We start from the raw sequence: 115,343 nt of genomic DNA, 5'->3' as shown, positions 1-115,343 counted from the left end.
CCGCGTAGAGACCGGCACCATCAACCGCGGCATCTACGAGACGGCCGTGCTGCACGACCCGAACGCCGGTAACCCCGACCCGCTGCAGCGTGGGCCGGGCTGGAACGGGCGCCTCGTGTACGGCTTCGGCGGGGGCTGTAACGGCGGCTGGTACGTCCAGGGCCGCAACACCGTCGGCATCATGAACGACACGTATCTGAGCAAGGGCTACGGCGTCGCATCGTCCACGCTGAACGTCTTCGGCAACAACTGCAACGACCTGCTGGCCGCCGAGACCATGAGCATGGTCAAGGAACGCTTCGTGGAGACGTACGGCGACCCGGCCTTCACCATCGGAAACGGCTGCTCCGGCGGCTCGTACCAGACCCACCAGATCGCCGACAACTACCCGGGTCTGCTGGACGGCATCCTCTCCGGCTGCAGCTTCCCCGACGTCGGCTTCGGGACGATTCAGACGCTCAGCGACGCCCAGCTCCTGAACCACTACTTCAAGGAAGTCGCGCCGGACGCGTTCACCAAGGAGCAGCAGAAGGCGGTCTCCGGGTTCGGCAAGTGGGAGAGCATCGGCAGCCTGGCCAGGGCCGGCGGCCGTATTGACCCCACGGTGTTCTGCCCGCCCCAGCTGCCCGAGGGACAGCGCTACGACCCCGACACCAACCCGGACGGTGCCCGCTGTGACGTCTACAGCCACACCGTGAACGTCTACGGCGAGGTGCCGGAGACCGGGAAGGCGCGCAGGCCGCTCGACAACACCGGTATCCAGTACGGACTTGAGGCCCTGAACAAGGGGACCATCGACATGGACCAGTTCATCGACCTGAACCGGCGCATCGGCGGCCTCGACGACGACGCCAAGCCCGCCGCGGAGCGCACCGTCGCCGACCTCAAGGCGGTACGGACGGCCTACCGCACGGGCCGCATGCTGAACGGCGGTGGCGGCCTCGCCGACGTTCCGATCATCGACTACCGCGACTACACGGACGACGCCGCGGCCGGTGACATGCACATGCGCTTCCACTCCTTCTCCACCCGGGTGCGCTTGGACAAGGCCAACGGAACCCACGCCAACCAGGTCATGCTCACCCGCTCCAACGGGCACGGATTCACTCTCGCCGGGATGCTGTCCGACATGGACCGGTGGCTCACCGGCATCAAGGGAGACGCCGGCAATGACGCCCCCATCGAGAAGATCGTCCGCCACCAGCCGCAGGGTCTCACGGACGCCTGCTGGACCCGTGGCATCGGTGCGAGGAAGATCGCGGAGCCCCAGGTCGAGGGCATCGACAACACCGAGTGCAACACCCTCTACCCGGTGTGGACATCGCCGCGGATGGTCGCCGGAGCCGATGTGGCCAACGACATCGTCAAGTGCCGCAAGCGTCCCGTGATCCGCTCCGACTACCGAGTGCCGGTGACCGACGGTCAGTTCAAGGATCTGAAGGCGATCTTCCGGAACGGTGTCTGCGACTGGTCCAGGCCCGGGGCGGGTCAGCAGGACCTCGCCGGTACATGGCTCTCCTTCGACCGGAAGTGACAGGCTCGCGGCAGGTGAGCCAAAACTGGGCAGTGTGACCTCTCGCAGCAATCGCACCACCTCGCCGGTTCCGGCCCGCACCCCGCGGGCCGGAACCGCAAAAGCCCGTCGCGGCTGGCCGCGACGGGCTGGTCAGCGAATCGGAAACGGATGGCCGGCCTGGGAGCCGCCTACGACGCCGAGCCCGCGCCGCGCACAGTGGACGATGTGATCGCCGCCCCCGGCCGGCATGACGCCGCCCGTCCCGTGCCCCCGAGCGCTGCCCAGGGCCGAAGGCCAGGCCGAAGTGGTTGTGCGGCTCAGTGAACAGCACCGCCGCCGAGGTGGAGGCCGCCGTGTTCGACCAGGCCGGGCACCGCGACCCCGGGCACCGCCGACCCTGGGTCGCGCTGCGCACGATACCGATACGCGGGATCGGAGTCCCATTGGAGTCTGGCCATCCCGGTGTCGACGATTCCGGGCGACACGGCGTTGCTGCGGATGCCCGCGGGGCGAGTTCGCGGGTGAACGTGCGCATCAGCGATCGGACGGCGGCCTTGCTGGCCGAGTACGTGTGACGATCAGGATCCCGGCCGCCACGACCGCGAGCCAGCGCCGCGCGGCCTCCGACGCGACACGCCGCGGTCCTGCTGATGCCGACCCAACCGACGCCGGGCGCCGGCCCGCCGACGGAGCCGAACACCACTGATTTTGCTCATCAATTGAACGGTTCCCGTGCCCCCTGCACGCATTCGTGTGCTGCGAACTGAGGCGCAGGGCGGGGAAGTCGCCGGCTAAGCCTTGCGGGCGACGGCACACCACATGGGCAGGGCGTCGTCCGGAGTGTCGGACGGTCCGGGACGCCAGCGGGTCAGGGTGACAACGCCCGGCTCCAGGATGTCCAGGCCATCGCAGAATCGTTGCACCTCTTCGTGGGTGCGGGGGGTGGCGGAGGCGTGGCCGGCAGCGCGCTCGTTGTAGATCCGCATGGATTCGGCGACCTCGGGGGCGGTGACGTCGACGGCAGGATGGGACAGGACGAGGTGACTGCCCGGGGCAAGGCGGTCCAGCAGCCGGCGGGTGACGTCCCACGGGTCCTCTGAGTCCTTGATGTACTGCAGGATCGCCACCAGCATGAGGCCGACAGGCTGGCCCAGATCCAGGGTGCGGGAGGCCGCGTCGAGAATCGTGTCCACGTCCCGCGCATCGGCCTGCACATAGTCGGTCTGCCCCGCTGGGCCACTGACCAGCAGCGCCCGCGCGTGAGAAAGGACGATCGGATCGTTGTCGACGTAGACGACACGCGACTCGGGAGCGCCGCGCTGGGCCACCTCGTGGGTGTTCTCTGCGGCGGGGATACCCGTACCGACGTCGAGGAACTGACGGACCCCGGCGGCCGCGAGGTGACGTACGGCGCGGCCGAGGAAGGCCCGGTTGGCCCGGACCGACGGCACAATCGTCGGGTTCGCTCGGGCAGCGAGTTCGGCTGCCTCCTGATCCACCGGATAGTGATCCTTGCCGCCCAGCCAGACGTTGTAAACGCGGGCTGGGTGCGCGCTCGTAGGGTGTGGTGCGGACAGTGCGTAGTCGTTCATCGTTCGTCACCTCGTGCGGCCGAAACGGCCAGGTCGGACCCAGGTTCGGCAACGGTACCCGTGTGACCCGCCCCTCACTGCCGATCAGCGAAAATCGCTTGGCGAGCGTTCTGCACTGGCGCGTTCCATGGCGGACCGTGCGGTACGGGGCACAGGGAACGGCAACACGACGGGTTCAGAGGTTCAGAGCACCGCGATAACCGACCGGGCCGCAGAGGATCTTGGGGAGTTCGCTGTGCGCCGCGCGAGCGAGTCGGATGCGGACGCACTGGTCCGGATCGACCCGGTCGCGGCGGAGGGCGATGACGAGCGGCACACGAGCATCCGGCGTTGGTGCCGGCAGGGCCTGGTGGCCATGGCTGAAGACGCGTCCGGGCCACTGGGCTACTGCGTGGTGGGATACACGCTCTTCGAGCAGGCCTTTGTCACGATGCTGATGGTGGCGCCCACCGCCCGTGGCCGAGGTGTGGGTGCGCGTCTGCTGGCAGACGCCGCGGTCTCCCGTATCACCCCGAAGCTGTTCACCTCGACGAACGTGCCCAACCGGCCGATGTAGCGTGCGGGATGGAGCCCGGTCGTCCTGCTCCACGGCACGGCGTTCAGGTCGCACGCCTGGACGGCGGCCAGGGCGTGGGTCGGGACCGTACGTTGGGCAGGCCCCGCCGCGGGCGAGCCGCGCCCCGCCGGACGATGTCCTCTGTGCGGTGAGCAGCACTACGTGCAGCCCTTGCACCGCGCACGCGGCAGGTGGGAGCCGGGCCGCCGACTGCGCGGCTCCCACCCGGTCGGTTACTTCCGCACGCCGACCGCGCGGATGATCTCCTGCTTGACCGAGCCGCCCTTGTTGTCGGCGGCCGAGGCCCGCACGGAGATGTACCGCGCGTCGTTCGGCACCCGCACGGAGCCGGCCCAGGCGGCGGACTTGCCGCGTACGCCGTCGAGTGCGACGGATGTCCACGTCGCGCCGTCGTCGAAGGAGACCTCCAGCGTGGAGCCGGTGATCTTCCCGGTGTCCGTCGCGCCCTTTATGTACTCGGAGAAGACCCCGAGATCCAGCCGCTTTCCGGCCCGCACGTCACCCTGCAGGTCGGTGTCGACGTCGAACCCGAGGTTGAGCACCGGCAGATACGTCCACCGGTCGGCCGGCGTGGCGGACGACTTGAAGGTCCATTCGGAGTGGCCCTTCGTGGAGAGCCGCCAGACGTCCGGGTCCATCGTGGTGTCGGTGACCACCTTGAAGTCCTGCTCGGTCGGCTTGACGCGCCAGGCGTGCACCCCCGAGCTTTGCTTCCGGTCGACCTGCACCCCGTCCACGTACACCTCGGTGAACTGGGTCAGCGACTTCTGGTTGAACACTTCGCCGAAGCCGGTGTGGTCCCGTCCCGAGTCGCCCCAGCCCGGCGTGTTGAACTCCAGGTCGTTGCCCGCGCGACGCTGGCCCCAGCCGAGACCGGTACCCAGCCACGGGTGCAGGACCGGCTTGAACCAGTCGGTCCCGGAGCGCGTGCCGCCGCGGTAGTGCACGACGCCGCTGCGCTCCTCCAGGGCACCCGGGCCGCTGGACATGGACTCGTGCCAGCCCTGGTCGGGGCCGGCGCTGACGTAGTCGGTGCGCTCCGCGGGGAACTTGATCTTCTCCTGGAAGCCGATGCCGTATGGGAAGCTGTCGGTGATCGAGTAGCGGAACTCGCCGCCGTCGGCGGGCTTCGGCGCGTGGAACTTGTTGTTGACCACGGCTAGTTCCCTCTTGCCCGGCCGGTATGTCAGATCAGCGGGGATCGCCCCCGAGTACCCCTTGCTGAGGTCGTAGACATAAGGCGTGAACTCGGTGCCGGTCAGTTCCATGCCCCGGCCGAGCCGAGCGGCCTCGATCAGGCGCGCCCCGTCCTGCGCGTTCACCGTCGCGCTGTACAGGGGACGAGTCTCCCCGTCGGCCGCGCTGAAGTTGGCCATCAGCCGTCCGGGAGCCTCGTCGGTGACGAACAGAGCCTTGGCGCCCGCATCCCGTGCGTTCTGGGCCAGCTCGGCGGACGTGATCGCGTCGGTGCGACGCACGACGACCGCGTTGCCCGCCACGTCCTTGCCGGGGTAGTCGGCGGGGCTTCCGGCGCCCGCGTCCACCAGGGACATCCGCTTGTGCCCGGTGAACATGTCCGATCCGTACTGCACGGCCGTCTCGCCGAGCCGCTTGCCGCCTGCCTCGACATCGAGTTGCGGCTTGCCGAGCCGCCAGACGGTCCGGTACTCGAAGGTGCCCGTGGCGGGCTTGCGGGTCGGTGCGGCGAAGATGCTGTCGTACTTCGGCGGGACCTGCACGGCAGGCGCGAAGGACGCGCCGTTCGCGGACCGGTTGAACTTCATCAGCAGCTGACGGGTCTCGGTCCGCTGGTCCACCTCGGCCCGGATCTCCCGCAACTTCGTCCCGTCGAGGGTGACTTCGCGGTCACCGTCCATGGTGACCTCGGGCTCGGTGAGCAGACCGAGGCCGAGCGAGTCCTTGCCCTTGCTGCCGCGCACGTCGAGGAAGCTGCACAGGGTGTACATGCCGGGCTGCAGACGCAGCTTGAGCGTGCCGGATTCGCCGACCGCGGCGGGGAAGGGGTCTGTGTCCTTGGCCAGCTGCTTTACGGTCAGGTTTGCGGCGGACGCCGCGCCGTCGCGGTCCTTGACGTGGACGGTGAGGGTGTAGCGCTCGTTCTCCTTGGTCAGGCCGAAGGCCGTGTGCGCCACCACGGTGTCGCCGTCCTTGGCGATGATTCGGCCGGAGGTGGCGCCGACGGGCGCGGCGGTGCCGTCACCGGTGACCGTGGTCTGCGCGGTGCCGTGTGCCGGCACGGTGAGGGTGGAGTCGGCGAGGGTGACCACGCCGGCGGGAGCGCCCTCGGCGGTCAACGCGAGGGTGACCGGCCGGTCGGAGGCGTTGGTGTAGGTCAGGGTCTTCGTGACCGGCTTGTTCGCCTCGTAGGGCCAGCTGGTGAAGCCGAGGTCGGCGCTGCCGGTCGCGGTGATCTGCGCGGCGATCGCGGACGGGACGTCCACGCGGCCCGCACCCACCTCGTACGACGTGCCGCTGATCTGCTTGGACGTGCTCATCAGCCCGTCCTTGAGCTGCTGTCCGCTCCAGTCGGGGTGCTTCTCGGCGAGCAGCGCCGCCACGCCCGCGACGTGCGGGGTGGCCATGGACGTACCGCTCATCGTCGTGTACGGGCCGCTGCCGCTCACGAGCTGCGAGCGCGCCGCGAGGATGTTCACGCCCGGCGCGGACAGGTCGGGCTTCAGCGCGTTGTCGCCGAAGCGCGGGCCCTGGCTGGAGAAGGGGGCACGCCGGTCGGCGGAGTCGACCGCGCCGATCGTCAGCGCGGAGTCGGCCGCGCCGGGGGAGCCGATGCTGCCGGGGGAGCCGGCGTTGCCGGCCGCGATCACGAACAGGGCGCCCGTGTCCTTGGAGAGGGTGTTCACCGCCTGGGCCATCGGGTCGGTGCCGTCACTGCCCTGCCGCGATCCGAGGCTCATGGAGATGACCTTGGCGTGGACGTCCTTGGCCGCCCATTCCATCCCGGCGATGATCTGCGAATCGAATCCGGAACCCTGGTTGTTGAGAACCTTGCCGACGGCGAGCGTGGCGCCGGGCGCGACGCCCTTCTCCTTGCCGTCGGACGCGGCACCGCTGCCACCGACGGTGGAGGAGACATGCGTGCCGTGGCCGTGCCGGTCGGCGACCTCCTGGCCGTCGATGAAGCTCTTGGTCTCGCTCACCCGGTCCTTGAGATCGGGATGGGTCAGGTCCACGCCCGTGTCGAGGACGGCAACCTTGACACCCTTGCCGGTCAGCCCGGCCTCCCAGGCCGCGGGGGTGCCGATCTGGGCGTTGCTGGCCTCCATCGCGGCGTCGACGCGTGCGTCCAGCCAGATCTTTTCGACGCCTTCCGACAGACGCACACTGCCTGAAGTGGCGCTGCGTGCCCCGGAGGTGATGTCCGGTGCGACCGTGCGCCAGAACGCCCCGGACTTCGACGCCTCCAGGGCCGCACCGCCTATGCTCGGCAGCCCACGTACCTGACGGGCTCCGTGGGGCGTCGCGCTCCGGGCGTTCTTCGCGTACGTCACGATGAGCGGGAGGCCGTCGGACGACCGATCGCCGAGCCCCTGCTCGATCAGAGCGGTGACGTCGAAGAGCTCGGCGTCCAGGACGCCCGCCTGGAGGTAGGGCCGGGCCTCGTCGGGTACGACGGTGATCCGGCCGTCGGACATCTCGCTGCGAACCGCTCCGTTCGCGCCCTTGGGACGCTCCACGGCGACCGACTTCCGGCCCGCGCCGAGGTCGGTCACGGTCACCTGGTCACCGGTGATCAGGGTGACGGTTCGCGCGGCGCTGGGCGCGTGCACGGGTGACGTGGCACGGTCGGTGCCTGCCCCCGCCGTGCCCAATGCCCCAGCTGCGACGGCCTGCCCGGCCGGCAGCAGTACGAGCGACAGTCCCGCTGCCAGCAGCCGGGATCTCCGCCTCGCGGATAATCTGGTCATGGATGACTCTCCTCCGCGCACCCGGTGAATGGGTGGAGCCGGGTGCTGCGAAGAGTTTTCGCGGCGGCAACTTGAGTGTCGACCGTTCTGCCCTGGCGGATATCTGCCTTGGCAGAGACCCGTCAGTGACGGCCGCGGAGCACGGACTCGCCCTACGCCCAGCCGTGGCGGCGGTCATTCCAACCGAGTTGGATGCGGGTGGTCGCCCCGGCCTGGACCATCAACCCCTGGATGCGCCGCTGCACGGTGCGCGCCGACATATCCCCCTGCGCGGCCACCGCGTGGTCGGTGAGACCGGTGAGCAGAAGACGCAGTATGCGGGTGTCCAGGACATCGATCCCGTGGTGCGGTTCGCCGTGGGGGCGAGCCCGTTCCCACACGGCGTCGAAGAGTGCCTGGGCGACGTTGGCGAGCCCCCCCGCAGAACGAGGCTGGGGTCGACCTCGCTGCCGGAGCACCGCAGCGGAAGCATCGCCGTCTCGCCTTCGCAGACGATGAGCTTGAGTGGTACACCATCGACGGTCCGGATCCACATGCCCCGGTCGAGGGACTCGTCCACATCGTCGGCACGATCTGAAGCGTTGATCCACCCTGGGGCCCCAGGCTGTGGGGCCATGACCAGCCGAAACGGCGGTCGTGGGCCTGTTGTCGCTCGATGGGGGCGCGCGCCATTCAGGGGACACGGTAGGCAGCGGCACCATCTCGATCAGAAGCCGCTCCCGAAAGCCGCCCTCGCCCTCCCAGTACGTCTCCAGTTCGCGTCGGCGCTCGGCAAGTTCGTGAGGGTCCATGGTGTTCACGCTAGCGTGCTGCTATCCCGGCCCGGCCGGGTAATTACGCAGACATCGCCCAGACTGGTCTGCTCGGCCTGGCCAAGCACCTTGCTGATGGCCCGTTCACGGAAATCCTTGCGCATGCGACACGGGGTCCCCGGCGTGGATCTCGACCGTAGTCCTGGCGTGATTGCCGAGAGATCCGACGGTTTTCATTGGTGGTACAGCTCCAGCCGCTTTCTGGGTGACGCTACGAGGCAGGGGGTGATGCGGTACACGTGCACGGCGCCACGTCGCCCCCTGCTCGTCCATTCCTTCCACGACGATCGCAACGGATGTCCGCCCTCGCCCGGTACTTGCCGCAGCCGGAGCCGACATCTGCGTCGTGCGGGCTACTTCCAGCCGTGCTCTGCCAGAACGCCATCCTCCTGCAGATAGCCGAGAAGCCCTGCCTTCGGGTACTCGATGATGTCCTCGGGCAGTTCGTGCACGCTGAACCACTGCAGGTCGAGGCACTTCTCCGGTTCCTTGTTGACGGGTTCCCCGCTCTACTCGGTGGCCTCGAAGAAGAACCCGATCCTTTCCACGGTGTCGCTCTGCTTGTGGTGCACGATGTGCACCAGCCGCAGATGTTCCGGATCGACGATGACGCCGGTTTCCTCCAGCAGCTCTCGCGCGGCCCCGACGCTCAGGGGCTCGCCCCGGTCGAGCTTGCCGGACGGCATGTGTCAGCGGCAGTAGCCATAGGGGCCACCGCGCTGAGAGAAGAGCAGTTTGTCACCGCTGCGGAGGATGACGTGGGTGTCGATGACGGGTTGCGCAGGTTGCGGATTCATGTTCCCTGGGGGGTTGTTGGTTGCGGTGGGACAGCCGACGCTACTGATGGTTCGGGAATCGCGTCGGCGATTCTGGACGCGACCTCCGATGGGGCGGCAGCACTACTGTCCAGGACCAGCACCTTCACGTTCTTGGCCATGAGGGTCTGGGCGGTCTCGACGTAGAGGTCGACTTCGCGGACCGGCATGGTCGGGTCGAGGTGGAAGCCGTGCCGGACGCCGCGCCTGGCTATCCGGTCAACCTACTGGCGGACTTCCCAAGTGGTCGACGCTCGAAGCCCTTCGGGGGTTGGCGAAGGGGCGGAACCTGAGGGAGGTACGAGACACAAACGGGCGATGTGCGACAGGTCCGTGCGCCGGCGGATGCGACAGCCTGACCGTCCTCATGCCGGGCGGATGAGCCGGGTCTCGTAGCCGAAGACGACGGCTTGCACCCGGTCGCGTAGTTCCAACTTCGTCAGGATCCGGTTCAGATGTGTTTTCACGGTGGCCTCCGCGAGGTGCAGAGCGGCGGCGATTTCGGTGTTCGACAGGCCGCGGGCCACCTCGACGAGTACTTCGCGTTCGCGTGCTGTGAGCCGTTGCAGGCGCTCGTCCTCCACCTGCGCGCGGTCGGCGGGGAGTTGGTGGGCAAAGTTCTCCAGCAGGCGTCGGGTGATGCGTGGGGAGACCGCCGCGTCGCCCGCGGCGACGCTTCGGATCGCCGCGAGGAGTTCCCCGGGCAGGGCGTTCTTCAGGAGGAAGCCCGATGCCCCGGCTTTGAGTCCGGCGAAGGCGTATTCGTCGAGGTCGAAGGTGGTGAGGATAAGCACTCGGGTCTGCGGGCAGTCCCGAATAATCTGGCCAGTAGCCTCGATGCCGTCGGTACCGGGCATCCGGACGTCCATCAGGACGACATCGGGGCGGAGCAGCCGGGCGAGCCGTACGGCTTCGGTGCCGTCCCCGGCCTCGCCGACCGGCTCCATGTCCGGCTGTGCCTCCAGGACCATGGTGAACGCCATGCGCAGCAGTGGTTCGTCGTCGGCGAGCAGAATGCGGATCGTCACACGACACCGGTCTCTGCTGTGCTCAGGTCGAGGTGGGCCGAGACCTGCCAGCCGCCGCCTGGGAGCGGGCCGGCCCGCAGAGTTCCGCCGTACGCGGCAGTGCGCTCGCGCATGCCGGGGATTCCGTGCCCGTGCTGTGGGTCGGGATCCTGCGAGGTGCGGCCGTGACCGTCGTCGGTGACGTCGATGGAGATGCTCTCGGGGGAGCAGCGCACCCGGACCTCGGCGCGGGTGCCGAGAGGGGTGTGCTTGAGGGTGTTGGTCAAGGCTTCCTGTACCAGGCGGTAGACGGTGAGCTGTGCGGCGGTGGGGACGTGCGAGGGATCGCCTGTCATGCGGAGGCGGGCCGGCAGCCCGGCGGCGCGCACCTGGTCGAGGAGGGAGTGCAGTTGGGCGATGTCGGGTATCGGGTGGCGCAGTGCGTCCGGTTCGTCGGCACGCAGGATCCCGAGGAATCGTCGCATGTCGGTGAGGGCTTGCCGCCCGCTGTCGGAGACCTGCCGCATGGCGGTGGCCGTTTTGTCGGGGGTGCGGTACTGGGCGAAGACGGCGGCGTCGGCGAGCGCGATCATCACGGACAGGTTGTGGCTGACGATGTCGTGCATGTCGCGGGCGATACGGGCCCGTTCTTCGGCCACCGCGAGCTGGGCCCGCTGGTCGCGCTCACGTTCCAGACGTACCGCCCGGTCCTCCACGGACGCGATATAGGCGCGCCTGGTCCGCATGTTCGTGCCGATGACAGCGGCGGCGGTGGCCATGGCAGTCAGGCTCACGGCCGCGCCGAGGAATCTCCCTTCGGACGACCAGCGCACGGAAGCCATCAGGATCCCGGCTTCGGAAACAGCACCAGCCAGCAGCAGTTGCAGGTGGCCGGTGCGTGCGGCCACCGTGTAGAGAGCGACCAGCAGCGCGATGTCGGCCGGTAGCTGGACGTCGACGAGCCACTGGGCGAAGGCCGCCGCGGCCACCGCGGCGAACACCGCCAGAGGTGCCCGGCGCCGGAACAGCAGGGGCAGGAGCAGGGCCGCCTGGAATACCAGGAGCCAGGGGCGGTCGTGCAGGTCGATGCGGACGGTGAAGGCGGTGAGGATGAAGAGCGCGGCCACCAGAGTTGCGTCCACCGCCACCGGCGGCAAGTGGGCAGGCGCCCACAGCAGCCGGGCACACCCGGTCAGGGTGCGCCACGGCTGCCTGGCCGGCGTGGTGGCGGGCGCGGTCGCCGTCATCGGCTGCCCGACCCGGCCCTGCCTGCGGGCAGCACCCCGGCAGCAGGCCCCCGGGTTGACTCGCTCCGGTGTCCGAGCCGTCGGGAAACGGCGCCCTCGCCCGTCCTCCCCGGCCCGTTGCCGAATCCGACCGCATCCACGCCGACCACTACGCGTCCCGCCGTTTCAGTGTCACCGCGGCTCCGCCGAGCGCTACAGCCGCGTACAGGCAGAACACCGTGAATCCCGTCCATGGCGCCAAGGTGTTCGGATCCGACTGGAGGACGGCGAGCGCGTGTCCGGCGTTGCTCGGCAGGTACGGGCTGATCTGGTCGGTCCAGGAGGACGGGAGGGCCTTGACGAGCTCCGGCAGGACCAGCAGCAGACCGAACACCGTGGTTATGCCGCCCGCGGTGTTACGGACCAGCGTGGCGATCGCGACGCTCAGCAGTCCCACGACCGTCAGATACAGACCGGTACCGAGGACGGCGCGAGTGACACCCGGGTCGCTCAGCGAGGCTCCGGCGCCTGTGGAGGACATCAGGGCCTGACCGGCCAGGAACGCCGTCAGGGACGTGGCGGTCATCAGTACCCAGGTCACCGCCACGTACACGGCGGCCTTCGCCCACAGGACCGGCAGTCGGCGCGGCACCGCCGAGAAGGTCGCACGGATCATGCCGGTCGAGTACTCGCCGGTGACCACGAGCACACCCATGACGCCGACCGCGAGCTGCGCCAGGAAGAACCCGATCAGGCTCAGTGACGTCGGGTTGACAGACGCCCGCTCGGCCGCGCCCATATCGGACCAGTGGGCGGCGGTGACGGCCGAGAAGAGCGGCCCCATCCCGATCATCGCCACGGCGGCGGCGAGCAGCGTGAAGAACGTCGAGCGCAGAGTGCGGAGTTTGACCCACTCCGAGTACAGCACCCGCGTCTGGGTGAGGTGGCCGTGCCCGGCGGCGGAGAATCGGGGAAGAGTATCGGTGGTCATGCCGCCCGCCCTTCGGTGTCGGAACCGGCCGGAAGCCGGTCCGGGGTCTGGTACTCGACAGCGTCACGGGTCAGCTCCATGAAGGCATCCTCCAGCGACGCCTGCCGAGGCGTCAGCTCGGCGAGCGCGATCCCGTGGTCGGCGGCGATCCGGCCGATCCGATTGCTGCTCAGGCCGGTGACTTCCAACACGCCCCGCTCGGCCGACGCGACGGCGACATCCGGCATGGTCAGTGCCACACGCAGCCGCTCCACCTCGTCGCTGCGTACGAGCACGGAATTACGCGCGGCACGCCGCGTGAACTCCCCGACCGAGGTGTCGGCGATCAGCCGGCCGCGCCCGATCACGATGAGGTGCTCGGCGGTCACCGCCATCTCGCTCATCAGATGCGAGGAAACCAGCACCGTGCGCCCTTCGGCGGCCAGATCCTTGAGCAGATTACGGATCCACAGCACGCCTTCGGGGTCGAGTCCGTTCACCGGCTCGTCCAGGACGACGGTGGCCGGGTCGCCGAGCAGGGCACTGGCGATACCGAGCCGCTGGCTCATGCCCAACGAGAAGCCGCCGGCCCGCTTCCCGGCCACCTGCCGCAGCCCGACGATGTCGATCACCTCGTCCACCCGGCTGCGGGAGATGCCCGTGGTGACAGCCAACGACAGCAGATGGTTGAAGGCAGAGCGGCCGGTATGGATCGAATGGGCCTCCAGCATCGCCCCGACCTCACGCAGCGGTGCGCGGTGCGCGGCGTAGTGCTTTCCGTTGACCAGGACCCGGCCGGCGGTCGGGGCGTCCAGTCCCAGGATCATCCGCATCGTGGTGGACTTCCCGGCGCCGTTGGGCCCGAGGAATCCGGTGACAACACCGGGCCGGACGGTGAAACTGAGATCCGCGACAGCGGTCTTGTCTCCATAGCGTTTGGTGAGCCCGTGGGCTTTGATCATCGGATGTCCTCGTCGGGGTCGCAGTGGCGTCAACGGACCACCACGCTAGGTTTCCGGCGTGGCGTGGCACATGAACCCACGGATTGAACCCACCGGCGAAGATCCGCATCCTCGGGTGGACCCCCCTACACCCGCAGATGTAGACGACGGCGCGCTGGGCGCCTCCGCCGCGCCCGTCACTGGTGGCCACCGGTCGGCGCCAAGGCGCGGCGGGAGGGCGGTAGCGGCGGTTCGACCTGGGGGAACGGCCCTTGGAAACGCGGTTAACCAGGGTCGGCGGGGGGCACACGGTCCGCGGCGCCAAGACGCGACTGGGGACTGATGTGCCGGACCGGCCGCGGCGTCTAGCGTCCCGGGACATGCCCAGATCTTCTGCAACCCCGACCATTGCGCTGCTCACGCTCGCACTGGCGTTGCCTACCGCCGTCGCGTGGCCTGCCGCCGCGGCCCCGCCTCCGGCGCACGCGTCCGTCGCCGCTTCCTTCCGCAATGACACGGACACCCGCACATCGCTGCCTCGCCCCACCGGCCCGTACGCGGTCGGCCGCGACACCCTCCACCTCGTCGACCGCGCCCGCCGGGACCCGTGGGTGCCGGACACGGCTCGTGAGCTGATGGTCGGCATGTTCTACCCCGCGCTCCCCGGCACCGGTGCGCCGGCGCCTTACGCCACAGTCCAGGAGGCCCGTCTGTTCCTGAAAAGCTATGGGTTGGAAGGCGTCTTCCCCGCCGAGACCTTGAGCGCCACGACCACCAGCGGCCGCGTCGGCGCCCGGCCCGCCCGCGGCCGGTATCCCCTGGTGGTGCTCTCCCCGGGGTTCGGCGTCTCGCGCTTCACCCTCACCGGCCTTGCCGAGGAACTCGCCAGCCGCGGATACGTGGTCGCCGCAGTGGACCACGCCTACGAGTCCGTCGGCACCGCCTTCCCTGGCGGCCGGATGCTGACCTGCGTCGCGTGCGCGAAGGCCCAGAGCGAGCAGGACCTGGAGGCCGTCACCGCAGGCCGGGGCAAGGACGTGGCCTTCCTCCTGGACCGGCTCACCGGGCCCTGCCCGGCCTGGCGGTACGCGGGACTGATCGACCGGAACCGGATCGGCATGGCTGGTCACTCGGTCGGCGGCGCGGGCGCGGCGGCGGCCATGGCGGGTGACCGCCGCATCCGGGCGGGCGTCAACATCGACGGCGCCTTCCACACAGCCGTGCCCGCCGACGGACTCGGCGGCAGGCCGTTCATGATGCTCGGCACGGACGACGAGACGCACCGTCCCGGCGGTACAGACACGAGCTGGGACCAGGCGTGGCATCGGCTGGACGGCTGGAAACGCTGGCTGACCGTCGCCGGTTCGACGCACTACAGCTTCTCCGACATCCCCCTCTTCCTGGACGAACTCGGCCTGCCCGGAACGCAGTCGCCGCAAGCCCTTTCTGGTAACCGCTCACTGCACATCACCCGGGCGTACGTCGGAGCCTTCTTCGACCTACAGCTGAAGCACATCCCCCAGCAACTGCTGGACGGCCCGACGCCGACCGAACCGGAGGTCACCTTCAATTACCCGTAAACGGATGACGGAGCGGCCGTCGCGGCCACGGGCGCCGTGCGTGGCCGCAGACCACCACGGGCAGAGGCGGACTATCCAAGTGCGGCACTGCCGCACCGGCCGGGATGCGGCCTTGAAGCCCTTCAGGGCCAGGCACAAGGCCCGCCCCGCGGTCACCACCCGGAGCGATCCGAGCCGCTCCTCCCCGAGGTGCGTCCCGCGACCCGCTCGCGGCCAGGCTGTGCACGCTGGAGCAGGCGGGGGTGGTCGAGCGGCGCCCTTACATCGAGCGGCCGCCACGTTACGATTACCACATGGTGCCGCCGAGCCAGAGATCCGGACGGTGCGGGGCCCGCGTCATTCACCGCACCGCACCGGGCCGCAGCCGAACACGATTCCGGCCTCACACCGCCAAGCCGGGGACAGCCGCCTTCACCACGGCCTCCACCACTGTGCGGAGCGCTGGGCACTGAACCGGGCCTGATCGCCCGGGCGCTCACCCGATCAGTGCGCACGCCTGCTCGCGCCAATGCGCCGACTGCCCGGCCCGGAGTTGTTCACCGCGCAGTACGCCGGCAACGGGCTGCTCGCCATCGCCTGGCCGGACGGAGACACCTGGGAGGTCCGGCTTGCGGCCCGCGACGAGGGGCTGCTCGGGTACGCCGAGGCCACGCCGGGGTGGAGTTCGGGGCGGGCGAGTGGCGCCCCGTCAAGGAGTAGATGTGGCGAGGGGCCCACCGGACCCGGAACGGGGTACGGAGATTGGTCTCTCCGCGCGGGGCGAAGACACCGACCGTGAACGAGTCGGCCGATCGTGACCGACGATGGGTGGGGAGAGCGCCGAGCTGAGATGTGCCGGTCCTGAGCATCGACCGTGGCCGTGTTGCGGGACGGGCGGCTGCCAGGACGGCTTTTGACTGGTGACGCCCGGGTGATCGTGCCCATATGGCAGGCTCGTGTGCATGAGACCCGACCTGGCACTCGTCCGCGAGCTGATCGAAGAATCGCCGGTGATCAGTGCCCGGCCAGGTGCCGGCGTGCCGGCCGCGTGGATCCGCGCGGCCGAGTCCGTCGTGGGCACGCTGCCGCCCTCGTACCGGTGGTGGCTGACGGAGTACGGCAGCGGCACGTCTGGCGGTGCGCGGATAGCGACTGTCCCTTCACCCGGGACACGTTCCGATGGTGACGACGACATCACCGGCGGATGGCGCCTCGACGGGGACAGGCTCTGCTTCTGTGCCGAGCCCGATGGTGGTGACACCTACCACTTCGTGCTCGACCGGCAGGCGGGCGAGGAGTACGCGGTGGTCCGCCGCGACCGCGTGAGCGGCCAAGAAGAGCTGGTGGCGGACACCTTCGCGGGATTCCTGACCGTTCAGGTGGCCCTGAGCAACGGACTCGGTGCCGGGTTCACGTCCGCACTGGCCCGGCTCTGGCGGTCGACGCCGGGGGTCCTGCTGCCCAACGGCGTGCTGATCTATGGCCCACACACCATCCTCGAGCGCAACGAGACCTACCAAGTAGGCGAATACGCGCCGGACTGGGTCCTCATCGGGGACGACAGCGGAGGCAGTGGCCTGTTCATGCGGCGCCACCCCTGTGACCGAACAACGGTCTATCTCCTCGATCTCGGGGCCGGCGAGCGGGACATCGACAGCTGCGGCGTCAGCGAGAAGCTGACCGACAACCTCCTCGACTGGCTACGGTGCGACGGGATCCGAGAGGGCCGCGCGACCACAGAAGGCGCCAGAGAATCCTGAGCGATCGGTCGGACCGCGAAGCTCTCGATCGTCAACAGGGCGAATGTCGCCCCAGCGCGGCCTAACCTGTCGACGAGTGTTCGATGCCGAAAGTCCAATCGAGCATAGTTCGGAAGAACTCGATAGCTCCCTGTTCTTCGCTGTACCAAGCGCATGCCAAGTCGTTGACGCGTTGCCACACGATCGGATCCGTGTGGTTGGGTTGCTGAAGCGGGATCGCCCAGCTGACGATGTTCTGTTCCTCCTCGGCGATGAACAGATATCCGTCCGCGATCTCCAGCTCTTCCAGCGTGGAGATCGCGTTGTGTGCGTTGAGCAGTTCCTTGCAGGACCCGAGCTGGTGATGGAACGCGCTGAGCTCGGGCGGGAGGCTCATGCCGAGCCGATGCTCTGTCTCGGCGATCACGGTCAGCGGCCTGGCGTCGGCCGGTGTCCATGCTCGTCCAAGGTATCGGGTCGAAAACTTCCGCAACGACCCGTCGTAGACAACTTCGCGCTTTGCTGTCATCGCCGCAGGCTATCCGGTTGGCCTGCTCTGAACTTCGCCCGCACCCGCTAGCGGTTGCCGCCCGCCTGGCCTGATGCGGCGCCGGTTCCGCTGGGCGACCCTGCAGATGTGCCGTACCTCGTACGCGAGCAGCAGCGCTCTGCGCGATTGCCGACACTGGCAGCATGCCCTTCGCCCCGGTCGCGTTCGCCGCGCACTTCCGCTCGCTGTCCGGCCACGGTCGCCAGGAGGTCATCCACGGTCTGGAGACGCGATATTCCCCGGGGAGTCCGCATCGAGGCCGTCAAGGTGCCCTTCCTGGCCTTCATCACCGAACTCGCCGTCCACGATCCCCATGACGATGTGCGCCTTCACTTGCTCCTGGCCCAATGCCGTTGTTTGACTACTGAACTATCGCCGCCTGCAGTGTGATGGTTCTGGCGGGTACGTGGCGTGGTGGGGCTTTCGGTTTGTTCTTCGGCCGGTAGGAGTACAGCGAGTTGGGCCGTTTGAGGAAGCGGTCTGCCTCTCGCAGTCGGCGGGTGCCGTTGTCGAGTTTCCGGCGGACCTTCGCCGCCAGTGCGGTCAGGAACCTGCGGATCTTCGGCGGGGTGTCGGCGAGCTGGCGGACCACGCTGCGTCGGGTGTGCTTGAGGACCTTAACGAACGAGATGCGGTCCGGATCGATGCCGTTGCTGTCGGCGAGTTGCATGATGATGCCGGTCAGGCAGTGGTGCACGACCAGATGCGCCCACACTTCCTGGCGCACCAGCTGTGGGTCGGTGGATCGCAGAACTTCCTGCCGGCCCCGCTGGAAGGTCTTGATCTGCCGATAGGCCGATTCCACCTCCCACCTTTCGTGATACAGGACCGCTAACTCCCTTGCTGGGTAGGCGTCGTTGTCGAAGAGGTCGGTCAGTAGCCGGATCACTTCGCCCCCGTCGACGCGGTACTCGATCACGCGCACCAGCACACCGCCCGGATGGGCGCCCTTCTGCCCCGCGAGGTTCATGCGCGCCAGGTAGGTGCCGTCCGGCAGGTGTCGTACCGGGCGGTGTGCCACACACGAACGGGCCCGCAGCAGCAGGTGGGCACCGGCGCCGATATACGCCTTCCACAACTCCACCCCGGGGAACCCCCGGTCCATGATCACGAGCATCCCGGAGGCCGAGGCAGCCATCGCCACAGCTGGGTCGCGTTCACCACTGTTATAGCCGCCCACCCTGGCGTCGATGGAAGAATGCGTGCCGGTCTCGGTCAGCGTCACGACTCTCACCTGCGGAAACCCGCCCGGTTTCCCGCTGGAGTCCTTCGGGCCGCCGAAGGCGCGCCGGTTGGCCTCGTTATCCGGCACGTCCAGCAGAAACCCGTCGACCGCAGCGAGACGCATCCCCCGGTAGAAAGACCCGGCCAGCCCCGCAGGGGCCAGCGGGCCGGCCAAGCGGTGGAAGATCCGCTCAACAACCTCCGGTCCCAGGCGCTCCCGAGCCCGGGTGAAAGACGCCTTGTGTGGGATACACCCGCTCAACTCCTTCATTCCACCCACTAGTTGTTCTGCCACATCGTCGTAGGAGTCCTGATGGAAGAGCGCAAGTGCGAGTGCGAAATAGACCATGAACCCCGCCGGCAACGCTCCCGGCCGACGGTCCCGTTTGCGACACTCCGACAGGACCTCGTCCACCAACTCGGGCGTCACCCACTGCGTGATCAAGCCCAACCGCACTCGTTCAGATACCCCGCTCCATGGATGCACACCCCGCATAACGGCGCGACGCTCAGTCCGTCACCACCAACTCAATGAACCTTCAAACAACGGCATTGGCTCCTGGCCCTCGAATGGCTACCGACAGCGGCGAGCGTGAGTGAACGCCTCCGCTCCATCGCCGAGACCGATCGGAACCCGCTGGTGCGGGACACTGCTCAAGCCTTCCTCGACGACGACGACGACGACGCCACCGCCCGAACGAAGGAATTCTCCACACCCTGGCACGGTGCGGCGGAACACCCCCGGCCCATCGACGACTCCAGGGAGAGGCCTCATGGGATTCGGGCCATGACTTGGATTCAAGTCAATCTTGATCCAGGAACGCTCTGCGGTGCTCACCGAAGGACTTCCGAATCACGGTGAGGGAGCTGAGTCTCCGCTGGCCGTCACAACTGCGGCGTGTGTGCGACAGCCGTTCCTCGGTCATCGCTGCGCGCTCTCCGGATCTTGCCGCAACTGGTCGAGAAGCTGGTCGATGGCTGCCTTCGCCTCCATCACCGACGCGCCGGTCGCCTTCCGCCAAGTGTTTATCGCTTGGATACGGTAGCCCGCACGTACGTGGGCAATGGCCAGCCGCGCGTGGAGCGGCTGGCCCGGCAGCCGAGCGGGAACGGGTCGGCCGCGTGGCTCCCCGCTGCGGCCGCTGGGGTCGAGCTCGTCGAGTGAGGAGTGCAGCCCGTTGATCGGTGCCCGCACCGTCGGCCGGGCGGTGCGGACCGCCACCAGTTCCCAGCGGACGTCCGTCTGCTCGGACCAGTCCTCGTCCAGTCCGATGCCCAGCAGTCCTGGATCGTCGATCAACTGGCAGACGTTGTAAAGGAGGTCATGCTGCATCTGCCGCACCACGTCGGTCATATCGTCCGGATTCACGCCGCACGCCAGGATCCGGTGCAGCGCCGCCGCCGATGCGCTGCCGGGAACACTCCCCTGCTCGTGACCTCCTGACCGGGACTCGATCCACGACGGAGAGCTGTCGGTGTAGGCATCCTCGTCGACAACCATGTTCCACATGGCAGTAAGGAACGACTGGCGTGCCTGAGCTGGCCAGCCATCGGGATGGGGATCTTCGTCTTCGGCCATGCGCCAATACTGCCAGCCGTTGATGGGAGCGTCGCCGACGGGATAGACGGGATAGACGGGATAGATGGGTTGCGTCATCGCTGCCCGCTTCCCGCTGTCACCTGGAATTGCGGCTGCCGGATCGTGCGAGGGCTTGCGGGTCGAGGATATTGTCGAGGCCGGCCTGCGTGAGGAGTCCCCTTCCAGGACGATGTCGGCGACGGTGCGGCCGGTGACGAGCGTTTCCTGCGCGGCGGCGCTGGCCTGGGCGTAGCCGATGTGCGGGTTGAGGGCGGTGGCGTTGCCGATGGTGTTCTCCACCGTGGCCCGGAGCGGTCGCGGTCGGTGGTGACGCCGAGGGCGCAGCGCTCCGCCAGGGTCAGGCATCCGGCGTGCAGCTGGGTGAGGTTCTCGAAGAGGCAGTGGGCGATGACCGGTTCGAAGGCGTTGAGCTGGAGCCGGCCGGCTTCTGGGGCGAAGGTGATGGTGGCGTCGTTGCCGACGACTTTGAAGGTGATCAGGTTGACCACCTCGGGGATCACCGGGTTGACCTCGCCCAGCATGATGCCGGAGCCGGCCTGTACCGGGGGAGGTTGATCTCGGCGAATCCAGCCCGGGGGCCGGAATAGAGCAGGCGCAGGTCGTTGCTGGTCTTGGAAAGTACGACCGTGATGCGCTTGAGGACCCTGGAGAGTTGGACGAACGCTCCGACGTCCTGGGTGGCTTCGACCAGGTCGGACGCGGTGCTGAGCGGGATGCCGGTGATGTCGGACAGGTACGCGCAGGCCAGTATCGGCGTAGCGTGGAGGGGAGTTGAAGCCGGTGCCGATCGCCGTACCGCCCAGCTTGATCTCGCGGATCAGTCCGCACGCCTCGGCGAGGCGCTGCTCGTCCTCCTCTCCCAGCATCACCGCATAGGTGCCGAACTCCTGACCAAGCGGCGGCGGCACAGTCCTCGGCGGCACGCCTAACGCCATGGCTCAACGGGGGCACCCCACGCAGCGGGAGCCGCCTCCATCAAGTCCGTATCGCTGACGGCTCGTTGCTCGTTGTACCAGATGGCGGCCAGTCGGACATCGAAGGGGAACTCGACGTTCGTGCCGTCCTCGAAGGAGATCATCACGTGCGTCTCGGGGCCGTCCGGATGGTTGTCCAGCCATTGCACGTGGCTGATGATCGGAGTGAGTGCTCCGCCCGGGCCTACGAGTCGGTAGCCCTCTTCGACGCCTTGGGACGGCCTGGAGATCAATGCGGGCAGGCGGCGGGCAGCTCGCTCGTCCCGGTAGTACTTCGCGGCCATGCCTTCAGATTATCCGAGTGTGCCGGCGCCGGTAGCTGGCGAAGGATGACCGTCCGCACTTGAGCTGTGGTCAATTGGCCCGCCGCGAGACGATCGAGCCCCGGATGGACGGGGTAGAGCAGTATCGACTGATTCAATTACGTCAGGGAGCCGATGAGTACGAAGCCCGCACGCCCACGCACTCTGCTCAGGTACCTAACGATCACATCCATCACCATGATCGTTATGGGGCTGTGCGGTTTCGTCACGATCGCGATATTCATCATACCGAACCACGGCAAGGTGATATCTACCCTGAAGAGCCACGGGGTTCAGACCCACGCGAATGTCACGAGATGCCAGCAAGCCCTCCACGACGAAAATGGTGGCGAGCTGTCTGTCACCTGCTGGGTGCGCTTTACCCCGTCCGATGGGCGCTCCGTCGAATCGCCGCTGCAATTTAAGACACATCAGGTGAGAGACGGCTACTCCATGATAGTCGTGTACGACCCGAACGATACCGGCACAGTCGCCCTTCCCTCGGACCTCGGCTACTGGAATACCCTCACCAGGAACACTATCGATTTGCTTTTGCTGCTCATCTCGGCGGCAATGGTTCCACTGGGAATCGCAGGTATCGCCCTGCGGAGGCTTTTCGGGCGCTTCACGAAGCGGTACACGGAAAATTTCGATGAAATTGACCAGATCGCCACTCAGCACCTCGGTCCGGACGTCGCTCAGGCCATGGCTCAGGTCTGGACGCGGGGCAAAACTTCCGGAAAGTGAGCACTCGTCCGGCACATGCATGCCGAGCGTGCCCTGTGCGTCCGGCAGTAGCCCGCGACTCGCACACCACCGATCCCTGAGCCGGCGAGGGTTTCTGTCCCAACAGCGCTTACACCGGAACGGGCCGCACGGTGCGCGCTCCCCTCGGCGGGTCGAAGTCGCCGCGGACTAGGGCGATGTCGACGGCGCGCTGCCGCAGAGCCTGAAGGGGATCACCGGTGCAGGTCAGGGTGACCGAGGCTCCGGTGTCCTGCTCGAAGTGACTCACCGCCTGCTGGGCCCAGTGGGTGGGCAGCAGCCAGCTGAAGCCGAGCCGGAGAGTGACCTTGTGGCGCACGACGGCCAGGGCCTGGTCGACGGTGGCGAGGACACGCTCGGCGTGGAGGAGGAACTCGGCGCCGGTGGCCGTCAGCTCGACGTGCCGGGAGGAGCGGTCGAGGAGGCGGACGTTCAGGTTGCCCTCCAACTGCGCGATCGTACGGCTCAGAGCCGGCTGCGTGATCAGCAGTTCCTCGGCTGCCCGGGAGAAGGACCGGTGTCGTGCCACAGACGTGAAGGCCCGCAGGTGACGGAGTATGACGTCCATGCTCATCGTGCCTTCTTCCCGGATCCATGCCTGCCGTTGTTCTTCAGGTCCTGTTCGAAGTCAGCGATGCTCTGCCTGTCCACTCCGGGCGCACCCTTATTCGCCCTCTTCAACTGGCCCATCGAACTCCTCCCGGAGAACATCCGGTTGATACGATCAACTCAGTCACGAACGACCCGGCCCGTTCGCTACCTCGTCGATGCGCCAGACCGCCTCGCGGACCTTCTCCTCAAGATGGGCAGACTCGGCGCGGTACTGCCATCGACCTCGGGATGCCCACCTTCGCTCAGATCGCGATCCGCACCAGTGACGTCAAGGAGCCCGCTCCATGATTCGTCCGATCACCGACGAACTGGTCCACCGCCTCGTGGAGCAGGCGGAGGTCGATCGCATCGACAGGCCGAGGAGCAGCGCTGCCGCCTGCCGTAGATCGAAGTGCGATCCGGATCACCTGTTGCCTCTTGTGCGTGCTGAAGACGGTAGAGAGGTGGTTGTCGTTGAGTGAGAGGATGAGAAGACGTGGATGTGTATGAAGCTGTGGACAGTCGCCGGGCTGTGCGGGCGTTCAGCGATGAGCCTGTTTCCAAAGAGGTACTCGAACGTGTGCTGGCTGCAGCGACGCGGGCTCCGTCGAGTGGGAACCTCCAGCCGTGGCATGTGTATGTCGTGAGCGGCGAGCCCTTGGCCGAGCTGAAGAGGCGCGCAACGGCCAGGGCACTGGCGGGAGACCCGGGGGATGAGCGGGAGTATCCGATGTACCCGGCCGAACTGACCTCACCGTATGTGGACCGCTTTTCCGCCGCGGCTGCCCAGCGGTACAAGGCGCTGGGGATCGAGCGCGACGACCCCGACAGGCCCATGAAGATCGCCGCCTTGAACTCGGAGGCGTTCGGGGCGCCGGTCGTGCTGTTCTGCTACCTCGACCGGACGATGGGGCCCGGGCAGTGGGGGGACGCGGGGATGCACTTGCAGACGGTCATGCTGCTACTGAGGGCGGAAGGGCTGCACAGCTGCCCTCAGGTGATGTGGACGATGTATCGCAAGACTGTCAGCCGGATCGTCGGAGCCGATGACGGGCTCGCGCTGTTCTGTGGTGTCGCGGTGGGATTCGAGAAGGAGGGCGTGCCACGGCTGCGTACCGGGCGGGCAGACATGACAGAAACAGTGAGCTTCATCGGAGGGTGACCGGGCACGTCGGTCTGGCGTTGACCCCGATCCTCGCAACTCGTAGTTCAGAGAAGGAGTCATCAACCAGGGCCTCTTCTACCTGTCCTGGCTGATGGACCACAAGGACGCCTTCGGGCACCTGGTCCGCGACCGGCTCGGAGCCGCGGTCGCCTCCCGGATCCTCTGGCGCGCACCGAGGCTGATCTGCGTGGCCGGCGACTTCACCCGCTACGACGTACACGCCGTGCGCGAGCACCGCCGCAGCATCGACCTGGTCCGCTACCGGTTCTTCGGCAGCGGCCACGTGGGCCTGGAGACAGTGGCCTCCGTCACCGGCCACCAGGATCTGCCCATGGGCAACCGCCGCCGCTGTCGCGCGATGGCACCGCGCGTGCGCCGAGCGGACGGCGCGACGGCGGAACTGGCCGACGCGGTCGACGAGGCGCTGCTCGGTCTCGGCGACAACATCACCAAGGTCGAGAACAGACCTACCGGGCCTACCAGCGGCTGCGGAACTTCGCCTGCGTCTGCCCGCCACAAAGGACCAAGCTCCTCGTCTACCTCGAAGCCGACCCGAAACAGGCCGACTTCATCCCCGGCTTCACCCGGGACGTGACAGGCATCGGCCACCACGGAACCGGAGACCTGGAGCTGCAACTGTGCACGGACCGAGACCTGGAACGGGCCCAGGACTACTTCCGGCTCAGCTACGCCGCGGCGTAGCGCGTTCTTGTCCTGGGTTGTCCTGGGCGTGAGAGACGTGCGTGGAGGGGCTGGCCGGAGAATGAAGTTGTGGGGCGTCGGTCGTGATGCTGCCTCTCGACGTATCGGTCAGGGACTGGTGGTGGATTTCCAATTGTCCGGTGGATCCCCGGTTTCGCCAACCGGGGATCCGCTGTTATGTTTCGCCGCGCTTGGCCATCAAGACGGAGCGCCGCTCTTCTGGGGCTGTCCCGGAAGGTGCGCTATGTTGCGGTACGGGGCACCGCGTCATCCCTTGTACGCGGTGCCCCAGTCTTGTGCGGGCGATGCTTGCCGCCAGCAGTCGGGCGGCTGGCTATGGCGCGCTGTGGCCTCTCCACCGAACCGAGCGCCAGATTCTCGGCCGTTGCCGGAGAGGCGGATCAGTTGTTGGTCTGCGCTTCAGGGCGATACGGACGTACCCGTGTCCACCCATGGTGACCGGAGCCCCCTTTTCGTCGGCGTCGCCGCCCGCGCCAGGCCGTGCGCTGCTGTGTCACCGCGTGCGCCTGCCCCGCTGCTGCGGTGGCCGCCGCCCCTGACACCACCGAGACCGTGTATTCCTGTGCGAAGTTCGACGCAGGGGATATCCGTAAAGGGGTGGACCGAGCTGCCCCGGCCTGTGAGCGCCGGCGCAGAGCCGGTCGGACACGTCCGTCTTGGGTACGCCCGCGCCTCGACCGCCCGGCAGTCCCTGGACGTGCAGCTCGACCCCCTCGCCGAGGCCGAAGTCACCCGGGTTTACTCGGAGAAGATCTCCACCCGCGCCACCAAGCGCCCCGAGCTGGAGGCCGCCGTGCGGCTACACCTCCCTCGCCCACTTGGAACAGGCCGCCCGAGAACACCGGGTCACCATCAGCGGGCCGCTGCCCGGCAACCCCACCCGCCAGCACCGCAAGAACGAAGGCTTCGGCCGCGACGACTTCCACATCGACTTCGACCGCCGCCAGGTGACCTGCCCCCAGGGCCAGGTCAGCAAGAGATGGCACGGCCCCTACCCGACCTCCTCGCCCACCGCCGTGCCACTGCTCGTGGCCCAGTTCACCAAGGGCCAGTGCGATCCCTGCCCGGTCCGCACCCGGTGCACCACCTCCCGCGCCGGCGGCCGGAACGTGGGACTTCCCCTGCGCGAACTGCACGACCTGCAGATCCGTGTCCGCACCGAGCAGCAGACGGCCGACTGGCGAACCCGCTATGCGATCCGCTCCGGAGTGGAGGGCACCGTCAACGAACTCGTCCATGGCCATGGCATGCGCCACTGCCGCTACCGAGGGCAGCCGAAAACCCACCTGCAACACGTCTTCACTGCCAACGCTGTGAACATCGACCGCCTCAGCAGCCTGCCGACGACCGACAAAGCGCCGCCGCCCCGACCGTCGACCGCCTTCCAGGAATTCCTGGACCAGCACGGCATCCCCCGGCCGAAGCCCTGGCGGAGCGCCAGCGGCTGACACGGACGGCTACAAGATCCCCGACAGGGCCAAGCTAGGGATGCGCGCGCTTCGGTGGGGAGGAGGGAGCGAGGCGGACTTCATGTCCAGAGCTGTTCGCCGAGAGTCCCGGCGGGTGCGGTGCCGGGCAGGACGTAGGCCATGGCCGAGGCCCGGTGTTGGAGGAAGGGGGTGAGGGCGTCGCGGGCGGCCAGGCGGTTCTGGACGCGGGTGAACTGGGCGGGGTCGCGCATGAAGGCGCAGAAGAGAAGGCCGCGGTCGGTCGGGCCGTCGTCGTAGCTGTAGCTGCGGCGGAGCATACGGGCGCCGCCGTCGAAGCGGGGGCTGGCGAGACGCACGTGGGCGGTGGCCGGGATGACGTAGGAACCGTCGGGGTTCTTGGCGTAGATGTCCGGCTCGTCATTCTCGGCGGTGCCGCTGAGCGCGACGCCGTCGCGGGCGCGGCGGCCTATCACACGGTCGCGCCGGCCCTCGGGGAGGGCCGCGAAGCCGGTGACGTCCATGTGGATCCTGCGGTAGACCAGAACAGTGCCGTTCCGGTGGGCTCCGGGTGGGCCCCAGACCCACTGCTCGGCCGCCGCGTGATCGGGGTTGGCGGTGCCGTCCTTGGAGCCGAACAAGTTGCGCGGGGTCGTGCCCGGGGCCGTGTGGGGCAGGAAGCCGGACTGGGTCCAGCGCGGTACGGCGCCTGCGGCGTGCGCGGCCGTGCCGGCGAGTTCGGAGACGATGGTGAGGGTCCAGCGGTCGGCTGCGCACAATTGGACCAGAAGATCGCCGTTGCTGCGGTGCGGTTCGAGGCGGTCGCCGGGGAAGGGCGGCAACTCGCCAAGGGAAGCAGGGACGTTGAGGCCGAGGCGGGTGGCGAGGGTGGGGCCGATGCCGACCAGGGAGGTGAGCCGGGTCGCGCCCCCGCCCTGGAGTCGCGGGTCCGGCGGGGCGTCGGAGGCCGCGGTGGCGAGCGTGCGGGTCAGCGCGCCCAGGACGCTGCGCAGGGTCTTCCGGTCGGTGGCGGCGGAGGTCTGCGGGAGGTCGAAGGAGAGCAGGTGCGTCGCCGGTTGCTGGGGCGCCGTGACACCCGCCTGTCGGGCGCCGTGGAAGAGAATCGCGGCCTTGGTCGGCGGGGCGCCGGTGGTGGCACGGCCGGCTGTCCGGCCGTCTCTCGCCAATTCGTCGGCCGCCGCGCCGATCCCGGCGGCGAGCACCGCTCCGCCGGCGAGCAGTGCCCGGCGCCGCCCGAAATGGGTTCCCGCGGGTCGGGATGAATCCTGCGCATTTCCCTGTTCGGTGGGCATACGCCTATTGGAGACGATAAAACAACTGCCATGCAAATCCTGTCTGGAGAAGGCATGTTGACACGTTCGGCAGTCCCGGCGGCGGTGTTCCGGGCGGCGCTGCGTCTGTCGGTGCTGGTCGTCTCGATCGCGATGGCGGCCACCGGGTGCTCCGGTACGGGGTCGACGTCCGCCGATGCGCGGCATCCGGCGGGGAGCGTGCTGCGCGTTCCGCAGGACTTCTCCTCGGTGCAGCAGGCGGTGGACGCCGCTCGTGAGGGCGAGACGGTGCTGATCGGCCCGGGCGTGTACCGGGAGAGCGTGCGCGTCACCAAGCCCCGCGTGGTGCTGCGCGGAGCGGACCGCAATGCGGTGGTCTTCGACGGCGGTGTGCGTCTGGCCAACGGCATCACCGTGACCGGCGCCGGCTCGGTGGTCGAGAACCTCACCGTGCATGGCTACCTCGCCAACGGCGTGCTGTTCACCGGCGTCACCGACGAGCGGTTGCAGCAGCGCGGCGCCGGCGGCTCCGCCTACGACCCGCTGGACACCACCCGCTTCCCTGCCGTCCGGGGCTTCCGCGCGACCCGGGTCACGGCATACAACAACGGCCTGTACGGCATCTACGCCTTTGACGCGCGCGACGGCGTGATCGAGGACTCCTACGCCTCCGGGCACGCCGACTCCGGCATCTACGTCGGCCAGTGCAAGCCCTGCGGCACCGTCGTCCGTGGTAACACAGTGGAGCGCAACGCGGTCGGCATCGAACTGACCAATGCCTCGGACGGCCTGTCGGTGCTGGGCAATCGCGTCGCCCGCAACCGGGTCGGCGTCACAGTCAACTCCAACGACCTGGAGGCCCTCGCCCCGCAGCACGGCGCGGTGATCGCGGGCAACGTGGTCGCCGACAACAACGCCGCCGACACACCTGAGCAGGCGGACGGGGGCTTCGGCATCGGCATCGGCATCGGCGGCGGCACCGCGAACCGCGTCCAGCGCAACCTGGTCCGGGGCAACCGGGCGGCCGGAGTGGTCGTCACCGACCCGCCGGGGCATCCGGCGAGCGGCAATCGCGTCGAAGGCAACCGCACCACCGGCAACGGCATCGACCTCGTGCTGGCCTCGGCCGACCCCGGCAACTGTTTCGCGGGCAACCGGCCCGCCACCCAGAGCCCGGACGGTCTGGAGGGTCGCGCGGGCTGCGGCAATCGCGGTCGGGGCGCCCTGCCCACCGGCCGCCCGGCGCCGGTGCAGGCGCCGCCCGGCGTCCCGTTCAGCCAGGTGCCGGCCCCACCCGCCCAGCCGTCCATGCCGGACCCGACGGCCCCGGGCAGCCCTGCGACCGGCCTGCCGGGGGCCGTCGAAGCGGCCGCGTACCCGCTCCCGAAGGACGTGGACGCCGTGCCGCACTCGCGCTGAGCGCGGTGCTGCGGCGGACTCGGTCCCCGTTCACCGTGCCGCCCCGACGGGTGGGCCAAGGAGGGGCGTCGGCACCCACGGTAGCCGGGGCGCATCGGCACGGAGATGTCAGCTGGTGGCCCACGGCGCCTCGGGGAGCTTTGCGCGGTCGTCGCGTCCGGAGAACTCCACGGTGGTCGGGGTCCCCAGGCCCGGCATCCGCATCGTCACCCGCCGCAGGCCGCCGTCACCGTCGACCCAGTACGTCAGCGGCGACCGTCCGCCGTCGGGCCCCGCACCGGGCGTGGCGCCCTGGGCGCGCGGCCCGGCGAACCGGTCGTAGCTGCGGCCGTCGATGCGTTCGCGCCCCAGTCGGCGAGCCCCGGACTGTGCCAGCAACAGCGGGTTGTCGGGGCGGTCCGCGCCGAGCCCGATCAGCAACTGGAGCCCGGCGTCCAGGGGATCGGTCGTGTAGGAGCGCGCGGACCAGCCCGAGCGCGGGATGTGCTCGGCCTGCTGCCAGGGCGGGCTGTTGTCTCCCTTGGGCGCGGGGGCCAGGCCGAGGCCGCCGGTGTCCCAGACGATCAGCCCGTGGTCGAGCTGCCCGGTGGCGGGCCCGGAGGTCCCGGAGGATCCGGAGGCCCCGGTGACCTGGTAGCTCCCCACGGCCCGGTGGGTTCGGTAGTCCACGACCCCCTTGACCCGCACCACCACTCCGCCGCCCTCGGTGGCGGTGAGGGTCACCGCCACGGGACTGGTCTGGTACAGATTCAGCCGCGACAGCGCCAGCCTGGAGGCCTCCTCCGTCGTCACCGGCCGCTCGGTGGCGGTGTCGTCGGAGAAGGTCCGGTAGGCGGCCAGGCCGCCCACTGCGACACCGCACGCCGTGATCGCGATCAGTGTTCTCAACCAGAGGGCCCGACGCGGCGTACGGCCGTCGGTCTTTCTCTTCCGAGCCATGCAGTCGCCTTCTCTCGTCGGTCGGTCACACAGGAGGGCGGGTTCGCGAACCGCTGGTCCGCGAACCCGCCCAGTCCGGCCCCGGGGGGTCACCGGTGCCGGTCGCCCCGCTTCGGGGCTAGCGGTGCTGTGCCCTTCGCCTACGCATCAGTACGACCAGAGCCCCGCCGAGGGCGGTGAGCGCGGCGCAACCGGCCAGGGCCAGCAGAACCGCCTGGCTCATGCCGGTGGACGCCAGGCCCGAGTTGGACGCGTGGCCCGGTGCACCTGGTACACCCGGGGCGCCTGGAGCCCCCGGCGAACCCGGTTTGCCCGGTGCCGGCGTCGTCGGTGTCGGAGTGGGGCCGGGCAGCCGCTCGTTGACCGCGGTCACCGAGACCCCCTCGTCGAGGTTGTCGGAGGTCAGTACCAGCGGCCCGAACACCGCCACGTCGGGTACGGCGTACCCTTCGGGCGGGCTGACCTCCTGCCAGTAGTACGTCCCCGGCGCGCCGGCGCCCTGGCAGATGCCGTCGGTCCCGGTCAGGCAGGGCTTGTCGACCGGCGTGTCCGGCTCCGTCCCGGTGGCCTGCAAGCCGTCGGAACCATTCGTCTCCTTCCACAGCTGGAACTTCGCCTTCGCCAGCGGCTTGCCGTCCTGGTCGTGCTTGACCAGGCGCAGCGCGCCTTCCTGTTGCCGGAAGCCGAAGTCGTATGTGTGGTCGTTCTCCCCGGGCCCGCCGGTGGTCAGCGCCCGCTCCGGGAACTTCGCGTCGCGCGGGACGATTCCCTTGGAGTCGATGAAGTGATTGTCGCCGACATCCGCCTCTGTGGGCACCCACTGGTGGAGCGGTCCGCCCTTGGCGTAGTCGGCCGGTTTGTCGAGGCGGATGGTGTACTTGGTCCTCGGCTTCAGGCCGCCGGTGACATTGGAGTCGTCGAAGTAGTACTCGCCACGCGCCGTCGTCTCGGTCGTGCCCACGAGCTTGCCCGACTCGTCGTACAGGTTGACGGTCGCGCCCACGACCGGCCGCTGGCCCGGGTTCTGGATGCCCTTGCGCTCGGGGTCGTACCAGACCCGGTTGCCGATCTGGAGCGGGGCCTGGTCGCAGAGCACCTCCAGGTCGCCCATCGAGGCGCCCTTGCCGAACGGGGCTACGGTGCCCGGCGGGTTGAGGCGCAGGCCGAACTCCGGGTCCTGCGTGCCATCGCGCTGGAGGAATGACGTGCCGTACCCGAGGGCGGTGTGGTTGGGGTCGAAAGCGGAGGTCGCGATGGTGTTCTCGGCCTTGGCGAGCGCCATGCCGGCGAACGCCGTGTTGCGGTGACCACCCCAGCTGGTGTCGAAGAACCGGGTGCCTCGAGAGGACAGCCCGCAGCCGTTGTTGGTGTCCATCACATACATGCCGTCCGCCGGGCAGGCCTTGTTCAGGTCACCGCCCGACATGACGATGGCGGCGGAGTTCGGCGCGGGACCGGCTGGCGCGCGGTCGCCGAAGCGGTCGCGGAAGGCCAGCAGCATCGAGCCGTCTGTCTCGAAGGCGATCTCGCCCAACTCCGGTTCGGGTTTGGCGATGGTGGAGTTGCCACACGGCCGGCCGTTCTGCGAGACCGGGTAGGTGCTCGTCCACGGGAACCAGCCCGCGCCGTCGCACGGGCCAGCGCCGACCGTCGAGCCGCGCGGGTAGTCCAGCGGCTGGTTCAGCACGGCCTTCTGGAAGGCGCCGGTGCCCAGGTCGAAGGGCAGAACCACCGCGCGCAGGTCCGAGACCTTCCCGGTGGACTCGCCCGAGCAGACCCCGCCGAGGAAGCCGGTGCCGTCCTGCATCCCCAGGCCGAAGGGGCGCCAGTCCACCGCCGCCGGACAGCCCGGGTCCGGGATCGCGTAGACGGCCTTCGGCGCCGCCGCGGTCGCCGCCGTGGCGTCATAGCGGTAGAGCCTGCGGTTGTTGAGGTTGACGACGAACAGGTCCTTGCCGTCATCGGTGATCTTGATGCCGCCCAGGCTCTCCTTGCCCGGTACGGCAAGGAAGGCGTCGTCAGTACCCGAGCCGTGCGCCGTCGTCCCCGCGTCCGGGACGACGGTGAACAGGGTGGTCTTCTTCTGCGCGCGATCGGTCACGTAGATGCCCCCGGCGCCACCCGGACCGTAGTCCGTGGTGCGCTTGGCCACCGCCGAGGAGAACACCCGTTGGTCGGCCTTGTTCCACGCGATGCCGAACAGCGTGCCGGTTTCGGCGTTGGTGGCGATGTTCGTGACATTGACGTCGACGCCGTCCTGGCCGCGCGCGTCGTACGGGAAGGAGACCAGCGTGCGCTGGGCACCGCCCTCGCGCGTGGTTGGCTGACAGGTCGTCATCAACGGTGCGTTCTTCTGGCAGTAGTCACCCGGACTCCACAGCCCGGTGGTGTACGCCACGCTCTTCCCGCCGGAGAGGTCGACGAACTCCTCATTGCTGCTCAACTGGTTGGGCGCGCCGTCCAGTCCCTGGCGCGAGGCGAAGGCAGGAAACAGCACACCCGGCTTCGGATTCACCACCTGCACCCGGTATTTACCGCTGGTGGCCTCGCCCGCCGCCGGAGTCAGTGTCACGGTCCCGTCGGCCGCCGTGACCCCCTCGACGCCGGCCCCGGCGTCGTCGGTGAGGGTCACCTTGACGCCCGCGATGCCCGGTTCCAGCGCGGGCGTCCATACACCGCTGGTGTCCACGGCCCGGATCACCCGGACCGTCACCGACCCGTCGTCCGCCTGCGAGTACGCCGCAGGCGCCATGGCTAACGAGCCACTACCGATTCCCAAGGCGAGCGCGACCGCGCAGCCAACTGTGCGGCGACCGAGCACGCCCGGACGCCGCCGACGCGGCTCGGGCGCGGCGCCCTTCGCTTGTTCACTTTTGGATGTCATCTCCTGCTCTCAGCGTTCAGAAGGGCCTGTTGCCCTGCTCGTGATGGAGTACATAGAGATGCGGAGAACCGCCTTGTCGGCGATCTTAGAAGGGTTTTAGGCAAGATCGTGGCGGAATGGCGAACTCGTCCGCCGCCAAACCCTCCGCACGGGAGCGCAACGGCCTCTGAGGGCATCGCGGGCGGGGCGGCGAGGCTCGCACGCCTGTCGCACCGGTCGCCGCAGGCGCGGATGCCCTCCGGGTTCTGGTCGAACTCGGCGACGACACGGTCACGTTGATCGTTCGCCGGGTCCGCACCGCCCCGGCCGCAGTTCCGGCAAGCACGCCCGGGGTATCGCCACTTGGGCGGGGGCGCTGGCCCGAGCATGGTCCGGATCACGATCGATGCTGTTCCCCGGACCGGGTCCTTGCTTGGTTGAATGGACCTTCGCCCCCTGCGCTGCTTGGTAGCCGGCTTCGAAGAACGCCACTCCCGGTTGGCCGCCGCCCGGCGCCATGAAGCGGTCGAAGCCGGACGCAACCATGTCGTGTCCGTCTGAGGGACGCACCGAGTTGGAGGGCCGCTGCGTGAGGGCTTATGGTGCTTATCGGCTGCAGGCCGGGCTTGTGCACTCCATGTGAGGTGCGTAAGCGCAGGTCAGGTCATTGTGGTCCAGAGGCGTCGACGCTGTTGGTGAGACGCGTGCGAGAGGTCACGAACCCCCGTCGGCTCTTGGCGGGGCTTCGTCGTGTGCGGCACGGGAGCAGCCCTGGGCTCCCTGTTCGTCACCCGCTTTGCTCTGCCGTACTGCCCTGCGGCTAGTTTGTGTGCAGGACAGGTACGCAGGCCCGTGGTGGCAGAGGTGCACGGGGGACGGGAGGTCGGGAAGAGTGTCGCTGCGCGTAGGCGATCCAGCCGAGATCGGCGGTTATCCGCTTGAGGCGCGGCTCGGCTCGGGTGGCATGGGCACGGTCTTTCTGGCCCGTACGAGTTCGGGGCGACCTGTCGCGATCAAACTGATCCACCAGCAGTTCGCGGGGGACGACGAGTTCCGCATCCGTTTCCGGCAGGAGGTGGCGGCGGCGAGGCGGGTGAGCGGCGCGTTCACCGCCGCCGTGGTCGACGCTGCCCCTGAGGCCGAGCAGCCGTGGATGGCGACGACCTATATCGAGGGGCACACGCTCGCCCAGCGCATCGCCACGAAGGGCCCGCTGAACGGAGCGGAGCTGAGGAGGCTCGCCATCGGGCTGGCGGAGGCGCTGCGCGACATCCACCGGGTGGGGGTCGTCCACCGTGACCTGAAGCCTTCGAACGTCGTGCTCTCGCCCGAGGGCCCGCGCGTCATCGACTTCGGTATTTCGCGCGCCGTGGACCAGCAGACGCTGACGATGACAGGGCGGGTCATCGGTACGCCGCCCTTCATGTCGCCGGAGCAGTTGCAGGCGCCGCGTGGTGTCGGGCCGCGGTCCGATGTCTTCTCGCTGGGGACGCTGCTGGTGTACGCAGCGACGGGCCACGGGCCCTTCGACGCGGACAGCCCATACATGACGGCGTATCAGGTGGTGCACGAGGAGCCGTTGCTGGGTGCCGTGCCGGTGGCTTTGCGTGCGGTCGTCGAGTCGTGCCTGGACAAGGAGCCCAAGGGGCGCCCCTCGGCGGACGAACTCCTCGTGATGCTGCGGGACCTGCCGGCCGACCTCGGCGGGACCGACGCGAACGGGGTTGGCGCGGGCCGCACCCGCGACATGATCACCCAGCATCACTTCGCGACGCGGGCCACCCCGGCGCCGACTTCCCCGACCACCGCCCCGGCCGGTCCCGGTACAGGGAGCACTGGCGCCCCCATCGGCCGCCGTCTGCGTCGCCGATGGCGTCCCGTGCTCGCGGCCGCGGTCGCGGTGGCAGCGATCGGCGGGGGAGTCGCCGCGCTGAAGGCGGGCGGCTTTGGGGGGAACAGCGGCGGCGACAAGGGCAACAGCGTTGCGGCGCCGGGTGCCGCACTACCGGACGGCTTCGGGCCGTGGCGCAAGACTGTGCAGGGCGGTCGCGAGGACATCCCCGACGAGCTGCGTTGCGTCGCGCGCGGCGACGCGCTGTTCTGCGGGGGCGGCGGTGTTGTCGCGACCCGTATCAGGGCCCGGGACGGCTCGCGGGCGTGGACGGCGAAGAGCCCGGGCATCCCCGTCCAGGGCATGCACCTGGTGGGCGCCACCGACGACACGGTGCTCGGTTACCGCTTCGCCGCCCAGGACGCCCCGCAGGACCCTCCCAGCGAGGTGGTGGCCATCGACGCGAACAATGGCCGGGAGCTGTGGTCCGTACCGTCCGGCGCCCAGTCGATGGCCGTCACGGGCCGGACTCAGGACGCCATTGTGGTCGGCTCCGCCGTTGTGACGGTCGACGCTTCCAACTCCCGCTTCGAGGCCCGGGACGCGCACAGCGGTAGGGTCACCTGGACGACGCCGTTCCCCGCGGGCACACAGTGCGCTCCCGTCCCGGTGGGCCCACAGCTCCTCGCGATGTGCGCGACGGATGCGGAGGTGGATGCCTCAGAGGTGCGCCACCCCACCCTGTACACGGTCGACCGCGCCTCGGGGACACTGGGCAGGCCCATCGCGGTCAACGGCCCCGCCGTGCCGATGGGAGTCGCCAACGGCAGGCTCGTACTCCTTCAGGGGCACATGGAGGGAACGGCGCTGGCCGGCTACGACGGGGTGGCGCGGGTCGACCCGGCCTCGCGGAAGGTCGCGTACTCCCGGCTGGCCAAGACATATGCGGGGACGCCCGGCATGACAGACGGCACCCTCTACGTGAGCAGGCAGACCGGTCTCGTCACGGCGCTCGACCCCGCGACCGGCCGGAAGAAGTGGTCGCGGCAGACGGGCGTGGAGGGCGCGTCGGGTCCCGTGGCGGGAGCCGACGCGCTGTATTTCAGCTCGGCCACCGGCCGGGTGGTCGCGCTGTCGCCGTACGATGGCAAACCCCTGTGGACAACAGATCCGCAGGCCGATGGTTTGACGGGCGAGCAGGGCGCAAGCCCGCGCGTGACCGTCGCGGGGCGTGCAGTGATCGTGGCCGCGGCCAAGAACACTCTCTTCGCCTTCGACGCGCAGAAGCCGCCAAAAGCGTGACCGACGGGCACCTCCCGTACCCGTTCGGGCGGGAGACCACGGGCTACGCGGTGAAGGACCTCACGTCGACCCTGCACAAGGCCGAGGCCGCCGGTGCGAAGGTGCTGTGGGGCCCGTACATTTCCCGGGTACGCACCAGCGCGATGGTGCAGTTCCCCGGCGGCTATGTGGCCGAACTCCACCAGGGTGGCGACGACCGCTGATCCTCGGCAGCAGCCGGCGGCGAACGGAATGCCGTGCCGGCAAAGCCGTCGCCCCGGGCATGGACGTCGCCGTCCTTGCCCGGGGCGGCATTCCCGGGCAGCACATCGCTCTCTACGCCCGGCTGCTCAACGGTCGCGGCCTGGAGAGTGGCTTGAGCCGCAGGGTGTGGGAGGCGGCGAAGGGCATCAGGTCGTCGTGCCGGTCCGGCAGGGCGATCACCAGGGCGCTGTCCGGCAGGGCGCGGCGGACACCTGTCAGCATTCGCACCGCCGTTCGGTCGTCGAGGCCGGCCGTCGGTTCGTCGAGCAGCAGGACGGCCGGCGCCCGCAGGACCGCTCTCGCGATCACCAGGCGGCGTCGCTGGCCTTGCGAGAGCGCACTGCCCATTGGGCCCGTCGGGGTGTGGAGGGGAAGTTGCTCCAAGGCCGCCGCCGCCAGTGCCGCCCTGAGTGTTTCGTCGTCCGCGCCGGGGGCGGCCTGCCGGAGGTTCTCGGCGACGGTCCCGTCGGCGATCCAGTCTTCCGCCTCGACGAGGGTGAGCATATCGGCGATCGCGCTGGTGGGCAGGGACTCGATGGGCACGCCATCGAGGATCACCGACCCCGGGGCGGCAGGGGCGATGCGTCCCGCCAGAGTCTCCAGCAGGGTGCTTTTCCCGCTTCCGTTGGGCCCGGTGACCACAATGACGCTTCGGGGCTGGATCACCTCGGACCATCGGGTGCGGTCGTCGCCGACGCCCGCGGGGACTTGGTGCGCCGCCAGTGCCCCTTTCGGCCCCGCGGGCGTCGGCGACGCAGGGGATGCGGTCCCAGGCCCCTCTGGGAGCGCGCGGCTCGCCAGATCCGTCAGCCGCAGGGCGGCGTCGGCTGCCAGGCCGTGGTCTCGGAGCACCTGAGGGAGCGTCTCCATCAGCTCATACGCGGCCGCGACCAGCAGCACCTCGCCGATGGCGTCGGCCGCCGGCTGGGTGAACACAGGACCGGACAGGGCCAGGAGGAGCACCGCCGTCTGGCCGGCCACTGCCAGCAGCCGCAGCAGCAGCCGGGCCCGGCGCATCACCGACGCAGCCGCGGCCTCGGCCAGGCGGGCCCGGCCGACTGCCTGCGCGACCTGATCGCGGACCAGGTCGACCGCGTCCAGGCAGCGCAGTTCCGGAAGCGCGGAGCGGGCGCTCAGCAACGCGGTGCGTGCGGCGACGCGAGCCGCCGCGGCCGCCTGCTGGTGGCCGCGGGTCCGCCGCTCGGTGACCACTGCCGTGGCCGCAGAAAGTGCGAGCAGCAGCAGTTCGGCCGCGCCTGACGGCGGACTCGCCACCATCAGCAGAGTGACGACGACAGTGGCGGTCAGGCCGATCCCGGCCAGTGGCGGGACGACTTGGCCGGCTATACCGCCCACCGCGCCGACATCGCTGGTGAGCCGGGTCATCAGGGCGCCGTCACGGTGCTTGCGCAGTTCCCGCGCCGGTACGGTGGTCGCGGCGCGGACCAGCCGTGAGCGCAACGAGACGGTCGCGCCGAGCAGGGCGCCATGGCTGACCAGGCGCTCCGAGTAGCGTAGACCGGTGCGGCCCAGGGCGAGAGCACGGACCGTCCCCGAGGGGTACATCCACGACCAGGCGGTGTTCGCCTGCGCGGTGACCACCGCGCAGGAGGCCAGGAACCAACCGGACACCCCCAGCAGGCCGGCGGCGCACAGTTCGGCGGTCCCGGCGAGCACCGCTGCCCACAGCAGGTCCTTGCGTGCCCGGTGGTCTGCCGCCGTCCACAGCAGCCTGAACGCGGTCACAGTGTCTCCCTGATCCGGGACACCCGTCCCTGGTCCAACCGCACGATGTCATCGGCGATGTCGAGCAGCGCCGGACTGTGTGTCGTGAGCAGCACGGTGCGGCTGCGCGCGAGCGTCCGAATGGCGCCGATCACGCGGGTTTCGCCGTCCGGGTCCAGATGGGCCGTGGGTTCGTCCAGGCACAGCAGCGGCGTGTCGCGGAGCAGTGCCCGCACCAGTACCAGTCGCTGCATCTGTCCGGAGGACAGCCCCCAACCGCGCTCCCCGACCCGGGTCGCCAGGCCCTGAGGGAGTGCGGCCAGCAGATCCTCGAAGCCCAGCTCCGCGAACACAGCGGTCAGCTGCTCGTCGTCGGCGTCGCGCCGGGCCAGCAGCAGGTTGTCGCGCAGCGTTCCCGGCAGGAGGTAGGAGGGCTGGCCGGCCCACGCCGTCAGAGCGGGTGAGGCGGGCAGGACTTCGGAACCGGTGGTGTGCAGGCACCGCCCGCGATCCGGTTCGCGCAAGCCTGCTGCCACGGAGAGCAGCGTGGTCTTTCCGGCGCCGCTGGGCCCGCCGATGGCCACGATCGAACCCGGCCGCACAGTCAGGGTGACGTCGTCCAGGGCCGCGTCGTCGCGACCTGGGTACCGAACCGCCACCTCGTCCAGGATCACACCGGCCGGCCCCGGCCAACTCGGACGGCGCGCGGCGGGCACTCGGGCCGAGGGAGCGCCGGCCGCTGCGACCGGAGCCCGGTCGGTGATCTCCGAGATCAGCTCGGCCGCCGCGGCTGCCTCGGCACGAGCGTGGTAGCCGCGGGCGAGTTCCCGGGCGGGGGCGAAGTACGCCGGGGTCAGGACGAGCACGAACAGCGCGGTGCCCAGACTCATGGTGGACGGGACCACCGGCAGGTCGAGGTAGCCGAGCAGGGCGAGCCCGCAGTACGTGGCGACGACAGCCATGGCCACGGTGATCAGGAGTTCGATCCAGGCGGTCGAGAGGAAGGCCACCCGCAGTACGGTCTGGGTGCGCTTGGCCAATTCCCTGTCGGCTGCTTCGGTCGCCCGTACCGCTTCGTCACCGGCCCCGAGGCCGACCAGCGTGGGCAGTCCGCGCAGCTGGTCCAACAGGTGGGTGCTCAGCGTCCGGGTGGCGGTGAGCTGGGCGTGCACGGCGGCGCGGGTACCCAAGCCGATCACCTTCAGGTTGAATGGCAGCAGCGGGGTTGCCAGCACGAGCATCAGCGCGACGGCCCAACTGCCGGTTGCCACGGCGGCCAGTACGATGCCGCTGCCCAGCAGCATCGCCCGCCGGGCGGGGACGTACGTCGTCAACCACTGGCTCAGCCTGCCCACCTCGCTGTCGAGCGCCTCACCGAGAGCGGCGTCGGACAACTCGTCGTGGGGCACGCCAGTTGTCGGCAGCGCGGCCAGGAGCAGACGGGAACGCAGGTGGTCCTGGACGGCGGCCGCCCCGTTGTCGGCGACCCGGTCGGCCGCCGCGAGCAGGACCGCGCGCAGCAGCAGACCAACGGCGACCAGCGCCGCACCGGAGAGCACCGGAGCCAGGGCAACGCCCCCGTACGGGGCGCGCAGGGCGGCCTGGGCCGCCCAGCCCAGCCCCGCGGCCCACAGGACATGGCCCGCCGTCGCGAGTCCCCGCAGTGTGCCGGCTTGCCGGAACGCGGGTTCGCCGACTGCTGCCCATGCGGTGAGAAGCCCGGCCGTCCGCTGCTGAGCTTCGTCGTCCCGGCCGAGCCGGGCGAGCTGGTCGGGGATGTCGGTCACTTCTCGGCTGCCTGGGGATTGAAATCGCCGACGGCCGCGGAGCGGCGGTCGGACCGGATCCACAGGGCGAGTGCGCTGACGGAGAAGACGGCGACACCGGCCGGGCCGATCCAGACGCGCACGCCACCGAAGATGTCCTGCGCGACGGCGGCCACCGCGACGGCCAGGAGGGTCAGGAGCACGCGCCGGGCGACAACCGCCGCCCACGGGCCGTCGCTCACGGCCGGCGCCGGCGCCGCGGGCCGCTTTGCGGCGGTCGTGCCGGACGGATCGGCCGCCTCGGTGGGGGCCGGTGGCTGGGCGAACTTCCCACGGAAGACCCACCAGGCGTAGATGTTGTAGGCCAGGACCACCGGCATGCACCCGCCCACCCCGATGAGCAGGAAAAGCTGCGACCCGTGCGGGCTGGCCGCGGCGTGTACGGTCAGGTCGGGTGGGACGACGACGGGCGCGGTGGCGGCGATGAGCGCGAGCAGGCCCGCGGCCTCCGTACCGGCCACGGCGACGAACGGACGCCAGTCCGGCCGGCGGCCGAAGCCGTACCAGGCGATCGCCACGCAGACCACGGCCACCGCCACCGCCAGGCCGAACAGGGTCGCGCGGAGCGGCTGGTCGAAGCGCAGGTGTTGCGGGTCGGCGACGTGGAGCCCGAATCCCAGGACCAGACCGGCCGCCGCGACCACCAGGAGCAGTGGCCGGCCCAGTCGGCCCGCCCGATCGTGGGCGGTTCCCGTGGTCTTGTCCTGCAGCCATGCGGCACCTGCCAGCAGATGGACGGCCACCAGCCCCAGGGCGCACAGCACGCTGTAGGGCGTCAGCCAGTCCCAGGTGCCCCCGGTGAACACCCCGTCGCGGTGGGGCAGTCCGGACAGGACGGCCCCTCCCACGAGACCCTGGCACACAGTGGCCACCAGCGATGCGAGCCCGAAGACGAGGCCCCAGCCGCGCCGGTAACCAGGGGCGGCGCTCTGCAGCTCGATGGCCGTGCCGCGCAGCACGATGGCCAGCAACATGACCACGAGCGGCAGGTAGACGCCGGGCAGCACGGTGGCGTAGACACCGGGCAAGCCCGCCCACAGCGCCACGCCCGCCAGGATGATCCAGCTCTCGTTGGCGTCCCAGGCGGTCGCGATCAGCTCGTTGTACTCCTTGCGCCGCTGGTCGCTGCGGTCGAACAGGCTCAGGATGCCGATGCCCAGATCGTAGCCGTCGAGCAGCACATAGGCGCCGAGTGCGAGGAGGACCAAGGCGTATGACGCGTACTCAAGCATGGCTGACCTCCGGGGGGTGGACGGTGGTGCCGGCGTCGGTCACCAGGTGCTCGGGACCGGTCCGCACCGTGCGGACGATGTAGCGGATCCACAGCCCGAGCAGCAGCGCGTAGACGGTGACGAAGCCGGTGAGACTGGCCATCGCCGCGCCGAGGGAGAGGTGGGAGACGGCGTCACTGGTGCGGATCAGGCCGTAGACGACCCAGGGCTGTCGGCCGGTCTCCGCGGTGATCCAGCCGCCGCTGATGGCCACGACACCGGCGGGGGCCATCCAGACCATCAGCCGGAGAAACCGCCGGGCTGTGTACAACCTGCCGCGCAGCCGCAACACCAGTCCGGCGAAGGCCATGCCGAACATCGCCAAGGCGCTGAAGTACATGGCCCGGAAGCCATAGAAAGCGGACCACATGTTGGGGCGCTCGTCCTTGGGCGTCTGCAGCAGTCCGGGGACGTTCGCCTTTCCGGACAGGTCCTTGCCGATGACGGCGCCCAGGTGCGGTATCTCGACATGGAACTTGTTCTCACCCTTGTCCGTGTCGGGCACCACGAGCAGGTTGTAGCCGTTGTTGTCGGTCTTCCAGTTGCCCTCGAAGGCCTCAAGTTTCGCCGGCTGGTGTGCACCCATGAAAACGGCGGTGGCGTCGCCCACGTACAGCTGTACGGGCATCAGGACGGCCAGGACTCCGAGAGCGATGGACAGCGTGCGACGTGCGAAGGGCAGCGCTCGTTGCTTGACCAGGTACCAGGCGGCGATCCCGCCGATGAACCAACTGGCGCTGATCAGTACCGCCAGCAGGATGTGCGGGTATCGGTAGGAGAATGCCGGGTTGAACAGCACGTGCCACCAGTCGCTCGCCCGGAACTGGCCGTCGACCTCGGTGAATCCCACGGGGTCCTGCATCCAGCTGTTGGCGGACAGGATCCACGTTGTGGACAGCAGGGTGCCGACTACCAGCATCCAGCAGGCGAACGCCATGGTCCGGGGACGCACTCGGCCGTCGCCGTACAGCATGATGCCGATGAACCCGGCCTCCAGAAAGAAGGCCGTGATGACCTCCATTCCGATCGTGACACCGAGGATCGGGCCGACCGCATGAGCGTATCTTCCCCAGTTGAGACCGAACTCGAATGTCATGACGGTTCCGGCGACCACGCCGAGGCCGAATCCGACCGCGAATATCTTCTTCCAGAAACGGAATATCTGAAGGTACAGCGGATTTCCGGTCCTGAGGTAGACCGTGTACATCGCGGCCAAAAAGACGGAGAGTCCGACAGTCAGGGCGGGAAAGCTCATGTGAAAGACTGCGGTGATGGCGAACTGCCATCGTGAGATCTCCACCACTGCGGGCGAGGCCACGGTGTCTCCTCTGGTCGATTCAGGTCGGTCCGGCAGCCCTGGCGGAATTGCTCGCGCGGCTGGGCCATTAGCCTCCGGCGGTGACACCACGACAGCGTGCGAGGCCCCGTGGGCATGAACGATGACCGTGCTCTCCCGCTTGTAGGGGCCAGCATTGCGGTCCGGCGTTTCCCCGGCTCCTGAGGTCACCGTAGGGCCGGCCGGTTGGCATCCTTTGCCTCTGGGCGCATCGCTCGTGTCCCCGCAGCGCAATGTGCGGGATGCAGCGCGGTCGCAGTTCGCTTCCGGACCGAAAGCAGTGCATCGCCGGGCAAGAGCGGCACACGGGAGCGCCCTTGCGCCCTTGCAGGCGGCCTGTGGGCCTGGTCGCGGAAGACCGCCATGTACTGCGCTCAGGGGCCACAGTCGGTGCGCTCTGGATCAATCGGCTTCCGTCGAACGCCCCTACCGTGAGTACCGGCTATGCTCACATGGCGCCTGAGACATTGCCGGATGCAAGGCGTCCGCGTCCTCAATGCGGTATGGACCAGCATGAGTGCTGCACCGCCACCCAAGGACCGCCCAGAGCGGGATTCGGCCTGGGCCCCCTTCGATGCCGCCGCGGGGCCCGTCGTGCCCGAGACGGAGGAGACGGCCGACGCGATGAGCACGTCGGGATGTCGACGCTCACCGGAGGAGCGGGCAGAGACTGGCGCTACCGCCTCCGACGACGCCAAGACCGGTGCCCCGCTCGGCGACACGCCGTAGTGAACACCGGCGGTCTCAGAGGCCGAGCTCGGGGCAGGCTTCCCCGGCATTCCGCCTGGTCGAGTACGTCTCAGTCCCGCCTGCCAGTGAGCTCGGGGTCTGCCGCCGTCGGAGCAGGTGGCGGCACGGCGGTCACCGCGTGTACACGGTCTCCAGCCACTGCAGGACTTCGGGGGTCACGGGGTCGGCTATGTCGGCGAACTCGTCGTGCTTCTTGAGGAACTTCGCCACGTAGGGGCAGACCGGCACGATGCGCTTCCCGGAGGCGCGTGCGTCGGTCAGGGCCTGCTGGACGAGGAGCGAGGCCAGGCCCTGACCGGCGAAGGCGTCGTTGATTTCGGTGTGGTAGAAAACGCGCTGGTCATTCCGGTCGCGGTACGCGGTGAGGCCTGCGGTTTTGCCGTCGACCAGGATTTCGTACTGGTGTTTGGCGTCCACTCGCTGGACAGTTGGAGCGGTGGCGGGCTGTGTCATCGTGAGCCTTTCATTGGCGTGTTGGGTTCTTGTGCGGCGAGATGGTGGCATGCGGAGGGGCGGGCGCGGGAAGTCGTCGCCGTCGTAACCGTCGACCCTGCCGAAGCGGTCGGATGCGTTCCGCTACGCTTCTCACCGCCATCACCGCCATCACCGCACGACGCCGTACATCCGGCGTACCCCGGCGCGGGCCAGGAGGTCGACGTACAGCTCGGCAACGGTCTGCTTGGGCATGACTCTCCTCGAAGCGCTCTGTCCTGAGTCCCACGTCAGGCTAGGAGGCGCCGGTCGAGCGGCTTGCCTGCCAGCGCACCGCTTGGTGCCCGATAGCGCACCCGTCTCAGCCCTCCAATCGCCGGGTTCCTTCGCGGACCACGGTCCGTGCGCTCCCGGACAAGCTGCACCCGTGACCAGGTCCTAGGTTCGAGTGCAGGGATCCGCCGCCTCTGCGGCCTTGTGCACCGCTTACCGAGGTAATGCAACGGAGGGTCACATGGCACTGCTCGAGACGGCCCCGGGAAGGCTCCGCTCCGGGAAGATCGAGGGCCCGGCCATCTACCGGGTGGGCGACGACAGGGTTGCCCCCTGCGCTCCGCCCGTCCCCTTCGACTTCACGAGCGAGTACCCATGACGGAACTGACAGGCATCACCCACCACACCGCCGAACTCAACGGAATTATGCAGCATTGGGTCAGCGCGGGGCAGGGGTCGCCGGTCTACCTGCTACACGGCTTCCCCGAGACCTGGTACGGCTGGCGTAAACAGATTCCTGTACTGGCCGAGCAGTTCACCGTGATCGCACCGAACCTTCGCGGCTACGGCGACACGGACAAGCCCGCGTCCGGCTATGGCAGGCGGACCGATTTCATCGGCGAGGTGTTCATCAGCTTCCTGGAGCTCTCCTGCAGCTTCCTGGCCGAAGTGCACGCGGGGGGACACCATGTATCCCGCGCTCACCATCACAGGCCTGGAGCACCAGGGCGACAACGGTGGCGTGATCACATCGGCCACCATCCACAACCAGCACGGCGAGCTCGTGCTGGTGGGCCGGCACACGTACTTGCTGCGACGTCAGCAGGCCCACTGAGGACGGCGGAACGTGCGACGAGCTGGAACCCTGTCGGCGCACCGGACGCCTGTCGTCCGCGGTCGGCGGGAGCGACGAAGGAGCGCCAATGGCTGATGAGGCAATGGGGGACGAGGTCTACCAACCGGACGGTTCTGAGGTGCAGGACGACGCCGGGGTGTTGGACGCCTTGGACACCCTGGACTTCCGGGGCGGCGACCAGAGCCCGGACGAGGGCTGCTCCCCTCCTGAGAGGCCCTGGGGCGTGGAGCACGCCGGCGTCACAGCAGCGGAGCAACAGCGAGGGGAGAGTTTGGACGAGCGCCTTGCCGAGGAGATGCCGGACATCGGCGTTCCGGAGGACGACGGCATCGGCGACACCTGGGACACCGACGGTGAGCTCATCGATGACGAGGTCGGGGACGAGCGCGCCGGACGTCTTGTCGCGCCGGACCAGGACGCCCATGGGAACACGGAGTCGGACCTGGTCGCTTTCGACATCGGGGACGGCGCCGCAGCATCGGCCGAGGAGGCCGCGATGCATCTGATACGCGGTTTCGAAGACGACTGAGGAGCCGGGCGGCCGTTTGGCGGTTGAGGTCTGGGCGGCGTACGTCATCGCCGGAGAGGACTACGACGGACGTCACATGCGGGTTCCGCAGGTCGGTGTCGCAGGCGTTTCGGATGCCGTCGCGAAGCGGGCCCGCCTGCGGTGGCGCGGTTCCAGGTCGGCGAGCCGGCCGTCTTTGCTGTTGGTCGCGAAGCAGGTGAGCCGATCGCCGAGCATCATGTGGAGTGTGTGGCGATGGCCGTCGGTGTGTCGATGTGTGAGAACTCGGTGCCGAACACGGTGACCGTGACCTCCTCCACAGCGGGTGGCGGGTGGGCGTAGGTGTACCTGTCGAATCCGAGCCCGTCACTGACAGGAAAAGTTGACCGCTCCACTATTTTGGGAGTAGATGTTGCGCGCGGCGGCCACTCTTGGACTGGACGGGGCACTCTTTGCTGCGGTCATCATGAGGCATCGGCATGGGTGCGGTCCCCGGCTCAGCCTGTTTTCCACGGTCGTTGCTGTGGGCGGAGCGACGTGGAAGGCGATGGCGTGAGTCAAGGTCAAGGGGCGAAGCGAAAGCGTGGCCTGCGGGTCGAGCACGTGGTCGAGCAGAGCGCCGCTACCAACTTGGAGCTCTTCTTCGACTTGGTCTTCGTCTTCGCTCTCACGCAGATCACGAAGCTCATCTCCTCAGACCTGACCGGTACCGGAGTGCTCCACGGTTTCCTCGTCCTCGCGATCGTCTGGTGGTGCTGGGTTGACTACTCCTGGCTCGCCAACGTCGTCAAGGCCGACGAGGGCGTGACCCGGGCGGCGATGCTCGCCGCTATGGCGGCGATGTTCATCATCGCCCTGGTTGTCCCCGAAGCGTTCACCGACCTGCCCGGCGGCCTGAGCGGGCCGACGGTCGTCGCATGCGCCTACCTCGTGCTGCGTGCAGTCCATGTCGCACAATTCGTTGTTGCCAGTCGCGATGATCCGCATCTGCGACGGCAAGTGCTCCTGTTCGCGGGGACCATGGCAGGCTCCACAGCTCTGCTCCTCGCCGCCGGCTCCATGGACGGGGCCACGCAGACCATGCTGTGGTGCGTGGCCGTAGTCGTCGACTACGGGGGAACACTGGCCATCGGCAACCAGGGCTGGCGAGTCAATTCCGCGAAGCACTTCGCGGAACGGCACGGTCTGATCGTGATCATCGGTCTGGGTGAATCAATCGTCGCCGTTGGCGCCGGCGTAGCGCACCTCCCGATCTCGTGGCCGATCATCCTGGCCGCGGTACTCGGACTGTCCCTGTCGGCGAGCCTGTGGTGGGCCTACTTCGACACGACAGCACTACGCGCAGAGCACGCACTGACGCAGGCCCGAGACCACCACCGTTCCGCGATGGCACAAACGGCCTACACCTACCTCCACCTGCCGATCGTCGGAGGCATCGCGTTGGTCGCCCTCGGCATGGAGCACGTTCTTGAATACGTCGGCGGACATGCACATCACAGCCTCTCCGACCCGCTGAAAGGCATCCCCTTGGCCGCGCTCCTCGGTGGCGCGGCACTATACCTGCTCGCCGTCGCTGCATTCGGAAAGCGAACGTACGGCGAATTCAAAACGGTCAGAGCAGTCCTTGCAGCGGCACTTCTTGCCTTGTACCCGGCAATCTCCCTGCTCCCCGCAATCGGCGCCCTGGCCACCGTGACCGTCCTACTGGCCGGACTGAATCTTTACGAGACCCTTCACCACCGCCCTCTTCGCCACTCGGTCCGTCACGGGCACCATGCCTGAACACCGGTCACGAGAACTGGAAAAAGGAACGAGTTCTCGTCATTGACCGCCCCGTATCGATGTGGCGGTCCGGCGATCGAGTCCTCTGCTGGGTTTCGCCCCCAGCATTCTCATATGAAAGGAATACACCGTGCCGAAGCTCGCACCGGAGCCCCAGCGTTCCCCCCAGACAGATCACTTGCTCACGCCGGAGAACTGTGTGATCGCACTGATCGACTACCAGCCGAGCCAGTACTCGACGGTGACGTCCTCCAGCCAGGAGGAAATCGACCTGAACGTGCGCGCTGTCGCCAAACTGGCAACGGCGTACGAGATCCCGGTGGTGCTGAGCACCGTGGCCGTGGACATGGGAGTCAACCAAGGCACGAACCCCGCGATCCTCAATGAACTCCCCGGCGTCACCGAGATCGACCGGACCGGCGTGAACGCCTGGGAGGACGCGGACTTCCGCGCGGCGATCGAAGCCACAGGCCGACGCAAGGTCGTCATCGGCGGCTTGTGGACCGAGGTCTGCCTGACGTTCCCGACCCTGGATATGATCGCTGAAGGCTACGAGGTCTACCCGGTCGCCGATGCCGTCGGCGGCATTACACCCGTGGCACACGACCGCGCGTTCGATCGGATGATCGCTGCTGGGGCACGCCCGATTACCGCCATATCGTTCGGATGCGAACTCATGCGCAATTGGGCGCGCAACGACGCGGACAAGCTCCGCGAGGTCATGCGCTGGTACTTCCCCGAGCGCAACCGCCTTGGCCTCGGCAACCGGCCCTCGCCCGAATCGAACTGACCAGACAAGCCGGCACTTTCTGGGAGGGCGAGCATGATGCCCGCCCTCCCAGCGAACCACGACACGGAGGCATCACCATGACAACATCCGCGAACGTCGAGATCACCGATTCCCTCGCCGCAAACCGCTACGAGGCGCGGATAGATGGGCAGCTCGCCGGATTCGCCGACTATCTGCGCACCAGCGAACTGATCGCCTTCGTGCACACCGAAGTCGACCCCTCCTATGAGGGCCGCGGCGTCGGCTCCGCACTTGCCCGCGCAGCGCTGGACGCGGCCCGCACCGACGGCCTGAAAGTACTGGCCGTGTGCCCCTTCATCTCGGGCTGGATGGCCCGGCACCCCGACTACCAAAACCTCGCCTACCAGAACCGCAGCAAGGTCAAGGACTAGGACTTGTCCCGGCGATCACGGTGGAGGTTGAGGACGGCGAGGTAGTCGAGGCTGAGATCGCCGGCGCGATCGTGAGTGAACTGGCTGCCCTCGTCAGGAGTGCCAGAGGTCAGAACCAAGGCGTCTACTGCTGGGTCGCGTAGTGATCATGTTCGGAGCCAGATGACCAGGGCAGCGGCGGTGGCGGTGCCAAGGAAGACGTAGCCGCGCTTGTCGTATCTGGTGGCCACGGCTCGATACTGCATGAGCCGGTTGATTGCTCGTTCGACAGTGTTGCGTTTCTTGTACCGCTCCACGTCGAAGCCGGGCGGCCGCCCGCCGCGTGAGCCTTTGCGTAGGCGGGTGGCCTGGCTGTCGGTCTTCTCCGGAATGGTGTGCCGGATGCTGCGTCGTCTCAGGTATTCGCAGCAGGGCCCGTTGCTGTATGCCTTGTCCGCCGCGAGGCTGTCGGGTTTCTTTCGGGGCCGGCCCGGCCCACGCTTCGGAACGCGGATCTTCTCCAGCACGGACTTGAACTGTGTACAGTCCGCCCGCTGCCCTGGCGTGACGATCAGGGAGAGTGGGCGGCAGCGGCCGTCCGCGCTCAGATGGATCTTACTGGTGAACCCGCCCCGCGAGCGGCCCAGGCCCTCACCTCCCGCACCACTTCCACCAGGCGGACGTGCAGGCTCTGCCACGCGGGGTCGCCCTGGTGTTCTGGTAGTTCGGCCCCTTTTGACCCCGGGGCCGGCGGCGGATCGGTGCGGGCGCCAGCCGCGTGCTGATCCGCGCGGACGATGGTGGAGTCCACCGAGATGTCCCAGTCGATCTCACCTGCGGCGTCCGCCGCGGCCTGGACCTGCTGGAGTAGGCGCTCCCAGGTGCCGTCGGCCGACCACAGCCGATGCCGTTCATAGACCGTCTCCCACGGCCCGAACCGCCCTGCCGGTGATCCCGCCACCGGCCACAACGCCGGTTGCTAACCGGCAGGAACGGCCGCAACCGTTCCCACTCGGCATCACTCAAATCACCCCGCCCCATGCCCACACCAACGAGCCGGACGCGGCGCAGTCACTTGATCGCCCGGACAAGTCCTAGGGGGATCAAGAAGTCATCTGCGGCATGGCGCCCCCAGGCGCTGTGCGCGTTGGCGGAGTTGTGCTCCGTGGTGGCGATGAAGTCGAGTCCTACTGTGCGAGCGTCGGCTGCCAACTGCTCAGGGGTGAGCTCGCCGTCCGAGTACACGGAGTGGATGTGGCAGTCTCCGCGATACCAGCTGGCTCCTCGGCCACGCGCTTGCATCGGCGGGAATCCCGAGTCCGGCATCGCTCTCCTTGTCGGTAGGACGACCCAACAGCCGAACGAACGAGCGCAGCCGGCACAGTGTTCCCAGCGTCGACTTGGCCGGGCGCGCGCATCGAGCACGCCCGCCTCGGCTTCATCCTGAAACCATCAGTTAAAGAGCGTTTTGTCACGCTAGGCGTGATTCTTTGCATTTCAGGTGGCGGAGTGGTTCGGGTCGGCTGAGGCGGTGGACGTCTGTTGTGGCAGGCGGGGTGCGTGACGGCCTTCGAGAGTCCGTTTCGGTCTCTTCGCTCTTGTCTGATCTCAACACGCCCCCGGTCGCACCTGTTTGCGCCCTGTGGCGGGATGGCGGGCATCGGCACTACAGAAACATGCCTCGCCGACAGCGCCCGTATTCAAGTGACCTGTCCGATGCCCGCTGGGAACTGCTGGAACCGACACTGACAGCATGGCGGGCCGAACGGAGAGGGAAGGGCCTGGGCATCGGCCGGCCACCCGAGCACGATCTGCGCCGGATCATGGACGCCATCCTCTACGTCGACCGGACCGGGATCCCCTGGCGGTACCTGCCGCACGACTTCGCCCCATGGGAAACCGTCTACGGGTACTTCGCCGCCTGGCAGAAGGACGAGGTCTTTGACCAGTTCAACGGTCTCCTGCGGCGCTTGGTCCGTGAGGCCGAAGGCTGCGACGCCGAGCCGAGCGCCTGCGTCCTGGACGCCCAGAGCATCAAGACCTCCGCGAACGTCCCGGCTACCGGCCAGGGCGTCGACGCGGGTAAGAAGGTCGCAGGCTGCAAACGCCACATCGGCGTCGACACACTCGGCCTTCTCCTAGCCGTGCTGGTCACCGCCGCCAGCGTCTCCGACAACGCCGGCGGCATTCATGTGCTCTCGAGCATCGCCGCCGCCCACCCCCGCATCACCAAAGCATGGGCCGACAGCGGATACCGCACCAAGGCCATCGACCACGGTGCCACCCTCGGCATCGACGTCGAAGTTACCCGCCGCGACCCTGCCCAGAAAGGCTTCAAGGTGATTCCGCGGCACTGGGTCGTCGAGCGGACTTTCGGCTGGCTCATGCACCACCGTCGCCTCGCCCGTGACTACGAGACCCACCCCCACCGCTCCGAAGCCATGATCAAGGTGGCGATGGTCGACCTCATAAGCCGCCGACTCACCCGCGAATCGACCCCTAACTGGCGCGACGCATGACCACCGCGCACGGCGTCATCACGAGTTCGTCGGCCCCTGCCGCAGCACCTTGAATCGCTGATCCACCAGATCAACACACTCATGCAGACCCGGCGTCGGCAGACCGACACGCTCACGCATCACAGCAATGGCCTGCACGTTCCGCCCGGCCGAGACGAGGCTGTCCACCTCCGCCTGCACCTCGATCGAGAGCCGGTCCCACAGAGCATTCCCCATACCCGCATTGAACCCCACGGCCCGCACTCGAGAGCGACCGCGTCCCCTCGAACCGCCGCCTTACCAAACAGCCCCACCGGGACAAAATGTTCTTTTAGATGTCACGATCCGTCACTCGAACATCCCGAGAAGCAGCCGCTGCCTCGGAACGCCCTTAACTACGGATTAGGATGTTCGCAGGTCAGGGCACAGCCGCGTACGGGGTCTTCCAAACTGGTGCGGTGTCCCACCCCCGGCAGGGGGTTCTGGGCTCTCAGCATGAGCATCGCCACGTCAGGCCGAGTTGCTCTTCACTAGGAGCTGCCTCGGACGCGATCACAGCCCGGCGTGCCAGTCCCGCTCCAGATCGCCTGTGTCGAATACGCTGCGAAGACGTCCAACATGGCGTCCTTGATAACGCGTACGCACAAGGGAATACCGCCCCGGCTCTTCACGTCGGCCCGGATGGCGCAGCTGCCGGATGCAGGAAGGGGTGTGGCATGAGGTCCCCAGGCGTGCACCTACGGGAGATCACCGACGACAACCGGGATGCCGTTCGTGCCCTCCGCGTCCGACGTGACCAAAAGCAGTTCGTCGCCTCCGTGCCCAAGTCGCTCAAGGAGGCGGCAAAGACGCCGGAGGCCAATCCCTGGTACCGCGCCGTGTACCGTGGCGACGAACCAGTCGGCTTCGTGATGCTGTCGTGGAAACCGCCGGCCGGTACTTTCAAAGGGCGGCACTTCCTCTGGCGCCTCCTCGTCGACAAGCGGTACCAGAGGCGAGGGATCGGCCGAGAGGCACTCACGCAGATCGCCGCCCTGGTTCGCGCGGACGGCGCCACCGAGCTGCTGACCAGCTACGAGCCCGGCGACGGCGAACCGTGGCCCTTCTACCAGCAGTTCGGATTCGAGCCCACCGGGGAGATCGACGACGGCGAGATCGTTTTGCGGCTCACCTTCCCCGCTCGGTGAGCTCATACGGGACGCGGACGGTTTTGACCTCCGGTGGTCACATGACGAAGAAGCTGGTGGGCACCTGGAAGTCGGTGCCCACCAGCTTCATGTTCGCCCTAGTACTGCAACGGTGTTTCTGCTGATGGATGACCAGTTTCTATGGGCTGTGTCCGCGTCGTTTGTAGTGACTGATGCGGGCTTGGTGTTGTCGTCGGCGGCGCCAGTGTGACCAGTGCAGGATGTGGTCGATTGGGGTGGGAGCGCGGTCGTTGAGGCGGGTGATCAGGCGTCTGTTTTCGGCGAGGATGAGGTGGATGAGCTGGGAGGATCCGTTTCTGCTTTGTCTGTGTCGAGTGCGCGGGCTCGCAGGACGGTCAGGCAGGCGTGGGCGGCCATGGCCAGGGTGATGTGGCGGTGCCATCCGGGGTAGCGGCGGACTTGGTGGTCATCCAGACCGTACTCCTGCTTCGCGCTCTGGAAGCATTCCTCGACAGCCCAGCGGCTGCCGGCGATACGGATCAGCTGATCGAGTGTGGTGTCCGCGGGGCAGTAGGCGATGTAGTAGGAAATCTCGTCGGGGCGGCTGACGCTGCGGCGGGCGATCACCCAGTGACGGCGGTCCTCCCGGTGCCAGGGCCGCACCTTGACACGTGCCCGGTCAAAGACCCGCGGCCCGTGGGCACCCCTCCCGCAGGAGGGTCCGCTCTGGCTGGGGCCTGGCAGGTCTCGCACGACAGCCCACCTCTGCCGCGGCGCTCTACACCGAGTGGCGGCGCAGGGTCCGCAACTGCGCGGCATTCCGGACGATGGAGCGGAGGCGGCCGCCGCCAGAGTGGAGCGATCGCAGGTCATCCGAGAGTCGGGACACCGGTGCCTGCTGCTCATCGAGGAATCGGCCCTGTACTTCCAGCTCGGCGACTCGGACTCCATGGCTGCCCAGCTTGGACACCTCCTGTCCGCGGGGGCTCTCCCCGCGGTCTCGCTGGGCATCATCCCGCTGACCACGCGGGAACGAGCGCTCTGGCCACAGGAGACGTTCCACGTCTACGACGACACGCTTGTCTCCGTGGAGCTGCTGTCGGCCCAGGTGAACATCACACAGCCCAGCGAGATCGCGCTCTACCTCAATGCCTTCGAGCAGCTACGCGGCATGGCCGCGTACGGCGCCGAGGCCCGCGCCCTGATCGTGAAGGCAATCGACGCCCTGAGTACCTGACGCTGTCGGGGATCTCGAAGTCGCGGGTGGCGGGTGGGATTCTCCCGGGCTTGTCTCGGTCAGCAGGGACCGCTCTGGGGGCCGGCCCGGAGGAAAACCCGAGGTCTTCTCGGCGACCGCTGCGGCACAATCACGGGTTGATCGGCAACCGGATCACCCATCGCACGGCGGACGGCGTCCGCATACCTGGCACCTGGCGGCACGCCTTCATCTGCAACGGCGGCAGCTACTTCCTCACCGACCTCTTCATCTACGCCGACGGGCTCATCGACTGCTGGGGCCTGGTCACCGTCGAGGAATTCCAGGAGAAGCTCCGCAGCGGCTGGGTGGCCACCAGTCTCTTGGACGGCGCGGAGGCATCCGCGCACGATCTGGCCGGATGGAAGTTCAGCCAGCCACGCACGTGGCTCACCCCCGACTTGCTGGTCGCCGAAGTCCGGGACACCATCGACCAGCTGAACGGGCGTCCGGACTCGACGGGCCGCTGCCTCGCGGCCGTCGACACCTTCCTCGCTGACCGGACAGAGGAGAACCGGGCTGCGGCCCGCGCCGCGTTCCTGGCCATCCCCGTGTCGAATCGCCGCTACGCGCTGGGCGACATGGACAGGAAGGACGGGCCGCTGCGGGTGCTGGTGGCCGGGCCTGGTGGCGAGACCTACGTTCCGTTCGATCCGCCGATCACGCAGGAGGTCTACGACAGCGCAGTCGCCTACTTCGAGGACCGGGCCCGGTGGATCGCCGAGCGGCCCACGCGGGTCCCAGTAGACGGACCGGTGGCTCCGCACGCTCCGGCGGTCAAGCTGTACCACTCGTATCCGAGCAAGCCGGTGGCCGACCCGGGCAAGCGCGGCCTGCGCAACGACTACCCCGCCCCGATCGTCGTAGGGGAGGTCAGCTACCCCTCAGTCGCTCATGCCTATTGGGCTCTGTCGGTCGCTCAACCCGAGGTCCGGGCCGCGATCGTGAAGACGGACACCTCCTCCGCGGCGCGCAAACTCGCCGCCGATACACCGCGCCGCGAGGGCTGGGAGCACGCCCGAACCGCCGTCATGACCAGCCTGCTACGCGCCAAGTACGATCAGCACCCCGACCTTGCCGAAGTCCTCCTGGCAACCGACGACGCGACCGTGATCTACGACGACGCGGACTCGGCCTTCTGGGGCGACAACGCCGGCCAGGGCCGCAACTGGACGGGCCGTCTCCTCGAACTCGTCCGCTCCGAAGTGCACGCGAGGCGGGCCGGGATCTCCGGGCTGTGACCGGACCCGCGTGCCCCTCAAGATTCCATGCTGCTGGCCCACTGGTGGGTCCTGGTCGTCATCGGCGCGCTCGCGGTACTGGCCGGCGGCGGCCGGCTCCACCAGAAGCAGCAGCAGGCGCGCTGGGAGGCGGTCCGTGCGCAGGGTCTGCGCTACGGGCTGTCCCAGCTGGACGCCCTGCACCACTCCCGGTTCGAGGACGCGGTGCGGGACCTGATGCACCGTGACGGCTGCCCGGACGCGGTCCGCGTCGGGGGTGGCGGCGACCTGGGCGCGGATGTGAAGGCCACCGACCCCTACGGACGGCGCTGGGTGATCCAGTGCAAACACCGCCGCAACGGCCTGGCCGGCTCCGCGGTGGGCACGCCGGACCTCCAGGTTCTCAACGGCACCGCCCGCCAGGTCCACGGCGCCGACGTCGCGGTGATCGTGACGAACGGCCGGGTCACCGCACCGGCCGTGACCTTCGCCAAGCAGCAGCGCCTCCACGTCGTCGACCGCCACACCCTCGGAGCGTGGGCTTCCGGCTCACGTCCCCTGTGGGAACTGCTCCGGGCCGTCCCGCCGCCTCGCAGACCGACCGCCCTCTCCTGAGCAGCCCGCAATGGACGATGACCGGCACCGCCCTGGCTGAGGCCGTCTGGTCGCTTATCGGCCAAAGCGGGTGGGGAACCGGGCAGGGGCCGGCGGATCCGGCGTGCCGCCTGTCCGACCGTCCCATGCGGCACGCAGCTCGTGGACTGCCTCGAACGGCTGGAGTACGCACAGGGGATGGCCGCGTGAGCGCCAGGGCAACCTGACCGGCGCCTCGTCCGGCCCGTACGTGCATGGTGCCGCGCGCCTCGCGGTCGCTGTTGTGGGGTCTTCGTAGGTGAAGGCCTCGCGGAAGTTCTTCAGGGCACGCGGGGAACGTGACGAAGCCCTTCCCCGGTGTGGGAAGGGCTTTGTGAGTGAGCGCTGGGCAGGCCTTGCACCTGCATTTCCCCGCAGGAAGCGGGGTGTCTTTCCTTGGACCACCAACGCAGTGTCAGTCGCCGTGAGTTGCGGCGAACTTTCAAGATCAACTATAGCGCATGCGGCCGTCGGTCGGCACCGGCCATCACGGAGGCGGTTGAGGTCGCGCTGATACCCACCTCTCGTTACAGACCCGAGGAAGGGCCCTGCTGCTGTGGCTGATGAAGAAGAGCATGGCCATGCCAGTACTGAGCTGCCGCCGATGCCGCTGTACGGCGACCTGCTTCGGATCGCCGAGCAGCTAAAAGATCTGAGTCAGGCACAACAGAAATTGCAGACGCTGCTGGCGGCGATGCTGTCGGTCAGCCGTGATCTGGATCTGGGGCGGGTGTTGCGGCGGATCGTGACCAGCGCGATGGACCTGGTCGGCGCCCGCTACGGCGCGATCGGCGTGCTGAGCGAGGACGGCGGCAGGCTGTCGATGTTCATCCCCGAGGGCCTTACCGAGCAAGAACGTGCAGACCTGGCGGGGGTGGATCTCCCGCAGGGCCGCGGGCTGCTCGGCTACCTGATCGAACACCCCAATCCCCTGCGAGTCGGTGACATCCCGCACCACCGGGCCTCGGCCGGCTTCCCGCGCGGCCACCCGCTGATGAAGACGCTGCTGGGCGTAGCCATCACTGTGCAGGGCCGCATCTACGGAAACCTCTATCTTGCGGACAGGGACGACGGCCTTCCTTTCGACTCCCGCGACGAGGACATCATCGTGGCTCTGGCAGGCGCGGCGGCCGTGGCCATCGAGAACGCCCGCCAGTACGAGCACGTCCGCGCCGACTCCGAGGAGTTCCAAAGGTTGCTGCTGCCGGAGGTGTCGGACAGGCCGCCGTTCCGAACCGCCGCGGTCTACCGGCCGGCGTCCGAGCCCAACCAGCTCGGCGGAGACTGGTACGACGCGCTGGCCACCGCCGACGACACCTGCTACCTGGCCATCGGTGACGTCTGCGGGCACGACATGGCCGCCGCCGCGTCCATGTCCCAGACCCGCAGCATGCTCCGCGCCCTGCTCCACACCCGGCTCCACACCCGGCTCCACCGCCCCAGCCGTGTCCTTACCCAGCTCGACCTGACCCTGCACGCCATCCCCCGCTACCTGGTGACGACCGCACTCGTAGCCCGCGTATATCGCCACCACAACGCCTGGGTCCTGCAGTGGAGCAACGCCGGGCACCCCCCCCACCACTGCTTCTGGCACCCGACCGCCCGGCACAGTACCTCGACCGCGACCCCGGCCTACCCCTCGGCGTGGACCTCCGCCTTCCCCGCCACGACCTTCCCCCCGGATCCACCATCGTTCTCTACACCGACGGACTGGTCGAACACCACCAGCGCTCCCTGACCGACGGCCTGCGCACCCTCGCCGACATCGCCACCGCACACGCCGACCAGTACCCCGGACAACTGTGTGAGACGCTTGCCGACCAGTACCCAGGTGACGGACACGACGACATCGCAGTCCTCGCACTCCGGGTCCCCAACGGGAGCTTGAGAGTGATGGCCGAGCGGTGCACCAGCTCGGGCCACCGTCCCCGGTAGCGGGACTGGCGCAGCCAGTGCTGCCAGAACCGGCTGACTTCCCCCATCTGTCCGATGAGCCCGTCGGCCGTGGGGGGTGCGGGCGCTTCGCCGCTGGACGAGCAGACGGTGAACACGGCGCCGCCGAACTCGCTGGAGTTCAGCGTCACGGATCCGCGCACGTCCTGACCGTCCCGTTCCAGCGGGAAGGTTGTCTGCAGGTGCCCATCGATCCCCGGAGCCCGGAACAGGGCGCCTTGGTCGTCGAGTTCCAGCTGATGCTCGGCCCGGCCGTAGTCGAAGCGAGGCCGGCACTCGAGTGTGAACTCGACCGTCCCTCGCACGGCACGGATCAGGCGGATCAGGGTGTGCCGGTCGGTGGCGGTGCCGGTCTGGTCCAGGGGCATGAAGTCGACCACTTCGCCCACGCCGTCCGGTGACATGAACCGGGTTATCAAGATGGCGGTGTCGGGATAGTAGAGCTGCTTGCAGGTCCCGTCGGGGTGTTCGGGGGCCAGCCTTATGTACCCGCCGCCGTTGTGGTCGAGCAGCGCGGCGAAGATGCTGGGCGAATCGAACCTGGGAGCGGCGAACCAGTCGACGATGCCCTGCGACGAGACGAGCGCGGCGGTCTGCAGGTCGTCCACCAGGCCGTGCTCGGCGATGGGAGGGTAGCGGTCCATGGCTGCTCCGAAGTCTCGGAAGATGACTCCCTGTCTCCACTATCCGGCTACCCGGTGGGCCTTGCCACGTCGCAGCGACCGCCGACCGCACACCCAGGGCCGTCGGCGACGATCCGCGGGCCGGCACCCGTACGGCGCAACGGCAACCGGCCGCAGGCCCGCCGCAGCCGGGCGTGGCCGTGTACGGCCGAAGCGCCTGCGACCGCAGGGCCGAGGTACCTCACTTCCATGCGGCGCTGTGGTTTGTCGGGCCCGTTGCTGTCCGAGTTTCTCCTGTCCTGCGAACCCTGCTCCTGCCCCGCCTCCGGTGCAGTGGCCGAGCGAGCGTCCGATTCTTCCCCCACTGTGGAAAAGGAGGAGGGGGTGAGGCGACGGAGGAAGTGGTGAGGATGCAGACCATTGTGGATCTCACGCGCTGCCAGGGTTATGCGCAGTGCGTGTTCCTCGCACCGGAGGTGTTCCAGCTGCACGGGGAGGAGGCGTTGTTGTACGCGCCAACGGTCCCCGACGATCAGCTGGAGCGCGTGCGCCAGGCCGCGGCGGCGTGCCCGGTCCAGGCCATCCTCGTCGGTGAGGAGGTGAGCGCCGGTGACCGGTGACCTGCGGGAGGGCCGGATCGTCATCGTCGGTGCGTCGCTGGCCGGGTTGAGGGCCGCGGAGAAGCTGCGTGAGGAGGGGTTCACCGGCTCACTGACCGTGGTGGGGGATGAGCCCTACCCGCCCTACGACAGACCGCCGCTGTCCAAGCAGGTGCTGCTCGGCCGGGTGGCGGCGGACAGCACCGGGCTGCCGATGCGCCGGGATCCGGACGCCGAGTGGCGGCTGGGGGTAGCCGCCACCGGCCTGGACCCTCTCGGGAAACGGGTCATGCTGGCCGACGGCGAGTCGCTGCCGTTCGACCGGTTGCTGATCGCCACCGGGACCCGGGCGCGGCCCTGGCCCAATCCTGAGGAGGCCGCCCTGGACGGGGTTTTCACCCTGCGCACCCGCGACGAGGGCGGGGGGCTGGCTGCCCGGCTGGCCGCCGGGCCGCGGCGGGTGCTCGTGATCGGTGGCGGCTTCACCGGCTCGGAGATCGCCTCGGCCTGCCGGGAACGGGGGCTGGAGGTGACGGTCGTTGAACGCGGCCCTGCACCCCTGGTGGGCGCGCTCGGCGGCACCCTGTCGAAACTTGCGGCCGTCATGCAGCGCAACCACGGGGTGGACCTGCGGTGCGGGGTGACGGTCACCTCCCTGCGCGGGGACGGCAGCGGCCGGTTCATCGGTGCGGACCTGTCCGACGGCAGCCGCGTCGAGGCGGACGTGTGCGTCGTGGCGTTGGGGGCGGTGCGTAACGTCGAGTGGCTGGCGGATTCCGGCCTTGCGGCGGGCCCGCGCGGGGTCGCCTGCGATGCGGGGTGCCGGGCCTTCAACATGTACGGGATCGTCACCGACGACGTCTTCGCGGCCGGTGACGTCTCCCGCTTCCCGCACCCCTTGTTCGAGTACCAGATGCTCTCCTTGGAGCACTGGGGCAACGCGGTCGCGCAGGCCGAGGTGGCGGCTCACAACATGGTGAATCCGGGGCCGTTGAGGCGTCCCCACCTTGCGGTGCCGACGTTCTGGTCCTGCCAGTTCGGGCTCAACATCAAGTCTGTGGGCGTCCCCTCCTTCTCCGACCAGGTCGTCATCGCGCAGGGTTCGCTGGAGGCGCGCCGTCTGGCGATGGTGTATGGCTACCGGGGGCGGGTCACCGCGGCGGTCACCGTCAACATGGCCAAGTCGCTCGAGTACTACGAGCACCTGATCGAGACCGCCGCTCCGTTTCCGCCCGCGCCCGGTGCGGCGGACCGTGCGATCGCGGCCGACATCCCGGTTCCCTCCGATGTGCCGGATCCGAAGGGGCTCTCCCACGGCCCCACCGTCGCGCTGACCGGCTATCTGCCGGACCGCCGGCTGACCGTGGTGCAGCCCAAAGGCTGACCCTTCCGCCCGTCCCCGAGGAGCCACATCATGACCGCGGACACCCTGCTGGAACGGATCACCGACTACGCCAACCGCCCCGACCCCTACCCGCTGTACGCGGAACTCCGCGAAGCCGGGCCCATGGTGCGGCAGGCAGACGGCAGCTATCTGATCGGTACCTACCACGAGATCGCCGCTTTGCTCCACGATCCGCGGATCAGCGCCGATCCCCGAAGCCGTCCGGCCCCGCTCAGCGATCCGGCCGAGGAAGTGCCGCAGCCGCCCTTCCTGCGGCTCGACGACCCCGAGCACCACAGGCTACGCACCCTGGCCATGCGGCCCTTCGGCCCACCGCACAGCCCCGGCCGGGTCGACGCCATGCGCGACCGGATCGCCGACATCACCACGGAACTACTCGAGGCACTCCGGGACCGCAAGCAGATCGACATCGTCGACGACTTCGCCTACCCACTGCCCGTCACGGTCATCTGCCGACTGCTGGGTGTGCCACGCGAGGACGAACCGCTGTTCCGGCAATGGTCCGACGCGCTCGTCAAGGCTGCCGACGTCAGGCCCGAAGAGGACACCACCGAGCGGGACCGGGCAGGCCAACAGGCGCAGGCCGAGATGGGCCAGTACCTGGTGAACCTCGCCGAACAGCGCCGCGGCCATCCGAGCGACGACATGCTGTCCGCCTTCATCAACGAACCCGACCCGGCCATGCGGCTCACCCACGACGAACTCGCGGAAACCGCCATACTGTTGTTCATCGCCGGACACGAGACCACGGTCAACCTGATCACCAACGGGGTCCTCACCCTGCTGCGCCACCCCGACCAGCTGGACCGGCTACGCCGCGAACCCGACCTGCTGCCCAGCACGGTGGAGGAACTGCTGCGCTACGAGCCCCCGGTCCACATGCGGCAACGTATCCCCCTCGCCGACATCGACGTCGCCGGCATCTCCATCCGCAAAGGCACCTCCGTCACACTCGCGCTGGCCTCGGGTAACCGCGACCCCAAGCGGTTTCACGACCCCGATCGGTTCGACCCCACCCGCCCGGACAATCAACACCTGGGCTTCGGTAGCGGCATCCACCTCTGCTACGGCGCACCGCTCGCCCGCATCGAAGCCCAGACCGCACTCGGCGCACTGATCCCCCACCTCAGCACCGCGACCCTGGTCCAAGACCCGCCCCCCTACCGGCAGAACGCCATGCTCCGCGGACCCCGCCACCTCCGCCTCGAGATCCAACAGCCCGCCTGACTCCGCCCCCGGCCGGCGAGGAGATCGCCGAAGCTCGTGATCTGGCCCGGTCAATCCTGGTGAGCCTGCAGGCGGTGCAACGGCGGGCAGGGCTTCAGGTGGCCGTACGCGGCACAGATAAGGCTCCATGTGCACCTCGGCCAACCACCGCTCCTCAAGTCGCGCGAAGTCGCCCACTACCTGGGCGACTCGGGCGCGGTGCTGCTATCTACGGGGCCGTCGCCGTCACTGTCGACGGCTACCGAGATCCTCGGCCTGTCGACCAATGACGCTTCGCTCCTCCGGGCGGGCGCACAGTCACGGCAGCTGTAAGTCTTGATCTTTATCGTGGGGTTAGGTCGTCGCTTCGGCGGTGACGTTGTTCCAGTGCCGGTGGCAGGCTGTGGTTCGGTGCTGGTGGTGGCGGCGCCAGGCGGACCAGTGCAGGACGTGGTCGAGGTCGCGGCGGGGCGCCGGAAGTGCGGTGACACGGAGCACGGCGAGCAGTTCGCGGGGGCTGGCGGGCACGAGTGTGATGCCGGCGGCCGGGGTGGTGGTGCGGGCGCGGGTGACGGCCAGGACGGCGGCGGCGATCAAGCTGATCAGGCTCCAGTGCATCCACGAGGTCCAACAGGTGACCTGGCCCTGGTCGAGGCCGGTGAGGCCCTTCGCTCCCTGGAAGTCTTCTTCGATCTTCCACCTGGTGCAGATGACGTGGACGAGGTCGGCGAGGCTGACGGGGGTGGTGGAGTAGCAGCGGTAGAAGGAGAGGCGGCGGGTGTAGCGGTGGCGGTGCACGATGAGGAAGGCGTGTCCGCTGGTGTCGCTGCCGGTGGGGATGTCGTCGGGGCGGACCTCGATCAGGGCCCAGTCGTAGTGCCGGTCGCCCTTCAGCCCGTGCCCGGTGCGCATGCGCATCCAGGACTTCGCCGGAACCCTGGCGGCAAGCCGGGTGGCGGTGAAACGGCCGGCGGAGGAGGTGGCGGTGTGGTCGGCCTTGACGGCCAGGGCGTAGTCGAAGCCGAGAGCACGGGCGGTGCGTTGCAGTTCCAGGCCGCCGTAGATCTCGTCGCCGGTGAACCAGCGGGCGCGTATGTCCTGTTCGTGGGCACGGTGCAGCATGGCAGCGGCGAGCTGCGGCTTGGTGACGAAGGTGATCTCGTCCGGCACGTGGGTGAGCAGGCGGCGTTCCTCGTCCTCGGCCCAGGCGGCGGGCAGGTACAACTCCCGGTCGATCAGCGCGTGGCCGCGCGCCGAGGCGTAGGTGAGGTGGACGGCGACCTGGCACAGTCCCACCCCGCCCAGGGCCCCGGAGTACTGGCGGGCCGCGCCCACGCAGTCGGTGGAGGACTTCTCGTCTCCCGTTTCGTCGATGGCCAACACCGCTTGATCCTAGGCGAGTTCACCTGCAGTCCAGTGAGCCAGCCGGTCGCGGGCCGCATCGTGATCCCACGATCCGCGGGAGAGAAAGTGCTGAAGCCGGTGCGGGCCCGGATGTCCCGGCGCCTCGGCGAGCGTCCAGCAGTTGCGCCGTTCCAGCTCCATCAGCATTGCCTGCGTCATCTGCCGTGCCAGCAGCCGCGAGTCGCGACGCGGGAAGCAGCAGGCCACCTCGGCCATCACCGCCCCGAACACTGTCGCCCACACCTGCTCGGTTATCGTGGCCTCCACGGCCACCTGGTCCTTGATCGTCCTCACAAACGTTCATGATCACGGTGGCCGTTGCCGTACCCGCCCCGCCGACCTGCACGAACGCATGTGACGGAGCGCCGCAGTTGACCAACCTGAGCACGTTTGTTGGTCAGCGCGCCCGGGGCTGTCCGGGGATGGTGCCGCGGTCGACGCCGGTCAGGTCACGGCTGGCGTCCCACAACCGCGCCGCTACGGAGGTGTCGGTGAGGTGGTTCCATGCCCGTTGACGTTGGGGCTTGCCGCGCAGGCTGAAGACGCGCGGTCCCCACAGCTGCCCTCCGCGCACGGTGGGGTCCAGCACCGCTCGGACCGCGGGCCATGCGCCGGCGTGCTTGCCCTGGACGAGGAGGGCGGCTGGTGCACCGCAGAGCCGCGCACCAGCGGTCCGCACATGGACTGGCGGCCGTGACGGGGTCAGGGAGTCCAGCGCGCCGCCGGGATGGACCACCACGCTTGCCACCGTGCTTTCGACGGCGCGCAGGCGGCGGTCGAGTTCGAGGCCGAAGTACATCTGCGCCAGCTTGGAGCGTCCGTAGGTGCGCTTGGGCCGGTAGTCCTTCTGGGACTGCAGGTCGTCGAGGTCGAGCCGCTCGGACTTCGCCGCGAAGCTGCCCGTGGTCACGATGCGGGCCGCCGGTGCGGCCGACAGCAGCGGCATCAGCCAGTGGGTCAGCGCGAAGTGCCCGAGGTGGTTCGTGCCGAACATGAGCTCGTGACCGTCCCCGGTCTCCCGGCGCGGCGGGGCGTCGAGCGCGACGCCGGCGTTGTGGACCACCGCGTCGAGGTATGCCACATCCAGTGATTCCACCGCTGTTCTGAGCGACGAGAGGTCGGCGAGGTCCAGCCGTACGGCCCGCACCCGCGCGCCAGGGACACGCGAGCGGATCGAGGCCGTGGCGACTTCGGCCTTCGCGGGATTCCGGCTGCCCAGTACGACAGCGGCTCCGGTTGCGGACAACTGCTCCGCGACGAAGTACCCGATGCCGGCGTTGCCGCCGGTGACCAGGAAGACGCTGCCATCGGCACGCGGCAGCTGTTGAACATCCCAGGGCGGGGTGGAGGACGTGGACGACATCGCGGCGGGGTTCCCTTGCTGTTGAAGGCGACTGCGACTGCCCTGCAGGACAGCTCGACACCCACGGTTCCAGCGGCCCCCGACACATCGCCTACGGATCACCGACAGCCTCGCCGGACGGCCGACATCCTGCCGACGCGGTACTGGCCCGTCGCATCAGCGATCAAGACTTGCAGCTGCCGTGACAGTGCATGAGGTCAGAACACGTCGTGGCTGGGGCGGTCGGCTTCACGCGGTGCGTCGCTTGCCGCGGGAGCCGTCGGCACGGGCGCTCGCCGCCGTCCCGAGGTGCCGACATGACCGCGCCGCTGGACATCGAGTCGCGCTGTGGAAGCATTCCTCGACCTCCAGCAGCAGGGTCTGGGTCCAGGCGAGCAGGTCGGTCGCGGTCAGAGCCGGCTCGAGCCAGGCGGAATGTGCCGCGGACGAACCTGTCGACGCCCGATGTGCCGTTGGCTCGGCGCTCCAGAGAATCGGCGTCCGGAGTGCGAAACCTGACCGCTGCGGGATATTGGGGGATGAGTCCACTGGACTTCGCACGACCTTCTGGCTGACCAGGCTCATGCCTCTTGCTCCGTGAGTGAAGCGCGGCATGAATCTACTGGAACGAGCACTTAAGGGTCGGCGATTCGCTGCCATCACAGTAAGTCGATAATCGGCACTCGGTGATCTGCTGAAATTTACCCATGGTCGTGACCGTGAATTCATGGAATCACTGAAGGATGCCGACCTGTGAACTATGTGGTGAGCGTCATCTTCCGGGCGATCCCCCTTGCCGTGACGGCCGTCTTTGCCAGGCTCTGGTCTGTACGTTTGGGCTGCAGGAGAGAGTCTGGGAACTTTGTCGCTGGTCGGGTGGCACGTTTCTCGTTGTGACTTGCATGTGCCTCTTCTGTACCGCAGCGACCATCACTCGCCAATTAATTGGCTACTACACCACTCTTGATCGAATCGTCTGCCCGACGATTGGCAACGTGGCAGCGGCGGGGACGGCCACATACGGCGCGTACCTTTTCGTCGGAGCGCCGAGCACTCGCCCTCGTGTGGCGCCGGACGTTCAACCTTGCCAACCAGGTGCCATTGCTCCCGGTTCTCACGGCACTCACGTGTCTCTTCCTGGCGGCATTCGTTTTCCAAGTAGCGGTGGTCGACTCAAACGTGTTCATAGCCGCACGGGTGCTCGATGGGCTGGAAGCGATCTGCTTCTCGCTCTATTCCATTGTCAGCATCCTTGAGAACGGCACCTCGTCCAGTGGGTGACCGAATAGCCGTCGGCCCCAAACCGATATTCTTCTTCGGTCGCACATGATGCCTGATATCGGAAGCCTCGCCCGGCCTTGATCTCGGGCGTAGCCTCATGCCCAGCCTCGGTCGACCCGTGGCGAGGATCTCGGTGGTCGCCCCGCCAATGCCGATTTTCAGCTCGCAGCAACCTCGCTGGCGATTGGGGCCGCGAACGACCCGGCATAAAGGCGGTCACGTAGGTACCCGCTGCGGCAATAACGATGGATATGACGAAGACCACGGCTCGCTTTTCTTCTTCGGCGTGTTCTTCGCCGAGGAAGGCTCCGGGACTGTTTGAATCGTCGGCATGACCAAGAGAGACGTCGCGGCGCTGTTCGGCAACCGTTTCCTGACCGAGCCCGCTCCCTCGGAGACCTTCCCCGAGGAGGGCATGACCGCGACGGACGCAATGAGGCTGCTGGATGAGGACCTCGTCATGGAGGGCGACCCGCAGCGCAACCTCGCCACGTTCGTCACCACCTGGATGGAGCCGGAGGCGCAACGGATCATCGCCGAGAACCTCCACCGCAACTTCATCGACCACGCGGAGTACCCCATCTCCGCCGAGATCGAGCAGCGCTGCGTGCGCATGCTTGCCGACCTCTTCCACGCACCGGGCAGGACCACCGGATGTCGGACCCAGGGTTCGTCCGAGGCGATCATGCTCGGCGCGCTGTCGCTGAAGTGGAAGTGGCGGGAGCGCCGCCAGGCGGCCAACCTGTCGGTCGACCGGCCCAACCTGGTCTTCGGCGGCGATGTCCATGTCGTGTGGGAGAAGTTCTGCCGCTACTTCGACGTCGAGCCGCGGATCGTGCCGCTTGCCGAGGACAAGTACACGATCGGCCCGCAGGACGTGGAGCCCCACCTCGACGAGAACACGATCGGCGTCGTCGCCGTCCTTGGCACCACGTTCACCGGCCACAAGGACGACGTCGTCGGGATCGACAAGCTCCTGCGGGAGGTCCGCAAGGAGCGGGACCTCGACATCCCGATCCACGTTGACGGCGCCAGCGGCGGCTTCGTGTGGCCCTTCCTCTACCCGGACTCGAAATGGGACTTCCGGCTCGAGCAGGTCCGCTCGATCAACGTCTCGGGACACAAGTACGGCCTGGTCTACCCCGGCATCGGCTGGCTGGTCTTCCGCGAGGAGTCCGACCTGGCCAAGGACCTCGTGTTCTACGAGAACTACCTGGGCAAGACCGACGCGACGTTCACGCTGAACTTCTCGACCGGCGCGTCGATGGTCCTCGCGCAGTACTACAACTTCGTGCGGCTGGGTCGCCAGGGCTACACCTACGTCATGGAGACGATGCAGGAGAACGCCCGTGCGTTGGCGGACAACCTGCGTAGCAGCGGCCGCTTCGAAGTGATCGGCAGCGACCTCGAGCAGCTGCCGCTGGTAGCTTTCCGCCTCGCCGGCAAGCACGCCTACGACGAGTCCGACGTCGCCTGGCAGCTCTCGGCCGAGCGCGGCTGGATGGTGCCGGCGTACACGCTCCCGCCCAACGCGGAGCGGGTGAAGATCCTGCGTGCCCTGGTCAAGGAGACCCTGAGCCGCGAGCAGATCGATCGCCTGACCCAGGACATCGCCAACGCGTGTGACACCTTGGACCACAAGGGTGCGACCACCGAGGTCGAGCGGGCCCAGGTCAAGCGCGGCACCGGCTACTGACGCCCGCAACCGGCACCCCCAGGGACGGGCGACGAAGTCGCTCCCTGAAGGGCTCCGGCAGAACCCGGCTGCCCACGCATGCTGCTGGCCGGTGACATGACCACCGCCGAGGACACGGCCACCGTGGACGTCGAAGCCCCTCCGGGCGGGGTCGGGATCCACAAGAAGGACCCCGAAGGCAGCGTCCTGGTCGGAGCCGTGTTCCAGCTCCTCGACACGACCGGAAAGGTCACCGCCGAAGGAGAGACCGACACCGGGGAGTACTTGTCTTCGAAGGCATCGCCCCGGGCACCTGCCGGCTGCGCGAAACCTCCACCGGCGACACCATCCACGAACTGGTGCCGGACCAGGACATCAGCATCACCGAGGGACACACCGCCCGCGCCAACGACTCCGTCTTTGTCCACGTTCCAGTCACAGATGGTGTATCCACCTTGAGTGGCGAGGGCGTGTACGTATGCACGGCTTACCTGTTCCTTCTGCCAACTCGTCGCCTCGACTGCCACCCAGGCCCCCCGTCGTGTGATCGCGAGGATTAAAAGGCTTGTCCCGTAAATGATCTTTGACTGGGTGTGGACGTGGTCGGTGGCCAGTCCGGCTGCTCGCCTATCCGGCGAGGTTGAGGTTGTGCAGGCGGGCGACGCCGAGCATGGCGTGGTGGACGCCATCGCCTTTGAGGCGGCAGTCGCGGAGGATTTTCCAAGTCTTCATGCGGGCGAAGACGTGCTTGACGCGGGCGCGGACCTGCACCAGCTCCCGCGAGGGTGCCCGGAACGTGGGCTTTCCCCCGCGAGAACTCCGCGACCTTCAAGTCCGCGTCCGCAGCGAGCAGCAGACACCCAACTGGAAGGCCCGCTACGCGGCCCGCTCCGGAGTGGATGGCACCATCAACGAGTTCGCCCACGGACACGGCATGCGCCACTGCCGCTACCGAGGACGGTCGAAAACCCACCTGCAGCACGTACTCACGGCCATCGCTGTGAACATCGAACGCCTCAGCGGCCGATCAGTGACCGCGGAAGCCTCTCCACCGAGACCGCCGACCGCCTTCCAGACCTTCCTGGATCAGAACCAGATCCCCCGGCCGAAGTCCTGGCGAACCCTCGGTAGCTGAACCCGACCACCCAAGATCCCCGACAGAGTCAAGTTAGCGGGTGGAATCGGGTTATTAATGGTCGGCGGCGGCACTGCAACGTGCCTGTTCAGGGGACGTGCGTGACTTTCGGCACCCCCACAGGCCGTGTGCTCCGCCGGATCAGACGGCGCGCAGGTGGACCAGCGCCGCGCTCTGAGGTGCCCGCGCAGGACCCGGCAGCCCCAGTGCTCCCAGCGCCGCACCGGAGGCCTGGACGCCCGTGACCTCCCAGGTCACCGACGGGTCGGCCGGCGCGACGAGCGAGGCGCTGTAGGTCTGGTCCGGGTCGAGTCCCGGGATGCGGAGCCGCGGTGGCACGGGCACGATCTCATCGAGCTGGGCATAGGAGAAGAGCGCCTCCGACCGGTCCCGAGCGACCACTCCATGCGCGAGTAGACCGTCGGGCAGTTCGACGCGCGTCAGCCGCCCCGTGTGCAGGAGCGCGCGGTGCCGCTTGTAGAGGCCGATCCAGCTCGCGAGGCGGTCCAGCTCGTAGGCCGGCACCTTCGTGAGGTCCCACTGGACGCCGAACTGACCGAAGAAGGCCGTGGCTGCGCGGAGGTCCAGGATGCTGGTCCGGCCGGTCTGGTGGGAGACCGGCGCGGCGACATGAGCGCCGAGGTACTCCAGCGGGGCTAGCTGGGCGGTCCAGTGCTGGATCGGCTGGCGGGACAGCGGATCGGTGACGTCGGAGGCCCAGGCGCTCTGGACCCGCTCGAGCACGTCCAGGTCGATCCTGCCGCCTCCCGAGGCACAGCTTTCCCACGAGATGCCGGGATGGCGGCGGGTCAGCTCGTCGAGGAGCTCGCGGAAGGCAAGGGTCTGCCGCCGTGACGCGGGCCGGCCGGAGCCGCGCGAGTCACTGCCGTCGATCTGGTCGCGGTTGTGGTCCCACTTGACGAAGTCGATCCGGTGCGCCGCCACCAGGCGGCCGAAGGCGTCGAGCAGGTGTGTCCGCACATCCTCCCGGCTGAGATCGAGCAGGTAGCAGTTGCGTTCCAGCACGGGCGACCGGTCGCCGGTGCGCAGGATCCAGTCGGGATGGTCGCGGTAGACCGCGGAGTTCGGGTTGACAGCCTCCGGCTCCCACCAGAGCCCGAACTCCATGTCCTTCTCGTGCACCCGGTCCACAAGCGGTGCCAGCCCGTGCGGCCACACCGCCGGGTCCGGGGTCCAGTCGCCCAGGCCGTCGTCGAGGGAGGTGCGGCCCGCAAACCACCCGTCGTCGAGCACAAAACGCTCGGCGCCCAGTTTGGCCGAGATGTCGACCAGTGCGGTCAGTGTGTCGAGGTCGTGGTCGAGGTAGACCGCCTCCCACGGGTTGAACATGACGGGTGCGGGCGGGGACGGATGGGCTGCGAGCGACCGGATGTACTGATGTGTTGCGTCCGCCAGGCCGTCGAGGCCGCGCGCGGACGCGGCCACGTGCACCCAGGGCATCGCGTACGTCTCGCCCTCGGCGAGGGTCAGCTCGCCCGGGTGCAGCAACTCGCCGGCCCGGACGACGGCGACGCCGGAGCTGAGCTGCTCGACTGTGTACCGGTGGTTGCCACTCCAGGCGAGGTGGACACCGAGCACCTCACCGTCGCCGTATCCGAAGCCAGGGGTACCGACCACGATCAGGCCGGTGCCGTCGAGGATGCGCATGCCGCGGCGGTGCTCCCGGACCCACTGCCCGTCCGCGAGGGCACGGCGCTGGGGCTGCCGCTCGCGGGCCCATCGCCCGGTGAAGTCGAGGATCTCGCCCGCGCCGGTCGGAACGGGGATGACCACCTCGAGCGCGTCGACCACATACGGGCCGGCGCCGACGTTGGTCAACAGGTGCCGGAGGCGGAGCCCTCCCCCCGGGACGGCTTCGGCCTCGAAGCACAGTTCGAGTCCCGCTGCCTCGTCGGTGGCCTGGACCACGAGCGAGCCGTCGTCACACCGCACCGAGCCAGGGCCGAACGCGGTGGACCAGTCGCTCCCGGGGCCTTCGGAGCCGACCCGGTGGCCGAGCAGCGCAGGCCGTCCGAGGTAGCCGCGCGCATGCTCCGGGAGCACGCTGACCGGTGAGCCGATCAGCCAGGAGTTCCAGGCCGTGGTCTCGACCGAGGCCGGGATCGTCAGGGATCTCACGTCCGTCGCCGCCAGGGAAAGCCCCACCCACCCGATGTCGGGCAAGCCGTCCGACCTCGGCAGCAGGACCATCGTCGTGGTCTCGGTCCCGCCGAGTCCGGAGAGGGACACGGGGGTGGTGGGCACGGGCACGGCAACGCGTCCGGGCTCGATCATTCGGTGACTCCCTGGTGCGGTGAGAGGGGGGTGGATCAGGCCTGCACTTCGAGCAGACGCGCCTTGAGATCGTCGAGCGCCAGCCTGGCGGCGCCGAGAGCGACGGACTCGTCGCCGAGCAGGGACACGCGGAACTCCGGCCTGTTGAGGGAGGTCGCGGCCAAGTGCCGCTCAAAGGGGCCGGCGAGCACGTCCCCCGCGCGGGACAGGCCGCCACCGAGCACGACGAGATCGGGGTCGACGGCGTGGACCAGGACGGAGGCGCCCAGGGCGAGGGCCTCGGCGACGCGGTCGACGGTCCGCACCGCAGTGCGGTCGCCGTTCGCGGCCGCTTCGAAGAGCGCCCGGACGTTGCCGCTGGTGGACTCCTCGGCGGCCGAGCCCGCAAGCTTGCGGCTCTCGCGGTCGAGCTGCGCCATCGCTTCGGCCCACCCCAGGATTTTCATCGAACCGACGGACGCCGCCAGGCCGTGCCGCCCGTTGTGGATCTGCCCGTTGATGACGATTGCGGCCCCGAGGCGGCGGCCGGCGTGCATGTAGACGAGGTCGCGTGCTCCGGCACCGCCCTGCCACTGCTCGGCCACCGCCGCGAGGTGGATGTCGTTGGAGACCAGCACGTCGCGCTTGAAGCGCTCCGACACCTCCGACACCACGTCGATCTTGTCGAAACCCGGGAGTGAGTAGACGTCCAGGTCCTGGCCCGCGGGAACGGTGCGGATGTCCATGACCTCCGAGCCGTTGGCCCCCACACCGGTGATGCCGCAGGCCACCGAGCGGACGTGTTCCCCGTTCGTCCGGGTCTGCCGGAGGGTCGCCTCGACCAGTCGCGCCGCCGCCCCGATGCGCCCGGCCGGTCCGATGCCGGAGTCGACGCTGCGCCGGCGCACCGCCAGGACGTTTCCGCGCAGGTCACAGACGACCACGGCCACCTTGTGGGCGCCGATGTCGACTCCGACGACGGCGAAGCTCTCGGCCACGACCTCGTAGCGACGGGCCGGCCGCCCCGCCGACCGCTCGCCGTTGGGACGGTCGAGCGCCTCACGGACGAAGCCCTCGTCCAGCAGCGTCGCCACCAGATCCTCGGCGGTGGGGCGGGAGACTCCGACGATCGAACGCACGTCGCTGACCGTCAGCGACGCGGCGTCGAGGAAGGCCCGCACCGTGGCCGAGAGATTGAGCTTGCGCAGGAGGTGGGCATCGCCCGCACGGCCTGCGGGAGCCGTGCTGCCCCGGGTTTCACCGATGTCTTGACTCACGGCGGCACGCTATCTAAATTGACGCCGCAACAGCAATATTGACAAGAAACTTACTTATCTAAATTCTGGCCGAGCGACATCCCCTGGTGGGTTCGACCAGCAAGGAGGGCCTCATGAGCAAGCGGGCCAACTGGGGTGCGATAGCGGTGTCGTTGGGCCTGGTCGCGCTGACCGGCTGTGCCGTCGGCGGCGGGAGCGGAGGTGGGAGCAGTTCGGGCGGTGACGTGACGTTGAGTCTGCTCACCTTCGAGACTCCCAACCTGACCGCCTCCTACTGGGACGACATCATCGCCAGGACCAGCGCCAAGGTGCCGGGGGTGAAGATCAAGAAACTCGTCGCGCCGAGTGCTGAGCAGCGCAACGAGTACACGCGCCAACTCGACTCGACCGGCGCACTGCCCGACATCATGGTCGCGATCGACCCTGCCGGACTGGCGGAGGGCGGCAAGCTCGCCCAGTTCAGCAAGAAGGAACTGGTGGACTGGGCCAGCCCGACCGCGAACAGCTTCGGCGGCAAGATCTACCAGTTGCCCACCAACTCGCAGACCTGGCAGATCTACTACCGTAAGGCGGCCTTCGAGAAGGCGGGCATCACCACTCCTCCGGAGAAGTGGGACGACCTGCTCGCCGCGGTCGGCAAGCTGAAGGCGGCGGAGATCAAGCCGTTCGTCATCGGCGGCGGTGCACCGGACGGCCTCGGCCCGCGATGGACCTTCGCCCAGCTGGTGGCCGACGAGGTCTACGCCAAGGACCCGAAGTGGCTCGACAAGCTGACCGCGGGAAGGACCGACTTCAGCGACCCGCTGTTCGTCAACGCGGCGACCAAGATGAAGGCACTGGCGGGCAAGGAGAACGTCGACAACCTGTCGGCCACCTACGCACAGGCGCAGGAAGCCTTCCTCAAGGGCAAGGGCGCCATGTACCCGATGGGCTCGTGGTTCCCGGCGTCCCCGGACAAGGCGCAGCAGAAGGAGTTCGGCGCCTTCCCCATGCCCACGCAGGACGGCTCGCTCGTCGTGCCCGCGTACACCGGCGGTGGGCTGTCGGTGAGCGCCAAGTCCCCCGACGTCGCGAAGGCCAAGCAGTGGGCCATCGAGTTCTCGAAGCTGAACGCCGACGGCGGGGCGAAGTACGACGGCTTGTTCGTCGCGCTCAAGGGCTACAAGCCGCCGTCCGGCCTGCCGCCGCTGTACAACACCACCCTCGATCTCTACGAGAAGGCCCAGTCCAGCGGAACCGTGACGCCGAGCTTCGGAAACGAGAGCGGTGTCCCGGCCCTGCCGTCGGGCTTCATGCCCAAGGTGGACGCGGCACTGAACGATCTCCTCAACGGCCGTGCGGACGTGGGCAAGTTCGTCGCGACGCTGAACACGAAGTTCAAGGAGCTCTCGAAGTGACGCGCCCCTCGCTCGCCCGGACGGAGACCGTCGCCGCCGGAGGAATGTCGCGGCCTGTCCGGCCGCAGGCCACTGCGGCCTCGTCCGGGCGCGCGGGTGGGCCGCACCGGCGCCGCACCTGGACGTGGTCGTCGGCAGGAGCCGGCGCCGTCTTCGTCCTGCCGACCCTCACGATCTTCACCGCGATGGTCCTGGCGCCCATCCTGTGGACCCTCTACGTCGGGATGACCGATGAGCGCGCCACCCGCCCGGAGACCTCGTTCGTCGGCCTGGACAACTACGGTTTCCTCCTCGGGAACGAGGAGTTCCGGCACTCCTTGTGGAACACCGTGGTGATCACGGTGATCGTGGTGCTGTTGACGAACCTGCTCGGTCTCGCGATCGCCCTGCTGCTGCGCCGGCAGGGTCGGCTCTACAGCCTGCTCCGCAGCGTCTACTTCACACCGGTGATCCTTTCCGCTGTCGTGGTGTCGGTGATCGGGCGCTCGATCCTGGCGGACGACGGCCTGCTGAACAGCACGCTCGTCTCGCTGGGGGTCGAGAACCCGCCGGGCTGGCTCACGGATCCGTCGTACGCGATCTACTCCGTCTCCGGGATCATGGTCTGGCAGTTGCTCGGTTTCGCCGTCGTGGTCTACCTTGCCGGGCTCGCGGGGATCCCCGCCGAGCTCGATGAGGCGGCGAGCCTCGACGGCGCCGGCCCCTGGCAGCAGTTCCGCGCGATCACCTGGCCGCTGCTCGCGCCCGCGTTGACGATCAACACCGTGATGCTGATGATCAGCTCGTTCAAGGTCTACGACCAGATCGCCGTGCTCACCAACGGCGGCCCCGGCACCGACGGCACGGCCACCGTCGCCTTCGAGGTGATCCGCACCGCCTTCTCCGAGCAACGCCCGGGAGTGGCGTCCGCGATGGCCGGGATCATGCTCGTCGTCGTCTCGGTCGCGAGCGTGACCACGCTCAGGCTCCTGCAACGACGAGAGGTGAATCTGTGAACTCCCGAACGCCGTGGATACGGCCGCTGTTGGCCACCGGCGTGGCGGCCGTCTTCTGTATGCCGCTCTACGTGGCGCTGGTCAACGTCTTCAAACCCAGCTCCGAGGTCGTCGCATCGCCGTTGGCGCTCCCGGTTCCGCCGACCCTCGACAACCTCGAGCACGTCCTGAGCCGGCCGGACGGGCTGTTCTGGTACGGCCTCGTCAACTCCGTCACGCTGACCGCGGCATCGATCCTCATCACCACCGTGCTGGCCGCGATGTCGGCGTACCATCTCGTGCGGTCGGGCCGCTGGTGGAGCCGTGCCGTCCTCGGCGTCATGCTGGCCGGCCTGATGATCCCGCCCGCAGTGATCATGCTTCCGATCACGCGCATCCTCGACGCCATCGGCTTGTTGCACACGATGCCGGGCGCCGTGCTGGTCGACGTCGGGTACTACCTGCCGTTCGCCGTGTTCGTCTTCATGGGCTTCATCCGCTCGATCCCGCGCGAACTCGAAGAGGCCGCGGCGGTCGACGGCGCCGGCCGGTTCCGGATCTTCTGGCAGATCGTCTTCCCGCTGCTGCGGCCTGCGTCGGCCAGCGTGCTGATCTTCCTCGGGGTCTGGGTCTGGAACGACTTCCTGACCCCGCTGCTCGTCCTGGGGCCGGGAGCCGGGAACACCGTGACGGTCGGGATCTTCCGCTCCATCGGCCCCTACCAGCAGGACTTCGGGGCGGTGTTCGCGTTCATGTTGCTGGCCACACTGCCCGTCCTGGCCTTCTATCTCGCCTTCCAGAAGCAATTCGTCCGTGGCCTGACAGGGGGTGCCACGAAGGGATGACCGGCACGAGCGGCCGGTGCAGCAGTTTCCGTCGAGAGTGACAGGAGCAACATCATGCGGTTCTCAGAACTCGTAGTCGGATCTCAGCCCCCTCGGAGGAGGCCCGAGCGGCGTCGGCGGACGGCCGGTGCCCTCGCATTCGCGATGCTGACCGCCGGCATTCTGCCCGCGGTCGGCGCACAGCCGGCGCAAGCACGACCTGACGGTACGACTCCGTCGATCGAGATCCAGGCCGGCTATCTGGACCTCGAGCTCGACAGGACAGGGACGGTCGTAGGCCTGGAGGACGTCAGGACCGGGGTCGACCACATCGCGCCCGGTCATGCGGCGTCCCTGGTCAGCCTGGTCGTCGACGGCAAGCAGCAGAGGCCGACCACGGTTCACCGTTCCGGACCCGGGGGCCAGATGCTCACGTTCCGGAACGAGGCGGCGCATTGGAAGATCCAGGTGAAGCTGGTCAGCAAGCGCGGCGGCTACACCACGTTCGAAGCGGTCGCCATCGACGCGCCGAAGGGCGTCGATGTGCAGACCCTGCTCTGGGGTCCACTGGCCACGTCGATCTCCAAGACGGTCGGCACATCGGTGGGCGTGGTCCGCGACGACGATTTCGCCATCGGGCTCCGACCGCTGACCGACCGTACCGAAGGCGCCTGGCCGCAGGAGGACCAGGACATGGGCTGGGAGAGCGAGGTCGATCGCGATCCGGACCATGTGAGCGTGGGTTCCCTGGAGGAGTGGAGCGCGGCAGGCGTGACCCCCTGGGGTTCCGTACTGCGCGCCTTCACCTTCGACTACACCAAGGAACGCCACCGCAAGGTACGCGGTTATCCGATCCCGGTCGGGCCACTGCCCGGCCGGGACGGCAGGATCGCCGGTTCCAAGATCGCACTTTTCGGAGCCTCGCCCGAGGCGACTCCGACCATCCTGTCCAACATCGCCACGGGCGAGAAGCTGCCCTACCCAAAGCTGAACGGGCAATGGCAGAAGGCCTCCCAGGCGAGCAGCCAGTCATGGTTGGTGCTCGGCGACCTGCAGACCGACAACATTCCGGCGGCGGCCCGATTCGCCAAGGCGGCCGGCATGAACCGCATCTACTCACTTACCAGCAGCTACGGCCCATGGGAGTCGAGCGGCCACTACAAGTTCGACTCCAGCTTGGGCGGGAGCGACGCCGGGGCCGCGGCAGCCGTGAACATCGCCAAGGCAAACGGTGTACAGCTCGGCGTGCACACCCTGTCGGACTTCATCAGCACCGGCGACGAGCCCTACGACTGGGCCCGGTTCCCGCGAGACGACTACCTCACGCCACCCGCCGACGACCGGCTTGCGACGGGGGGCAGCGCCTCGCTCACCCGTCCGTTGACGGCCGGCGACACCACCGTGTACCTCGACTCCGGCGCGCTGCTTGCTGCGGGCCTGAGCTACAACTACTTGCGCATCGGGGACGAATTCGTCAGCTACGGAGCGGCCGAGCAGGTGGGGAAGGAGTGGAAGCTGACCGGCGTGCAGCGCGCGCGATGGGGATCGGTCGCGGTCTCACACCCTGAGGGTGACCACACCGCCCGAGTCGTGGCCAACAGCTACGGCGGCGCGATCGGTGGCCATGCCGTCCTCGACGAGATCAGCAACAGGCTGATCACCGCATGGAACAAGACCGGCATCACCGGTATGTCGTGGGACGGCCTGGAGTCGGCATCGGAGTCCGGCTGGGGCGCTTACGGCATGGCTCACCTCGTGAACGGGACGTTCCGGCACATCGATGCCAAGGACCGATTCATCTCCGAGACCAGCCGGATGACCTCGAACACCTGGGACGCGCTGACCCGGGCCAGCTGGGGTGAAGTCGGCAGCACCTCGATGGAGCAGGTGTTCACTAACAACAAGTACCTCCAGGCGAACTTCCTCCCCGGCATGCTCGGCTGGATCAGCCTCAACGGCTCGGACAGCCTGCTCACCATGGAGTGGAAGCTGGCTCGAGGCGCCGGCCTGAACGCCGGGACAGGCTTCCAGAGCTCGGTCTCCCGCCTCGAGTCGGGCGGGGAGAACACGACGCGGCTGCTCGACGCCATTCAGCAATGGGAGACGGCACGCAACCTGGGCGCGTTCACCGCGGAGCAGCGGGCGCGGTTCCGCGACCTGAAGACGAACTGGCACCTGAACGTGGTCGAGCCGGGCAAGCGCTGGTCCTTGCAGGAGCTGGACGCCGACGGCAAGCCGGTCGGCACCCCCGAGGTAGTCGTCGCTCCGACCCCGGAGCTCGACGCCGGACCGCTGCCCGCGGCAGCCAAGGGAGCCCTGTACGAGGCGACCGTGAAGACCAACACGCCGGCGACCACGCGATACGTGGTTACCTCGGGGGCCTTGCCCGCGGGGCTCGTACTCAATGCCGATACCGGCGGAATCGTGGGGACACCGGTCACTGCGGGAGCGGCGCGGTTCACGGTCACGGCGTACCAGAGCTCCGGTCAGCCGACAGCGCAGCGCGACTACGTGATCGAGGTCGGCAGTCACTGAGCTTGTAGGCGTGGTGTCGTCAGGGTGAGTCCAGTGCCGGCAAGGCATCCGTCAATAAGGTCGGGCCGGTACTGGACCTGGCGCAGTCCCGGTGGGCGCCGTCGAGCAGGCGGATGTAGTCCGTCTCGCTCAGCGAGCGGCGCTCGCCCTTGCGGCCGGCGTGTCGGCGCAGCCGGTAGCACAGGCGGGTGGGCAGGCCCGGCCTGATGCACAGCAGCCCGGCCACCGAGAGGCGGCCACGGCTGCACCCGGGCACACGCACCGTCGGGGTGATCCCGCGCCGGCCCCAGGTGCGGCCCTTGGGCGGCCGACCGGTTACGCCCGCTTCATCCTCGAAACAGATGAACGAGCCGGTCGTCACCCGGAGGATTTTACCTCCTGCCAGGTCGCCTCCCGCCATGCAGTAATCGCGTCTTCGTCGCGTTCGGCGGCGGGCCGGGCGGGCACCTGCACGCTGTAGCCCATCCGGTGCAGCAGCCGGGTGGCGCCGGAGACGCTGTAGGAGATGTGGAACTTCCGCCCGATCAGTGTGCGCACCCAGGCGACGGTCCACACCACAGGGGTCACCTCATCCACGCCGAAGCCGAACGCCGCAACATCACCGTCCACGTCCTGCTCGATTTCGTCCACGTCGCCGAATACAGCTGGACCGCCGCCCACGCCTTCCACACACCCGGCAGCCGCGAGGCCGAGACCTGGGCCGCGACCACCTGACCACGATCCTCGCAGGCCAGGCCAGGCCGACCGCGCCGCCCATGACATGCTCGCCCAGGCCGCCCGCGAACGCTTGCCCGCTCCCGCCGCGAGGCCGTCACCGCATGCCACCACTACCTCACCGGCCACCTCGACCAGCTCCACTACGACACCGCACTCGAAGCCGGCCGACCCATCGCCACCGGCGCCGTCGAAGGCGCCTGCCGCCACCTCAGCGGCGACCGTCTCGACATCACGGGAGCCCGCTGGGGCCTCGAAGGAGCCGAAGCCGTCCTCCGTCTCCGCGCTCTCACCGCCAACAACGACCTCGACACCTACTGCGCCCACCACACCGCACGCGAGCATGAACGGCTCTACACCAGCCCCGACCAGGCCGAATTCAGACTGACCGCCTGATCCGAGATGTTCACCTCAGAAAAATCACACCCACCGAGGGCTCGTAGGGGCCGGTGGTAGTCGCGGCCGGTGTGGCGGAGGGCGGCGGCGATGTTGGTCTGGCCGTCCTGGCGGAAGACGCCGATGGCGAGGTTGCGCAGGGAGGCCATGGCGCGCGGCAGGGTGCCGGTGCGGACCTTGGAGTAGTCCTCGCGGAACGTGCGGTCCCGCACATGGTGCAGGAGGTTCTCGATACCCCAGTAGCCTCTGATCCAGGTGGCGAGCTCGGTGCAGGTGACGTCGAAGACCTCAGGCCGATGATCAGGTAGACGCGCTCGATGGTCAGCTTCCCGGTGCTCAAGTCGCGTCGCCACCGTACGACTTGGATCGCCTGGCGGGCGCCGGGGTAGTCGAGGTGGCTGAACGCGGCGACCTCGAGCCGGCGGATCTCGTCGCGGTAGTGGGCGTGGTCGCGAGTGCGGTGCCCGAGCGGGATGTCCCGCCAGGGCAGCTTCCTGACCTGGGCGTACAGGCCCGGATGATTCTTCTTCACGACGGCCACGTAGTGCGCGCCGCGACTGGTCGGATAGGCCCCGTGGTCGTGCTGGGTGTGCAGGGCGTCGGCGGTCACCACCGTGTTCTCCAGCTCGAGACCGTCCAGCAACGGCGCGAAGGAGGGGATCTCGTTGCTTCTGGAAGCGACCTGCCACTGGGCCAGGACCACGCCGTGGTGGTCCATCGCCCCCAGCAGCTGGATCGCCGCGGCCTTTGCGGTTCGCGATCCGCGGACCACCTTGCCGTCGACCGCGATCACCCGTCGCACCGGCCCTTTCTCCGCCTCCGGCTCGACCGGGGGCGGCATTCTGCCCTGCAAATACGCGCTGATCGCCGCGTCCAGCGCGTCACCGTCCACACGCTGCAGCAGGCCGCGCACGGTTGCGGCGTGCGGCACCGGCCGCAGACCGGTAAGTGGATCGGCAGCGAAGCCGAGGACGCCCAGCACATGCTGCGGGGCATCCGTGATCCACTCGCTGATCGCGATGAGCGAGCGAGCCCCGGTCAGCACCGCCGAGACGGCTGCGCACAGCAACGCGAGGGCCGGATACCGCAGTCCTCGCGCATCGCGGGGATCGGCGACCAGGATCAGGAAACGCCACAGGTCAGCGACATCGCTTGAGGTAAGGGGATCCGTCGGGGAGCCCAGTTGCTCCAGTGCGGAACGGATGAGCGATGATGTTCGGGCAGGCACGGTCTCGCTCGGTTCTCATGGGTCTCGACAACCACATGATCACCAGCACCGTGCCTGCTCTGCTCCCCAGGACCCCTTGCACACAACGGACATGACGCCACGTCACTCACGAGACCGGCGAACCGGACCAGTCCCAATCACGCAATGCCCCTGGGCCACATCCCCTTCGATGCCGAAGCCGCCAACCTGTTCTTCCAGCTCATATCGAACAGATATGAACGTGCGTCCGTGATCGTCACCAGCAATAAACCCTTCGGACGCTGGGGAGAGGTCTTCGGCGACGAGGCCGTCGCCGCCGCCATGATCGACCGCCTCGCCCACCATGCTGAGGTCCACTCCCTGAAAGGCGATTCGTATCGCATACGCGGCCGCGGACGGCAACTCGGCCGCGTCCCCACCGCGACTGAAGAAGCCGACTGAACCACCACAACCACAGGCCACGTGGGTCACGATTCAATCGGCCGAAGTGGGTCCAAGTTCAGACGCCCCGACAGCTCTCGGCGTCGCTTGAATTCTGGTTCTGGATCACTTTCCGTGCTCAGGCCACGGAGGGTCACCACAACCGCAATCATGAACGGCCGTGGCTGATGTACTCCTCCAGGACCTGTGGTTCCACCGGGTCGAAGGCGCTGTGATCGAAGACGTCGTATCCGACGGTGAGTTCGTGGTCGTTCAGGCCCGCGCGTCAGCGGACCGGGCTGTGTGCCCTGCCTGCGGAACGACGTCGGCCCGGGTGCACAGCCGGTACGTGCGTCGGCTCGCCGACAGCGCGGTCGGCGGCCGTCCCGTGGTCATCGAGTTACGGGTCCGCCGGTTCCGCTGCCGCCAGGGCGCTTGCCCGCAGACAACGTTCGCCGAGCAGGTTGAGGGGCTGACCTTCCAGCATGGGAGACGCAGCGCCGGGCTGCAGTCGGTGCTTGAGCGGCTGGCGGTTATGCTGGCCGGCCGAGCCGGTGCCCGCCTGGCACACGCACTCGCCGTCCGGGCCAGCCGGTCGACGCTCCTGCGGCTGATACGCCGTCTGCCGGACCCTGCAGCGCACACTCCGCGGGTCTTGGGCGTGGATGACTTCGCGCTGCGCAAGGGCCACAATTACGGCACCATCCTGATCGACATCGATACTCGCCGTCCCGTCGATCTGCTGCCTGACCGGACCACGGCGACAGTGGCCCGGTGGCTCACCGACCATCCCGGCGTCGAAGTGATCTGCCGGGACCGCTCCACTGCCTATGCCGAGGCCGGACGGCTCGGCGCCCCGGACGCGATCCATGTCGCAGACCGCTGGCACATCTGGAAGAACCTTGCCGAGGCCGTCGAGAAGACGGTCACCCAGCACCGCGCCCTTCTGCGTGAACCGCAGGACATCGCCCCGGTTCGCACCGCTGTGCTCTCCAAGACCACGGAACTGGCACCGGAATTTCCGGCCGAGGCGCGACAGTCCGGCCGCCTGTCCGATCGGGTGCGCGAGCAGCACGCGACCGTTCACAACCTGCTGGACGAGGGACTCGGGCTGCGAGTCATCGCCCGCCGGCTCGGCCTGGCTCGCAATACTGTCCGCCGACTCGCCCATGCGGCTACCGCGGACGAACTACTCGTCGGACGCTGGACCGGCCGCACCAGCATCCTCGATCCCTACAAGCCTTACCTGCACCGGCGGTGGGCCGAGGGCTGCACCGTCGCCCGCCGCCTGTTCGAGGAACTCCGCGAGCGCGGCTACCGCGGCGGCGAAAGCGTCGTCAAGAAGTACGTGCAACGGCTCCGGGAAGCCTTCCCGCACGACGATCCGCCCCGCAAGAACCCGTCCACGCGTGACGTGACCAGCTGGATCACCCGCCGCCCCGACCGCCTCGACGACGACCAGGCCCAGCAGCTCAAGAAGATCTTCGCCCGCTGCCCCGAGCTCGACCGAACCGCCGAACACGCGCGCGCGTTCGCCGAGCTCATGAACAACCGCCAGGGTCGGCAGCTGGGCCAGTGGATCGAGCACGTCCAGGCCGACGAACTGCCAGCCCTGCACACCTTCGTCAACGGCCTCGGCCAGGACCTCGACGCCGTCGTCGCCGGCCTCAGCCTCCGCTACAGCTCCGGCGCCGTCGAAGGTCACAACAACAAGATCAAGATGCTCAAGCGACAGATGTTCGGCCGGGCCAATTTCGATCTGCTCCGCAAGCGGGTCCTCCTCGCGGCGGGAGGCCGTTCATGATTGCGGTTGTGGTGACCCTCCGTGGCCTGAGCACGGAAAGTGATCCAGAACCTGAATTCTGACCCTCTGACGGTGTATCAAAAGTGACCCACTTGGTGATCTTCGCCTGAATCTGATCCCCGGCCCACATTCTCACACCCGCCCTGTCATAGAGGCAGTGTGAGAGGTCACGAACCCCCGTCGGCTTGTGCCGACGGGGGTTTGCTACACCAGGGCCCCCTCAGAACCGTACGTGCGCGTCATCCGTGCATACGGCTCAAGCAAGCCCTGAAGGCTCTCGGGTCTGCAGGGCGACCTCGTTTTCCGACACGTTCGCGCGTCGCAGGCACGAGGCGTGAGCGAGGCGGAGTTGGATCTCCTCCGGTGTCTTCTCTCCCTGATAGGCGATGTGTCGCGCCTTGATCGCCTTCCGGGTGCTCCGGAGCCATTGCTCCCATCTGGTCGGGGACTGCGGAGATCGGTCGGCGTGCAGCAGCAATTGCCCGCAGAGCTGGCAGTGGCCCTTCTGTGTCTGCAACAGACGCAGGGTGGCCCGGTCCAGCGGCGGGGGTGTGCTCTTGCGTCGCCGCTCGGCCCAGTAGTCGGCCAGGGCCGGATCGTCCGGGGACGATGCGCCCCTGACCAGCTTCTGGCGGAGCGCTTGCCGACCTGGTGGAAGGCGAGCAGGACCGGAGGGTGCACGCGCTCGTACCTCTCCGAGGCGGGCGCGGACCAGCGGGTGCGCCACAGCGGCTTGTCGATGCCGTCGGTGTCCTTCTCTCGTCGACGGCGGCGAGGACCAGGCGCTCAGCGCCCCTCAGCGGGCGGGCATCGCCGGTCCCGCCGCAGTGCGCGCACCGTCCCGAGCGGGCTGTCCCGGGCGTTCCGATCGTGTGGGCGGCGCCCAGCAGGAGGCGGGTCAGTCCACGCAGATGGTCACCGTGCCCGGACAGGTCCTGGCGCTTGCCCGCTCGGGTCCTCGGGGCGGTCGGCCCAGGCCGCGGCGGGTAGGCCGTGCCCGCCGGCATTGGTCACCGTCCGGCCTGGACGAACCCTGCTATGCGCGGTCACGTTCGTCGGCCAGTCACCGTTCACGTGGCCTCCTTGGAACCTACGACAGGTCATATGTCAAGCAGCGACTTGCCGACACTTCCCGGCGACCCACCGCCACAGCGGGTGAGTAGACGTCAGAAGATCACCTGCAAGGGCTAATAGTCTTTCAATCTCCCACGTTCGAGGCGACTTTGACGGTTAGTCAGCTCTGCTTCGGAGCGGCATAAAGGGGCTCTGTATACCCGATCGGCCCCACGAAGCCGAGGGTCCCGAGTTGCTCGATATGACAGGAATAGGGGGTGTTAGTACGTTCAATCACGCACCGGCTGTCACAGCGGGACTGTCTCACCGGCTGTCACAGCGGGACTGTCTCTGAGTCCGAGAAGGAGAACAAGCGACATGATCATGACCCGTTCCCACGCGATCGCCACGGCCGTCGCGGCCGCCGCGGCACTGACCGCGACCGGCATCACCTACGCCTCCGCCGTCCCCGCCCCCCGGGCCCAGGCTCAGGTGGCCCCGGCCGCCGTCCTCGCCCAGGCCCCCATGGGCGGGGAGGGCGGCAACACGGGCAAGGGCAACGAAGGCAACGAGCGCCGGGGCAACGAAGGCAACGAGCGCGAGGGCAACGAGCGCGAGGGCAGGCGCCATCACGAAGAGGGCAGGATCCACATCAACGAGCGCGAATTCTCCGGCCGCCCGGACGGCTGCATCACCGTCGTCAGCGGCCTGGGCGCCAAGAGCTTCAACATCCGCAACGACAGCCGCAACGAGGTCGAGGTCTTCCGCGGAGCCGTGTGCGACAACGGCGCCCCCATCGCCACCGTCGGCCCGCACAGCTCTGCCAGCGGCGTCTGCCCGGGCAAGGGCGAGGGCAAGGGCGAGGACGAGGACGAGAACTGCGAGAACGGCGAGCACCACGAGAAGAAGCACCACGAGAAGAAGCACGACGAGGAGATGAATGGCGGCGTGAAGGTCAAGAACGGAGTCATCGCCAGCTTCCGCGTCATCAAGCGCCACCACAACGAGAAGGGCGAGGGCGGCGAATTCGGCGATTACTAAAACCAGCGACCGCCTGATGCGCATGCTGGAGAACTCCGGCCCGCCGTAATCGGGCCGGGGGCCCTCCGGCCAGGCGCACAACACAGAATCCCGGCCCGCCGTAATCGGGCCGGGATTCTCGTCTGGCCCCGGCCCGAGGATATCCCTTCTCGGAACATCCAGCTCGGGACCGCGGAGGTGCGTGGAGGCGTCGACGAGGGCGGTGTACAGCCGTACGGGCATGGAACCGATCCACGCGCAGCACCTCAGCGAGCCCGGGCTTGTCGTCCTCGACATCGCCGCAGCCGACGAAGCAACCGCCCAGGCGGTCATGACCGCACTCGAACAGCAGTGGGCCACATCAGGGATCGGGCCCGTACGGAAAGTGCCCGGTGAACCAGGAGCCAAAGCACGCATGTACGCGGACACCCGGCGGCTCCCTGCCGAGTAAACCGACCACCTTCACCAGGCACCAAGCCGGAGCCCGGGCCAGTCAGCCGCCGGGCGCGTGGCGGGTGAGGTGGGAGCGGGCGCAGCTCCGCTCTCCTGCTCGCTCCGTCACCGCCGAGCAGGAGGACAGTCTGTCTGCGTTAGTGCTTCGTCGAGCTGGCCGCCGGTGACGGCATGCATGATGCGTCGGCTGGTCGAGTAGCCGAAGGCAGGGACGAGCGCCAGGTAGGCCGCGAGGCCGGCGGCATGAGTGGCGGTGCAGTCCCGGTACCCCGTCCGGCTGCGGTGGGGGCCGGCGGGATGATGCCGGCGGCCTCGTAGTTGCACGCAGAGGACGTCCTGTCGGTGTTTGAGCAGGCTGTTCCCGACGATCCGCACCCCCGTGCGACGATTGACGCGGCCTGGACGTTCATCAACGGTGCCAACAGGACGAAATTGCAGCGCGTCACTTCCCTCGACGCTCACCGAGCCGCCCGGTCCGCGCCCTCCGAAGCCGCACGACTGGCCGCGCGATCCACCGGCGACGCCGCATCGGCCGCATACTTGCACCCCATCGCCCAGGCCGGCCAGGTCGGCCACATCCTGCGGGCCTGCGCGAGCGCTGCGCGTATCGGGGAGGTGGAGGCGGGCGGTGATCCCGCGATCGGGGATGCCCTGCTGGAACGGTCGCGGCAGCGTGCGACACCGGTGCTCATCGATGTGCTCTGCCGCTACCCGCCCACGACAAGCGACAGCAGTCGTGTCGCCCGGCTGATGAGCACTCTGGATCAATCCCTGCGCCAGGCGGCTGACCGGCCGCCAGGGCACACCGCCGCGAGTGGCACCGATGTGCGCAGGAGGGAGTGCACTTCATGATTCTCCCGATGGTCCGCGACCCTCGCTTCGTGAGGATCCGCCGTGGTGGGACTCTCACTGATGCGGATCACCGTCTCCTCGCTCTATGGGCTGCCGCCTGCGCAGAGCACGTCCTTGGCCTCTTCGAGTCGGCCCAGCCTGGGGACCCGCGACCGCGCCAGGCGATCGAGCATGCCCGGGCCTGGGTACGTGGCGAGGTCAAGATGATGCAGGCCCGCGCGGCGGGCGGGCATGCGATGGGGGCAGCCAGAGACCTGCGTGGGGCAGCACGGCATGCCGCGTACGCCGCCGGCCAGGCCGGGGCCGTCGCACAAGGGCGAGATCTCGCTGGCCGTCTGCATATCGTCGGCTTCGGCCTGCCCAACGCCATCGAAGCTTCGGCATCGTTGCCCCCTGGCCGCCGAGGGCACTCGCCCCTCCTGGACCAGCCTCGCGATGCTTGGTGCCCCCGGCCTTGAGGTGACCGGCGCCGCCGCACCTCGCGGCCGGGGACGGCACTGACCTCCAGCACCGGGGCGACGATGGCTGGCTGCGGCCCCAGCCCGCAAGCACGCGCCTCATATCCACGCGTGCGACTGTTGCTCTGAATGTGACATATGTGGCATGAGTGGAAATATGGGATGCATGGTAGTTGGTGCTGGCGAGAACTTCTTAGCTGAACCCCCTGCTGGGAGGGCTCAGACAGGCGAGAGGAGCGCATCATGATCGCCAAGCTGCTCGGCAAGCTGTCCTTCACCCGCCACTACGGTGCGTACGGAGAACACGACTGGGGTGCGTAGGGCTGCGACGACCGGGTCTGACCGCACTGCCGGCGGGAGCCCTCGGGCGCCCGCCGGCTCCTAGCCACGCTGCCGACGATTTCGGCCTGGACAGGTACGAGAGTCAGGGGCGATCCCATGGGCCGAATGAATGAGCCGCCGCGGTTGCCCGAAGGCAGCTTCGCGGCCTGGAGCCGCGACCGGCTGGCACTGGCGCGCCGTGGCGCTGCCGAGTGCGGGGACGTCTGGCAACTGGAGCCGGGTGTCTACGTAGCCGCTACGGCCGGGCCGTGTGAAGCAGTCCTGCGCCGCGCGCAGGACTTCCCCAAGCCACCCTCGCCTCTCTTCCCGCCGTTGAAGCGGTCGAGCGGAGCACCGACGCCTGAGGAGCGTGCGCACGCTCACGCTGCCCGCATGCGCGGACTACGCCCGCAGGCGGTTGCAGCCCGGATCGGTGAGATAGCGCCCGGGACCGCTCAATTTGCTGACCAGTGGCCCACGGGCCAGGACGTCGAGATTCTGCCCCCGGTCCGGCATGCCCTGGCAGAGATCGGCGTGCGCTACCTCTTCTCCGAAGATGCTCCCACCCTGCTGCCCTTTGCCTCACAGCTCTTCCTGGCCCGGGAGGTGCTCGTACGCCCCTCGCGCTGGGTATGGCCGCGCTGGGTTCCCACACCGGCACGGCGGTTCCGCACAAGGCAGCAACTCGCCTTCATCAACGCTTTGCGGCCCATCGTCCGCCGACGCCGTTCATCGGGCCGGCTCGGTGACGACGTGCTGGGACAGATACTCCGGCCCTCCTCCCGCTATGGCCTACTGCCGGAAGAGGCCATCCTCGACCCTCTCCCCGGAATCACCCTCGCCACCTTCGAGACACCTTCCCGGGCAGCCGGATGGATCCTGCTCCACCTGGCCCGGTACCCCCAGGCAGCGGGCCGCGTCGCGGCCGAATCCGTCTTGCTGCCGGCGGACCCGGCCGCGACGACCAGCACCCACCTCGACAGCCTGCAATACACCCAGGCACTGGTACGCGAGGTGCTCCGCCTGCACCCCCCGAGCTGGCTACTGACCCGGCGCGCCACGCGACAGACTCAGCTCGCCGACTACACCATCGACGCCGGGTCCACCGTTCTCGTCTGCCCCTACACCGCCCACCGCGACGCACGGGAACACTCCGAGCCGGACCAGTTCCGGCCCGAGCGCTGGCTCGATGATTCGGGCTCGCCGGCGAAACCCGGGGTCTTCCTCTCCTTCGGTACCGGGCCGCATGGCTGCGAGGGAGCCGCTCTGGCCATGGTGATGCTGACGCTCCTGACTGCGCAGACCGCCCGCCGCTATCACTTGAGCGAGCCGCCCGGACCGGAACCCAGCTACCAGGTCACCACCTTCGAAGGTCTCGCAACTGTCGGCCTGCGCCTGCGTGCCACCTTGCGCAGCTGAGGGCAGTCCTGCTTTCAGTGACAGGCCGCCTCCACCCGCGAACCGACGCGGCTTCCCTCACCTCCGCTGGCTCCGCCGCCGATCACCTGACAGCCGCATGGCAGGCCGCGTATGGATTGCAGCCTGATCCGGTACGGGCATACAGCGAAGCGATCAAAGCTGTGGAGTGCGTGGCGATCCTTGAACCGGTCGCAAAGGCCGTCTGACCTGAAGGTTCAGGTGGTGTGCGGTATGTGCGCTGTAGGCGTTACGGGCGATATCTTGGCGCTGAAATGACGCTCTCCGAGGCATCTTGACGCTCGTTCTGATGAGTCGTCAGGATATTTGGATCGCGGGTCAGATGGTTTGCCGTCCCCGCGGCAATGGGCGGTACGGCCTGAGGCGGGTCACTGCACTGGAGGCCCGGTTCATCGCCCCACCCCAATCGAGCACATCGATATTGGCCGACCGGACAGATCCCACCGCGGCGCAGTTCATGATGCTGGGCAGATGCGTCGACTGGAGGTGTCCGCCGTGACAGAACACCGCGCCGTGGTGAATCGAACCACTGGGCAGGAGGACGGTGCCCGGCCGGAGAGCCGGGAACGAGAGCGTGCGACCGCGATGATCGCAGACATCGAGCGGCTGGTGCGCTGCGAGTCCCCCTCGGACGACCTGGCCGCAGTCGCCCGCAGCGCCGAGTTGGTGGCCCGGATCGGCGCCGGTCACCTCGGGGCCGAGGCGGAGCGGGTAGTCATCGACGGATGCACGCATGTGCGGTGGCGCTTCGGCCGGACCCCGCGCGTGCTGCTCATCGGGCATCACGACACGGTGTGGCCGGTCGGGTCGTTGAAGAGCCATCCGTTCGAGGTTCGCGACGGAGTGCTGCGCGGCCCCGGTTGCTTCGACATGAAGGCCGGCCTGGTGATGGCGTTCCACGCCTTGGCGGACCTGATCGGCACGGGGGCACGGACGAGTGTGTCCGGACCCGGGGCCGCGCATCCGCTGGACGGTGTGACCCTCCTCATCACCGGTGACGAGGAGCCGGGTTCGCCCTCGTCCCGGGAGCTCATCGAGGGCGAGGCCCGCTCCCACGCTGCCGCCCTCGTACTGGAGGCCGCCGGACCGGGTGGGGCCCTGAAGACGGAACGCAAAGGGGTGTCGCGCTACGAGGTGCTGGTTCGAGGACGTGCCGCCCACTCCGGCCTTGAGCCGGAGCGTGGCGTGAACGCGACGATCGAGGCCGCCCACCAGATCCTGGCCGTGGCCGCACTGGGCGATGCGGCACACGGTACGACTGTCACGCCGACCCGCCTGGAGGCGGGCACCACGAGCAACACCGTCCCCGCCTCGGCACGCTTCGACGTCGACGTCCGCGTACGGGACGCGGCAGAGCAGCACCGTGTGGACCGAGCGATGCGCGACCTGCGGGCCCGGCCGGCCGGCGCAGCCGTGGAGGTCACAGGTGGTGCGAACCGGCCGCCCTTGCAGGCCACCGCATCGAAGGATCTTTTTGCGCGGGCGTGCCGGCTCGCGACGGACCTCGGGCTCGGCCCGCTCACGCAGGTGGCCGTCGGCGGCGCCTCCGACGGAAATCTCGCCGCGGGAGTCGGCACCCCCACCCTCGACGGCCTGGGAGCGGTAGGCGGCGGCGCGCATGCCGACGACGAACATCTGCTCGTCGCGGAGCTGCCGCGGCGGACCAGACTGCTCACCGCGTTGGTGGCCGACCTCCTGGCACCGCAGGACGGCTGTCCGCCCGGACGAAGCGGGAGCCCGCATCCTGTGCCCTCGAACCAGCTGCGCGAAGATCGGGGTTGAAACCATGACCCGCGTGACCGATCTCCTGCGCGACCGCACCGAATCCCCGCCCGTCGACGCGGCGTACGCCGCGGCTGAGACCGCCGCGCGCGTTGCGGGCATCGACATCCGTTCCCTGGACAGTGTCAGTGAGCTTGAGGCCGCTCGGCGCCTGTACGAGCAGATCTGGCGCACCGGCGAGAACAGTCCGGTGGTGACCGCCGACCTGCTGCGTGCGCTGGCGAAGGCGGGCAGTTACGTCAGTGGCGCCTTCGTGGGGGACGAACTGGTCGGCTCCTGCTTCGGGTTCTTCTCCCCGCCGGCGCGCGCGGCCATGCACAGCCACATCGCAGGGGTGCTGCCCCACGTGCGGCGGCGCAACGTCGGCTTCGCCCTGAAACTGCACCAGCGGGCCTGGACGCTGGCGCGGGGTGTGGGCGAGATCTGCTGGACGTACGACCCCTTGGTGCGCCGCAACGCGTACTTCAACATCGTCAAACTCGCTGCCGAGCCTGCCGAGTACCTGCCGGACTTCTACGGCCCCATCGACGACGGGATCAACCGCAGCGACGACAGCGACCGGATTCTGGTGCGGTGGCGTCTGGCGTCCCCGGACGCCGAGTCGGTCTGCGCCGGGCGGCCCAGACCGGCCGACGCGGAAGTCGCCCGGTCGCGCGGAGCGACCGTCGCCCTCGGAGTCTCCGCCACGGGCGCGCCGTCGGTGGGGCGCACCGGCGGCAACGCACGCACCGTACTGGTGGCCGTACCCGAAGACATCGAGGCACTGCGCGAGAGCGACCCGGCGTGCGCCGTGAGCTGGCGCACGGCGGTACGGGGCGTGCTGGGCGGACTGCTCGCCGACGGCGCGCGGGTGCGCGGCTTCGACCCGGCGGGCTGGTACGTCGTGGACCGCGGAAGCCCGACGCAGGTCGCCGACGGTACGCGCCAGCACGGAACACACCACAACGAAGCGCCACAGGAGACAGCGTGAAGGTCACCGGAGTCGAACTGCGCACCATCAAGGCACCCCTCGTATCCCCGTTCCGCACCTCGTTCGGCACCGAGACCGTGCGGGAGGCCCTCCTGGTGCGCGTCGTCACCGACGAGGCCGAGGGCTGGGGCGAGTGCGGCGCGGGCACCGCTCCTCAGTACTCGTCGCAGTACACGCACGCCGCCGCGGACGTTCTCAGCCGCTTCCTGGTCCCGGCGCTCGCCGGGGTGGCCGACCTCGACGCCCACCAGGTCGCCCCGGCTCTGGCCGTGTTCAAGGGGCACCGCATGGCCAAGGCCGCCCTGGAGACGGCGGTGCTGGACGCGGACCTCCGGGCCCGGGGAGTGCCCCTCGCACACGCCCTCGGCGCGGTCCGCGACAGAGTGCCGTGCGGGGTGTCGGTGGGGATCACGGAGTCGATCCCCGCGCTCCTCGACGCCGTCGCCGGATATCTGGACGCCGGCTATCTGCGGATCAAGCTGAAGATCGAACCCGGCTGGGACATCGAGCCGGTGCGCGCCGTCCGCGAACGGTTCGGCGACGTCCCGCTGCAGGTGGACGCCAACGCCGCCTATCGCCGCGGCGACGCCCGCCATCTGGCCCGGCTCGACCCGTTCGCCCTCCTGATGCTGGAGCAGCCTCTCGCGGAGGACGACCTCCTCGGCCACGCGGAACTCGCGAAGCGCATCACCACCCCGATCTGCCTCGACGAGTCGATCGTCTCCGCCCGCGCCGCCGCCGACGCTCTCGCGCTCGGCGCCTGCCACGTGGTCAACATCAAGCCGGGCCGCGTCGGCGGCTATCTGGAGGCGCGGCGGATCCACGACGTCTGCGCGGCGCACGGCGTCCCCGTCTGGTGCGGCGGCATGCTCGAGACGGGACTGGGCCGCGCCGCCAACGTGGCGCTTGCCGCACTGCCCGGGTTCGTGCTGCCCGGCGACACCTCGGCCTCCGACCGCTACTACCGGACCGACATCACCGCACCGTTCCACCTCGTGGACGGACACCTCGCCGTGCCGACCGGGCCGGGCCTCGGCGTCACCCCCGTCCCGGAGATTCTGGACGAGGTGACGGACTCGACGACCTGGGTGCCCGTCCCCTGAGGCCCTCACCGCGCCGGTCCGTTCGTCCGTGTGGACGAACGGGCTGGCATCATTACGTCATGCGCGACCAACTCCGATGCCGGTGGGCCGGGCTAGTTTCGGCCCCGTGCTCATTCCCGTGACCAGCCTTCCGCGAGCAAGCCTCGCGCGTGTCCTGGAGGAACTCGGTTCCACCCTGCTCGACGTGGTCTGCGGTGACGTAGAACGCGCCGACGGCATCGGCGGCGTCGTCATCCACGACCCACTCGACGAGCCGGAACTCCCGGACAGCGCACTGGTACTGGGCGTAGCCCTGCACGACCTCTCCGACATCGCCCGAGTCGTCACCCGCCTGGGGCAGCGCGGCGCCGCCGCCCTGGTGGTCCGCGCGCCTGTCACCGCCGACGAGGCGCTGATCGATGCGGCCGAGGCGTCGGGCGTGGCCGTGCTCTCCTTCGCCCGCGGCGCCTCCTGGACGCACCTGGCGGGGATGCTCCGGACGCTGACGACCGACAGCAACCGGCATGACATGGGTGGTCACACGGCCGACCGGATCGAGTCCGGCGACCTCTTCGCGGTCGCCAACGCGATTGCCGCGCTGCTGGATGCGCCCGTCACCATCGAGGACCGCAACTCGCGCCTGCTGGCTTTCTCCAGCCGGCAGGAGGACATCGACCCCTCGCGGGTCCAGACGATCCTTGGCCGGCAGGTCCCCGAGCACTACACGCGCATCCTTGAGGAACGCGGGGTGTTCCAGGCGATCTACCGCAGCGACCGCCCCGTCTTCGTCGCGTCTCTCCCCGAGTCGGGCGACACGACACAGCCGCCCGAACTGCCGCGCGCGGCGATCGCCGTGCGCGCCGGGGACGAGATCCTCGGCGCGATCTGGGTGGTTGTCGCCGAGCCGCTGAGCGAGGACCGCAGCGAAGTGCTCTACGAGGCGTCCAAGCTGGTCGCGATGCACATGGTGTGGCAGCGCGCGGACGCGGACATGGAAAGGCGGCAGCGCGCGGAGCTGCTGGCCACCGCACTGGAGAGCGGCCCTGGATCACCCGAGGCGATCCGCCGCCTCGGCCTGAAGGACGAGCCCGCCGTCGTTCTCGCACTCACCGTCGTCGACGCGGCGAATGAACACCGGCTGCCCGCCCGTACCGCCACCGAACGCAAACGCCTCACTGACGCGTTCGCCATGCATCTGGCCGCGGTGCACCCGCGCGCCACCGCGGCGCTGATCGGCGACATCGCGTACGGCATCCTGCCCCTTCTTCCGCAGAACCGGCACGATGCCGAGGAACGGGCGGCCCGCATCGCCACCGAGTTCCTGGCCCGCGTGGGCTCCCGGCTGCGCCCCGTGATCGGCGTAGGGCCATACGCCGAGGACAGCGCGGCGCTGGCCCGGTCGCGTACCGGAGCCGAACGGGCGTCGCGCGTCCTGCGGTCGGGAACCGCCGGGCAGCCGGTCGCCCGCCTGGACGACGTCCACGTCGAGGCACTGCTGCTGGAGCTCGCCGACCTCGTCCCGCGCGGGGACCTGCCCAGCGGCGTCGTCGCGCGCGTCATCGCCTACGACGAGATCCATGCAACCGACCTGGCCGATACGCTGCGGAGTTGGCTCGACGCCTTCGGCGATGTCGCCACGGCAGCCGCCTCGATGTTCGTGCACCCCAACACGTTCCGCTACCGGCTTCGGCGCGCGGCGGAGGTCGGCAGGATCGACCTCAATGATCCGTCCGCACGTCTCTCGGCCATGCTGCAGCTGCACCTGATGTCGCTCAGGTCCGCCCCGGACGGCGGATGATCGGACAGGCCGTCCCGCCCGCTCATCCGGAAGCTTCCTGACGGCCCAGACCGAGTGTCCTGATCAGAAAGGCCAGCCACTCGGCGTCCTGTGCGGTCGCGACCTCGTACGACGTCGCCGCGCCGTGCCCGGCGTTGTCGAAGACGTGCAGGAGGATCGGCGCGTCCCCTTCCTGTGCCGCCTGCAGGCGGGCGGCGAACTTGCGCGCATGCCAGGGAGGACACCGCGGATCGGTCGCCCCGGCCTGAAGATAGATCGCCGGGAAGACGCCGGGCCCGACCAACTGGTAGGGCGAGAGCCGCAGCAGCCGCCGTACTTCCGCAGGATCGTCCGGATCCGCCCACGCCTTGCGGATGACGAAGTCCAGATAAGGGTCGCGGGTGCCCCCGATGAGGTCGAGGAGCGGCGCCATCGGCAGCACGGCACACCACAGCTCGGGGCGCGTCGTGAGGGCGACCCCGCACATGAGACCGCCGTCGGAGCCACCGGTCAGCGCGAGCCGCTCGGGTGTGGTGAGCCCTGTGGCGATGAGGTGCTCGGCAACGGCGATGAGGTCGCGGTCGCGCACGTGCTTGCGTTCCCGGTGCGCGGCCAGGTACCAGTCGCGGCCGAACTCGCCGCCCCCGCGCAGATGCGCCTGTACGAGCACGCCGCCGGCCGCGACGAAGGCGGCCATCTCGGGCTGGTACTGCGGCAGCAGAGGCACGTTCGCCGCTCCGTACGCGGAGATCAGCGTGGGCGCGGGCTGCGTCGGGTCGCTGCCCGCCGGTCGCACCACGTGGTAAGGGATCTCCACGCCGTCGAGTGCGACGGCCCGCTCGAACGTCACGTCGGCGTCGAGGGTGACCGCCGGGGCCGACAGCGTCTCGATGTCCGCCTCTCCCGGACGGTGCCGATAGACGCCCCAGGAGCTGGTCGGGGTGGAGAAGGCGAAGACGAAGTCGTCCGGGGGAGAGCCCACGGCCAGGCCGGTCAGGGCGAAGAACGGTGCGGAGAGCGCCCCCTGCCCGGGCAGCGGAACCTCCCCGGTGACGGCGCCGGAGCGGTCGAGGATCCGTACCCGGGCGCACGTCTGGTCGAACTCACTGAGGTACAGATGGTCACCGACCGGAGACAAGGACCGCAGCACCGTCTCGCCCTCCGGCACCAACTCCGTCCACGAGGCAGGGTCGTTGGGGTCGGCGGCGTCCAGGGGGAGCGCAACCACGCGCCCGCGTGGTGCCGCTACATCGGTCACCGCGATGTAGCGGTCGCCGACGATGTGTCCGGCGACGGTCCCGGCGCAGTCGGTGACGAAGGGACGCCAGGGGGTGGCGGGCCGGGACAGATCGCGTACGGCGACCGGAACAGGACTGCCCACCCGGTGACTTGCGACGACCCAGCGGCCGTCGGCCGAGAACTGCACGAGTGTGTACTCCTGGGAGCCCTCACCGACCGGGATCGGTTCCACCACGGTGCTGCCCGCGCTGTCCCGCGTGGCGATCCGGTGGCGGTACACGGCCTGCCGGAACTCATGCGGCGAACCGGTCAGGGCGAGGAAGAAGAAGCCGCTGCTGTCGGGCAGCCACGACACGCCACCGGCCCACGCGCTGTGCAGGACCTGCCGCGGCGCGCCGTCCAGTACGCGCCCCGAGTCCACGTCGATGAGCCGGACCGTGTTGTGCTCGCTGCCGTCGGTGCAGACGCCCAGGGCCAGGACGCGACCGTTCGGCGACGGCGCGAGCCACGACAGGAACGCGGGGTTCTGCCCGTCGCCGAACGCGGTCAGGTCGACCACCGGTCGGCCCGCGCCGAACGGCCGGTCGGCGACGACCACGCTGGGCGCCGCCGCACCGGGTGCGTTCACGGCGCGGAACCAGCGGCCCGCCGTGTACCTCGGCAGTGCCGGGCGGGACCCGGCATCGTAGGTCTCGATCAGCTTCCGTACGGCCGCAGGGTCCTGCCCGTCGTAGGCGATCGAAGTGGCGAGTTCGGCCTGTCGGCGCTGCCACCGCTGTACCTCGTCGGTCTCCGGCTCCAGCCACCGGTACGGGTCCGGCACCCGGACGCCCGCGACGTCCTCGAAGGCGTCGACGGTCCGCGCGGGCGGATACGGCGGAGGGCTGCTGTTCACTGTGACTCCGACTCCTCGGTGTCCCGGAGACCGTCGAGGTCTCCGGGACGCATGGACTGATCTGCTGGTGCATCTGCGTCCGGGGCCGCCTCGAAGCCCGCTCGCGCGGCCGCGACGAACTCGGCACGCAGCCGCTCGAACGCCCCGGGGATCCGGTTCACCTGCCGGACGTGGAGCAGTGCGTCATAGGCAGCCGGGAAGTCGTCGACGGGGTCGAGCTCCCCACCGGCGAGCGTCCCCTCGACGCCGTCGAAGAACCCGGCGGGCGCGCGGCGCGGATCGAGGAGAGTCACCTCCGGGCCGAGACGGTCGAGCCGCGATTCGACGGACTCCGGCGTCAGGGTTCGCGCCCCGAGCGTGACGTCGCAGTCGAACGGACGCGACGACCGCTGGGTGAAGGTGACTTCGGGCCCGGAGCCGTACGTCATCCCGATGACGACGAGGTCCGCTCCCAGCTCGGAGGAGAGCAGACCGCCCAGGGTCGGCCGACCGTGCAGCGGTGTACGGCGGACGTGTGCGTTGTGGGCGCTCACCACGACGCGCCGCTCCCGGCGCAGGATCCACTCCACGCTGCGCGCCATGAACGCCTCCCGCGGATAGGGGCCCTCCGAGGAGGTCCCGTCCTCGTCGGCCTCGGCGACGAAGGCTTCGAGCGAGGCCGCGCACCACAGGGCGATCTCGGCGTCCTCGTCGTCCGGGCCGCTGTGCCGGCGGTAACGGAGTGCGCGCTCGTCCAGTCCGCGAAGGCCGTCGAGCAGCCGGGCACGGTCCGAGGAGGACATCGCCGCGTAACGGACCGCCGCCTGCGACCGGTCGCCCAGATCGCTCAGCCGCCGCAACTCCTCGTCGCCCGGACGTGCGGGCAGCCGGTCGAGGCAGGCACGGACCGCCGGGCCGGGGGAGGTGGACGAGCCGGGCAGGTCCATTCCGTAGAAGGCGACCTTCGCCGACCCGCCGGAGTTGCGCCGACGCATCCAGCGCAGTTGCCTCCGCATCGGCTCGCACTCGCCGAAGCGGTAGGTGATGCCGTCCCGGGCGACGGTCTCGACCCGTCCCGGCCCGCCGTCGATCCACTCGTCGACGGCCAGCCCCTCGGCGAATCCGGACTCCAGGACCAGCCCGGTGAACCCGCACTCCCGGACCAGGAACCGGAACAGCAGGTCCCTGAGCCCGTAGAACTCCGTGATGTTGTGCGCGCCCTCACCGAGCGCCACCACCCGTGCTCCGCCGATCAGTTGACGCAGCGCAGCCATGTCCGCAGACGTGTCGTGGAACGCATCCATGACGGCTCACCACCTTCCCGCGCGCGGCATTCAGTTGTGGAAGTACCAGAGTTCCGGCGTATACAGGAAGCTGAGCAGTGAGCTGAACGACGACGGCGGCCCGGAGAGGCTGTTCTTCCACACGACAAGGGTGTGCGGAGTCGGGAAGTAGAGCACCGGCAGGTCCTTGCCGAGGTGGGTCACCTCGGCCGACAGGGCCTTGGAATCCGCTCCGAACGTCGACGCGTCGATCAGCTTGTCCGCCTCGGCGTCGCGGTACCCGCCGAGATTGAAGCTGCCTCCCGTGTTGAACACGGTGTTGCTGCTCGGGTATCCGGCCGCCAGGTACAGCGGTCCGTAGTCCTGTGCCGCCCACTTGTTCTTGTTGGCGGGCGCGAAGGAGTTGCCGTAGTTGGTGTACAGGTAGTTGAGCGACTTGCTCACGAGCGTGACCTTGAGGCCCAGCTTCTTGGCCTCCGATGCGAAGGCGGTGCCCCGGGCGCCGACGTACGCCGGGGTGTTCGCGGAGGCGAGGGAGAAGTCGATCGTCTGCCCGCGCGGGATGCCCGCTCCGCACTCGCCGGCCTCGGTGCCCGAGTGTCGGCAGGTGGTGGCGCCGCCCGGCTCGACCTTCCAGCCGTGGTCGGTGAGCAGGTTCTTGGCGGCGGCCGGGTCGTACGGGTAGGGCGCCTTGTCACCGAACGCGGGCGGGTATGGGGAGTCGCTGCCCGCGGTGGTGTAGTTGGGGGAGGCGGCACCGTTGTACACGCCCCGGCTTCTGATGTAGCCCTGCTGGTCGATCAGGTGTTGCAGGGCCTGGCGGATGTACGGCTGCGCGATCACCTTGTCGAAGTGGTGGGTGGTGTTTTCGAAGTTCAGGACCAGCGGGTCGAACCGGGCGGGCGCCGGGGCGCCGTAGACGTGGTAGCCCTTCTTCTTCAGCGCGCCGATCTGCATGATGAAGCTGGAGTCCAGCGTTCCGACGGTCAGGTTGCCGGCCTTGAACTGGTTGAGGACCGCCGGGGCGGAGGTGAACGACTTGAAGTCGACCCGGTCGAGCCGTGAGCCGCCCGGGCCGCTGTAGGACGTGTTGGGGACCAGGGAGAACGAGCCGGTCGTGGGGTCGAAGCTCTTGAGACGGTACGGGCCGTTGACCACCTGCCAGAGCGGGTTGTCGGCGAATGTGGCCTGGGACTCCGACTGCTTGGTGAGGTAGGTGTAGATGGCCTTGGCGTTCTTCGGCCGCGTGTAGTCCAGGTGCGGCCCCGAGGTGCGGGCGATGTTCCACTCCTTGGAGGGCATCACGTACAGCAGGGTCAGCATCGACATCAGGTAGGACGGGTTGTACGCGGTCGTGGACCTGAGGGTGAGCTCGTCCGACGCGGTGGCCTTCGCGGTGATGCCGTCGGGAAACTGCCCCGGGGTGTAGAAGCTCCAGTTGGCCGGGCTCTCCTTGAGCGCGGCCTTCAGCAGGGCCAGGGAGAAGACGACGTCGTCGGCGGTGACCGGCCTGCCGTTGGACCATGAGTAGTGCTTCATCTTGATGCTCACGGTCTTGCGGTCGGTGCTGTAGCGGGGCGCCTCGGCCAGGCTCAGTGCGGCGTCCGCGATCTGGTCGCCCTCACCACTGGGGCGGTAGAGGGAGCGCCACAGGAGCCCCCGGGCGATGACGGTGCCGTTGGCGGACGCCGGCGGATACGGATAGATGTAGTTGGGGCTGAGCCCTGGAGTCAGCGCGACCGTGGCCGTGCCGCCGTCCTTGGGCTTCCCGGACTCCTTCGGCAGGGTCTTGTAACCGCCCTGCAGATCCTTGGCCAGGTCGCCGCCGGTGCACGCCGTGGCCAGTACGGCGAGCACGGCGGCGAGCACCGCGAAGCGGCGTCCTCGCGCCTTGCCGGGCACATGTGTCATGGATGGCTCCCTGCGAGGTGTGGTGGAAGAGGGTGAAGAGGTGACGGTCGTGGCGAGCGGCCTCAGCCGGCCCGGTGACCGACCGCGTCGCGGAACGCGTCCGCCAGCAGGTTGAGCCCCAGCACCGTGACGATGACGCAGATGCCGACGGGATACACCAGCCACCAGTAGTCGGCGGAGATGAACGTCGCGCCGTTGGCAAGCTGGCTGCCCCAGTCCGCGGTCGGGTATGTCAGGCCGAAGCCCAGGAAGCCCAGAGCGGCGACGACGAGGATCGCGTCGGCTACCTGGAAGGTGATGACGACGATGATCACGCTGAGCGCGTTCGGAATCAGGTGGGTGAGGATGAGCCGTGGGCGGGAGGCCCCCATCACCCGGGCCGCCAGCACGAACTCCCGTACCCGCAGGGTCAGGACCTCGCCGCGGACGAGCCGGGCGGAGACCAGCCAGGAGAACCCGCCGATGACCAGGCTCAGCGACACGGCGTTCGCGTGGAAGCGCACCGAGAGGATCAGGACGAAGAAGAGGAAGGGGACCGACAGCAGGGTGTCGACCACCCGCATCAGGAACCCGTCGACGATCCCGCCGGCGAGTCCGGCGACGGCGCCGTAGACCGTACCGATCGTGGTGGCGAACAGCGCGGCGAGCAGCCCGATCTGCAAGGACACCCTGCCGCCCGCCATGAGGCGGCCGAGTACGTCGAACCCGTTGAGGTCCGTCCCGAGCGGATGCTCGGTGCTGGGCGGCAGAGCCGCGTTCACCAGATCCACGTCGGTCTGGTTGGTCTGGTAGAGCAGGGGGCCGAGGAAACAGAACCCGACGACGAGTATCAGAAGCAGCCCGCCGGCGAGGCCCAGCGGGTGGTGCCGCAGTGCGCGCAGCACCGGTTTCGGAGTGAACCGCTCGCGCACGTCGGTCGGTTCGACCGGGTCGGCTGCTGACGGCGCCGTGGCGCCCGCCTCCAGGGCCCCCGCCGTGTCCGTCTGTCGTGAGGTCATTTGTTCAACTCGATTCGGCTGTCGGCGGCGGCGACCGCGATGTCGGCGACGAAGTTGCCGGCCACGGTGAGGACGCCGCCGATCAGGGTGTAGGCGAGGAGCACCGGGTAATCCTCGTGCTGCAGGCTGTTGAGGAACAGCAGGCCGAGGCCGGGGTAGTTGAAGAGCGACTCGACGATCAGGTTGCCTGCCAGGAGGCTGGGGATGAGCGTGCCGACCAGCGTGATCAGCGGCAGACAGGCATTGCGCAGCAGGTGGCGCGTCAGGACGCTCCGCTCCGGGAGCCCTTTGGCCCGGGCGACCCGGATGTAGTCCTGGCCGAGCTGGTCGAGAGCCGACGAGCGCTGGTACTGGGAGAAGATCGCGACGCTGGTGATGGCGAGCGTGATGACGGGCAGGGCCATGGCGCGGGGATCGGTGAGGACCACCCACGAGGAGTGCGACTGGGACGCCTCGGCAGGGAAGAACGGCAGGGACTGGCTGAACACGGCGATCAGGATCAGGCCCAGCAGGAACGACGGAGTCGCGTAGAGCACGTAGGAGGCCGCCGTGGCGGCGCGGTCGACGAGACTGTTGCGGCGGACCGCCTGGAGGACGCCGAGCGGGACGGCGATCAGCAGCGCGAGGACCAGGCCGGCGAGCGACAGCATCGCGCTGCGGCCGGCGTTCTGCTGCAGTACCGCCCCCACGTTCTCGTTGAGCTTGTAGGACCTGCCCAGGTCACCGTGGGCGAGCTGGCCCAGATAGCTGAGGTACTGCACGACGAGCGGCCGGTCGAACCCGTGCTCCCGGTTGAAGTCGGCCACGGCCTGGGGGGACGCGCGCTGTCCCAGGACCACGCGGCCCGGGTCGTCCGAGACCACGTGCAGCAGGAAGAACACCATCGCGGAGATGCCCAGCAGGACGACGAAGGAGATCGCCAGCCGTCGGACCACGTACCAGCTCATGCGTGACCATCGCCTCTCCGGGAGATCCGTGGGGTCCCTGATATGCAGGGGAGTGGTGAGTGACGGTTCATCGTGCGGAGAGCTCCTCGGGCTGTGCGGCCGGCAAGCGCAGGGGGTGGTGGCAGGCGACCTTGTGCGTGCCGGTGAGGGTCGCGAGGGCGGGCTCCGTCGCCGCGCACACCTCGGTCGCCAGTGGACATCGGGTGCGGAACCGGCAGCCGCTGGGCGGATCGATGGGACTGGGCAGTTCGCCGCGCACGCGCGTGCCCGACCGGGGGCGCGGCGCGGCGGGGTCCGCCTCGGGAACCGCCGCGAGCAGCCCCGCGGTGTACGGGTGCGCGGTGGACCCGTACACCTCCTCGGTGGTGCCGGTCTCCATCAACTTGCCCAGGTACATGACCCCGACGCGGTCGGCCAGGTACCGCACGACCGCGAGATCGTGGGAGATCACGACACTGCTCAGTTCGCGTTCACGTTGGACGCGGAGCATCAGGTTGAGGATCTGGGAACGGATGGAGACGTCCAGCGCGCTGACCGGCTCGTCGGCGACCAGCACCTTCGGGTCCAGGGCCAGCGCGCGGGCCAGCCCCACCCGTTGGCGCTGTCCCCCGGAGAGTTCGTGGGGGTAGCGCTCCAGGACGCCCGACGGCAGCCCCACGTCCCCGAGGAGCTCGCGGGCCCGCGCGGTCCGGGCTGCGCGCCTGCCGATGCCCTGGATCGCAAGGGGCTCGCGCAGGATCGCGCCGATGCGCATGCGGGGGTCGAGAGAGGAGTTCGAGTCCTGGAACATCATCTGCAACTGGGACCGGCGCGGTGCGAGTTCGCGGGCGCTCATACCGGTCACCGACGCGCCGTCGAAGATCACCTCGCCCGACGTGGGCCGGTTCAGGGCCACGAGCATGCGGCCCAGCGAGGACTTGCCGCACCCTGACTCCCCGACCAGGCCGAACGTCTCACCGGGCGCCACGTCGAAGCTCACTCCGGAGACCGCCTTGACCGTGCGGCGCCGCCCGAGGAGGCCCCGTCCGCCCACCGGGTACTCAAGTCCGAGATCGACGATCCGCAGCCGCGGCGTCGTCCCGCGTGCGGCAGGGGCCTCGGGGGAGACGGCGGGCCGTGCGACGGCCGATGCCCCTGAGCCGGTACGGACTGCTGCCGTGGCGACCGGGTGCCAGCACGCGTGGGTGTGCCCGTCCTCCTCCACCGAGAGCGGCGGCCGCTCCTCGTGGCAGCGGTCCGTCGCGGCCGCGCAGCGCGGCGCGAAAGGACAGCCCGCGGGGGAGGCGGACAGATCCGGCGGTGTGCCGGGAATGCTGAAGAGCTGCTCGCGCCGGTCCTGGGTGAGCGAGGGGATCGAGGACAGCAGCGCATGGGTGTAGCGGTGCCGGGTATGGCTGAAAAGAGCTGGTGTCGGCCCGGTCTCGGCCACGCGCCCGGCGTACATCACGCCCACCCGGTCGGCGTGCCGGGCGATCACTCCCATGTCGTGGGTGATGAGGATCATCGACATGCCCAGCCGGGACCTGAGGTCGTCCAGGAGATCGAGGATCTCCGCCTGGATGGAGACGTCGAGCGCGGTGGTCGGCTCGTCCGCGATGACGACCCGTGGCTCGCACGCCAGGGCCATCGCGATCATCACGCGTTGCCGCATGCCGCCCGAGAGCTGGTGCGGATGGTCGTCCAACCGTTCGAGGGGTTTCGGTATCCCGACCAGGTCGAGCAGCTCCGCGGCACGTGCGCGCGCGGCCTGCTTCGACGCGCCCTGGTGCAACCGCACCGGTTCGGCGACCTGTTCGCCGATGCGGCGGGTGGGGTTCAAGGCCGTCATCGAATCCTGGAACACCATCGCGATGTCGTTGCCGCGGAGGGCCCGGTACCGGTCCGCGGGGAGTCCGACGAGCTCCGTACCGCCGAAGTCGATCGAGCCGCCGGTCACCCGGCCACCGGCCGGCAGCATGCCCATCACGGCCAGGCCGGTCATGGACTTGCCGGATCCGGTCTCCCCGACGATCCCCAGGGTCTCCCCGCGATCGAGCGCCAGACTGACGTCCGAGACCGGGTGGACGATCCGGTCGCCCCGGCGGATCTCGACCGACAGATTGCGGATCGTCAGCACTCGGCTGCCGTCCGCGGGCTCACGTGCGTTCTCAAAACCATGGCTCGCGCGCACGATATGGCTCTCCATCTCCTCGACCATCCGACGATTTTGAGACACGTACTTCAGGCGTTGTTCGTCGGGTTCACTGAACATTCAGGTGTGCGTCGTTCCGATCGCACGAAGGGAATCTCCTGCCGTGCACGGCGCTCAGCCGGCGGACGCGGGCCGCCCCAGTTCGTTCCGCAGCAGGCGCCGTACGTTCTCCCCCAGGACCGCGACGATGTCGCGCTCCGGCCACCCCCGCTGTTGCAGCGCATCGGTGACCAGCGGCAGCCCGGCCGGACCCGTAAGTCCGGGCAGATAGGCGTCGGCCGGCACTCCCTCGACGAAGGCCGTCTCGCAGCACGGGGGAGTGGTGTCGGCAAGTACTTCCTTGATGAAGTCGGGACCCAGCCCGACGTGCTCGACGCCGGCCACCCCGGCAATGTGCTCGATGTGGTCGATCAGTCGGCCGATCGAGTAGTCGCTCTCGTGCAGGTACGGAGCGAAGAAGTTCACGCACACCACTCCGCCGCCCGCGGCGACGCCCCGGATCTGCTCGTCGTCAAGGTTGCGGTGGTGGTCGAAGAGCGCCCGTGCGCTGGAGTGCGTGGCGATCAACGGCCGTGAGGACAGCTCCAGGACGTGCTCGACCCCGGACGCGCCGAGATGACTGATGTCGTAGAGCATGCCGAGGCGCTCCATCTCGGCCAGCGCCGCGACCCCGGAGCGGGTCAGCCGGCCGCCCGTCGCGTCCTCGCCGCTGCCGTCGGCCAGGGAGGTGCGACCGAAGTGGGCCAGGGACGCGATCCTGACCCCCAGCCGGAACAGGGTCTCCAGCAGCTCCACGTCCTCGCCCACGCCTGGTGCGCTCTCCAGTGCCAGCACCAGGGCGATCCGGCCCTCAGCCAGCGTCCGGTCGACCTGGGCGCCGTCCGTGCACAGCGTGACGGCATCGGCGTTGCCGGCCGCGAGCCGGTGCGCCGCCTCGATCATGCGCAGCGTGCGGCGAAGCGCCCCCTCCGGCCGGTACGGATCTTCGACGAACACCGGCAGCGCCTGAAGGTTCACCCCGCCTGCCCGCAATTGCGGCAGCCAGCGCTCCCGGAAGAACTCCGCCCAGTGGTCCACCGGCCGGGCGACCACCGCACACAGCAAGTCGTTGTGCAGGTCTGCCACGATCGCGCGTCGGTGCATCTCGTTCATCGCTGTGCCCGCCGCTCGGCCCGGCCGGTGTGCAGATACAGCGCGTGTCCCTGCCCGTCGTCACCGAGGAAGGCGAGCGGCGCGTGGACCCCGCGCTCCGGCTCGACCGGGATCAAGGTGTCACCGCGCCTGCCGACCAGCTCCGTGCGGTACGGCGCCTCGTCCAGTTCGGCGATGGCTCCCCGGGGAGTGCGCTCCAGCCACAGCCGCCCGGCGGCGTCCCGGCTCACCGTGGTCTCGGCGGTGCTGGACGTGTACGTACCGACGTACCGGGACGTCTCCGCAACGGGAGCGCCCACGTCCGGCACCGGCGAGGCGGGCAGACCGACCCCGGCGAGTTCACCGAGGACCCGGCCCGCGATCTCCGTGTACACGCGCCGTGACAGGCCGCCGTTGGTGACGATCGCCACCGCGACATCCCGCTCCGGCACCAGGCGCAGGAACGCCGACTGACCGATGGTGTTCCCGTCGTGTCCGATGACCGTGCCGCCCGACAGGTCGAAAAGCTCCCAGCCGAGCCCCCAGGCGGCGCCCTGGTCGATGTCGGGCAGCGTGACCTGGGGCCGCTGCATGGCCTGGACGGTCTCCGGGCCGAGCACGGTCACCCCGTCGGGGCCCCGGCCTCCGGCGAGGTGCATCCGGGCGAAGGCCAGCAGATCGCGCGCACGCATCGCCAGCATCGATCCGGCCGGTGCGTTCGAGCGTGCCAGGGCCCACACCGGCGTCGGCTCGAGCGGCGCCCCCGGCACCGTCTCGATGTGACCCACTGCCGTGCGGTGGACGATCGCCTCGTAGGGGTCACTCGCGGTGTGACTCATACCCAGCGGAGTGAACAGGTGCCGCCGGGCGCAGACGTCGAACGGCTCCTCGCGCAGCACCTCGACGATCCGCCCGAGCACGCAGTACCCGGCGTTGTTGTAAGAGAACATCGCGCCCGGCTCGAAGAGCTGCGGCACGTCCCGCAGGACGCCCAGGTACTTTTCCAGGCAGTCGTCACCCTTGCCGGTGTCGGTGAAGATGTCCCCCTCGAAACCCGCGACGTGACTGAGCAAATGCCGCGTGGTGATCCCTCGCGCCGCTTCCTCGTCGGCGATCCGGAACTCCGGCAGGACGGCCCGTACGGGAGCGTCCAGATCCAGTCGTCCCTCGTCGGCCAACTGCATGACCAGCGTCGCGGTCATCACCTTGGTGATCGACCCGATCTGGAAGAGAGAGTCCACCGTGGCGTCGACCCCTGTGGCCGTGCTCAGCACACCGGCCGCGGATTCGACCCATTCATCACCGGCTTGGACCGCCACGGCTGCCCCGGGCACCTGGCTCTCGACGAGCAGATCTGGCAACCGGCGGCGCAACCAGGCACCGACCTCCTCCAGCTTGTTCAGCTGATCCGACCCGTCCAGCTTCTGCACGGCATCCCTCCCTGCTCGACTGCGCAGGAGCTTAGGACTTGCGGAAACCGCCCTCTTCGTCCACTCCCACCACATGCGGCCCGGGCATTGGTGCGACTGGCCGAACCGGGCGGCTCGCCGCTTCGACGGGTGGGGGAGCAGGCTTGTGACGGCGCGGCCTCTCAGGCCCTTCCGCGTCTCAGCCCGCGGTGAAGCGATCCGCACGAACAGCACAACCTTGCCGCCGACCCCGGCTACAAGGAGGATGAGGAACCGCTGGTCGGCTGCGCCGGTACATCGTTTTTCGATCGCTTCGGCTCCCTCGGTGGTGTCGTTGTCGGCGATGCCGACGCACCGGCTGCTGTTGGCCGGGCGAAGCCGGAAGCCGCCGGCGCTGTCAGCGGCGGCGGCTTCCAGGCGGAACAGGGTGGCCTGGGCGCAGTTGTCTCGGGGCTCGAGCATGCCTTTGACCGGGACGGTGCTCATGACCGTCAGACATCCTTTCCCCTCTTGGGGATGATGCCATTGAACGCGGTATAGGCCCTCGCCGACCGGTTCAAGGTAGGTGCGCGGCGCGGTGGCCTGGGGCGCAGGGGAGTTGGACGGCGACGGCGTTGTCGTAGGCGCCGTCCCGGTCGTGTCCGTCGGTCAGGCAGAGGCCGGGTGTACGGGCGGGGCGGATGGTGACCCAGCCGTCGGCGGGAGTCCGGGAAACGGTGTCCGGTGCGCCCGGATCATCGGAGTTGTCGGGGAGTAACCCCCAGGCGATCAGGGCGAGCAGCGGGACCATGAGCGCGAGCGCGACTGTGCGGCCCTTGGTCCGGCGTGGCCGCGAGCCCGTGGATTCTTCGGTCTGCCGTTGAGCTTCTGCTTCGAGGTCGGGCGTCGTGGCGGGCACGGCAGCGATATCTGCGGCGATCCGGTCCCTGGCGTCCAGCCAGGCGCCGACCCGCTGTTCGTCCCCGCAGGCGCGGACGAACGCGGCCAGTGCGTCGGGCGACGGCAGGCTTGTCCGTCGCAGTGTGTCGGCCAGCGTGCTGCGCGCCAGCACGTCACCGCTTCGGGCGGCCCGCTCCTCCAATTCGCGATACGTCAGCCCCGAACGTTCCTTGAGCTGCTGCATCGACTCGATAAAGCCGGCAGTGTCTCGGGCTTCGTACAGCGACAACTCCCCCGGGTTCCCCATGGCGTCATCTTGCTGTGGTCATGACGCGCGGGACAATGGTGGATTCCGCCATGCCCCGCTGTCCGAGACGCAATCCGGGCAAGGCCCTGACCAGCCCGGACAGCCCGCGTCTGTCCGGGACAGCCGGTTGCCGTTGCTTCGGCCCGCCGGCGGTCAGCAGTCTCTGTGGTGCCCGGCCGGCCAAACCGTCTCTACGGCACGGCGATACACACAGCGGGCCCATGCATACGGGCCCAGCCCGGTCGGCTGACGCACCGGTGACCGGGATGCCCCGCCTTCCGGTGCGACTGCCGTCTGGCGGGGTCATGACCGGCTCTTGGGACGCAAGAGGAGCGAAGATGGGCGTGCCAGTAGTGAGGACGATGTCGATCGAACGGAAGTTCGCCATCGGCGTGGCGGCGCTGTGCGTCGGCAGTTGGGCGACCGGTGCGCGGACGCGGTTTCTCGGGAAGCGCCGACGGATGGCGGCGTTTTCCACGATGACTCGCGCCGATGGCAGTGTGGTCGAGATCGATCACCGGCGACCGCCGGACGCCGAATTCGGTGTGATCTTCTTCAACGGTCTTGGCCTTCCGCACGAGCAGTGGACCTGGGTGCGCCAGCACCTGCCCGAGAACGCGGCCTGCGTGGGCTACAACCGGCCGGGCCACGGGCTCAGCAGCCCGCGGCCCGAGGCCACCTTGGAAGAACAGCTCCGGATCGTCGACGAGCTGCGTGAGCGCTACCTCGACGGGCTGCCCGTCGTGATGGTCGGGCACTCCATCGGCGGCTACCTGGCCGCCGTGTACGCCGAGTCGCGCGGCGACGCGGGGTTGTCCCACGTGGTGATGGTGGATCCCACGATCATCGCCGACCTGCAGGCCAGCCTCGGCGAGCTACCCGACTGGTGGACGCGGCAGCGGCTGCTGCTGGAATGCCTGTGGGCGGCCTCCGGGCTCAACGTCCTGCGTCCGATGACCCCGGCTCGCGAGCACTACTCCGAGGCCATCAAGGAAAGCCTCACCGCGTACCACGCCATGCCGAGCGTGTGGGCCACCGCGTACCGCGAGTACATGGCGGCGCGCGCCTACCCTCCCGTCGAGAGACTGACCGTCCCGCTGCACGTGGTGACGGCGCTGCAGGGCACGCGCAGTGCCGTGAAGCACCGCACGTCGCAGGAACGGATGCTGGAGCTGTCGGAATATTCCTGGCACCACGTGTGTGAGGACGCCGACCACATGGGAGTCGTCGCGGAGGAGACACACGCGAAGACCCTCGCCGAGCTGATCGTCCCCGGGAGCAGGGCATGAACGGGCAGCGTGCCGTGTACACAGCGGTATCCACCGGGCTCGCGGCGTGGCTGGTCAGCACCGCCGCCGGCCAGCTTCCCGACAGCAGGTTCGACCACCTGCTCGCGAAGGGCCCCCTGCGCCTCTTCCGGGCACCCAACTGGAGGTTCTTCGGCCCCAATCCCGGGGTGTCGGACTCGCACCTGCTCTACCGGGACATCACCGGCGGCACGGCGGCCCCCTGGAGGGAGATCGAGGTGACCCCGGACCGGCCCTGGTACGCCGTGGCCTGGAACGCGGGCAACCGCGCCCCGAAGGTCCTCTTTGACGCGCTCCAGGTCATCATCAAGGCGGCCAACGAGTCGTCGGCGGACATGGGCCGGATCGTCTCCAGCCCCGGCTACCGAATCCTCCAGGGCTACCTGACCACCCGGATCCCGCATGAACCGGGCGCCGACCACACCCAGTTCATGCTGCTGCGCGCCCACCCCGAGCGCGAACAACACGCGGTGGAGCCCCTGTTCGCCTCCGAGCACCTTCCCCTCCGCGACCCGCTGCCTGCGAACGCAGCCGCACGGTAAGACCGCATCGGCCGGAAGTTTCGCCCTCACGCCGCCGTGTTCGCGCGTGAGAGCGGAACCCCCAGCCGAAATGGGCGTCACGCCCCGCTGGGGAGCAGTCACTGCTCCATCGGAAAAGACCACCAAGAGATCCGCCACAAGGATCACGAAGAAAGGGACCAGATGTCTCTCGTTGCCCAGTTCGCCAACCAGTCCCTGACCGACATCGCTCCGGGGATGCTCTCGGAGACCGACGCCGCCCGTCTGGACACCCCCGCGGACCCCGTGATGGCCACCCCGACCACCGTCCTCGTCGCCGAGGTCTTCGCCGTCGCGACGGGGATGCTGGCGGCGAACATCGCCAACTACGTCGACCGCAACAACTACTGACGCCCAGCTGCGAACCGAGTACCGCTGACCTCACCCAGCCGGGACCGCCGGCGGCCGGGGACAGGCACCGTCCTGTCCCCGGCACCTCATTCCCACCGCAACACCGCCGAAGGAGACCCCGTGTTCCGTCGCCTGATCCGGGTGGCCTCGTCCCTCGCCCCGCTGGACCCACCCACCACAGCACGCCGCATCGCCTCCGCCGGAACGTTCGTCGCAGCGCTGGAGACACTCAGCCAGCACAAGCGGTTCGTGAAAGGCGACCTGCTGGGAAGTCAGGTCGAGGCCTTCCATCCGTGGCTCGCGAAGCGATACCCCAAGGTGAACCGCGCGTTGGCGTCCAGGGCGTTCCCCTACGCGGTCTTCGGCACGCAGGCCGCGGTGTCGGCGGCCACCTTCCTGTGGCCCAGGAACCGGCCGCTGCGGATCGCAGGCGGCGCGACGCTGGCCGCCCTGCAAAGCGCGCAGTCCACCTTCATTCCGTTCGGCCGCGACGGCGCCGACCAACTGCAGCAGGTCATCAACGTCACGATGGCCTCCACCGGGCTGATCCGCGAACGCGAGCAGGCCGACGACCTCGCCATGCGGACGCTGGCGCTGGAGACCTCGCTGTCCTACGTCGCCTCCGGGCTGGTGAAGGCCGTCTCCCCGGTCTGGCTGAAGGGAGACGCTGTGGCCGGGGTGCTGCGGACAAAGAACTACGGGGACCCGCGCGCCCACCAGCTCCTCACCCGCTACCCGGTGATCTCCAAGGCACTGTGCTGGGGCACGATCGCCATCGAGTGCGGCTTCCCCCTCGTCTACGTGCTCCCCAAACCCGCCGCCCGCGCCTACCTCGCCACGATGACGTCGTTCCACCTCGGCATCGGCGAGTTCATGGGGCTCAACCGGTTCGTTCTCGCCTTCGGCGCCACGCATCCGGCGATCCACTACGTGCTGTCACAGCGTCGGCGCGAGCTGGCCGCCACGCCCCGGCCCACCGCCGCCCTCGCCGCATGAACCGCGTGGACGCGCCATCCCGGCACGCCGCGACCACAGAAACGGAGAACTCATGACGATCACGGATATCGGCTACGGCAGGCAGTTCGCGGGCTGGTACGACCGGATTTTCCAGAACGACGCGCTCACGCGGGCCACCGTCGACGCCGTGGCCGGATTCCACCCCAACCCGGATTGGGGCACGCTGGAGCTCGGCGTCGGCACCGGCCGCATCGCGTTGCCGCTGTCGCACCGGGTCGGCCCGATCACCGGTGTGGACTCCTCGCAGGAGATGCTGGCGGCTCTGGAGAAGAAGGCCGACGAGGGCGAGGTGACCGCACAGCTCGGCGACATCAGGACCTGGCGCGCCGAGCGGCGGTACGGCCTCGTCTACTGCGTCTGCTCCACGCTCTCGCTGATCCTCGACCCCGAGGGACAGCGGGAAGTCATCGCCCGCGCGGCCGAACACCTGCGCCCCGGTGGCCGGCTGCTGATCGAGACGCACAACCGTCCCGGCGTCGTGATCCTGCACCAGGGGCTGGCGCACTCCACGATGTTCGTGCCCTATCCGGAGCCGGACACCGGCATCCAAATGCACGCCACGCTCCTGGCGGACAACCGGATCTGGCAGGTGTCCACCCTGTTGTTCGAGGCGGACGGCACCCACCGCATCGGCACCGAGACCACGCGCCTGCTCACGCCGGACGAGGTGGATCTCTACGCCCAGGACTCCGGGTTGCGGCCCGAGGGCCACTACAGCGACTGGCAGCGGACCGACTACGTTCCCGCGTCCGGCCTGTTCGTCGCGTCCTACCTCAAGCCGGCATGAACCTCCGGGAGACGGTCCGCCGCCACTGGGTTCTGCTGGTCCTCGGCTTGGGCATGGGCCTGGCTGGAGCGGCGGCCAAGCTCGCCCAGCCCTGGATGCTGGGCCGGCTGATCGAAGCCGTGGCCCTGGAGAAGACGATCGCCTGGCCCATCACGTTCATCGTGCTGTTCTTCCTCACCGACGCCGGCCTGAGCGCCGGACATGCCTACGCGATCGGCCGGGCCGGCGAGAACATCGTCTTCGACGCCCGGCGCACCCTCGGCGGTCGCCTGCTGCGCAGCCAGATCCCGCACTTCTCGCGTCTGGAGCACGGTGACGTCTTCGCGCGCACCGTGTCCGACACCTCCATCGCCTGCCTGGTCATCGCCCAGGCGATGGCGCAGATGGCCACCTCCGTGTTCATGGTGGGCGGCGGCATCGTGCTGATGGCGAGGCTCGACTGGCAACTGCTGCTCACCACCGTCGGCTGCCTCGGCCTGGCCAGTGGCGGCGCGCTGCTGCTGGCCCGCCAAGTGCGCATCGCCGCCCTGCGGAACCGGGAGCGCATCGGCGCGTTCGGTTCGGGCCTGCAGCGGGTGCTCGGCGCCCTCACCACGGTCAAGGCGTCACGCGCCGAGGAACGGGAGACCCAGGAACTGGCACGGCTGGCCGACCGGGCGCGGCGCAGCGGGATCCGGGTCGCCGGGCTCAGCTCGCTGCTCACTCCGGCGATGAACGTCGGCACTCAGCTCACGCTCGCCGTCGTCATCTCCTGGGGCATGGCCCGAGTCGCCACGGGGTCACTGCCGGCCGCCGACCTCACCGCGTTCGTGATGTACCTCTTCTACCTGGTGACGCCGCTGGTGCTGCTCTTCCTGGCGATCGGCCAGATCCAGCAGGGCCGTGCCGCCGTCCAGCGCGTGACGGAACTGGGAACGATCCCGCAGGAGGAGGAAGGGGAAGTGGACACCGAACCCGGGCAGCGGCAGGAACGCGAGCCCGCAGCGGAGCCGGCGCCCGCAGTCCGCTTCGAGCACGTCAGCTTCTCCTACCACGACAACGCCCCGGTGCTGCGGGACGTCTCCTTCGCCCTGCCGCGCCGCGGCCTGACCGCGATCGTCGGTGCTTCCGGCGCCGGCAAGACGACGACGTTCCAGCTCATCGAACGTTTCTACCGGCCGAACTCCGGCACGATCCAGGTCGCGGGCCACGACACCGCCCCCCTCAGGCTCGCCGAACTACGGTCGCTGGTCGGCTATGTCGAGCAGGACACGCCGCTGCTGCGCGGCACGATCCGCGCGAATCTGACGTATGCGAACCCCGGGGCCGACGCCGCCGACATCGCCCGCGCGCTGCGGCTCGCCAGCTTGGAGGGCTTCGTCGCCGAGCTGCCCGACGGGCTCGACACGGAGCTCGGTGAGCGCGGCGCCGGCCTGTCCGGCGGCCAGCGGCAGCGGCTCGCCATCGCCCGCACGCTGCTGCAGCGGCCGGAGGTGATCCTGCTGGACGAGGTCACCGCGCATCTGGACAGCGACACCGAGGCCGCGCTGCGCGACGCGATGATGGAAGCCGCTCGCGAGTGCGCCGTGCTGGCCATCGCGCACCGGCTGTCCACCATCGTGCAAGCCGACCGCATCATCGTGATGGAGGAGGGACGCGTGCGAGCGGTCGGCACCCACCGGGAGCTCATCGAGTCCGACGAGGTGTACCGGCGGCTTGCCGGCCAGCAGTTCGCTGCCGAGGAAGCGCTGGCATGACGCGCGCCGACGTCGCCGTCGTCGGCAGCGGCCCGAACGGTCTGGCCGCCGCCGTCACCATGGCCCGTGCCGGGCTGACCGTGCACGTCCACGAACAGGCCGCCACCGTCGGCGGAGGCCTGCGCGGTGAGGCGCTGTTCGACTCCGAGGTCTGGCACGACCTCTGCGCGGCCGTGCACCCCATGGCAGCCGCGTCGGCCTTTCCGGGCCTAGCGGCCCGCGGCGTTGCGCTGCGGCAGCCGCCGATCGCCTACGCGCACCCCTTGGACGGCGACGCCGCCGCGTTCGCCTACCACGACCTCACCGAGACCTGCGACCGGCTCGGCCCGGACGGGCGCCGCTGGCGGCGGCTGATGGCGCCGCTGGTGCGGCACAGTACGGGCGTAACCGACTTCCTGCTGTCCGGCCAGCGGTCGCAGGCGTCTGTGAACTCGTCTCCGCTGTCCCCGGGCGGCCGCATCCCATGTGCTGGCCTGGCTGCCGGGCTGATGACCCTCCGGCCGGGGAGTCTTGTCCAGGGAAGGTCCGCAGGTGACGCGTCCGTCCCGGGTCCGTGCCGTCCGAGGAAGTCCGTTGGCGTCGGCCGTCACCCATTTGGGCTCTTGTTGGGCTCTTGGTAGTGGCTGTCGGCGTTCGCTGGGTAGCTTTGCGGAGAATCCCGGATGTGCCATTGCACTGTGCCATGTCACATGGTTCACTCGCGGGCAATGAGGCTGGCTCGGGAGGTGCCGGGTGTCCACACGGTCGATCAAGGGGACCTTTGCCGCGTCGGCCGACTACCCCTCTGTGCCCATGGCCTGACGGCCCGTCCCGCTGTCCCGTATCAGGATCGGACCCCATCGTGACCATCACCGACATTCGCACCGTCGATTATCATGCCGGCGGTGAGCCGTTCCGGATCGTCACCGACGTGCGGGGGATCGCAGGCGACACCGTGGCTGACAAGCGTGTGAGCGCGATCTCCGATCCCGGGATCGACGGGCTGCGTGCTCTGCTGTGCTCCGAGCCCCGCGGTCACGCTGATATGTATGGCGGGTTCATTGTTCCGCCCAACGACGCGGGGGCCCATTTCGGTGTGCTCTTCTGGCACAAGGACGGTTTTTCGACCGCCTGCGGTCACGGCACCATCGCTCTTGGCGCGTGGGCGGTGCGTAGCGGCCGGGTTCCGATCGATCCCAGCGGGGTCACGGAGGTAGTGATCGACGTGCCCTCGGGGCGGGTCCGCGCCCATGTGGCCACTGACGGCGATAGGGTCGTCAGCGTCGATTTCGTCAGTGTTGCCAGCTACGTCCTGTACGACGAGGTGGCGGTTCCGACCTCGCGCGGGGAGGTCCGGTGTGGGATCAGCTTCGGCGGCGCGATTTATGCTCACGTCCCGGTCGCAGCGGTCGGCCTCGACGTGAGTGTGGCCTCGCTTACGGCGCTGATCGAGCTGAGCCGCGAGATCAAGGGCTTCCTCAACCCCACCGCCTTCGCCGAGCACCCGCTCGACTCCAGGCTGAGCGGCATCTACGGCGTCATCTATATCGACGACCAGGGGATCGGTCCGGACGGCAGCCTGCGGCAGCGCAATGTCACCGTGTTCGCCGACGGTGAGGTCGACCGTTCGCCCTGCGGGTCGGGCACCTGCTCGCGGGTTGCCGCGCTGCATTCCACCGGCCAGCTCAAGCCCGGCCAAGTTCTCGCGCACAGCTCGATCACCGAGGCGACCTGGCTTGCGCGGGTGCGAAGGACCACGCACGAGGCAGGCCGGGAGGCGGTGGTGCCGGTGGTCACCGGCCGGGCCTACCAGACCGGCGAGCACCGGTTCATCGTCGACCCCGACGACGACATGGTGCCGGGTTTCGTGCTTCGCTGAGGGGGAGTCATCATCTCCACTGCGGACCTGGAGCTGGCTCGGGCCGCCTGGCCGAAGCCCTCTGCGTCAACTTTCTCGTCGTGGAGCTGGGTGAAGTCGACGTCCAGCTTCGGGTCGTACGCCTAGTGGTTGCAGCCCGCCCAACGACAGGCGTTGCACGGTCAACCACCCGTACGGGTGGCCGGTTTCACCTGCAGAAACGTCCTTGGCCTGTTGCCACTGACGGCTGGGCCCGACACCACCATGCATGGAAGCCCGCGCGTCATTTGCCGCCTGTGTCGGGTACACGGGACCAGTTGTGGGGCTGTCAGCTGAGTTCGAGGTTGGAGCTGTGGCTTTCCAGACATTGCGAGTGGTGTGGGGCGCGGGGCGGTGAGGGCCGAACTGACCCTCTACAAGGACATCGACCAGAACGGTTTCCACGGCGAGATCCAGGTCAAGAAGCCCAACCGGCTCTGGACGCCCGCCACCATCCTGGGCGCCGGCGACTACACGGACAACCGCCACCCGGACGACTTCCTGGTGCGGTGGTCCGACGGTGAGGTGTCCATGTACCCGGATGCCGACGAGACCGGCCTGAACGCGAGATCACGCTGGTGTACCCGCCTGCGTAGGGCTTCCTGCAGGCTGGAGAAGGGCTTTCCCCTGGGGAGAGCCCTTCTCTCGTCGGATCGCCCTCCTCACATCCGGGAGGGCTTCTTCTTGTCGAAGAGCCAGGTGTTGAAGAGCTCGGTCAAGTCCTTCCCGGACTTGCTCTCGCACAGGGCGATGAACTGCCGGGTGTCAGCATTGCCGTGCCGGTGCTGCCGGGTCCAGGTACGAAGGATGCCGAAGAAGGTCTCGTCGCCGACGGCCCTGCGCACCTTGTGCACGACCATGGCACCGCGTCCGTAGACGGGCGGGTCGGAGACGCGCCCTCCGCTGGGCGGATCCGCTGGCGGGAACGCCCAGATGCCCTCGCTCTCGGCGTCCGTGCCGTCGTAGAAGTCCTCGAAGATCTCCGTGGTGCTCCTGTTGCTCCGCTCCTCCTCCCAAAGCCACTCCGCGTAGGTGGCCAGACCCTCGCTGAGCCACATGTCCTTCCACTTGCGCGGGGTGACGGAGTTGCCGAACCACTGGTGTGCCAGTTCGTGCACGAGCAGCGCCTCTTCGGGCGCCTCGTCGAAGTAGGGCCTGGTCTGGGTCTCCAGGGCGTAGTCGAGCCCGGGCAGGTGGTCGACGATGGCACCGGTCGAGGAGAAGGGGTAGGGACCGAAACGTTTGCCGGCCCAGTCGACGATCTCGGGCACCAGGTCTGCGACATCGGCGGAGTCTTCGGCCTCGTCGGGGTCGATGGCGACGTAGACGGGCACGTCATCGTCCGTCCAGCCCTTGTGGATCTCGAAGTAACCGACGGAGACGTGTGCGAGGTAGCTGGCCATGGGCTCCGCAGTGCGCCAGTGCCGGGTCACCGTTTTGCCCTTGTCCTCCTCCGTGATCAGCTCACCGTTGCTGATCACGTCGTAGGGGTCGCCGCCCTCGTCCTTGGGCACGGTGACCGTGGTGTCGTACGTGGCCTTGTCCGACGGGTGATGGTTGCCCGGGAACCAGGTCATGGAGCCGGACAGCTGACCCAGGGCCGTCGAGCCGTCGTCGGTCTCTATCCAGCCTTCCAGGCCTCCGTCGTCTTTCTTGAGCGTGCGCGGTGTGCCGTCGTAGGTGACGACTGTCTTGAAGATTTCGCGGTTCCTCACCGTCTTCGCCGGTGTCACGAGCAACTCGTCCCCCGAGCGGGCGACTTGGGCCTTGGCTCCTTGCACCGTGGTGGTGCGTACCCGCAGCCCTGACAGGTCGAGGTTGAAGCGGCTCAGGTCCTGCGTGGCCCGCGCTGTGATGACCGCCGTGCCCTTCAGGTGGTTGGTCTCGGGCACGTAATCCAGCGTCAGCCCGTAGTGCACCACGTCATAGCCGCCATTGCCGAGCGCTGGGAACAGCCGATCCCCCACTCCGGCCGTGCCGGGCTTTCCGACCGCGACGGCACTGTTTCCCGGTGCGGAGCCGGTGCAGGACGTCGTCACGGCCAGGAGGAGTGCTGTGGCCGGAGCCCAGCCGGACAGACAGCCCGGGACCGCCGACCGAGGCCGGCTGCCCTTCGCCATATGCGGTTTCATCTCGTGTCTCCCATCGATCGCAGGACGCGAGACGTCAGAAAGTCGGCATCGTCTATTGGTTGCTTCAAGATTGGCAAAAGTTCTTTACGCGCCTTGCGGCTGACATAGCGACGTTCGTGATCCATGGTCAAGGTGAGCATGGGGCGCGCTGACCACCGGCCTTCGGCTCTGCA

At 68.7% G+C, this 115,343-nt stretch carries 92 protein-coding genes and 13 pseudogenes (1 of these 105 cut by a window edge); 59 read left to right on the top strand and 46 right to left on the bottom strand.

Going from position 1 to position 115,343, the window contains the following annotated elements; genetic code table 11:
• Positions 1-1,534 carry the 3' portion of a DUF6351 family protein gene (locus tag NRF20_RS03025; RefSeq protein WP_413751940.1) on the top strand. The gene continues 560 nt to the left of window position 1, outside the view, so 1,534 of the gene's 2,094 nt are visible here — the last part of the coding sequence; the start codon falls outside the window, past its left edge; the stop codon is at positions 1,532-1,534.
• 302 nt (positions 1,535-1,836) lie between these two features.
• Positions 1,837-2,091: a hypothetical protein gene (locus NRF20_RS03020; protein WP_398632891.1), complete on the top strand. Its 255-nt coding sequence runs from the start codon at positions 1,837-1,839 to the stop codon at positions 2,089-2,091.
• 216 nt (positions 2,092-2,307) lie between these two features.
• Here the strand turns inward: NRF20_RS03020 and NRF20_RS03015 are convergent, their stop codons facing one another.
• Complete coding sequence (locus NRF20_RS03015) at positions 2,308-3,108, bottom strand: SAM-dependent methyltransferase (protein WP_398632890.1); 801 nt, start codon at positions 3,106-3,108, stop codon at positions 2,308-2,310.
• Positions 3,109-3,343: 235 nt separating this feature from the next.
• Between NRF20_RS03015 and NRF20_RS03010 the strand changes: the two genes are divergently transcribed.
• The gene (locus NRF20_RS03010; RefSeq protein ID WP_398632889.1) at positions 3,344-3,664 is read left to right on the top strand and encodes a GNAT family N-acetyltransferase; all 321 of its coding nucleotides are present in this window, start codon (positions 3,344-3,346) and stop codon (positions 3,662-3,664) included.
• A gap of 233 nt (positions 3,665-3,897) precedes the next feature.
• On the opposite strand, the gene NRF20_RS03005 is transcribed toward NRF20_RS03010, so the two are convergent.
• The 7 genes from NRF20_RS03005 to NRF20_RS02975 form a co-directional block, all read right to left on the bottom strand.
• Positions 3,898-7,632 (bottom strand): S8 family serine peptidase, encoded by a 3,735-nt coding sequence (locus NRF20_RS03005; protein ID WP_413751939.1) that lies wholly within the window; start codon positions 7,630-7,632, stop codon positions 3,898-3,900.
• 152 nt (positions 7,633-7,784) lie between these two features.
• A complete protein-coding gene (locus NRF20_RS03000; RefSeq protein WP_398632887.1) occupies positions 7,785-8,012 on the bottom strand; it encodes a hypothetical protein in 228 nt (75 codons plus the stop codon).
• Positions 8,013-8,953: 941 nt separating this feature from the next.
• Complete coding sequence (locus NRF20_RS02995; protein ID WP_398632886.1) at positions 8,954-9,130, bottom strand: NUDIX domain-containing protein; 177 nt, start codon at positions 9,128-9,130, stop codon at positions 8,954-8,956.
• Between the two features lie 494 nt (positions 9,131-9,624).
• Positions 9,625-10,287, bottom strand: coding sequence for a response regulator (locus tag NRF20_RS02990; RefSeq protein ID WP_398632885.1), 663 nt, complete (start codon positions 10,285-10,287; stop codon positions 9,625-9,627).
• On the bottom strand, positions 10,284-11,513 hold the full coding sequence (locus NRF20_RS02985; protein WP_413751938.1) for a sensor histidine kinase: 1,230 nt from the start codon (positions 11,511-11,513) through the stop codon (positions 10,284-10,286). Before NRF20_RS02985 ends, NRF20_RS02990 begins: the two co-directional genes overlap by 4 nt.
• 148 nt (positions 11,514-11,661) lie before the next feature.
• On the bottom strand, positions 11,662-12,483 hold the full coding sequence (locus NRF20_RS02980) for an ABC transporter permease (protein WP_398632883.1): 822 nt from the start codon (positions 12,481-12,483) through the stop codon (positions 11,662-11,664).
• A complete protein-coding gene (locus NRF20_RS02975; RefSeq protein ID WP_413751937.1) occupies positions 12,480-13,424 on the bottom strand; it encodes an ATP-binding cassette domain-containing protein in 945 nt (314 codons plus the stop codon). Before NRF20_RS02975 ends, NRF20_RS02980 begins: the two co-directional genes overlap by 4 nt.
• Before the next feature lie 359 nt (positions 13,425-13,783).
• Between NRF20_RS02975 and NRF20_RS02970 the strand changes: the two genes are divergently transcribed.
• Both NRF20_RS02970 and NRF20_RS02965 read left to right on the top strand, forming a co-directional pair.
• Entirely contained in the window at positions 13,784-14,983 is a 1,200-nt protein-coding gene (locus NRF20_RS02970) for an alpha/beta hydrolase family protein (protein ID WP_413751936.1), read from the top strand.
• A gap of 941 nt (positions 14,984-15,924) precedes the next feature.
• On the top strand, positions 15,925-16,722 hold the full coding sequence (locus NRF20_RS02965) for an SMI1/KNR4 family protein (protein ID WP_398632880.1): 798 nt from the start codon (positions 15,925-15,927) through the stop codon (positions 16,720-16,722).
• A 61-nt stretch (positions 16,723-16,783) separates the two neighbouring features.
• Here the strand turns inward: NRF20_RS02965 and NRF20_RS02960 are convergent, their stop codons facing one another.
• The 5 genes and pseudogenes from NRF20_RS02960 to NRF20_RS02940 all read right to left on the bottom strand — a co-directional run bounded on the left by NRF20_RS02960 (position 16,784) and on the right by NRF20_RS02940 (position 21,333).
• Complete coding sequence (locus NRF20_RS02960) at positions 16,784-17,230, bottom strand: hypothetical protein (protein WP_413751935.1); 447 nt, start codon at positions 17,228-17,230, stop codon at positions 16,784-16,786.
• Positions 17,231-17,612: 382 nt separating this feature from the next.
• Positions 17,613-18,920 carry an IS4 family transposase gene (locus NRF20_RS02955; protein ID WP_413751934.1) on the bottom strand — a complete coding sequence of 436 codons (1,308 nt, stop codon included), beginning with the start codon at positions 18,918-18,920 and terminating at the stop codon, positions 17,613-17,615.
• A 477-nt stretch (positions 18,921-19,397) separates the two neighbouring features.
• Complete coding sequence (locus tag NRF20_RS02950) at positions 19,398-20,132, bottom strand: hypothetical protein (protein ID WP_398632878.1); 735 nt, start codon at positions 20,130-20,132, stop codon at positions 19,398-19,400.
• A 19-nt stretch (positions 20,133-20,151) separates the two neighbouring features.
• A pseudogene (locus tag NRF20_RS02945) lies at positions 20,152-20,983 on the bottom strand (lyase family protein); the annotation flags it as partial.
• Positions 20,984-21,000: 17 nt separating this feature from the next.
• Positions 21,001-21,333 (bottom strand): hypothetical protein, encoded by a 333-nt coding sequence (locus tag NRF20_RS02940; RefSeq protein ID WP_398632877.1) that lies wholly within the window; start codon positions 21,331-21,333, stop codon positions 21,001-21,003.
• 153 nt (positions 21,334-21,486) lie between these two features.
• Between NRF20_RS02940 and NRF20_RS02935 the strand changes: the two genes are divergently transcribed.
• A complete protein-coding gene (locus NRF20_RS02935; protein WP_413751933.1) occupies positions 21,487-22,098 on the top strand; it encodes a hypothetical protein in 612 nt (203 codons plus the stop codon).
• A gap of 109 nt (positions 22,099-22,207) precedes the next feature.
• Here the strand turns inward: NRF20_RS02935 and NRF20_RS02930 are convergent, their stop codons facing one another.
• Positions 22,208-22,684 (bottom strand): LysR family transcriptional regulator, encoded by a 477-nt coding sequence (locus NRF20_RS02930; protein ID WP_413751932.1) that lies wholly within the window; start codon positions 22,682-22,684, stop codon positions 22,208-22,210.
• Positions 22,685-23,012: 328 nt separating this feature from the next.
• Between NRF20_RS02930 and NRF20_RS02925 the strand changes: the two genes are divergently transcribed.
• The 5 genes and pseudogenes from NRF20_RS02925 to NRF20_RS02905 all read left to right on the top strand — a co-directional run bounded on the left by NRF20_RS02925 (position 23,013) and on the right by NRF20_RS02905 (position 26,043).
• The gene (locus tag NRF20_RS02925) at positions 23,013-23,189 is read left to right on the top strand and encodes a hypothetical protein (RefSeq protein ID WP_413751931.1); all 177 of its coding nucleotides are present in this window, start codon (positions 23,013-23,015) and stop codon (positions 23,187-23,189) included.
• A gap of 14 nt (positions 23,190-23,203) precedes the next feature.
• Positions 23,204-23,869 carry a nitroreductase gene (locus tag NRF20_RS02920; protein ID WP_413751930.1) on the top strand — a complete coding sequence of 222 codons (666 nt, stop codon included), beginning with the start codon at positions 23,204-23,206 and terminating at the stop codon, positions 23,867-23,869.
• Between the two features lie 55 nt (positions 23,870-23,924).
• A pseudogene (locus NRF20_RS02915) lies at positions 23,925-24,574 on the top strand (DUF5655 domain-containing protein); the annotation flags it as partial.
• A gap of 61 nt (positions 24,575-24,635) precedes the next feature.
• A pseudogene (locus tag NRF20_RS02910) lies at positions 24,636-25,334 on the top strand (hypothetical protein); the annotation flags it as partial.
• A gap of 79 nt (positions 25,335-25,413) precedes the next feature.
• Positions 25,414-26,043, top strand: coding sequence for a transposase (locus NRF20_RS02905; RefSeq protein ID WP_413751929.1), 630 nt, complete (start codon positions 25,414-25,416; stop codon positions 26,041-26,043).
• Between the two features lie 80 nt (positions 26,044-26,123).
• Here the strand turns inward: NRF20_RS02905 and NRF20_RS02900 are convergent, their stop codons facing one another.
• Positions 26,124-27,335, bottom strand: coding sequence for a Dyp-type peroxidase (locus tag NRF20_RS02900; RefSeq protein WP_413751928.1), 1,212 nt, complete (start codon positions 27,333-27,335; stop codon positions 26,124-26,126).
• A 54-nt stretch (positions 27,336-27,389) separates the two neighbouring features.
• Between NRF20_RS02900 and NRF20_RS02895 the strand changes: the two genes are divergently transcribed.
• Positions 27,390-28,733, top strand: coding sequence for a right-handed parallel beta-helix repeat-containing protein (locus NRF20_RS02895; RefSeq protein WP_413751927.1), 1,344 nt, complete (start codon positions 27,390-27,392; stop codon positions 28,731-28,733).
• A 108-nt stretch (positions 28,734-28,841) separates the two neighbouring features.
• Here the strand turns inward: NRF20_RS02895 and NRF20_RS02890 are convergent, their stop codons facing one another.
• Together NRF20_RS02890 and NRF20_RS02885 are read right to left on the bottom strand one after the other, a co-directional pair.
• Complete coding sequence (locus NRF20_RS02890; RefSeq protein WP_398632870.1) at positions 28,842-29,672, bottom strand: hypothetical protein; 831 nt, start codon at positions 29,670-29,672, stop codon at positions 28,842-28,844.
• A gap of 118 nt (positions 29,673-29,790) precedes the next feature.
• Positions 29,791-32,424, bottom strand: a complete 2,634-nt coding sequence (locus NRF20_RS02885) for an SdrD B-like domain-containing protein (protein ID WP_398632869.1) — start codon at positions 32,422-32,424, stop codon at positions 29,791-29,793.
• Between the two features lie 1,003 nt (positions 32,425-33,427).
• Between NRF20_RS02885 and NRF20_RS02880 the strand changes: the two genes are divergently transcribed.
• Both NRF20_RS02880 and NRF20_RS02875 read left to right on the top strand, forming a co-directional pair.
• Complete coding sequence (locus NRF20_RS02880) at positions 33,428-35,668, top strand: protein kinase domain-containing protein (RefSeq protein WP_413751926.1); 2,241 nt, start codon at positions 33,428-33,430, stop codon at positions 35,666-35,668.
• Positions 35,665-35,871 carry a hypothetical protein gene (locus NRF20_RS02875; RefSeq protein WP_413751925.1) on the top strand — a complete coding sequence of 69 codons (207 nt, stop codon included), beginning with the start codon at positions 35,665-35,667 and terminating at the stop codon, positions 35,869-35,871. The genes NRF20_RS02880 and NRF20_RS02875 overlap by 4 nt, the downstream gene beginning before the upstream one ends.
• A 112-nt stretch (positions 35,872-35,983) precedes the next feature.
• On the opposite strand, the gene NRF20_RS02870 is transcribed toward NRF20_RS02875, so the two are convergent.
• From NRF20_RS02870 to NRF20_RS02855, 4 genes are read right to left on the bottom strand one after another with little or no spacing between them, the layout of a single operon-like run.
• Positions 35,984-37,657: an ATP-binding cassette domain-containing protein gene (locus NRF20_RS02870; protein WP_413751924.1), complete on the bottom strand. Its 1,674-nt coding sequence runs from the start codon at positions 37,655-37,657 to the stop codon at positions 35,984-35,986.
• Positions 37,654-39,423, bottom strand: coding sequence for an ABC transporter ATP-binding protein/permease (locus NRF20_RS02865; protein WP_398632865.1), 1,770 nt, complete (start codon positions 39,421-39,423; stop codon positions 37,654-37,656). The genes NRF20_RS02870 and NRF20_RS02865 overlap by 4 nt, the downstream gene beginning before the upstream one ends.
• On the bottom strand, positions 39,420-40,694 hold the full coding sequence (locus NRF20_RS02860; RefSeq protein ID WP_413751923.1) for a cytochrome d ubiquinol oxidase subunit II: 1,275 nt from the start codon (positions 40,692-40,694) through the stop codon (positions 39,420-39,422). The genes NRF20_RS02865 and NRF20_RS02860 overlap by 4 nt, the downstream gene beginning before the upstream one ends.
• Positions 40,687-42,051: a cytochrome ubiquinol oxidase subunit I gene (locus NRF20_RS02855; protein ID WP_398632863.1), complete on the bottom strand. Its 1,365-nt coding sequence runs from the start codon at positions 42,049-42,051 to the stop codon at positions 40,687-40,689. The genes NRF20_RS02860 and NRF20_RS02855 overlap by 8 nt, the downstream gene beginning before the upstream one ends.
• Positions 42,052-42,582: 531 nt before the next feature.
• Here NRF20_RS02855 and NRF20_RS02850 point away from each other — a divergent pair.
• Positions 42,583-42,798 (top strand): hypothetical protein, encoded by a 216-nt coding sequence (locus NRF20_RS02850; protein ID WP_413751922.1) that lies wholly within the window; start codon positions 42,583-42,585, stop codon positions 42,796-42,798.
• A gap of 132 nt (positions 42,799-42,930) precedes the next feature.
• On the opposite strand, the gene NRF20_RS02845 is transcribed toward NRF20_RS02850, so the two are convergent.
• The gene (locus NRF20_RS02845) at positions 42,931-43,272 is read right to left on the bottom strand and encodes a GNAT family N-acetyltransferase (RefSeq protein ID WP_398632861.1); all 342 of its coding nucleotides are present in this window, start codon (positions 43,270-43,272) and stop codon (positions 42,931-42,933) included.
• Positions 43,273-43,765: 493 nt separating this feature from the next.
• Between NRF20_RS02845 and NRF20_RS02840 the strand changes: the two genes are divergently transcribed.
• From NRF20_RS02840 to NRF20_RS02825, 4 genes and pseudogenes are all read left to right on the top strand, one after another.
• On the top strand, positions 43,766-43,903 hold the full coding sequence (locus NRF20_RS02840; protein WP_398632860.1) for a hypothetical protein: 138 nt from the start codon (positions 43,766-43,768) through the stop codon (positions 43,901-43,903).
• Positions 43,900-44,121, top strand: a pseudogene (locus NRF20_RS02835) (alpha/beta fold hydrolase); the annotation flags it as partial. The gene NRF20_RS02840 and the pseudogene NRF20_RS02835, both read left to right, overlap by 4 nt.
• Before the next feature lie 91 nt (positions 44,122-44,212).
• The gene (locus NRF20_RS02830) at positions 44,213-44,359 is read left to right on the top strand and encodes a hypothetical protein (RefSeq protein ID WP_398632859.1); all 147 of its coding nucleotides are present in this window, start codon (positions 44,213-44,215) and stop codon (positions 44,357-44,359) included.
• An 88-nt stretch (positions 44,360-44,447) separates the two neighbouring features.
• Positions 44,448-44,909 (top strand): DUF5709 domain-containing protein, encoded by a 462-nt coding sequence (locus tag NRF20_RS02825; protein ID WP_413751921.1) that lies wholly within the window; start codon positions 44,448-44,450, stop codon positions 44,907-44,909.
• Between the two features lie 72 nt (positions 44,910-44,981).
• Here NRF20_RS02825 and NRF20_RS02820 read toward each other — a convergent pair whose 3' ends face one another.
• Positions 44,982-45,128, bottom strand: a complete 147-nt coding sequence (locus tag NRF20_RS02820) for a hypothetical protein (RefSeq protein WP_413754704.1) — start codon at positions 45,126-45,128, stop codon at positions 44,982-44,984.
• Between the two features lie 243 nt (positions 45,129-45,371).
• Between NRF20_RS02820 and NRF20_RS02815 the strand changes: the two genes are divergently transcribed.
• From NRF20_RS02815 to NRF20_RS02805, 3 genes are all read left to right on the top strand, one after another.
• Positions 45,372-46,670, top strand: coding sequence for a low temperature requirement protein A (locus NRF20_RS02815; RefSeq protein ID WP_413751920.1), 1,299 nt, complete (start codon positions 45,372-45,374; stop codon positions 46,668-46,670).
• A gap of 130 nt (positions 46,671-46,800) precedes the next feature.
• Positions 46,801-47,460, top strand: coding sequence for an isochorismatase family protein (locus NRF20_RS02810; RefSeq protein ID WP_398632857.1), 660 nt, complete (start codon positions 46,801-46,803; stop codon positions 47,458-47,460).
• A gap of 77 nt (positions 47,461-47,537) precedes the next feature.
• Complete coding sequence (locus NRF20_RS02805) at positions 47,538-47,852, top strand: GNAT family N-acetyltransferase (protein ID WP_398632856.1); 315 nt, start codon at positions 47,538-47,540, stop codon at positions 47,850-47,852.
• On the opposite strand, the gene NRF20_RS02800 is transcribed toward NRF20_RS02805, so the two are convergent.
• Together NRF20_RS02800 and NRF20_RS02795 are read right to left on the bottom strand one after the other, a co-directional pair.
• Positions 47,849-47,971, bottom strand: a complete 123-nt coding sequence (locus tag NRF20_RS02800; protein WP_413751919.1) for a hypothetical protein — start codon at positions 47,969-47,971, stop codon at positions 47,849-47,851. The genes NRF20_RS02805 and NRF20_RS02800 overlap by 4 nt on opposite strands.
• 27 nt (positions 47,972-47,998) lie before the next feature.
• Positions 47,999-48,872, bottom strand: a pseudogene (locus tag NRF20_RS02795) (IS5 family transposase).
• Between the two features lie 635 nt (positions 48,873-49,507).
• Here NRF20_RS02795 and NRF20_RS02790 point away from each other — a divergent pair.
• Positions 49,508-50,350: an IS5 family transposase gene (locus NRF20_RS02790; RefSeq protein ID WP_413751918.1), complete on the top strand. Its 843-nt coding sequence runs from the start codon at positions 49,508-49,510 to the stop codon at positions 50,348-50,350.
• An 18-nt stretch (positions 50,351-50,368) separates the two neighbouring features.
• Here the strand turns inward: NRF20_RS02790 and NRF20_RS02785 are convergent, their stop codons facing one another.
• Positions 50,369-50,584 (bottom strand): hypothetical protein, encoded by a 216-nt coding sequence (locus tag NRF20_RS02785; protein WP_413751917.1) that lies wholly within the window; start codon positions 50,582-50,584, stop codon positions 50,369-50,371.
• 461 nt (positions 50,585-51,045) lie between these two features.
• On the opposite strand from NRF20_RS02785, the gene NRF20_RS02780 reads away from it, so the two are divergent.
• Positions 51,046-51,516 (top strand): GNAT family N-acetyltransferase, encoded by a 471-nt coding sequence (locus NRF20_RS02780; RefSeq protein WP_413751916.1) that lies wholly within the window; start codon positions 51,046-51,048, stop codon positions 51,514-51,516.
• 264 nt (positions 51,517-51,780) lie between these two features.
• Here NRF20_RS02780 and NRF20_RS02775 read toward each other — a convergent pair.
• Positions 51,781-52,230, bottom strand: a pseudogene (locus NRF20_RS02775) (transposase); the annotation flags it as partial.
• A 61-nt stretch (positions 52,231-52,291) separates the two neighbouring features.
• On the opposite strand from NRF20_RS02775, the pseudogene NRF20_RS02770 reads away from it, so the two are divergent.
• The 4 genes and pseudogenes from NRF20_RS02770 to NRF20_RS02755 form a co-directional block, all read left to right on the top strand.
• Positions 52,292-52,714 (top strand): annotated as a pseudogene (locus NRF20_RS02770) (Scr1 family TA system antitoxin-like transcriptional regulator); the annotation flags it as partial.
• A gap of 137 nt (positions 52,715-52,851) precedes the next feature.
• Positions 52,852-53,973, top strand: a complete 1,122-nt coding sequence (locus NRF20_RS02765) for an NADAR family protein (RefSeq protein ID WP_398632852.1) — start codon at positions 52,852-52,854, stop codon at positions 53,971-53,973.
• Positions 53,974-54,000: 27 nt separating this feature from the next.
• The gene (locus NRF20_RS02760; protein ID WP_398632851.1) at positions 54,001-54,567 is read left to right on the top strand and encodes a restriction endonuclease; all 567 of its coding nucleotides are present in this window, start codon (positions 54,001-54,003) and stop codon (positions 54,565-54,567) included.
• 622 nt (positions 54,568-55,189) lie between these two features.
• A pseudogene (locus tag NRF20_RS02755) lies at positions 55,190-56,397 on the top strand (PP2C family protein-serine/threonine phosphatase); the annotation flags it as partial.
• Here the strand turns inward: NRF20_RS02755 and NRF20_RS02750 are convergent.
• Complete coding sequence (locus NRF20_RS02750) at positions 56,283-57,182, bottom strand: trehalase-like domain-containing protein (protein WP_398632850.1); 900 nt, start codon at positions 57,180-57,182, stop codon at positions 56,283-56,285. The pseudogene NRF20_RS02755 and the gene NRF20_RS02750 overlap by 115 nt on opposite strands.
• Before the next feature lie 389 nt (positions 57,183-57,571).
• Between NRF20_RS02750 and NRF20_RS02745 the strand changes: the two genes are divergently transcribed.
• Genes NRF20_RS02745 through NRF20_RS02735 form a run of 3 tightly spaced genes read left to right on the top strand, consistent with a single transcriptional unit; the run spans position 57,572 to position 60,392 of the window.
• Positions 57,572-57,781, top strand: coding sequence for a ferredoxin (locus NRF20_RS02745; protein WP_398632849.1), 210 nt, complete (start codon positions 57,572-57,574; stop codon positions 57,779-57,781).
• Positions 57,771-59,144 carry an NAD(P)/FAD-dependent oxidoreductase gene (locus NRF20_RS02740; protein ID WP_398632848.1) on the top strand — a complete coding sequence of 458 codons (1,374 nt, stop codon included), beginning with the start codon at positions 57,771-57,773 and terminating at the stop codon, positions 59,142-59,144. The genes NRF20_RS02745 and NRF20_RS02740 overlap by 11 nt, the downstream gene beginning before the upstream one ends.
• A 30-nt stretch (positions 59,145-59,174) precedes the next feature.
• Positions 59,175-60,392: a cytochrome P450 gene (locus NRF20_RS02735; protein ID WP_413751915.1), complete on the top strand. Its 1,218-nt coding sequence runs from the start codon at positions 59,175-59,177 to the stop codon at positions 60,390-60,392.
• Between the two features lie 333 nt (positions 60,393-60,725).
• Here the strand turns inward: NRF20_RS02735 and NRF20_RS02730 are convergent.
• Positions 60,726-61,991: pseudogene (locus NRF20_RS02730) on the bottom strand (IS701 family transposase).
• A 181-nt stretch (positions 61,992-62,172) separates the two neighbouring features.
• On the bottom strand, positions 62,173-63,138 hold the full coding sequence (locus NRF20_RS02725) for an SDR family NAD(P)-dependent oxidoreductase (protein ID WP_398632846.1): 966 nt from the start codon (positions 63,136-63,138) through the stop codon (positions 62,173-62,175).
• A 722-nt stretch (positions 63,139-63,860) separates the two neighbouring features.
• Here NRF20_RS02725 and NRF20_RS02720 point away from each other — a divergent pair.
• The 3 genes and pseudogenes from NRF20_RS02720 to NRF20_RS02710 all read left to right on the top strand — a co-directional run.
• Positions 63,861-64,136 (top strand): annotated as a pseudogene (locus NRF20_RS02720) (DUF2776 family protein); the annotation flags it as partial.
• Between the two features lie 43 nt (positions 64,137-64,179).
• Positions 64,180-64,398 carry a DUF2776 family protein gene (locus tag NRF20_RS02715; protein WP_398632845.1) on the top strand — a complete coding sequence of 73 codons (219 nt, stop codon included), beginning with the start codon at positions 64,180-64,182 and terminating at the stop codon, positions 64,396-64,398.
• 331 nt (positions 64,399-64,729) lie between these two features.
• Complete coding sequence (locus NRF20_RS02710) at positions 64,730-66,094, top strand: glutamate decarboxylase (protein WP_398632844.1); 1,365 nt, start codon at positions 64,730-64,732, stop codon at positions 66,092-66,094.
• Between the two features lie 606 nt (positions 66,095-66,700).
• Here the strand turns inward: NRF20_RS02710 and NRF20_RS02705 are convergent.
• Positions 66,701-66,841: pseudogene (locus NRF20_RS02705) on the bottom strand (IS5/IS1182 family transposase); the annotation flags it as partial.
• Between NRF20_RS02705 and NRF20_RS02700 the strand changes: the two are divergent.
• On the top strand, positions 66,804-67,208 hold the full coding sequence (locus NRF20_RS02700; protein ID WP_398632843.1) for a transposase: 405 nt from the start codon (positions 66,804-66,806) through the stop codon (positions 67,206-67,208). The pseudogene NRF20_RS02705 and the gene NRF20_RS02700 overlap by 38 nt on opposite strands.
• A 141-nt stretch (positions 67,209-67,349) precedes the next feature.
• On the opposite strand, the gene NRF20_RS02695 is transcribed toward NRF20_RS02700, so the two are convergent.
• Both NRF20_RS02695 and NRF20_RS02690 read right to left on the bottom strand, forming a co-directional pair.
• Positions 67,350-69,503 carry an alpha-galactosidase gene (locus NRF20_RS02695; protein ID WP_398632842.1) on the bottom strand — a complete coding sequence of 718 codons (2,154 nt, stop codon included), beginning with the start codon at positions 69,501-69,503 and terminating at the stop codon, positions 67,350-67,352.
• A 35-nt stretch (positions 69,504-69,538) separates the two neighbouring features.
• Complete coding sequence (locus NRF20_RS02690) at positions 69,539-70,759, bottom strand: ROK family protein (protein ID WP_398632841.1); 1,221 nt, start codon at positions 70,757-70,759, stop codon at positions 69,539-69,541.
• A gap of 113 nt (positions 70,760-70,872) precedes the next feature.
• Here NRF20_RS02690 and NRF20_RS02685 point away from each other — a divergent pair, with 113 nt between their 5' ends.
• From NRF20_RS02685 to NRF20_RS02670, 4 genes are all read left to right on the top strand, one after another.
• Positions 70,873-72,156: an ABC transporter substrate-binding protein gene (locus NRF20_RS02685; protein ID WP_398632840.1), complete on the top strand. Its 1,284-nt coding sequence runs from the start codon at positions 70,873-70,875 to the stop codon at positions 72,154-72,156.
• Between the two features lie 185 nt (positions 72,157-72,341).
• A complete protein-coding gene (locus NRF20_RS02680) occupies positions 72,342-73,151 on the top strand; it encodes a carbohydrate ABC transporter permease (RefSeq protein WP_398632923.1) in 810 nt (269 codons plus the stop codon).
• On the top strand, positions 73,148-73,975 hold the full coding sequence (locus NRF20_RS02675) for a carbohydrate ABC transporter permease (RefSeq protein ID WP_398632839.1): 828 nt from the start codon (positions 73,148-73,150) through the stop codon (positions 73,973-73,975). Before NRF20_RS02680 ends, NRF20_RS02675 begins: the two co-directional genes overlap by 4 nt.
• 54 nt (positions 73,976-74,029) lie before the next feature.
• A complete protein-coding gene (locus NRF20_RS02670; protein WP_413751914.1) occupies positions 74,030-76,489 on the top strand; it encodes an Ig domain-containing protein in 2,460 nt (819 codons plus the stop codon).
• Between the two features lie 19 nt (positions 76,490-76,508).
• On the opposite strand, the gene NRF20_RS02665 is transcribed toward NRF20_RS02670, so the two are convergent.
• Both NRF20_RS02665 and NRF20_RS02660 read right to left on the bottom strand, forming a co-directional pair.
• Positions 76,509-76,850 carry a hypothetical protein gene (locus tag NRF20_RS02665; protein WP_398632837.1) on the bottom strand — a complete coding sequence of 114 codons (342 nt, stop codon included), beginning with the start codon at positions 76,848-76,850 and terminating at the stop codon, positions 76,509-76,511.
• Positions 76,847-77,026, bottom strand: a complete 180-nt coding sequence (locus tag NRF20_RS02660; protein WP_398632836.1) for a winged helix-turn-helix domain-containing protein — start codon at positions 77,024-77,026, stop codon at positions 76,847-76,849. The genes NRF20_RS02665 and NRF20_RS02660 overlap by 4 nt, the downstream gene beginning before the upstream one ends.
• A 6-nt stretch (positions 77,027-77,032) precedes the next feature.
• Here NRF20_RS02660 and NRF20_RS02655 point away from each other — a divergent pair.
• Positions 77,033-77,599: pseudogene (locus tag NRF20_RS02655) on the top strand (ISKra4 family transposase); the annotation flags it as partial.
• A 10-nt stretch (positions 77,600-77,609) separates the two neighbouring features.
• Here the strand turns inward: NRF20_RS02655 and NRF20_RS02650 are convergent.
• Positions 77,610-78,827 carry an ISAs1 family transposase gene (locus NRF20_RS02650; protein WP_398632835.1) on the bottom strand — a complete coding sequence of 406 codons (1,218 nt, stop codon included), beginning with the start codon at positions 78,825-78,827 and terminating at the stop codon, positions 77,610-77,612.
• 144 nt (positions 78,828-78,971) lie between these two features.
• On the opposite strand from NRF20_RS02650, the gene NRF20_RS02645 reads away from it, so the two are divergent.
• From NRF20_RS02645 to NRF20_RS02595, 11 genes and pseudogenes are all read left to right on the top strand, one after another.
• A complete protein-coding gene (locus NRF20_RS02645; protein ID WP_398632834.1) occupies positions 78,972-79,247 on the top strand; it encodes an ATP-binding protein in 276 nt (91 codons plus the stop codon).
• 160 nt (positions 79,248-79,407) lie between these two features.
• The gene (locus NRF20_RS02640) at positions 79,408-81,030 is read left to right on the top strand and encodes an ISL3 family transposase (protein ID WP_413751913.1); all 1,623 of its coding nucleotides are present in this window, start codon (positions 79,408-79,410) and stop codon (positions 81,028-81,030) included.
• 1,431 nt (positions 81,031-82,461) lie between these two features.
• On the top strand, positions 82,462-83,124 hold the full coding sequence (locus tag NRF20_RS02635; protein ID WP_398634398.1) for a hypothetical protein: 663 nt from the start codon (positions 82,462-82,464) through the stop codon (positions 83,122-83,124).
• Between the two features lie 220 nt (positions 83,125-83,344).
• A complete protein-coding gene (locus NRF20_RS02630; RefSeq protein ID WP_398634397.1) occupies positions 83,345-83,554 on the top strand; it encodes a DUF6207 family protein in 210 nt (69 codons plus the stop codon).
• 320 nt (positions 83,555-83,874) lie between these two features.
• Positions 83,875-84,408 (top strand): putative immunity protein, encoded by a 534-nt coding sequence (locus tag NRF20_RS02625; RefSeq protein WP_398634396.1) that lies wholly within the window; start codon positions 83,875-83,877, stop codon positions 84,406-84,408.
• Positions 84,405-84,719, top strand: a pseudogene (locus NRF20_RS02620) (putative immunity protein); the annotation flags it as partial. The gene NRF20_RS02625 and the pseudogene NRF20_RS02620, both read left to right, overlap by 4 nt.
• 861 nt (positions 84,720-85,580) lie before the next feature.
• Positions 85,581-86,606 (top strand): cytochrome P450, encoded by a 1,026-nt coding sequence (locus NRF20_RS02615; RefSeq protein WP_398634395.1) that lies wholly within the window; start codon positions 85,581-85,583, stop codon positions 86,604-86,606.
• A 603-nt stretch (positions 86,607-87,209) separates the two neighbouring features.
• Positions 87,210-88,406 carry a M20 family metallopeptidase gene (locus tag NRF20_RS02610; RefSeq protein ID WP_398634399.1) on the top strand — a complete coding sequence of 399 codons (1,197 nt, stop codon included), beginning with the start codon at positions 87,210-87,212 and terminating at the stop codon, positions 88,404-88,406.
• A gap of 13 nt (positions 88,407-88,419) precedes the next feature.
• Positions 88,420-89,376: a GNAT family N-acetyltransferase gene (locus tag NRF20_RS02605; protein WP_398634394.1), complete on the top strand. Its 957-nt coding sequence runs from the start codon at positions 88,420-88,422 to the stop codon at positions 89,374-89,376.
• Positions 89,373-90,479 carry an o-succinylbenzoate synthase gene (gene menC / locus NRF20_RS02600; protein WP_398634393.1) on the top strand — a complete coding sequence of 369 codons (1,107 nt, stop codon included), beginning with the start codon at positions 89,373-89,375 and terminating at the stop codon, positions 90,477-90,479. The genes NRF20_RS02605 and menC overlap by 4 nt, the downstream gene beginning before the upstream one ends.
• Positions 90,480-90,585: 106 nt before the next feature.
• Positions 90,586-92,256 carry a PucR family transcriptional regulator gene (locus NRF20_RS02595; RefSeq protein ID WP_398634392.1) on the top strand — a complete coding sequence of 557 codons (1,671 nt, stop codon included), beginning with the start codon at positions 90,586-90,588 and terminating at the stop codon, positions 92,254-92,256.
• A 22-nt stretch (positions 92,257-92,278) separates the two neighbouring features.
• Here the strand turns inward: NRF20_RS02595 and NRF20_RS02590 are convergent, their stop codons facing one another.
• The 9 genes from NRF20_RS02590 to NRF20_RS02550 form a co-directional block, all read right to left on the bottom strand.
• Positions 92,279-94,369: a prolyl oligopeptidase family serine peptidase gene (locus tag NRF20_RS02590; protein WP_398634391.1), complete on the bottom strand. Its 2,091-nt coding sequence runs from the start codon at positions 94,367-94,369 to the stop codon at positions 92,279-92,281.
• Entirely contained in the window at positions 94,366-95,652 is a 1,287-nt protein-coding gene (locus NRF20_RS02585) for an erythromycin esterase family protein (protein WP_398634390.1), read from the bottom strand. Before NRF20_RS02585 ends, NRF20_RS02590 begins: the two co-directional genes overlap by 4 nt.
• Before the next feature lie 30 nt (positions 95,653-95,682).
• The gene (locus NRF20_RS02580) at positions 95,683-97,542 is read right to left on the bottom strand and encodes an ABC transporter substrate-binding protein (protein ID WP_398634389.1); all 1,860 of its coding nucleotides are present in this window, start codon (positions 97,540-97,542) and stop codon (positions 95,683-95,685) included.
• A 62-nt stretch (positions 97,543-97,604) separates the two neighbouring features.
• On the bottom strand, positions 97,605-98,540 hold the full coding sequence (locus NRF20_RS02575; RefSeq protein WP_398634388.1) for an ABC transporter permease: 936 nt from the start codon (positions 98,538-98,540) through the stop codon (positions 97,605-97,607).
• Positions 98,537-99,487: an ABC transporter permease gene (locus NRF20_RS02570; RefSeq protein WP_266354649.1), complete on the bottom strand. Its 951-nt coding sequence runs from the start codon at positions 99,485-99,487 to the stop codon at positions 98,537-98,539. Before NRF20_RS02570 ends, NRF20_RS02575 begins: the two co-directional genes overlap by 4 nt.
• A 67-nt stretch (positions 99,488-99,554) precedes the next feature.
• Positions 99,555-101,672 (bottom strand): dipeptide ABC transporter ATP-binding protein, encoded by a 2,118-nt coding sequence (locus NRF20_RS02565; protein WP_413751912.1) that lies wholly within the window; start codon positions 101,670-101,672, stop codon positions 99,555-99,557.
• A gap of 120 nt (positions 101,673-101,792) precedes the next feature.
• Positions 101,793-102,830, bottom strand: coding sequence for a dipeptidase (locus NRF20_RS02560; protein WP_398634386.1), 1,038 nt, complete (start codon positions 102,828-102,830; stop codon positions 101,793-101,795).
• Complete coding sequence (locus NRF20_RS02555; RefSeq protein ID WP_398634385.1) at positions 102,827-104,704, bottom strand: serine hydrolase; 1,878 nt, start codon at positions 104,702-104,704, stop codon at positions 102,827-102,829. The genes NRF20_RS02560 and NRF20_RS02555 overlap by 4 nt, the downstream gene beginning before the upstream one ends.
• 70 nt (positions 104,705-104,774) lie before the next feature.
• The gene (locus tag NRF20_RS02550; protein ID WP_398634384.1) at positions 104,775-105,404 is read right to left on the bottom strand and encodes a helix-turn-helix domain-containing protein; all 630 of its coding nucleotides are present in this window, start codon (positions 105,402-105,404) and stop codon (positions 104,775-104,777) included.
• Between the two features lie 338 nt (positions 105,405-105,742).
• Here NRF20_RS02550 and NRF20_RS02545 point away from each other — a divergent pair, with 338 nt between their 5' ends.
• The 8 genes from NRF20_RS02545 to NRF20_RS02510 all read left to right on the top strand — a co-directional run bounded on the left by NRF20_RS02545 (position 105,743) and on the right by NRF20_RS02510 (position 113,020).
• Positions 105,743-106,693 (top strand): alpha/beta hydrolase, encoded by a 951-nt coding sequence (locus NRF20_RS02545; RefSeq protein WP_398634383.1) that lies wholly within the window; start codon positions 105,743-105,745, stop codon positions 106,691-106,693.
• Entirely contained in the window at positions 106,690-107,253 is a 564-nt protein-coding gene (locus NRF20_RS02540) for a hypothetical protein (protein WP_398634382.1), read from the top strand. Before NRF20_RS02545 ends, NRF20_RS02540 begins: the two co-directional genes overlap by 4 nt.
• Before the next feature lie 162 nt (positions 107,254-107,415).
• On the top strand, positions 107,416-107,622 hold the full coding sequence (locus NRF20_RS02535; protein ID WP_398634381.1) for a linaridin-like RiPP: 207 nt from the start codon (positions 107,416-107,418) through the stop codon (positions 107,620-107,622).
• Between the two features lie 120 nt (positions 107,623-107,742).
• Positions 107,743-108,618: a hypothetical protein gene (locus NRF20_RS02530; RefSeq protein ID WP_398634380.1), complete on the top strand. Its 876-nt coding sequence runs from the start codon at positions 107,743-107,745 to the stop codon at positions 108,616-108,618.
• A gap of 52 nt (positions 108,619-108,670) precedes the next feature.
• A complete protein-coding gene (locus tag NRF20_RS02525; RefSeq protein ID WP_398634379.1) occupies positions 108,671-109,426 on the top strand; it encodes a class I SAM-dependent methyltransferase in 756 nt (251 codons plus the stop codon).
• Complete coding sequence (locus NRF20_RS02520) at positions 109,423-111,162, top strand: ABC transporter ATP-binding protein (protein ID WP_413751911.1); 1,740 nt, start codon at positions 109,423-109,425, stop codon at positions 111,160-111,162. The genes NRF20_RS02525 and NRF20_RS02520 overlap by 4 nt, the downstream gene beginning before the upstream one ends.
• The gene (locus tag NRF20_RS02515; protein WP_398634377.1) at positions 111,159-111,782 is read left to right on the top strand and encodes a phytoene desaturase family protein; all 624 of its coding nucleotides are present in this window, start codon (positions 111,159-111,161) and stop codon (positions 111,780-111,782) included. The genes NRF20_RS02520 and NRF20_RS02515 overlap by 4 nt, the downstream gene beginning before the upstream one ends.
• A gap of 221 nt (positions 111,783-112,003) precedes the next feature.
• Positions 112,004-113,020: a proline racemase family protein gene (locus tag NRF20_RS02510; RefSeq protein WP_413751838.1), complete on the top strand. Its 1,017-nt coding sequence runs from the start codon at positions 112,004-112,006 to the stop codon at positions 113,018-113,020.
• A gap of 680 nt (positions 113,021-113,700) precedes the next feature.
• On the opposite strand, the gene NRF20_RS02505 is transcribed toward NRF20_RS02510, so the two are convergent.
• Positions 113,701-115,170 carry a M1 family metallopeptidase gene (locus tag NRF20_RS02505; RefSeq protein WP_398634712.1) on the bottom strand — a complete coding sequence of 490 codons (1,470 nt, stop codon included), beginning with the start codon at positions 115,168-115,170 and terminating at the stop codon, positions 113,701-113,703.
• Positions 115,171-115,343 lie beyond the last annotated feature (173 nt).

Source organism: Streptomyces sp. R-74717, from assembly GCF_047305335.1.
Lineage (GTDB): Bacteria > Actinomycetota > Actinomycetes > Streptomycetales > Streptomycetaceae > Streptomyces > Streptomyces atratus.
This window is presented reverse-complemented; position numbering and strand designations above follow the sequence as displayed.

Excerpts from the sequence above, each read along its gene's own strand:
- NRF20_RS03015 (WP_398632890.1), bottom strand. The coding sequence starts at position 3,108 with ATGAACGACTACGCACTGTCCGCACCACACCCTACGAGCGCGCACCCA.
- NRF20_RS03005 (WP_413751939.1), bottom strand. The coding sequence starts at position 7,632 with ATGACCAGATTATCCGCGAGGCGGAGATCCCGGCTGCTGGCAGCGGGA.
- NRF20_RS02995 (WP_398632886.1), bottom strand. The coding sequence starts at position 9,130 with ATGCCGTCCGGCAAGCTCGACCGGGGCGAGCCCCTGAGCGTCGGGGCC.
- NRF20_RS02985 (WP_413751938.1), bottom strand. The coding sequence starts at position 11,513 with ATGACGGCGACCGCGCCCGCCACCACGCCGGCCAGGCAGCCGTGGCGC.
- NRF20_RS02980 (WP_398632883.1), bottom strand. The coding sequence starts at position 12,483 with ATGACCACCGATACTCTTCCCCGATTCTCCGCCGCCGGGCACGGCCAC.
- NRF20_RS02975 (WP_413751937.1), bottom strand. The coding sequence starts at position 13,424 with ATGATCAAAGCCCACGGGCTCACCAAACGCTATGGAGACAAGACCGCT.
- NRF20_RS02970 (WP_413751936.1), top strand. The coding sequence starts at position 13,784 with ATGCCCAGATCTTCTGCAACCCCGACCATTGCGCTGCTCACGCTCGCA.
- NRF20_RS02965 (WP_398632880.1), top strand. The coding sequence starts at position 15,925 with ATGAGACCCGACCTGGCACTCGTCCGCGAGCTGATCGAAGAATCGCCG.
- NRF20_RS02960 (WP_413751935.1), bottom strand. The coding sequence starts at position 17,230 with ATGACAGCAAAGCGCGAAGTTGTCTACGACGGGTCGTTGCGGAAGTTT.
- NRF20_RS02950 (WP_398632878.1), bottom strand. The coding sequence starts at position 20,132 with ATGACGCAACCCATCTATCCCGTCTATCCCGTCTATCCCGTCGGCGAC.
- NRF20_RS02940 (WP_398632877.1), bottom strand. The coding sequence starts at position 21,333 with ATGGCCGCGAAGTACTACCGGGACGAGCGAGCTGCCCGCCGCCTGCCC.
- NRF20_RS02935 (WP_413751933.1), top strand. The coding sequence starts at position 21,487 with ATGAGTACGAAGCCCGCACGCCCACGCACTCTGCTCAGGTACCTAACG.
- NRF20_RS02930 (WP_413751932.1), bottom strand. The coding sequence starts at position 22,684 with ATGGACGTCATACTCCGTCACCTGCGGGCCTTCACGTCTGTGGCACGA.
- NRF20_RS02925 (WP_413751931.1), top strand. The coding sequence starts at position 23,013 with ATGATTCGTCCGATCACCGACGAACTGGTCCACCGCCTCGTGGAGCAG.
- NRF20_RS02900 (WP_413751928.1), bottom strand. The coding sequence starts at position 27,335 with ATGCCCACCGAACAGGGAAATGCGCAGGATTCATCCCGACCCGCGGGA.
- NRF20_RS02895 (WP_413751927.1), top strand. The coding sequence starts at position 27,390 with ATGTTGACACGTTCGGCAGTCCCGGCGGCGGTGTTCCGGGCGGCGCTG.
- NRF20_RS02890 (WP_398632870.1), bottom strand. The coding sequence starts at position 29,672 with ATGGCTCGGAAGAGAAAGACCGACGGCCGTACGCCGCGTCGGGCCCTC.
- NRF20_RS02885 (WP_398632869.1), bottom strand. The coding sequence starts at position 32,424 with ATGGCGCCTGCGGCGTACTCGCAGGCGGACGACGGGTCGGTGACGGTC.
- NRF20_RS02860 (WP_413751923.1), bottom strand. The coding sequence starts at position 40,694 with ATGCTTGAGTACGCGTCATACGCCTTGGTCCTCCTCGCACTCGGCGCC.
- NRF20_RS02850 (WP_413751922.1), top strand. The coding sequence starts at position 42,583 with ATGAGTGCTGCACCGCCACCCAAGGACCGCCCAGAGCGGGATTCGGCC.
- NRF20_RS02845 (WP_398632861.1), bottom strand. The coding sequence starts at position 43,272 with ATGACACAGCCCGCCACCGCTCCAACTGTCCAGCGAGTGGACGCCAAA.
- NRF20_RS02840 (WP_398632860.1), top strand. The coding sequence starts at position 43,766 with ATGGCACTGCTCGAGACGGCCCCGGGAAGGCTCCGCTCCGGGAAGATC.
- NRF20_RS02830 (WP_398632859.1), top strand. The coding sequence starts at position 44,213 with ATGTATCCCGCGCTCACCATCACAGGCCTGGAGCACCAGGGCGACAAC.
- NRF20_RS02825 (WP_413751921.1), top strand. The coding sequence starts at position 44,448 with ATGGCTGATGAGGCAATGGGGGACGAGGTCTACCAACCGGACGGTTCT.
- NRF20_RS02820 (WP_413754704.1), bottom strand. The coding sequence starts at position 45,128 with ATGATGCTCGGCGATCGGCTCACCTGCTTCGCGACCAACAGCAAAGAC.
- NRF20_RS02805 (WP_398632856.1), top strand. The coding sequence starts at position 47,538 with ATGACAACATCCGCGAACGTCGAGATCACCGATTCCCTCGCCGCAAAC.
- NRF20_RS02790 (WP_413751918.1), top strand. The coding sequence starts at position 49,508 with ATGCCTCGCCGACAGCGCCCGTATTCAAGTGACCTGTCCGATGCCCGC.
- NRF20_RS02780 (WP_413751916.1), top strand. The coding sequence starts at position 51,046 with ATGAGGTCCCCAGGCGTGCACCTACGGGAGATCACCGACGACAACCGG.
- NRF20_RS02760 (WP_398632851.1), top strand. The coding sequence starts at position 54,001 with ATGCTGCTGGCCCACTGGTGGGTCCTGGTCGTCATCGGCGCGCTCGCG.
- NRF20_RS02750 (WP_398632850.1), bottom strand. The coding sequence starts at position 57,182 with ATGGACCGCTACCCTCCCATCGCCGAGCACGGCCTGGTGGACGACCTG.
- NRF20_RS02745 (WP_398632849.1), top strand. The coding sequence starts at position 57,572 with ATGCAGACCATTGTGGATCTCACGCGCTGCCAGGGTTATGCGCAGTGC.
- NRF20_RS02735 (WP_413751915.1), top strand. The coding sequence starts at position 59,175 with ATGACCGCGGACACCCTGCTGGAACGGATCACCGACTACGCCAACCGC.
- NRF20_RS02725 (WP_398632846.1), bottom strand. The coding sequence starts at position 63,138 with ATGTCGTCCACGTCCTCCACCCCGCCCTGGGATGTTCAACAGCTGCCG.
- NRF20_RS02710 (WP_398632844.1), top strand. The coding sequence starts at position 64,730 with ATGACCAAGAGAGACGTCGCGGCGCTGTTCGGCAACCGTTTCCTGACC.
- NRF20_RS02700 (WP_398632843.1), top strand. The coding sequence starts at position 66,804 with ATGCGGGCGAAGACGTGCTTGACGCGGGCGCGGACCTGCACCAGCTCC.
- NRF20_RS02695 (WP_398632842.1), bottom strand. The coding sequence starts at position 69,503 with ATGATCGAGCCCGGACGCGTTGCCGTGCCCGTGCCCACCACCCCCGTG.
- NRF20_RS02685 (WP_398632840.1), top strand. The coding sequence starts at position 70,873 with ATGAGCAAGCGGGCCAACTGGGGTGCGATAGCGGTGTCGTTGGGCCTG.
- NRF20_RS02680 (WP_398632923.1), top strand. The coding sequence starts at position 72,342 with ATGGTCCTGGCGCCCATCCTGTGGACCCTCTACGTCGGGATGACCGAT.
- NRF20_RS02670 (WP_413751914.1), top strand. The coding sequence starts at position 74,030 with ATGCGGTTCTCAGAACTCGTAGTCGGATCTCAGCCCCCTCGGAGGAGG.
- NRF20_RS02645 (WP_398632834.1), top strand. The coding sequence starts at position 78,972 with ATGCCCCTGGGCCACATCCCCTTCGATGCCGAAGCCGCCAACCTGTTC.
- NRF20_RS02635 (WP_398634398.1), top strand. The coding sequence starts at position 82,462 with ATGATCATGACCCGTTCCCACGCGATCGCCACGGCCGTCGCGGCCGCC.
- NRF20_RS02630 (WP_398634397.1), top strand. The coding sequence starts at position 83,345 with ATGGAACCGATCCACGCGCAGCACCTCAGCGAGCCCGGGCTTGTCGTC.
- NRF20_RS02615 (WP_398634395.1), top strand. The coding sequence starts at position 85,581 with ATGCGCGGACTACGCCCGCAGGCGGTTGCAGCCCGGATCGGTGAGATA.
- NRF20_RS02610 (WP_398634399.1), top strand. The coding sequence starts at position 87,210 with ATGATCGCAGACATCGAGCGGCTGGTGCGCTGCGAGTCCCCCTCGGAC.
- NRF20_RS02585 (WP_398634390.1), bottom strand. The coding sequence starts at position 95,652 with ATGGATGCGTTCCACGACACGTCTGCGGACATGGCTGCGCTGCGTCAA.
- NRF20_RS02580 (WP_398634389.1), bottom strand. The coding sequence starts at position 97,542 with ATGACACATGTGCCCGGCAAGGCGCGAGGACGCCGCTTCGCGGTGCTC.
- NRF20_RS02575 (WP_398634388.1), bottom strand. The coding sequence starts at position 98,540 with ATGACCTCACGACAGACGGACACGGCGGGGGCCCTGGAGGCGGGCGCC.
- NRF20_RS02570 (WP_266354649.1), bottom strand. The coding sequence starts at position 99,487 with ATGAGCTGGTACGTGGTCCGACGGCTGGCGATCTCCTTCGTCGTCCTG.
- NRF20_RS02565 (WP_413751912.1), bottom strand. The coding sequence starts at position 101,672 with ATGGAGAGCCATATCGTGCGCGCGAGCCATGGTTTTGAGAACGCACGT.
- NRF20_RS02560 (WP_398634386.1), bottom strand. The coding sequence starts at position 102,830 with ATGAACGAGATGCACCGACGCGCGATCGTGGCAGACCTGCACAACGAC.
- NRF20_RS02555 (WP_398634385.1), bottom strand. The coding sequence starts at position 104,704 with ATGAGCACCGTCCCGGTCAAAGGCATGCTCGAGCCCCGAGACAACTGC.
- NRF20_RS02550 (WP_398634384.1), bottom strand. The coding sequence starts at position 105,404 with ATGGGGAACCCGGGGGAGTTGTCGCTGTACGAAGCCCGAGACACTGCC.
- NRF20_RS02545 (WP_398634383.1), top strand. The coding sequence starts at position 105,743 with ATGGGCGTGCCAGTAGTGAGGACGATGTCGATCGAACGGAAGTTCGCC.
- NRF20_RS02540 (WP_398634382.1), top strand. The coding sequence starts at position 106,690 with ATGAACGGGCAGCGTGCCGTGTACACAGCGGTATCCACCGGGCTCGCG.
- NRF20_RS02535 (WP_398634381.1), top strand. The coding sequence starts at position 107,416 with ATGTCTCTCGTTGCCCAGTTCGCCAACCAGTCCCTGACCGACATCGCT.
- NRF20_RS02525 (WP_398634379.1), top strand. The coding sequence starts at position 108,671 with ATGACGATCACGGATATCGGCTACGGCAGGCAGTTCGCGGGCTGGTAC.
- NRF20_RS02520 (WP_413751911.1), top strand. The coding sequence starts at position 109,423 with ATGAACCTCCGGGAGACGGTCCGCCGCCACTGGGTTCTGCTGGTCCTC.
- NRF20_RS02515 (WP_398634377.1), top strand. The coding sequence starts at position 111,159 with ATGACGCGCGCCGACGTCGCCGTCGTCGGCAGCGGCCCGAACGGTCTG.
- NRF20_RS02505 (WP_398634712.1), bottom strand. The coding sequence starts at position 115,170 with ATGAAACCGCATATGGCGAAGGGCAGCCGGCCTCGGTCGGCGGTCCCG.